This is a genomic window from Piscinibacter defluvii (genome assembly GCF_004011805.1).
Classification (GTDB): domain Bacteria; phylum Pseudomonadota; class Gammaproteobacteria; order Burkholderiales; family Burkholderiaceae_C; genus Piscinibacter; species Piscinibacter defluvii.
Map to the genome: position 1 here is coordinate 503,016 of NZ_RCHJ01000003.1, position 110,901 is coordinate 613,916.

At 68.0% G+C, this 110,901-nt stretch carries 118 protein-coding genes and 1 pseudogene (2 of these 119 running past the window's edge); 62 read left to right on the forward strand and 57 right to left on the reverse strand.

Translation table 11 applies throughout. The features are described from left to right. The 15 genes from traW to D9C15_RS11905 all read right to left on the reverse strand — a co-directional run. Positions 1–218 carry the beginning of a type-F conjugative transfer system protein TraW gene (traW, locus tag D9C15_RS11835; protein ID WP_127997640.1) on the reverse strand. 412 nt of this gene lie to the left of the window's left edge, so the window shows 218 of its 630 coding nt (coding positions 1–218); it begins with the start codon at positions 216–218; its stop codon lies off the left edge, out of view. Beyond that, complete coding sequence (locus tag D9C15_RS11840; protein ID WP_127997641.1) at positions 215–589, reverse strand: hypothetical protein; 375 nt, start codon at positions 587–589, stop codon at positions 215–217. Before D9C15_RS11840 ends, traW begins: the two co-directional genes overlap by 4 nt. Positions 590–601: 12 nt before the next feature. After that, positions 602–1,153: a conjugative transfer signal peptidase TraF gene (traF, locus tag D9C15_RS11845; protein WP_127997642.1), complete on the reverse strand. Its 552-nt coding sequence runs from the start codon at positions 1,151–1,153 to the stop codon at positions 602–604. Continuing rightward, positions 1,150–1,518, reverse strand: coding sequence for a hypothetical protein (locus D9C15_RS11850; protein WP_127997643.1), 369 nt, complete (start codon positions 1,516–1,518; stop codon positions 1,150–1,152). Before D9C15_RS11850 ends, traF begins: the two co-directional genes overlap by 4 nt. Continuing rightward, on the reverse strand, positions 1,515–4,067 hold the full coding sequence (gene traC, locus D9C15_RS11855; protein ID WP_127997644.1) for a type IV secretion system protein TraC: 2,553 nt from the start codon (positions 4,065–4,067) through the stop codon (positions 1,515–1,517). Before traC ends, D9C15_RS11850 begins: the two co-directional genes overlap by 4 nt. A 7-nt stretch (positions 4,068–4,074) precedes the next feature. Further along, entirely contained in the window at positions 4,075–4,671 is a 597-nt protein-coding gene (locus D9C15_RS11860) for a TraV family lipoprotein (protein WP_240668375.1), read from the reverse strand. Next, positions 4,668–5,480, reverse strand: a complete 813-nt coding sequence (locus D9C15_RS11865; protein WP_127997645.1) for a DsbC family protein — start codon at positions 5,478–5,480, stop codon at positions 4,668–4,670. The genes D9C15_RS11860 and D9C15_RS11865 overlap by 4 nt, the downstream gene beginning before the upstream one ends. After that, entirely contained in the window at positions 5,467–6,813 is a 1,347-nt protein-coding gene (locus D9C15_RS11870; protein WP_127997646.1) for a TraB/VirB10 family protein, read from the reverse strand. The genes D9C15_RS11865 and D9C15_RS11870 overlap by 14 nt, the downstream gene beginning before the upstream one ends. Next, a complete protein-coding gene (locus tag D9C15_RS11875) occupies positions 6,810–7,631 on the reverse strand; it encodes a type-F conjugative transfer system secretin TraK (RefSeq protein ID WP_240668376.1) in 822 nt (273 codons plus the stop codon). Before D9C15_RS11875 ends, D9C15_RS11870 begins: the two co-directional genes overlap by 4 nt. Positions 7,632–7,662: 31 nt before the next feature. Continuing rightward, the gene (gene traE / locus D9C15_RS11880; protein ID WP_127997648.1) at positions 7,663–8,229 is read right to left on the reverse strand and encodes a type IV conjugative transfer system protein TraE; all 567 of its coding nucleotides are present in this window, start codon (positions 8,227–8,229) and stop codon (positions 7,663–7,665) included. A 19-nt stretch (positions 8,230–8,248) separates the two neighbouring features. Next, the gene (gene traL / locus D9C15_RS11885; RefSeq protein ID WP_112184186.1) at positions 8,249–8,548 is read right to left on the reverse strand and encodes a type IV conjugative transfer system protein TraL; all 300 of its coding nucleotides are present in this window, start codon (positions 8,546–8,548) and stop codon (positions 8,249–8,251) included. Between the two features lie 40 nt (positions 8,549–8,588). Beyond that, complete coding sequence (locus D9C15_RS11890; RefSeq protein ID WP_127997649.1) at positions 8,589–8,945, reverse strand: hypothetical protein; 357 nt, start codon at positions 8,943–8,945, stop codon at positions 8,589–8,591. A gap of 149 nt (positions 8,946–9,094) precedes the next feature. Then, positions 9,095–9,805 carry an OmpA family protein gene (locus tag D9C15_RS11895; protein WP_127997650.1) on the reverse strand — a complete coding sequence of 237 codons (711 nt, stop codon included), beginning with the start codon at positions 9,803–9,805 and terminating at the stop codon, positions 9,095–9,097. After that, entirely contained in the window at positions 9,802–10,233 is a 432-nt protein-coding gene (locus D9C15_RS11900; RefSeq protein ID WP_127997819.1) for a lytic transglycosylase domain-containing protein, read from the reverse strand. The genes D9C15_RS11895 and D9C15_RS11900 overlap by 4 nt, the downstream gene beginning before the upstream one ends. A 241-nt stretch (positions 10,234–10,474) precedes the next feature. Next, a complete protein-coding gene (locus D9C15_RS11905) occupies positions 10,475–10,969 on the reverse strand; it encodes a hypothetical protein (protein ID WP_127997651.1) in 495 nt (164 codons plus the stop codon). 316 nt (positions 10,970–11,285) lie between these two features. Here D9C15_RS11905 and D9C15_RS11910 point away from each other — a divergent pair, with 316 nt between their 5' ends. Beyond that, a complete protein-coding gene (locus D9C15_RS11910; RefSeq protein ID WP_127997652.1) occupies positions 11,286–12,071 on the forward strand; it encodes a hypothetical protein in 786 nt (261 codons plus the stop codon). On the opposite strand, the gene D9C15_RS11915 is transcribed toward D9C15_RS11910, so the two are convergent. The 6 genes from D9C15_RS11915 to mobH all read right to left on the reverse strand — a co-directional run bounded on the left by D9C15_RS11915 (position 12,012) and on the right by mobH (position 18,430). After that, positions 12,012–13,214, reverse strand: coding sequence for a DUF4417 domain-containing protein (locus D9C15_RS11915; protein WP_127997653.1), 1,203 nt, complete (start codon positions 13,212–13,214; stop codon positions 12,012–12,014). The genes D9C15_RS11910 and D9C15_RS11915 overlap by 60 nt on opposite strands. Position 13,215: 1 nt before the next feature. Further along, complete coding sequence (locus D9C15_RS11920; RefSeq protein ID WP_127997654.1) at positions 13,216–13,560, reverse strand: hypothetical protein; 345 nt, start codon at positions 13,558–13,560, stop codon at positions 13,216–13,218. Next, positions 13,550–14,122: a hypothetical protein gene (locus D9C15_RS11925; protein WP_127997655.1), complete on the reverse strand. Its 573-nt coding sequence runs from the start codon at positions 14,120–14,122 to the stop codon at positions 13,550–13,552. Before D9C15_RS11925 ends, D9C15_RS11920 begins: the two co-directional genes overlap by 11 nt. Positions 14,123–14,310: 188 nt before the next feature. After that, positions 14,311–14,934 carry an IncC plasmid conjugative DNA transfer DtrJ family protein gene (locus D9C15_RS11930; RefSeq protein WP_127997656.1) on the reverse strand — a complete coding sequence of 208 codons (624 nt, stop codon included), beginning with the start codon at positions 14,932–14,934 and terminating at the stop codon, positions 14,311–14,313. Continuing rightward, complete coding sequence (gene traD / locus D9C15_RS11935) at positions 14,931–16,847, reverse strand: conjugative transfer system coupling protein TraD (protein ID WP_240668377.1); 1,917 nt, start codon at positions 16,845–16,847, stop codon at positions 14,931–14,933. The genes D9C15_RS11930 and traD overlap by 4 nt, the downstream gene beginning before the upstream one ends. Further along, positions 16,844–18,430: a MobH family relaxase gene (mobH, locus tag D9C15_RS11940; RefSeq protein WP_240668378.1), complete on the reverse strand. Its 1,587-nt coding sequence runs from the start codon at positions 18,428–18,430 to the stop codon at positions 16,844–16,846. The genes traD and mobH overlap by 4 nt, the downstream gene beginning before the upstream one ends. A 563-nt stretch (positions 18,431–18,993) precedes the next feature. Here mobH and D9C15_RS11945 point away from each other — a divergent pair. After that, on the forward strand, positions 18,994–22,968 hold the full coding sequence (locus tag D9C15_RS11945; protein ID WP_127997657.1) for an ATP-binding protein: 3,975 nt from the start codon (positions 18,994–18,996) through the stop codon (positions 22,966–22,968). A gap of 362 nt (positions 22,969–23,330) precedes the next feature. Here the strand turns inward: D9C15_RS11945 and D9C15_RS11950 are convergent, their stop codons facing one another. From D9C15_RS11950 to D9C15_RS11965, 4 genes are read right to left on the reverse strand one after another with little or no spacing between them, the layout of a single operon-like run. Beyond that, entirely contained in the window at positions 23,331–24,845 is a 1,515-nt protein-coding gene (locus tag D9C15_RS11950; RefSeq protein WP_127997658.1) for an SAVED domain-containing protein, read from the reverse strand. Between the two features lie 24 nt (positions 24,846–24,869). Beyond that, positions 24,870–25,799, reverse strand: a complete 930-nt coding sequence (locus D9C15_RS11955; protein ID WP_127997659.1) for an AAA family ATPase — start codon at positions 25,797–25,799, stop codon at positions 24,870–24,872. After that, complete coding sequence (locus tag D9C15_RS11960; protein ID WP_127997660.1) at positions 25,796–26,314, reverse strand: HORMA-1 domain-containing protein; 519 nt, start codon at positions 26,312–26,314, stop codon at positions 25,796–25,798. Before D9C15_RS11960 ends, D9C15_RS11955 begins: the two co-directional genes overlap by 4 nt. A gap of 8 nt (positions 26,315–26,322) precedes the next feature. After that, positions 26,323–27,288 (reverse strand): CBASS oligonucleotide cyclase, encoded by a 966-nt coding sequence (locus tag D9C15_RS11965; protein ID WP_127997661.1) that lies wholly within the window; start codon positions 27,286–27,288, stop codon positions 26,323–26,325. Positions 27,289–27,469: 181 nt separating this feature from the next. Between D9C15_RS11965 and D9C15_RS11970 the strand changes: the two genes are divergently transcribed. Beyond that, positions 27,470–27,793: a helix-turn-helix domain-containing protein gene (locus D9C15_RS11970; RefSeq protein WP_127997662.1), complete on the forward strand. Its 324-nt coding sequence runs from the start codon at positions 27,470–27,472 to the stop codon at positions 27,791–27,793. After that, positions 27,790–28,656, forward strand: coding sequence for an ImmA/IrrE family metallo-endopeptidase (locus D9C15_RS11975; protein ID WP_127997663.1), 867 nt, complete (start codon positions 27,790–27,792; stop codon positions 28,654–28,656). The genes D9C15_RS11970 and D9C15_RS11975 overlap by 4 nt, the downstream gene beginning before the upstream one ends. Before the next feature lie 248 nt (positions 28,657–28,904). Here D9C15_RS11975 and D9C15_RS11980 read toward each other — a convergent pair whose 3' ends face one another. The 8 genes from D9C15_RS11980 to D9C15_RS12010 all read right to left on the reverse strand — a co-directional run bounded on the left by D9C15_RS11980 (position 28,905) and on the right by D9C15_RS12010 (position 35,417). Beyond that, entirely contained in the window at positions 28,905–29,534 is a 630-nt protein-coding gene (locus tag D9C15_RS11980; RefSeq protein ID WP_127997664.1) for a FlhC family transcriptional regulator, read from the reverse strand. A gap of 21 nt (positions 29,535–29,555) precedes the next feature. Continuing rightward, positions 29,556–29,849, reverse strand: a complete 294-nt coding sequence (locus D9C15_RS11985; protein ID WP_127997665.1) for a hypothetical protein — start codon at positions 29,847–29,849, stop codon at positions 29,556–29,558. 235 nt (positions 29,850–30,084) lie between these two features. Next, complete coding sequence (locus tag D9C15_RS11990) at positions 30,085–31,149, reverse strand: DUF932 domain-containing protein (RefSeq protein ID WP_127997666.1); 1,065 nt, start codon at positions 31,147–31,149, stop codon at positions 30,085–30,087. A 204-nt stretch (positions 31,150–31,353) separates the two neighbouring features. After that, positions 31,354–32,370 carry a DUF7146 domain-containing protein gene (locus D9C15_RS11995; RefSeq protein WP_127997667.1) on the reverse strand — a complete coding sequence of 339 codons (1,017 nt, stop codon included), beginning with the start codon at positions 32,368–32,370 and terminating at the stop codon, positions 31,354–31,356. A gap of 289 nt (positions 32,371–32,659) precedes the next feature. Continuing rightward, positions 32,660–34,174, reverse strand: a complete 1,515-nt coding sequence (locus D9C15_RS12000; RefSeq protein WP_240668379.1) for an ATP-binding protein — start codon at positions 34,172–34,174, stop codon at positions 32,660–32,662. 137 nt (positions 34,175–34,311) lie between these two features. Beyond that, positions 34,312–34,638, reverse strand: coding sequence for a hypothetical protein (locus tag D9C15_RS12005; RefSeq protein WP_127997668.1), 327 nt, complete (start codon positions 34,636–34,638; stop codon positions 34,312–34,314). A gap of 9 nt (positions 34,639–34,647) precedes the next feature. Continuing rightward, positions 34,648–34,791 carry a hypothetical protein gene (locus tag D9C15_RS33385; protein ID WP_164886710.1) on the reverse strand — a complete coding sequence of 48 codons (144 nt, stop codon included), beginning with the start codon at positions 34,789–34,791 and terminating at the stop codon, positions 34,648–34,650. 53 nt (positions 34,792–34,844) lie between these two features. Next, on the reverse strand, positions 34,845–35,417 hold the full coding sequence (locus D9C15_RS12010) for a hypothetical protein (RefSeq protein WP_205854780.1): 573 nt from the start codon (positions 35,415–35,417) through the stop codon (positions 34,845–34,847). 426 nt (positions 35,418–35,843) lie between these two features. Between D9C15_RS12010 and D9C15_RS12015 the strand changes: the two genes are divergently transcribed. Together D9C15_RS12015 and D9C15_RS12020 are read left to right on the forward strand one after the other, a co-directional pair. After that, positions 35,844–36,638, forward strand: coding sequence for an AcaB family transcriptional regulator (locus D9C15_RS12015; RefSeq protein ID WP_127997669.1), 795 nt, complete (start codon positions 35,844–35,846; stop codon positions 36,636–36,638). Between the two features lie 389 nt (positions 36,639–37,027). Continuing rightward, the gene (locus tag D9C15_RS12020) at positions 37,028–37,297 is read left to right on the forward strand and encodes a helix-turn-helix transcriptional regulator (protein WP_127997670.1); all 270 of its coding nucleotides are present in this window, start codon (positions 37,028–37,030) and stop codon (positions 37,295–37,297) included. Here D9C15_RS12020 and D9C15_RS12025 read toward each other — a convergent pair. Continuing rightward, positions 37,294–37,716: an ACT domain-containing protein gene (locus D9C15_RS12025; protein WP_127997671.1), complete on the reverse strand. Its 423-nt coding sequence runs from the start codon at positions 37,714–37,716 to the stop codon at positions 37,294–37,296. The two genes, D9C15_RS12020 and D9C15_RS12025, sit on opposite strands and share 4 nt — an antisense overlap. A 247-nt stretch (positions 37,717–37,963) precedes the next feature. Here D9C15_RS12025 and D9C15_RS12030 point away from each other — a divergent pair, with 247 nt between their 5' ends. Next, positions 37,964–38,908: a fatty acid desaturase gene (locus D9C15_RS12030; RefSeq protein ID WP_127997672.1), complete on the forward strand. Its 945-nt coding sequence runs from the start codon at positions 37,964–37,966 to the stop codon at positions 38,906–38,908. Further along, positions 38,905–40,173 carry an SLC5/6 family protein gene (locus tag D9C15_RS12035; RefSeq protein WP_127997673.1) on the forward strand — a complete coding sequence of 423 codons (1,269 nt, stop codon included), beginning with the start codon at positions 38,905–38,907 and terminating at the stop codon, positions 40,171–40,173. The genes D9C15_RS12030 and D9C15_RS12035 overlap by 4 nt, the downstream gene beginning before the upstream one ends. Here D9C15_RS12035 and D9C15_RS12040 read toward each other — a convergent pair. Then, positions 40,144–41,097, reverse strand: coding sequence for an HTH-type transcriptional regulator ArgP (locus D9C15_RS12040; RefSeq protein ID WP_127997674.1), 954 nt, complete (start codon positions 41,095–41,097; stop codon positions 40,144–40,146). The genes D9C15_RS12035 and D9C15_RS12040 overlap by 30 nt on opposite strands. Positions 41,098–41,423: 326 nt before the next feature. On the opposite strand from D9C15_RS12040, the gene D9C15_RS12045 reads away from it, so the two are divergent. After that, positions 41,424–42,362 carry a site-specific integrase gene (locus D9C15_RS12045; protein WP_127997675.1) on the forward strand — a complete coding sequence of 313 codons (939 nt, stop codon included), beginning with the start codon at positions 41,424–41,426 and terminating at the stop codon, positions 42,360–42,362. A gap of 17 nt (positions 42,363–42,379) precedes the next feature. Here the strand turns inward: D9C15_RS12045 and D9C15_RS12050 are convergent, their stop codons facing one another. Then, positions 42,380–42,724, reverse strand: a complete 345-nt coding sequence (locus tag D9C15_RS12050) for a CzcE family metal-binding protein (RefSeq protein ID WP_127997676.1) — start codon at positions 42,722–42,724, stop codon at positions 42,380–42,382. Positions 42,725–42,866: 142 nt separating this feature from the next. After that, positions 42,867–43,310: a Cd(II)/Pb(II)-responsive transcriptional regulator gene (gene cadR, locus D9C15_RS12055; RefSeq protein WP_127997677.1), complete on the reverse strand. Its 444-nt coding sequence runs from the start codon at positions 43,308–43,310 to the stop codon at positions 42,867–42,869. Positions 43,311–43,543: 233 nt separating this feature from the next. Between cadR and D9C15_RS12060 the strand changes: the two genes are divergently transcribed. The 6 genes from D9C15_RS12060 to D9C15_RS12085 all read left to right on the forward strand — a co-directional run bounded on the left by D9C15_RS12060 (position 43,544) and on the right by D9C15_RS12085 (position 48,178). Next, on the forward strand, positions 43,544–45,658 hold the full coding sequence (locus D9C15_RS12060) for a heavy metal translocating P-type ATPase (protein WP_240668395.1): 2,115 nt from the start codon (positions 43,544–43,546) through the stop codon (positions 45,656–45,658). Continuing rightward, positions 45,655–46,017: a DUF3703 domain-containing protein gene (locus tag D9C15_RS12065; protein ID WP_259372600.1), complete on the forward strand. Its 363-nt coding sequence runs from the start codon at positions 45,655–45,657 to the stop codon at positions 46,015–46,017. The genes D9C15_RS12060 and D9C15_RS12065 overlap by 4 nt, the downstream gene beginning before the upstream one ends. Further along, the gene (lspA, locus tag D9C15_RS12070) at positions 46,014–46,565 is read left to right on the forward strand and encodes a signal peptidase II (protein WP_127997680.1); all 552 of its coding nucleotides are present in this window, start codon (positions 46,014–46,016) and stop codon (positions 46,563–46,565) included. Before D9C15_RS12065 ends, lspA begins: the two co-directional genes overlap by 4 nt. Positions 46,566–46,632: 67 nt before the next feature. Beyond that, positions 46,633–47,070, forward strand: coding sequence for a copper chaperone PCu(A)C (locus tag D9C15_RS12075; RefSeq protein WP_375138784.1), 438 nt, complete (start codon positions 46,633–46,635; stop codon positions 47,068–47,070). Further along, a complete protein-coding gene (locus D9C15_RS12080; RefSeq protein ID WP_127997682.1) occupies positions 47,067–47,525 on the forward strand; it encodes a disulfide bond formation protein B in 459 nt (152 codons plus the stop codon). Before D9C15_RS12075 ends, D9C15_RS12080 begins: the two co-directional genes overlap by 4 nt. A 14-nt stretch (positions 47,526–47,539) precedes the next feature. Continuing rightward, positions 47,540–48,178 (forward strand): DsbA family protein, encoded by a 639-nt coding sequence (locus tag D9C15_RS12085; protein ID WP_240668381.1) that lies wholly within the window; start codon positions 47,540–47,542, stop codon positions 48,176–48,178. 12 nt (positions 48,179–48,190) lie between these two features. On the opposite strand, the gene D9C15_RS12090 is transcribed toward D9C15_RS12085, so the two are convergent. From D9C15_RS12090 to D9C15_RS12100, 3 genes are all read right to left on the reverse strand, one after another. After that, complete coding sequence (locus tag D9C15_RS12090; protein WP_127997683.1) at positions 48,191–48,574, reverse strand: hypothetical protein; 384 nt, start codon at positions 48,572–48,574, stop codon at positions 48,191–48,193. 77 nt (positions 48,575–48,651) lie between these two features. Continuing rightward, positions 48,652–50,052, reverse strand: a complete 1,401-nt coding sequence (locus D9C15_RS12095; RefSeq protein ID WP_127997684.1) for a heavy metal sensor histidine kinase — start codon at positions 50,050–50,052, stop codon at positions 48,652–48,654. After that, on the reverse strand, positions 50,049–50,735 hold the full coding sequence (locus D9C15_RS12100; protein ID WP_127997685.1) for a heavy metal response regulator transcription factor: 687 nt from the start codon (positions 50,733–50,735) through the stop codon (positions 50,049–50,051). Before D9C15_RS12100 ends, D9C15_RS12095 begins: the two co-directional genes overlap by 4 nt. Positions 50,736–50,892: 157 nt before the next feature. On the opposite strand from D9C15_RS12100, the gene D9C15_RS12105 reads away from it, so the two are divergent. After that, positions 50,893–51,231: a DUF4148 domain-containing protein gene (locus D9C15_RS12105; protein ID WP_127997686.1), complete on the forward strand. Its 339-nt coding sequence runs from the start codon at positions 50,893–50,895 to the stop codon at positions 51,229–51,231. Positions 51,232–51,241: 10 nt separating this feature from the next. Here the strand turns inward: D9C15_RS12105 and D9C15_RS12110 are convergent, their stop codons facing one another. From D9C15_RS12110 to D9C15_RS12155, 10 genes are all read right to left on the reverse strand, one after another. Next, positions 51,242–51,490, reverse strand: coding sequence for a cytochrome c oxidase subunit II (locus D9C15_RS12110; protein WP_127997687.1), 249 nt, complete (start codon positions 51,488–51,490; stop codon positions 51,242–51,244). A gap of 69 nt (positions 51,491–51,559) precedes the next feature. Continuing rightward, the gene (locus D9C15_RS12115; protein ID WP_127997688.1) at positions 51,560–52,102 is read right to left on the reverse strand and encodes a hypothetical protein; all 543 of its coding nucleotides are present in this window, start codon (positions 52,100–52,102) and stop codon (positions 51,560–51,562) included. A gap of 40 nt (positions 52,103–52,142) precedes the next feature. Continuing rightward, positions 52,143–52,586 (reverse strand): hypothetical protein, encoded by a 444-nt coding sequence (locus tag D9C15_RS12120; RefSeq protein ID WP_127997689.1) that lies wholly within the window; start codon positions 52,584–52,586, stop codon positions 52,143–52,145. A gap of 196 nt (positions 52,587–52,782) precedes the next feature. Next, a complete protein-coding gene (locus D9C15_RS12125; RefSeq protein ID WP_127997690.1) occupies positions 52,783–53,154 on the reverse strand; it encodes a hypothetical protein in 372 nt (123 codons plus the stop codon). A gap of 36 nt (positions 53,155–53,190) precedes the next feature. Next, positions 53,191–53,529: a P-II family nitrogen regulator gene (locus D9C15_RS12130; protein ID WP_127997691.1), complete on the reverse strand. Its 339-nt coding sequence runs from the start codon at positions 53,527–53,529 to the stop codon at positions 53,191–53,193. Beyond that, positions 53,526–56,693, reverse strand: a complete 3,168-nt coding sequence (locus D9C15_RS12135) for an efflux RND transporter permease subunit (RefSeq protein ID WP_127997692.1) — start codon at positions 56,691–56,693, stop codon at positions 53,526–53,528. Before D9C15_RS12135 ends, D9C15_RS12130 begins: the two co-directional genes overlap by 4 nt. Positions 56,694–56,708: 15 nt before the next feature. Next, the gene (locus D9C15_RS12140; protein ID WP_127997693.1) at positions 56,709–57,941 is read right to left on the reverse strand and encodes an efflux RND transporter periplasmic adaptor subunit; all 1,233 of its coding nucleotides are present in this window, start codon (positions 57,939–57,941) and stop codon (positions 56,709–56,711) included. Then, positions 57,938–59,212: a TolC family protein gene (locus tag D9C15_RS12145; protein ID WP_127997694.1), complete on the reverse strand. Its 1,275-nt coding sequence runs from the start codon at positions 59,210–59,212 to the stop codon at positions 57,938–57,940. The genes D9C15_RS12140 and D9C15_RS12145 overlap by 4 nt, the downstream gene beginning before the upstream one ends. 61 nt (positions 59,213–59,273) lie before the next feature. Beyond that, positions 59,274–59,684, reverse strand: coding sequence for a cation efflux protein, CzcI family (gene czcI / locus D9C15_RS12150; protein ID WP_127997695.1), 411 nt, complete (start codon positions 59,682–59,684; stop codon positions 59,274–59,276). Between the two features lie 225 nt (positions 59,685–59,909). Beyond that, entirely contained in the window at positions 59,910–60,167 is a 258-nt protein-coding gene (locus tag D9C15_RS12155; RefSeq protein WP_127997696.1) for a heavy-metal-associated domain-containing protein, read from the reverse strand. Between the two features lie 181 nt (positions 60,168–60,348). On the opposite strand from D9C15_RS12155, the gene D9C15_RS12160 reads away from it, so the two are divergent. Together D9C15_RS12160 and cueR are read left to right on the forward strand one after the other, a co-directional pair. Further along, positions 60,349–62,808 carry a heavy metal translocating P-type ATPase gene (locus tag D9C15_RS12160; RefSeq protein WP_127997697.1) on the forward strand — a complete coding sequence of 820 codons (2,460 nt, stop codon included), beginning with the start codon at positions 60,349–60,351 and terminating at the stop codon, positions 62,806–62,808. Positions 62,809–62,810: 2 nt separating this feature from the next. Further along, entirely contained in the window at positions 62,811–63,296 is a 486-nt protein-coding gene (cueR, locus tag D9C15_RS12165) for a Cu(I)-responsive transcriptional regulator (protein ID WP_127997824.1), read from the forward strand. 58 nt (positions 63,297–63,354) lie between these two features. Here cueR and D9C15_RS12170 read toward each other — a convergent pair whose 3' ends face one another. Then, positions 63,355–63,894, reverse strand: a complete 540-nt coding sequence (locus D9C15_RS12170) for a hypothetical protein (protein WP_127997698.1) — start codon at positions 63,892–63,894, stop codon at positions 63,355–63,357. Positions 63,895–63,913: 19 nt separating this feature from the next. Further along, positions 63,914–64,201, reverse strand: coding sequence for a hypothetical protein (locus tag D9C15_RS12175; protein ID WP_127997699.1), 288 nt, complete (start codon positions 64,199–64,201; stop codon positions 63,914–63,916). A 127-nt stretch (positions 64,202–64,328) separates the two neighbouring features. Here D9C15_RS12175 and D9C15_RS12180 point away from each other — a divergent pair, with 127 nt between their 5' ends. After that, the gene (locus tag D9C15_RS12180) at positions 64,329–65,015 is read left to right on the forward strand and encodes a heavy metal response regulator transcription factor (RefSeq protein WP_127997700.1); all 687 of its coding nucleotides are present in this window, start codon (positions 64,329–64,331) and stop codon (positions 65,013–65,015) included. Beyond that, positions 65,012–66,382 (forward strand): heavy metal sensor histidine kinase, encoded by a 1,371-nt coding sequence (locus D9C15_RS12185; protein WP_127997701.1) that lies wholly within the window; start codon positions 65,012–65,014, stop codon positions 66,380–66,382. The genes D9C15_RS12180 and D9C15_RS12185 overlap by 4 nt, the downstream gene beginning before the upstream one ends. Here D9C15_RS12185 and D9C15_RS12190 read toward each other — a convergent pair. From D9C15_RS12190 to D9C15_RS12200, 3 genes are read right to left on the reverse strand one after another with little or no spacing between them, the layout of a single operon-like run. Beyond that, the gene (locus D9C15_RS12190) at positions 66,336–67,784 is read right to left on the reverse strand and encodes a heavy metal sensor histidine kinase (RefSeq protein ID WP_127997702.1); all 1,449 of its coding nucleotides are present in this window, start codon (positions 67,782–67,784) and stop codon (positions 66,336–66,338) included. The two genes, D9C15_RS12185 and D9C15_RS12190, sit on opposite strands and share 47 nt — an antisense overlap. Beyond that, a complete protein-coding gene (locus D9C15_RS12195; protein ID WP_127997703.1) occupies positions 67,781–68,482 on the reverse strand; it encodes a heavy metal response regulator transcription factor in 702 nt (233 codons plus the stop codon). Before D9C15_RS12195 ends, D9C15_RS12190 begins: the two co-directional genes overlap by 4 nt. 49 nt (positions 68,483–68,531) lie before the next feature. Next, positions 68,532–70,076, reverse strand: coding sequence for an SEL1-like repeat protein (locus D9C15_RS12200; protein WP_127997704.1), 1,545 nt, complete (start codon positions 70,074–70,076; stop codon positions 68,532–68,534). A gap of 451 nt (positions 70,077–70,527) precedes the next feature. Between D9C15_RS12200 and D9C15_RS12205 the strand changes: the two genes are divergently transcribed. The 42 genes and pseudogenes from D9C15_RS12205 to D9C15_RS12405 all read left to right on the forward strand — a co-directional run bounded on the left by D9C15_RS12205 (position 70,528) and on the right by D9C15_RS12405 (position 110,048). After that, a complete protein-coding gene (locus D9C15_RS12205) occupies positions 70,528–71,514 on the forward strand; it encodes a porin (protein WP_127997705.1) in 987 nt (328 codons plus the stop codon). A 227-nt stretch (positions 71,515–71,741) separates the two neighbouring features. Then, positions 71,742–72,104 (forward strand): DUF4148 domain-containing protein, encoded by a 363-nt coding sequence (locus D9C15_RS12210; RefSeq protein ID WP_127997706.1) that lies wholly within the window; start codon positions 71,742–71,744, stop codon positions 72,102–72,104. Positions 72,105–72,327: 223 nt separating this feature from the next. Continuing rightward, on the forward strand, positions 72,328–72,702 hold the full coding sequence (locus tag D9C15_RS12215) for a hypothetical protein (RefSeq protein ID WP_127997707.1): 375 nt from the start codon (positions 72,328–72,330) through the stop codon (positions 72,700–72,702). Between the two features lie 669 nt (positions 72,703–73,371). Beyond that, the gene (locus tag D9C15_RS12220) at positions 73,372–73,722 is read left to right on the forward strand and encodes a hypothetical protein (RefSeq protein WP_127997708.1); all 351 of its coding nucleotides are present in this window, start codon (positions 73,372–73,374) and stop codon (positions 73,720–73,722) included. 10 nt (positions 73,723–73,732) lie between these two features. Further along, complete coding sequence (locus tag D9C15_RS12225; protein ID WP_127997709.1) at positions 73,733–75,184, forward strand: TolC family protein; 1,452 nt, start codon at positions 73,733–73,735, stop codon at positions 75,182–75,184. Between the two features lie 24 nt (positions 75,185–75,208). Continuing rightward, on the forward strand, positions 75,209–76,627 hold the full coding sequence (locus D9C15_RS12230) for a multicopper oxidase family protein (RefSeq protein WP_112184071.1): 1,419 nt from the start codon (positions 75,209–75,211) through the stop codon (positions 76,625–76,627). A 52-nt stretch (positions 76,628–76,679) separates the two neighbouring features. Then, positions 76,680–77,204 (forward strand): cupredoxin domain-containing protein, encoded by a 525-nt coding sequence (locus tag D9C15_RS12235; RefSeq protein ID WP_112184069.1) that lies wholly within the window; start codon positions 76,680–76,682, stop codon positions 77,202–77,204. Then, positions 77,188–77,679, forward strand: a complete 492-nt coding sequence (locus tag D9C15_RS12240) for a DUF411 domain-containing protein (protein WP_127997710.1) — start codon at positions 77,188–77,190, stop codon at positions 77,677–77,679. Before D9C15_RS12235 ends, D9C15_RS12240 begins: the two co-directional genes overlap by 17 nt. Before the next feature lie 17 nt (positions 77,680–77,696). After that, positions 77,697–78,041 carry a copper-binding protein gene (locus tag D9C15_RS12245; protein ID WP_127997711.1) on the forward strand — a complete coding sequence of 115 codons (345 nt, stop codon included), beginning with the start codon at positions 77,697–77,699 and terminating at the stop codon, positions 78,039–78,041. A gap of 311 nt (positions 78,042–78,352) precedes the next feature. Continuing rightward, entirely contained in the window at positions 78,353–78,946 is a 594-nt protein-coding gene (locus D9C15_RS12250) for a hypothetical protein (protein ID WP_127997712.1), read from the forward strand. Between the two features lie 405 nt (positions 78,947–79,351). Beyond that, on the forward strand, positions 79,352–79,711 hold the full coding sequence (locus D9C15_RS12255) for a DUF4148 domain-containing protein (protein WP_127997713.1): 360 nt from the start codon (positions 79,352–79,354) through the stop codon (positions 79,709–79,711). A gap of 207 nt (positions 79,712–79,918) precedes the next feature. Further along, the gene (locus D9C15_RS33390) at positions 79,919–80,059 is read left to right on the forward strand and encodes a hypothetical protein (RefSeq protein WP_164886711.1); all 141 of its coding nucleotides are present in this window, start codon (positions 79,919–79,921) and stop codon (positions 80,057–80,059) included. Continuing rightward, positions 80,060–80,491, forward strand: a complete 432-nt coding sequence (locus D9C15_RS12260) for a copper-binding protein (RefSeq protein WP_310734473.1) — start codon at positions 80,060–80,062, stop codon at positions 80,489–80,491. It abuts the gene before it with no gap. 19 nt (positions 80,492–80,510) lie between these two features. Next, positions 80,511–81,050, forward strand: a complete 540-nt coding sequence (locus D9C15_RS12265; protein ID WP_127997714.1) for a hypothetical protein — start codon at positions 80,511–80,513, stop codon at positions 81,048–81,050. 19 nt (positions 81,051–81,069) lie between these two features. Next, a complete protein-coding gene (locus D9C15_RS12270; protein WP_127997715.1) occupies positions 81,070–81,549 on the forward strand; it encodes a c-type cytochrome in 480 nt (159 codons plus the stop codon). Positions 81,550–81,553: 4 nt separating this feature from the next. Next, complete coding sequence (locus D9C15_RS33735) at positions 81,554–81,751, forward strand: hypothetical protein (RefSeq protein WP_127997716.1); 198 nt, start codon at positions 81,554–81,556, stop codon at positions 81,749–81,751. Positions 81,752–81,804: 53 nt separating this feature from the next. Then, entirely contained in the window at positions 81,805–82,221 is a 417-nt protein-coding gene (locus tag D9C15_RS12280; RefSeq protein WP_127997717.1) for a hypothetical protein, read from the forward strand. A 20-nt stretch (positions 82,222–82,241) separates the two neighbouring features. Further along, complete coding sequence (locus D9C15_RS12285) at positions 82,242–83,108, forward strand: alpha/beta fold hydrolase (RefSeq protein WP_205854781.1); 867 nt, start codon at positions 82,242–82,244, stop codon at positions 83,106–83,108. Then, complete coding sequence (locus D9C15_RS12290; protein ID WP_127997719.1) at positions 83,105–84,367, forward strand: MgtC/SapB family protein; 1,263 nt, start codon at positions 83,105–83,107, stop codon at positions 84,365–84,367. Before D9C15_RS12285 ends, D9C15_RS12290 begins: the two co-directional genes overlap by 4 nt. Positions 84,368–84,373: 6 nt before the next feature. After that, complete coding sequence (locus tag D9C15_RS12295; protein WP_127997720.1) at positions 84,374–85,663, forward strand: phospholipase D-like domain-containing protein; 1,290 nt, start codon at positions 84,374–84,376, stop codon at positions 85,661–85,663. Between the two features lie 159 nt (positions 85,664–85,822). Continuing rightward, complete coding sequence (locus D9C15_RS12300; RefSeq protein ID WP_127997721.1) at positions 85,823–86,239, forward strand: hypothetical protein; 417 nt, start codon at positions 85,823–85,825, stop codon at positions 86,237–86,239. Between the two features lie 141 nt (positions 86,240–86,380). Further along, positions 86,381–86,674, forward strand: coding sequence for a hypothetical protein (locus D9C15_RS12305; RefSeq protein ID WP_127997722.1), 294 nt, complete (start codon positions 86,381–86,383; stop codon positions 86,672–86,674). Between the two features lie 31 nt (positions 86,675–86,705). Continuing rightward, on the forward strand, positions 86,706–87,002 hold the full coding sequence (locus tag D9C15_RS12310; RefSeq protein WP_127997723.1) for a DUF2933 domain-containing protein: 297 nt from the start codon (positions 86,706–86,708) through the stop codon (positions 87,000–87,002). Between the two features lie 18 nt (positions 87,003–87,020). Continuing rightward, complete coding sequence (locus D9C15_RS12315; RefSeq protein ID WP_127997724.1) at positions 87,021–87,326, forward strand: heavy-metal-associated domain-containing protein; 306 nt, start codon at positions 87,021–87,023, stop codon at positions 87,324–87,326. A 6-nt stretch (positions 87,327–87,332) separates the two neighbouring features. Continuing rightward, positions 87,333–89,009 carry a DUF3141 domain-containing protein gene (locus D9C15_RS12320; protein ID WP_127997725.1) on the forward strand — a complete coding sequence of 559 codons (1,677 nt, stop codon included), beginning with the start codon at positions 87,333–87,335 and terminating at the stop codon, positions 89,007–89,009. Positions 89,010–89,091: 82 nt separating this feature from the next. Further along, positions 89,092–89,526: a hypothetical protein gene (locus D9C15_RS12325; RefSeq protein ID WP_240668382.1), complete on the forward strand. Its 435-nt coding sequence runs from the start codon at positions 89,092–89,094 to the stop codon at positions 89,524–89,526. Between the two features lie 13 nt (positions 89,527–89,539). Beyond that, a complete protein-coding gene (locus tag D9C15_RS12330; protein ID WP_127997726.1) occupies positions 89,540–89,767 on the forward strand; it encodes a DUF2933 domain-containing protein in 228 nt (75 codons plus the stop codon). Positions 89,768–89,811: 44 nt separating this feature from the next. Beyond that, complete coding sequence (gene fabI / locus D9C15_RS12335; protein ID WP_127997727.1) at positions 89,812–90,591, forward strand: enoyl-ACP reductase FabI; 780 nt, start codon at positions 89,812–89,814, stop codon at positions 90,589–90,591. Between the two features lie 17 nt (positions 90,592–90,608). Further along, entirely contained in the window at positions 90,609–92,381 is a 1,773-nt protein-coding gene (locus tag D9C15_RS12340; protein ID WP_127997728.1) for an acetate/propionate family kinase, read from the forward strand. Between the two features lie 19 nt (positions 92,382–92,400). Then, positions 92,401–93,585, forward strand: coding sequence for a thiolase family protein (locus D9C15_RS12345; RefSeq protein ID WP_127997729.1), 1,185 nt, complete (start codon positions 92,401–92,403; stop codon positions 93,583–93,585). A gap of 107 nt (positions 93,586–93,692) precedes the next feature. Further along, positions 93,693–94,157, forward strand: a complete 465-nt coding sequence (locus D9C15_RS12350) for a MerR family transcriptional regulator (protein ID WP_127997730.1) — start codon at positions 93,693–93,695, stop codon at positions 94,155–94,157. After that, the gene (locus D9C15_RS12355) at positions 94,154–95,305 is read left to right on the forward strand and encodes a thymidine phosphorylase (protein WP_127997731.1); all 1,152 of its coding nucleotides are present in this window, start codon (positions 94,154–94,156) and stop codon (positions 95,303–95,305) included. Before D9C15_RS12350 ends, D9C15_RS12355 begins: the two co-directional genes overlap by 4 nt. 12 nt (positions 95,306–95,317) lie before the next feature. Beyond that, the gene (locus D9C15_RS12360; RefSeq protein ID WP_127997732.1) at positions 95,318–96,637 is read left to right on the forward strand and encodes a class I SAM-dependent methyltransferase; all 1,320 of its coding nucleotides are present in this window, start codon (positions 95,318–95,320) and stop codon (positions 96,635–96,637) included. 91 nt (positions 96,638–96,728) lie between these two features. Beyond that, a complete protein-coding gene (locus D9C15_RS12365) occupies positions 96,729–97,865 on the forward strand; it encodes an MFS transporter (protein ID WP_259372601.1) in 1,137 nt (378 codons plus the stop codon). A 97-nt stretch (positions 97,866–97,962) separates the two neighbouring features. Then, positions 97,963–100,314: pseudogene (locus D9C15_RS12370) on the forward strand (heavy metal translocating P-type ATPase); the annotation flags it as partial. 14 nt (positions 100,315–100,328) lie between these two features. After that, a complete protein-coding gene (locus tag D9C15_RS12375; protein ID WP_127997734.1) occupies positions 100,329–100,547 on the forward strand; it encodes a hypothetical protein in 219 nt (72 codons plus the stop codon). A 24-nt stretch (positions 100,548–100,571) separates the two neighbouring features. Next, on the forward strand, positions 100,572–102,485 hold the full coding sequence (gene ftsH / locus D9C15_RS12380) for an ATP-dependent zinc metalloprotease FtsH (RefSeq protein WP_445669283.1): 1,914 nt from the start codon (positions 100,572–100,574) through the stop codon (positions 102,483–102,485). Then, positions 102,482–103,249 carry an outer membrane lipoprotein-sorting protein gene (locus D9C15_RS12385; protein WP_240668384.1) on the forward strand — a complete coding sequence of 256 codons (768 nt, stop codon included), beginning with the start codon at positions 102,482–102,484 and terminating at the stop codon, positions 103,247–103,249. The genes ftsH and D9C15_RS12385 overlap by 4 nt, the downstream gene beginning before the upstream one ends. Positions 103,250–103,253: 4 nt before the next feature. Beyond that, a complete protein-coding gene (gene xfp / locus D9C15_RS12390) occupies positions 103,254–105,683 on the forward strand; it encodes a phosphoketolase Xfp (protein WP_127997736.1) in 2,430 nt (809 codons plus the stop codon). 5 nt (positions 105,684–105,688) lie between these two features. Continuing rightward, positions 105,689–106,390, forward strand: coding sequence for an ABC transporter ATP-binding protein (locus tag D9C15_RS12395; protein ID WP_127997737.1), 702 nt, complete (start codon positions 105,689–105,691; stop codon positions 106,388–106,390). Further along, positions 106,390–108,888, forward strand: a complete 2,499-nt coding sequence (locus D9C15_RS12400) for an ABC transporter permease (RefSeq protein ID WP_240668385.1) — start codon at positions 106,390–106,392, stop codon at positions 108,886–108,888. The genes D9C15_RS12395 and D9C15_RS12400 overlap by 1 nt, the downstream gene beginning before the upstream one ends. Then, on the forward strand, positions 108,885–110,048 hold the full coding sequence (locus tag D9C15_RS12405; RefSeq protein ID WP_127997739.1) for a hypothetical protein: 1,164 nt from the start codon (positions 108,885–108,887) through the stop codon (positions 110,046–110,048). Before D9C15_RS12400 ends, D9C15_RS12405 begins: the two co-directional genes overlap by 4 nt. Before the next feature lie 101 nt (positions 110,049–110,149). Here the strand turns inward: D9C15_RS12405 and D9C15_RS12410 are convergent, their stop codons facing one another. Together D9C15_RS12410 and D9C15_RS12415 are read right to left on the reverse strand one after the other, a co-directional pair. Beyond that, positions 110,150–110,551: a DUF305 domain-containing protein gene (locus D9C15_RS12410; protein ID WP_240668386.1), complete on the reverse strand. Its 402-nt coding sequence runs from the start codon at positions 110,549–110,551 to the stop codon at positions 110,150–110,152. A gap of 28 nt (positions 110,552–110,579) precedes the next feature. Next, a protein-coding gene (locus tag D9C15_RS12415; RefSeq protein WP_112184008.1) for a four-helix bundle copper-binding protein crosses the window boundary here: on the reverse strand, positions 110,580–110,901 show its 3' portion. It continues 8 nt past the right edge of the window; only the last 322 of its 330 coding nucleotides appear in the window; the start codon falls outside the window, past its right edge; its stop codon occupies positions 110,580–110,582.

Sequence of the window (110,901 nt, forward strand, 5' to 3'; positions counted from 1 at the left end):
TGGCGCACGGTGTCGATGCCGCGGGCCCGTGCCGCCTCCGCGAGCCGCTGCAACTCGCCGCTGCGCTCCTTCTCGCGCAGCCGCTGCTCGATGAAGGCCAGCAAGTGCGGCTCGGCGATCTCATAGGTCGGCCCGAGGGTGCCGAGATCGACTGCGCTGGCCCTGCCGCCGACGGCCAGCAAGGCCGCGACCAACAACGGCGCGGCGGCCCGGCTCATCGGGTACCCCGCGTGCAATCGATCAGGGCCGCGAGGCTGGCGAGCGCCGCGGCGTCGCGCAGATGGCTCGCCCGGATCATGCCCATCAGCACCGGGTTGCCGTCCCCCACCGCCATCGCCACGCGCAGCTCCGCGGTCGTCAACGAACGGCCGCAGCGCTGCAACCAGGCCTGCCGGTATGCACGGGCACCGTCGTGGGCGGCCGGCGCGATGCGCGCAAGCAGTGCCAGATAGTCCTCGATCGGCATCTCGCTGGTGCCGGGAGCACCCGGCTGCGCCGGCGAGGTCTGCGCGCGCACAGGGCCGGGACCAGCCGCGGCAAGAACAAGCAGGGCCAACAGGGTGCCGGCAAGGTGTCGAGCGTGTTGCATCGCCGTGCCTCGTCAGAACAGCGGGATCACGGTGCCGAGCACCTGGTCCGCGCGCACGAGGCCGCTGGCCCGGTAGCGCGAGTCGAAGGAGTCGGGGCTGGTGCCCTGCACGTAGTAGTGGCCGGCTGGAATCACGGCGGCCAGGATCGGCTCGAGCGCTTGCCGGTCGTGGGTATGGGTCTTGGCCTGGCCGACGACCTCGCCGTTGATCGCGACCACGCGCCCTTCGACGGTGATGTGATCGCCGGGCAGGCCGCGCACGATCTTGAAGAAGGGCTGGCCGCGCAGCCCCGGATAACGCGCCTGGGCTTCGCCGTCGAAGGCGAACACCACGTAGTCGCCGCGCTTGAGCGCGTTCGTCCCGTACTGCAGCAGCGCCACTCGGCAGGGCAGGCTCGGTGTCCAGTTGAAGAGCACCGGCAGGCGCGGCGTGGGGTCGATGAACAGGCGCGTGTAGGCGAAGCCCCAGATCGCGAAGACCGGCAGGTACAGGTACCAGCGCTGGCGCAGGTGGGCGCCGAAATCGCGGGTGCTGGCTCGGAGGCGGTCAATGCGGTGGGTCATGGCGCCTCCACCTTGCGGCGCAGATGCGCCGTCAAGTCCACGGTCCGCGGTGCAGGCGCCGCGACGGCGGTCTTCAGAACCACCAGGCAGCCGCAGTCACGCGGCAGTTCCTCCAGCGCAAGCGGCAGGCGCTGCGCAAAGCTGCGCGCCATGCGCATTGCCTGCTCGCGCTCGCCCTCGCTTGCGGCGCGCGTCAGGATCAGCGTGAACTCGGCTTCCTTCTGACGGTAGACCTCGGCCACATCGACCACGCCGATCAGCTGCGACGGTCGGACCACGACGCGGTCGTAGGCGGCCAGCGTGCCGAGCACGATTGCGCAGGCCATGCCCGCGTTCAGCAGCGCAGACTTCAGGCCCGGGCTCATGACACATGACCCCGGCGACGCACCAGCTCCGCGATCGCCTCGTCGATCGACAGGCCCTGGGCACGCAGTTCGTCGATCGGTGCGTTGTCTTCGAGCTTGTTGGAGAAGAGCAGGTGGGTCGCCGGATCGAGGATGTTGCGCGCCACGCCTTCGCCAACGGGCGACGAGATGTAGACCTCGGAGAACACGCCCGGCTCGGTGCGCAGCGAGTTCAGCAGCCGCTTCTTCGGCTCGTCCATCGACAGCCGGCCCTGGCGGTCGAGCATCTCGATCGACTCGGGCTTCTGGCGCAGCAGGAAGACCCAGTCGGAGCAGTTGAAGGCCGCTTCCATCTGCGCCGAGCCGTAGTAGTCGTCGGCGCTCTGCGTGGCGGTGCCGAGCGAACCGCCGTACTTGCGGGCGCGGCGCGCGGCCTCCTCGACGACAGCGGCCTTGACCGGATCGTCGGCGCCGATGTCGCCCAGTTGCTGCTTCAACTCGTCGATGAACAGCACCTTGCGCCGGTTGCGCGTCAGGTACATCTCGCCGGTGATCTGGTGCAGCAGCAGGATGTTGACCACCGCATGCAGGTCGGGCCGGCGCTTGAGTTCCTCATTCTCGATGACGACGAAGTCGTTCTCGAAGTCGATGCTGTTGCGGCCCTCGAAGAAGCGCTCGTACTGGCCGCCCCGTGCATAGGGGTTCAGCATGATCGCCAGGTCCTTGATGCGCGGGTCCTCGCGCACGCCCAGCTCCTCGATCGTGCCGGCCTTGAAGGCGTCGCGCAGTGCGGTGACGGTCAGATCGTTGCCGTGCGCGCGGAAGAGCTTGAGCACCATCGCCGAGATGGCCTTGTACTGAACCTCGTCCAGCGGCCGCGACATCGAGGCCATCTTCGAGATGGCCGGCACCAGCATGTCGATGTCCTCGTTGATGTCGACGATGTGAGTGAAAGGGTTCAGGCAGATGGCGACATCGGGCTTGAACTCGATGTAGGTGCCCTTGGCCTTGCGGCACAGTTTCTCGAACGAGCGGCCCAGGTCCAGCATCCAGACCTTGGCGTCTATGGCGCGGTAGGACCAGGCCATCTCGTTCATCAGCACCGACTTGCCCGAGCCCGGCGCGCCGATGATCGCGAAGTTGTAGTTGCCGAGGTCGTTGTCGAAGATGTCAAGCGTCATCAGCTGGCCGCGCCGGCCGCCAAACACGAGCGCCGGCGTGCGCGTGCCGCGCCACTCGGCGATCAGCGGCGCGAGGTGGATGGCATTGGCCATCGTTTTGCGCGAGACGCGGCGCATCTTGGCCAGGTCGCGGTGGAAGCGCTCGGACAGCGTCATCGGCAGGCTGGCCAGCAGCGCCTGCCGGTGCATGTAGACATCCGCGTTGAGCTGGAACCCACGGCCGCGCCAGATCGCGTTCGCCGTCTCCTGCGCGGCGACCGACTTGCCCGGTGGCGAGAAGATCGCGAGCTGGTGGTACAGGCTCACCAAGTTGCTGCCGACGTCGATCGCGTTGGCCGCGGCAGTCCAGTCCTGCAGCTTCTTGCCCACGTCGGGCATCACCTCGGCCATCTTGCTGCGTGCGTTCTGCGTCGCACGCACATGGTTTGCGGTGACCACCGACTTGGTGACGTTCGGATCGAGCACGTGCACGCCCATCGTCAGCAGGAAGGGCGCGCTGTACTGCAGCGCCGGCTGCATCAGGTCGCCGATCAGCGAGCCCATCTGCCAGAGCGCGAAGCGTTCGGGGAAGGACTTGATCGAGTAGAAGCGCGCTTCGAGGCGGTGTTCGCTGCCTTCCTTCCACAAGGTCAGGCCGCCGGGCTGCGGGTCCTGGATGGTGTCGAAGTCGACGATCTGGTCGCGGATCTCGCGGCCGTCGTCGTAGTGCAGGTTCGGGGCGTCAGCCTGCGAGATGCGATCGGGGTTCGTGAACAGCGCGCACCAGTTGATCAGGTCGGCGGCGTCGCACACGCGGTTCGGCAGCGAGGCCGAGCGCAGTGTCGAAGCCATCGACTCGCGCAGCGCCACCAGTTCGTCGCGGCGGTTCAGCTGGCCGGCATCGCCCGGCAGCGCGACGCTCATCATCAGCCGGAAGTCGCGGATCGTGTAGTGGAAGCCCGACGTCAGCGACCGCTGGGCGCCGCCGAGCAGATGGCCGACACGCTGGCGCGCCAGACGGTGGAAGAGGTTGTCGTTGCGCGCGGGCCGGCCCCAGTGTTTGGCCTTCTCGGCCTGGTCGCTGTCCTCGACGCGCAGATTGGCGTAGCGACATAGCTGCTCGCGAATGTGCGGCGAGGCGAACAGGTGAAACTGAACCCCGGTACCCGGCGGGCAGGTCGCGTAGAGCGACACCAGCACCTCGGCCATGCGTTCGTCGGCGCCGGACTGCGGCATCAGCTCCAGCAGGAAGCCGAGGCCGTCGCGGTTGACGAACAGCTTCTCGTCGGTCAGATAGGCCGAGTAGGGCAGCCAGGCGGCGAACTGTTCGGCGGGCGAGTCGGCTTCGGCACCGAAGGGCAGCCAGTTCGCGAGGCCAGCGCGTTCGACATGGGGGAGGCGGGCGTTCATCGTGGCCTCAGTCGGGGTTGTCGCCACTGGCCGGTGCGGCGGGCCGCGTTGGCAGACCAGGGATCAACTGGTCGAGACCGGGCGGACGCTGGACACCCGCGGCGGGTGCTCGGGGTGCGGGGTCCGCGGCTGCGCGTCCGGCGGGTGCACGCACGGGTGCGTAGGCTTCGCGGATCGCTCGCTGGGCGGGGTCGACGAGCCAACGGCCGCCATCGACCTGCACGTACACATAGCCCTGGTCGTAGAGATCGCGGTCGGCGTCCTCCCAGGGCTTGAACCACAGCCGCAGGATGCGCGGTGCGGAGCGCAACGGGAGCACCTGCGCGGCGTCGGCCGGTGCGTTGCGCGCGGTCGGTGTGCTTGCTGCCGACGCAGGGGGTGCCAAGTCGGGCGCAGCGGCCGGCGTCGCGCGAGCCCGCTGCGCCGGCAGGTTGTTCGCCACCGCGTTGGCATAGGTCCCGGACACGGACTGGCAGGTCACGCCGTCCGGTGCCTTGCAGGCGTAGCTGGAGTTGCCGCTCAGGCCGGACAGGCTCATGCAGCCTGCGAGCGACACCACGCCGCCGAGCAGGGCCACCAGGCGACTCATGTGGTGGGCATTCATGGCCTGGCCTCGGGCGCCGTGCGGGCCAGCCGGTCCTCGATCACCGGCCGGGTGACGAAGCCTTCGGTGCGCGTCCCGTCGGCCCAGAACAGGGTCGGCGTTCCATTGACGCCCAACTGGCGGGCGAGTGCGAGGTTGCGGTCGATCGGGTGCTCGCAGGAGGACGCTGTTGTCGCAGTTGGCGCAACGCCGTCGTGCATCGCCTGTCGCCATGCCTGTGCACGGTCCGCCGCGCACCAGATCGAGACCGGTCGCGCCATGCCCTGGAAGGGCAGAAGGAAGGTGTGGATCGTGACGTCGTCGAGGCCATCGAGTTCGGGTTCGAGCCGGCGGCAGAAGCTGCAGCCGGGGTCGCTGAAGACTGCGAGCTGGCGGCGGCCGTTGCCGCGCACCGTCGTGATCGCGTCCGCGACGGGCAGCGAACCGAATGCGATGGTTGCCGCCGATGGGATCGCGGCCGTCGCCGGCTCGGCACGCGCGGCGGCCAGCAGGCGCGGCCCGGTCAGGTCGGTCATCGTGCGCGTGTCGAAGAGGCGACCGAAGATGAAGTAGCGCGGGTCGCGCGCGGCCACGAAGGCGACGTTGCCGTTCATCCAGACCTCGTAGACGCCGGGCACGGGCGAACGCGCGACCTCGGTGAAGCGCGTGCCGGGATGGGCCTTGCGCAGCACGCCGAGCAGTCGGGACTCGTCGGCATTCGGGCCGGCCGCTACCGCCGCGGCCAGCGGCGACAGCAGCGCGATGCACAGCGTGGCGAGTGCCGCGGGCCGCGTCAGCGGCCTGCAGCGGAGCGGATCAGTAGGAGCCATCGTCGTCGGCCTCCGTGCTGCGAGTGGTTGAAGAAGGGTTCGCGCTGGCGCGCTGCTCGGAGCCGGGCGGCGGCAGGTCGATGCGCACGCCCTTGGTGATGACGACGTCGATCTCGCGGCCGGCATCGACCTCGATCACCGGAAACGTGTTCTCGGCGAGCTTGATGTAGTACTGCGCCAGCCGGTCGAGCGCGCGCCCGACGCCAGTGCCCAGGCCGGCGCGGTAGGCGTCGGCGCCCGAGGCGGTGGCGATCGTGCCCAGCGCCGAGGTGCTGTAGCTGGTCGACGAGGTGGCCAGCCCCTGGCCGATGCCGCTGACCACACCGGCCAGCAGCGCGTTGGCCAGCATCTGCCCCTGCTTGGTGACCAGGCGGCCACGCATGCCGACCTTGCCGTCTTCGCCGTACACGCTGCCCTGGATGCGTACTTCCAGCGCCGCGCCGTCGGCGCGCACGCAGGAGAGGTTCTCGGTGCGCAGGTAGGCGCGTTCGGAACTGATGTCGCCATAGCCCGCCGCGATCACGAAGCAGTCGCGGTACTCGCCGCGGAAGCGATTCGGCAGCACCGAGTTGTCCGAGAGGCGGATCAGCACCGGATGCGGGTTGGATTGCGACTGGCCGCCGGTGGGCGCGTCCAGACCGCCGAGCAGCGTGCCACGCGTGAAGCTCACGGGCAGGAAAGTCGACAGCGTGCGGGCGTCCGAGGCTGCGAGCGTCGGCGCGCTGGTGGCAGCGCGGTCGGCCACCGCGATGCGCATCAGGACTGGTGCGGCTGGCGCCTGAAGCGGCAGCGCCGTAGACAGCGGCGCCGGCGGCACGCCGGGTGGCATCGCTGGTACCGCCCCTGCAGCCCCGCGTGGTGCGGGCGGCGGTGGTGGCAGCGCCGAGGGCGGCGGGAGAGTCGGCACGGGTGCCGGATTTGGAGCGGGCACCGGCCCGGGCGCCTGGACCGCCTGCGTGGTCGCAGTCAGCCGCTGCTCGAGTTCGGCGAAGCGCTGCATCGTGCGCGCCTCGAAGGCCTGGCGGTCCTTGTTCAGCCGGCCTTGTTCTTCGCGCTCGCTCTCGTACTGCGCGAGCTTGCTGCCGGCCGTACCGACCCACTGGTCCACCGGGTTGACCTGCTGACCCGGCGGCATCACGCCGATGTTGGTGACCGCGCCCGGCGTGCCGCCGCTGGCCTTGCCGGCCTGGCTCGAGGGCGCGCTCTCGGCGAAGGCGAAGACCAGCCACAGCAGGCCCACGCCGCCCAGCAGGATGGCGCCGAGCATGGCGTACTGACGCTGCCGCGGCGTCAGGCGCTCAACCAGCGAGCGCATCGGTACGGGCAGGTTCATCGCTCGCCTCCACGGCGGATCACGTAGACGCTGGTGCTCTCGCCGGGCCGCAGCTGGTGGTGCTCGACCGCGACGCCGAGCACCTGGCCGCCGGCCTTGCTGTCGGGGCGGTCGAACTCCTGTTCGGCGAGCACCATCACGACCCCGCTGACGTTCTGCAGCAGGTACTTCTCGCCGGTCAGGCCGCGGCCTTCGTAGCGGCGCATCAGCGCAAAGCGCGCCTCGGCCCACAGTTGCACCGGCCGGTTGAGTTCGTCCACGCGCACGTCCGGTGGCACGCGGTCCGACGCCATCGCGACCAGCAACGCCTTCATGGCGCGCACGTGCTGGGCCGAGGGGCTGGACGGGCCGGACGATGCGCGGCCATCGACCGGCACGGGCGGGACGCTGCGGTCGCGGATCAGGATGGTGTCGGCCGGCGTGTCGGCCCGGCGCAGGATCAGCGTGAAGGTCGCGTGGGCCGACGAGATGAACAGGTTCACCGGCTTCCCCGCGGCGGCGCCATCGCCGGCAGTGGCGACTGGCCGCACGTAGATCTCACCCTTGTCGCGGTCGCACTCGACGACGATCTCGCCGGCAGGGTTGACCGCCGGTGAAAGAGGCGCCACCGGCGAGCCGGGCGACCCGGATGCACCAGCCGCCGCACCGCCGCAGGAACTGGAGTGGATGTTGCCGAAGACATCGGTGATCGGCGCACCCTCGATGCGGATGCGCGTCGGCTCCTTGACCGACAGGATGGCTTCCACCGCCACGCCGTCGCGCGCATCGACGATCTGCAGCGCGTGGCTTGCCGAAGTGCAAGCCAACGCGATCAGCACGGCCGCAACGGGTCGAGGCGCGCCTGTGAGGCTACGAGGCCGCATGGGGAAGCTCCTTGAAGGTCTTGAGATGCACGCGGCCGCCGGCGTAGCTGAACTCCACCAGGTAGGCCTTCAGGTCGTTCGCGGTCTCGACGCCGTTGACGAGCGTGCGCAGCCGGCCGCGCACCACCACCGACTGGCCTTCCTCGCTGGGCACGAGCTGCTGCGGGGCGAACGAGGTGCTCGCGTTGATGCGCTTGAGGCGCCCCGCCTCGAGTTCCTGCCGGGTCTTCAGGCCGCCGTGCTGCTCGGGTTCGACGTAGCCGAGCAGGATGTCCTTCTTCCAGTCGATGGAGGCCGGTGTCACGTCGAGCACCAGCCAGGCGACGAAGCTGCCCATCTGTTCCAGGTACTCGCCGCTGGCCTTGTCGCGCGTGACCCAGAAGGACTTGTTGATCGACGGCGGCACGACCACCGTGCGCACGGCACCGATCAGGTTCAGCACCACGGCCAGCGCGAGCACATGGCCGGCTGCCAGCAGGCCGACGGCCGCGCCGAGCGTGCGGTTGCGGCGCCGCAGCTCCTTCAGGTCGCCACTGAGCCGTTCGAAGTCCATGGTGGGCGCGCTCCGGGTCTCAGCCGACCATGCGGCGGATGTGCGAAGGCGGCGTGGCGCGCATCGCGGTCAGCGGGCTGGTCGGCAGGTGCCAGTAGAGCCAATGGATCGCGAAGGCCGGGTGCTTGTCGGCCTTGATGCGGGCGATCCAGCGCGAGGTGAACAGCCCCGCGGCGAAGCACAGCGCGAACGAGAGCTTCGAGCCCGACATGTAGCCCATGAACAGGCCCAGCAGCGCGGGCGCGGCGACGTCGACGTCCCAGAAGCCGATCTTCCACTGGTCGTCGAGACGCCGTGGGATGTAGGTGTCGGCGTGCATGGAGCCTCCGGGCGGTGCGTGCAGCAGGCTTCGCGGCGGCTCAGACAACCGCGCCCATGATGGCGCCGGCGATGACCAAGCCGACGGCGGCGAAGATGGCCAGGCCGACGTAGAACAGCACCGGCCCGAAGTTGCGCAGCGCCGCCAGCGAGATCAGCGCGACGACGAAGCCCACGAAGCCGACCAGCGCCTTGATGCCGGGGCCGAGGCTCGCGATGGCGGTAAGCGCGGAAGTCAGCGGGCCGGTGATGCCGGTGAAGGCGACCAGGTCGAGCGCGTGGCCGGGGAATGCGATGCCCAGGCCGAGTGCGATCAGGCACAACAGGACGGCGATGGTCCACGGCCGGCGTGGGGCGCGGCGGGTGAGCGTGGGAGCGGCAAGAGTGGTGGTGGTCATGGAAACCTCATTGGTTGAGCGTGGAGAGATGAACTCGGGTTGGGGGGTTGTCGTGACGGCACGTGGGTGCGTCCACTGCGGGGGCGGTGCACGGCAGTTGGACCAGCGCCATGCGGGCCTGACCGCGCCGGAGGAACTGGCCCTCCGGCTCACAACTCACCTCCGTCGCGCTCGAGGGTGACCTCGACACGCCGGTTGGCTGCCCGACCCGAAGCGTTGCCGTTGGTGGCGGCGTAGCAGCACGCACCTTGGGACTGCACGCGCACTTCGGCGCCGGCAAGCAGGCGCGAGTGGCGCGCCGTCAGGTAGCGCTGCACCGCCTCGGCGCGGGCTTGTGCGAGAGCCTGGTTTGATGCAGGGGGCCCGATGCTGTCGGTACGCCCTGCGATCAACACACGGCGAATCGGCAGCGGCTGTGTGGCCGCGAGATCGAGGGCGTCACGCCCCGCGGTGTCGAGGTCCGATCGACCGAAGCCGAAGTGCACGACGACCTTCAGCGGCGACGGGTCTTCGATCGCCTCGGACGCCGAAGCTTGCGGTGGCCTGTGCGAGACCGTCGGCGTCAGCGTCAACGCGTCCTGCGCGCGCTGCGCAGGCGAAGGCGACGGTTCCACGGCGACGGGGGTCGATGCGGGCGCAGGGAGCGACTTGGCGCTGGGCCGCGGGCAGGCTGGCGGCTGGCACAGCGCGAAGCGGGCGTCGCCCCCGAAGCCGGACTGCGCGATGCGTGCTGCGCCCAAGCCAGGCGCCGCAGGTGCCGGTGACATCGACGGGTTTGGCCCAGCCAGTTCAATCGAACTGCAGGCGGCCGCGCCGAACGCAATCCACGCCAGCAGCGTGCGAATGGCAGGGCGCTTCATGGCCTGACCCCCTCGGCCACCGGCAGCTTGCGGAAGACCTGCCAGGCATAGCGCGACCGAGCTTCGGTGCACCGTGCGCCCTTCAGCTGCGAGCAGGCGGCGTTGTAGGCTCCAACCCCGTTCCACGTCGCGCCATGGCGCGAGAACGTGTCCGCGAGCAGCCAGGCGCCGACCTGAATGTTGGTGCAGGGGTCGAACAGGTGCGCTTCTGCGATGCCGTGGCGGGCCAGCCGCGGCAGGTGCGAGCTGTTGATCTGCATGAGGCCAATGTCGTAGGAGCCGGTGCGCGCGACGTGGGACCGATTGACCGCGCGCGGATTCAAGTTCGACTCGACGCGGGCAATCGCATAGAGCAGTTCGGCAGCGACGCCGTACCGCTGCGCCGCCTGCTCCCAGCACGCCTGCGCCGGCTGGACCCCGAGCGCCATGAGCCAAAGCGCAGCCCACCGCACGACGCCCGCCACAGCCGACCGCGAGGCGGACGAGGCGCAAGGCAGCGGGGTGGGCAGAGTGGCGAACATCACAGCTCCGAAGACGGGTCGGCACGCTCGCTGGCCAGCAGGCCGCGAGGCAAGGCTGGCGATGCCAGCGAGGGTCGGGTTCGGGTGGGCCGGCTTCGGGGCCGGCAGGGTGCTCAGCGCTTCGGCGCATTCGCGCGCGAGGCGCGCATCACCCGGGGCGTGGCAGTCGCCATCGGGACGAGCGATCGGCCATGTTCAGCCGGGCCTGGCGCAGCACGCGCGTGTCGGCGTCGTCGATTTGCCGTGCGAGGGCGACGCAGGCGGTGGTCAGCTGGTCGAGCTGGAACTTGGGGTTCGGGTGCCGGTTGGCCGGCGAGCGCTGCACGGCCTGCAGCAGTTCGTACTGCGGGCGCCACATCGACTCGCGGCGGCGCGGCGTTTTCGGCGCGCGCAGCACGAGTTGGGTGCCGAGGAAGCCGAAGATGCGACCGGGTGCATCGTCCGCCTCGAAGACCAGCGACACGCAGGCGCTGATCAGGTCCGGGAAGCGGAAGGTGGGCGAGGTGTTGTCGTCGCTGCGCAGCAGGCCGTACAGCCACTCGTGCTCGTCGAGGAAGAGCCGCGTCTCGACCGTATCCGGGTGCTCGCCGGGCGAGCTGCCGAGGGCACTGGGGTCGGGGGCGTTGTGCGAAGCGGTGATCATGGGCGCATCCCTGGGTCATCGACTGCGGGCGGTGCTCTTTGGAGCGGGTGACCGGAAGGGTAGGCAGGGTGCAGTGCCAGCGCCGGGCTGAATGCAGCGAATGAGAGGGGGGTTTCGAGGTCAACGGCGGGGCCGCCAATGCGTGCGATGGATGACCACCAAACCGAACTCCCAATTCAGTTCGGTAGAGTTCCTGCAAGATCGACCAAGCTGGCCGGCGCATGACAAAGCCCGCTCGTCAGCGCCTCGCGCGGAGCCCCACGATCGGCGTGGCGGGCTGCACCACGGATGAAGAGCGACACAGGGAGGCTGGCTCGTGCAGGAACATCAGGAGGCCGTTAGCTTCCAGCAGCGGTTCGCGCGATCGGACGACATCGCGGCGGTGCTCGCCGGTCAGTTCGATCAGTCGGTGAGGGTCGACGCGTCAGGTATCGCTCTTGGAGCCTTGCTCGAACTGCTGATGTTGAAGCGAAGCTCGCGCCGCGCGGTCACGGTTGCCGACGCCTCTAGCCGAGGCCGATTGTTGCGCCGGCTGCTGAGGTCGTCGCAGCCTTGCCTCAGCGAGGCCTCAAGGGGCGTGCTGCATATGCATTCGGGGCATGACTCCGACGCTGCAACAAATGACTTTGCCGACACCTTCCGTGCGCAATTGGTGTCAGCAGGTGTGGTGACCACGGCTGCACTGCGCTTGTCGGGGGCGCTGCACGAACTGTTGACCAACGTGGAAGAGCATGCGGGCGATGGTGTCGACGGACTCGGTGCCTTCGAGATACTTGGCCGCGAGGCCTGGATGGTGGTGGCCGACAGCGGCCGGGGCGTGCTCGGTGGCTACCAGGCATCGCAGCTCGCCGACAAGCCTGCCGACGCGGAGCAGGCGCTGAAGTGGGCGGTGATCGACCATCGATCGCGCACCGGTGACGCTGCCCGAGGGACAGGATTTCAGACTGTGATCCAGTCGGTGCGCTCGCTGGATGGCTGCGTACGCGTGCGCAGCGACGACGCTAGCCTCGAGCTGGAGCAGGAGGCCGACCGATCGCGCTTACTACTGCGTGAACAAGGCAAGCTGCGGGGATTCGTCGTCAGCGTCTTGCTGCGGTGGTAGGGAGTTGAAGTCCAGTCGCGCCTGCGGATCCGGTACTGCCGGAGCACGAGGCTCGGTGGCGGCCAGGCGCAGCGTGTGGATGTTGTGGCGCAGCAGGGCTCTGGCCTCCCGGCTGGTACTGGTGTGCACGGGAAGGTATGCGATCTTGCCGTTCTCGTTCAGGTAAGCACGTCGGCGTTTCGTCGACCGCATATAGGCGGTCGAATCGATGAAGACGACCTGCTTGTAGGCTGAGCGCAGCGCGCGCGCTGCCTCCGCGTTCCCACGAACCACGAGCGTCAGGTCCCGTCCGACCGCCGCGGCGAGGCCAGCCAGGCGCTCGCAGTATTGGTCGATGCTCTGCTTGGTGGCCGTGCCAGTCAGGAATTCGAATGCGATGGCCTTCACGGCGGGCTGCAGTCGAATGAACTCCGCCCACCGAACAAAGTCGTGATCGGTGCGGCCGTTGACATGCAGCGCCGTGCACAGCCCGCCTTGGGTCATGTGGTACCAGACCCATGCGATGCGTTTCATCGCGTGCAGGTTGTCGTGTCGCGGGCTGTCGAGAATCGTGCTGAAGTCCGGCGACGTGGCAAAGATGGCGCCGGCGTGAACGAGTTGGCGGGCAATGCGGCTGATGTCGGGCAGAGGCCAGATGCGCTCGACGGCGGGATCTTCCTGCACGCCGGACAGCACCCATCCGTGGCGGGGCCGGACGCCATAACTCTCCCCCAGTTCCTGGCGAGTGCGTCCGCGCGTCGCATGGCCTCGGCCCTTGAGAGCGTAGGTGAGCGGCAGGGCCAGGCAATCGTCCAGCGCCGCGGCACGCCGGCCGAGCAGGTTGCCTTGCAGCAGCGGAATCCAGTCCGGCAAGCGCGGAAGCTCGACTGTGCGGGCGGTCGGAATCGTGTTCAGGCCCCAGCCATCGACTTCGCGATGCCGCGCGACGTAGTCCTCCGGCTTGCGCGGGCAGACGATGTCGCACTGGCTGGTGTCTTCGCACGTGCAGTACGACATGCAGGAGACCAGCAGCGACCCTGTATTGCGAAGGTGAAGACCACCGCAGACCTTGCGGTCGATGCAGCTGCCACACCCCAGCAACGGCTGGCCCGGCCCGACGTCCTTGAACGTCGGTGCGAATCGGATGGCGTCGGCGGCCAGCAAGTCAGCGCTCCACGACGAGGTCGACGCAGCTGGCTGCTTCCAGCTGTGACCGAACCTGAGCCACGGCCAGGCCCGCACCGCGCTGCAAGTCCTGCAGCAGCTCGGGTTTCGGGTGATTCACTTGGCCAATGCACTCGTTCTGATCTCGGACCATGACGGTGCCGTTGAGGAGTTGCAGCATCAGCTTGCTTCCCACTGCCGGCATGCCCCCGCGCACCGAGGCGCGGCAACCCATTTCCTGACCCGGCGCGAGCGCGACGAGCATGTCCTGTTCACCGGCCCGCAATTGGCGGTTCCAACCTTTGGCGCGGCCTTCGCGCTGTTTGCGCAAGAACTCATTTCCCATACGACATGCCCTTCACGACAGCGGAGTAGTACTTGGTCTTTCCGAGCTTGCGCTCGGTGAGCAGGCCCATGCGGGTCAACGCCACGAGCCGGTTGTTCCAGGCGGTCGTGACGGTGTCCTCGCCGGAGGCGTCGCTCACCGCTTTGGCATCCGCCTCGCCGAGCTTGAGTACCAAGCCGAAGGTGGTTTCCAACTTGGCGTCTAACGGGCCGCGGGCCACGACGTTGGAGATCGTCAAACCCTCGAGCTTGCAGAAGAGCAGCACGCTGCCCGCTTGGGCCGCCGCGATCAGCCCTTCTTCGCAGGTCACCTCGTTGACGTTGGCGAGCAGGCAGGCTCGGCCGTCGTCGGCCGCCCAGCGGACAATCGACAAGACGGCCTCGCGGAAGGCGCTCGCCGTGATCAGCTCAATGCCGTCGAAGGCCAGGACCCACGGGATTTCCAACGTTGCGGTCGCGGTCTGGAGCTTGGCAGCCGCCGCGCGACCCGCCGCCGCTCCGGCCAGCGTCTTGGCTCCGACAGTGGCGCGGAGCGACAGGATGTTTCGTTCACTCACTTGCATGAGTGAGAATGTACGAGCAAACCAGCTGGTGCGCAAGCCCCCCGACTTCAGTCGGCCTCGTTCCGAGGCATGCGAGGGCAGAGTCGACTGTCGGGATCGGGCGCGAGACGGGGCCCTACCGTCGCAGGTCGGCCATCACGGCGAGGTGAAGCGGCAAAGACAGTCCCCGGCTATTGCTGGCCGGGCGATCAGGCTCGCAGATGGAAGCTGGCCAGCGCCCAGCTGAGCAGCAAGACAACAACGAGCGGTGCGACTGCCCAGGCAACGATCGGCAGCTCGATCGGAGCCAGCAGCGCAACGGCGGTCGCGCAGGCGACGGCAATGGCGGCCGCCAGAGCCAAGGCGAAGACCTCCGGGTCGTGCTGCCGAAACTCGCGGGCCTTCAGCAGCCGCGATACGTGGCCGTCGGCAAACGCGGCCGCGAAGAAGGGAAGGAGCCACGGGAGGGCGTGACTCATCATGCCGAGCCTGAACATTGCCAAGAGGAACAGGGCTTCAACGGATCGGAAGTAGGCGTTGCCAAACAGCCGAGCGCTGACGGACGACATCTCGTGCGCAACCGCGGTATCGAGCGGGCCGCCAGGCGCACTTGCAGCGGCATGCGGCGAAGGAGCGACTCGCCGAGCCGAGTCTTGCAGCCCGAGTGCGAAGTCGAGCATGTGTGAAGCGGCCTGCTGATTCCATAGCTGAGCGGCGGCGGCGTGCTCTTTGCGTAGCTGCGCGAAGAACTCTTCAGGCGGGTACGCGGAAGGCAGGTACAGCGCCATCGCCAGTAGGGCGACCAGGCAAGCGATCGCAGCAGCACGGATCATCGCGACGCACCGGATGCGATAGCTGCGTTGCCAGCGGCATCCGGATCCAGGATCGGAAACCGCCCCTTGATGATCCGCCCGCCCGACACGGACGCGAAGTACTGCAGGTTCGGCAACTTGCCCAGCACGTCGGCCGGTACCATCTCCTCGAAGCTCTCTGTGAGCTGCGTGGAGTAGCTCGACGAGAAGTCGCCCAAGTGCGCGTCGGCGCCGCTGCTAAGGCCTACACGCACGGTGTGGATGGCGGTCTTGCCGAAGGTCTCAACCACGAAGTCCTGCGTCGGCCGGTCTTTCGAGCGCAGCGCGATCAGGTTGTTGAGGTTGCCCAGCGCCATACGTGCCGCATCCTCGCTGCCCAGGCGCTTGGCCAAGTCGGCCAGCGTCTGCATGGCGCAGGTAGTGAAGATGCCGCCCTCGGCGCCCTTGTTGAGGATCTCGATCAAGGGCTGGTTGATCACGTTCGAGACCTCGTCGACGAACAGCGAGATGCGCCGGTAGCCGCCGAGGTTGTAGCGCATGCCGGCACGCGCGGCGAGGTCGGCCAGGGCCAGCGCACCGATGGCCGTGGCCACCGAAGGATCGGGCAGCGAATCCAGGCACATGTAGAGCACGTGGCCGGCGCGCTCGATCTTCTCGAAGTTCATGATCGGGCGCGTGTCGTCGGCGTCGAACGGGTCCGGCGACAGGCTCGGGCCGAGGTCGCCCGAGGTGAGCATGGACAGCACGGGCAGCAGGTTGGCGGTGATCTTCTGGTAGTGCTCGCGGTTGTGGCGGAAGGTGCGCACCTGCGCATCCAGCACCTTGTTGCGCTGCAACTGCGCGACGTGGTGCTCGTAGTAGGCGACGAAGGCCAGCAGGTCGGCGCTGGCCGCTTCGGACGGGCGCTTGAGGTTGCCGCGGTGCGCGTCGTGCAGCAGTTTCTTCATCTCCGGCAGTTCGCGCCAGTTGGCGCCCAGGGTGCGCTCGTAGTGGCGGCGCAGCGTGCCTTCGAGCACCGGCTCGATGCCGCCCTCGATGTACTTGGTCAGCTTCACCAGGTTGGGCCGCTCCTCGAGTTCGATCAGGCCCTGCACGACGACGTTGACCGCGTCCCAGCCGAAGGCCGAGAAAGCGCCAGCCGTGTCGGGCGGCATGATCGACTGGATGCGCGAAGCGATCTCGGTCGGCTTCTGCCAGTTGAAGGTGAAGTCCAGCCGCACGCCGGTCTCGGGGAAGGCGGGGTGGAACTCCAGGAAGGTGTCGGGCGCACGCCAGTCTTCGCAGGCGCGCTGCGTCACGCGCTTCAACCGACGGCTGTTCTTCGGGTCGATGACGATCACCACGTCACCCCGCCGCACCGCCTGTGTGATGAGGTTGGCCAGCGCCACGCCTTTGCCGGACTGCGTGGTGCCGACGAGCAGCGTGCCGCCCTCGAAGTTCTGCAGCGGCCGGTGCAGCGGCACTTCCTTCGGTTCGACGCCATGGATGTAGGGCAGGCCGATCTCTGCGTCGGGCTGCGGGTGGCTGTCATAGCCCAGCCAGGCCAGCAGGCGCGGTGAGACGGTGAACTGCCGGTAGTCCACCTTCGCCAGCTCGTACAGGCGCTGGGCGTGGACAGGGCGCCAGTCGAAGCCGAAGCCGAGGAACACCTGGTCGGGCTGTTTGCACCACCGTGCCAGCTCGGCCGTGGTGATGGTCTGCACGCCGCGCCCGCCGAGCGAGGCGCGCAGCACCAGTGTGCGCAGGGCTTGAGCACCACGGAAGACGCCCCAGACGAAGCAGCAGAGCGCCAGCGGCAGCGCCAGGCGGCGTGGCAAATACCCGAGGACACCGACCGTTGCAAAAAATGCTGTTGCTAGCAGCCAGGTTGCCGCGGCGTAGGCTTCGTAGGCCGGCCGCCAGGGCATTTCGTACTGGCGGACCAGCATGCTCATGCCTGCGGCGATTTCGGGATCGCAAAGGTGGCCAGGTCGAGGCCGGTAACGAAACGCGGATCGACGATCAGGCCTACGGTGATGGCGCCGCCGAAGTCCCGCGATGTGGTCGGTGGCCGATTAGCATCGGCGTGGACCAGCATGCGCAGATCGCCCAACGCGCGCATCGCGAGTGCAGGCTGCAGGCCGCGGCGTTCCAACTCGGCGAGTGGCACGAAGATGCCGGTCGCTACCGTGCACGCGGCCGCGGTGCGCGCGTCGCCGTTCAGCGTGGCCACGATGGAGCCCAGCGCGTCGCGCACGGCGGGGTTCAAGCGCATGGGAGCCTTCAGCGCGATCGGGGCGGCGGCGGCTTCTTCGACTGCGGGCGGGGCTCTCGTCGGTGCGTTCGACGGCGGCGATACGGCTGCTGCAATGTCTGGGGCGACGGCTTCGAGCAGCGACAACTGGCCCCGCGGTGATGGCGGCGGTGCCGGCGCAGCCGCGGCGGCCACCGCTCTTGTCGGCTCGAGACTCGTCACCAGCGTGCCGTCGAGCGCATGCGGGCTGGCCTCCGGGCCGGACCAGAGGATTGCCGCAGAGGTCAGCTTGATGGCGTCCAACGGGGCCTTGGCGCCGGGCGGCTGGATCAGCCACATGTTGTGAGAGCCGTCGCGGGGCTCGGCGACACCCGCAGCGAGTAGCAGATCGAGGACGGTATCGGCTGATTTCGGTATGCCGGGCAACTGATCCGCCTCTAGCAAGGCCTGTGCGTCGGCAGCGCATTGCGGCCAGAGCAGGAACAGGCCGTCGCTGCCGTACCAGACGCGCGACTTCTCGCGGTTGGGTACCCAGGCCGACTCGGCCGAGGCCAGACGACGCAGCGCATCCACCAGATAGCGTTCAAGGTGCGAGCCGAACTGCGGCAATCCGTAGCGGTCGGCGCTGGCCTTGAGGTTACGGTCAATGACCAGGGCGAGCGAGCGGCGAACCAGGCTATCGAGCACATTGGGCTCGCGATACACCGGCAGGCCGCCGACGCTGGCAAGCAGGTGCGGAACGATGACCGTGTTGCCGGCGCTGAGGTTCTGAAGCACGGCGGGCTGCACGACGTGAGGCAGCGCGAATAGCCCAAGGCCGCGGGCCTCCGGTGCTTGAGCGCGCCAACGCACGAAGTAGCGCTCGACACGGTGCTCCGCGAGCCAGGTGGCCAAGGGCGTGAGGTAGGCGGGCCATTCATTGCCGTCGGTATCGACGACGATCAACGACGCCAAGGCCCGATGCAGTTCACAGCACAAGCCGCCGATGAAGGTGGCGTGCCGCCAGCGCGGCTCGAGCTGACGGCGCGTGGTGATGGTGGATTGGCCGGAAAAGATGTGCGCGTCCGTGCCCTGGAGGGCATAGAAAGCCACTTCCAGCCCCAGTTGCAGAAGGCCGCCAGGCCGACGGAAGTAGTTGTCGGGCGTGGCGGGGAGCAGGTGAACGTAGCCAGCGTAGGCTTCGATCAGCGCCAACGCGTCCCGCGCGAAGGTCTCTTGGTCCACGCCGAAGCACAGGCGGATGCGGGCGAGCAGGTTGTCGTGGTCGGCGAGGATGTCGCTCACGGCTGCACAGACGAACCCCGGATCCGCCGATGGATAGGGTTGTCCAGATGACTCGGCGCGTGGCGATGGGGCGAGGCCATGCATGGCCGCACTTTCCAGGGTGAAACCAAGCAACGCGACCTTGAAAAGTCAGCAGGATCGAGGGGTTTCGGCGTTGTCTCGATGGATCAACTCGTAGGGTGGCACCGCTGCGACGGCATGGTGTGCTCAGCGCGGCTTACTGGCGCCGCGAACCTGAGTGCCAGGTCAAGACTGATAGCAAGCATTCGTTGTTGGATCTGCGAACGACGGCTGCAACCGAGAGCGGACTCTCGTGAGCGCGACAGACAGGAGGCCCTTGCGCCGAGGTGTCGAACTCACGGAGTCGATGGCTGACGGCTGCGCTCGCGGACGGCAAGAAGATCGAGGACTTTGCGATCGACCGCCGTGACGGACTCCTGCCCGGTCGGCGGGACGGGCCGGGAACGACCCGGGCGCTACCCTCGAGACGGGTGACAGAATGCGGCGACGAGCGAGCAGCGCACGCTCGCAAGTTGCCGGGAACGCGGCGCCTAGGGGGTGGCATGAAAACCAAAGCGCAGGCCTTGGAGCTGGTGCGGGCGGCCTTTGTACAGGCGCAGCAGAAATACGGGCCACAAACCAACACGATGACCTTGGCCGTGCTCAACAACCGGCTGCTTCAGATCACCGATCGCCGGTTCCAACCACGCGACTTCGGCGCAAACGACTTGAAGGCGTTTATCGCCCTGCTAGCGCCCGACTTCCGGCTGACCGGCGCACCGCCGAAGGTATCGGTGGAACTCGTTGCGCCGGCTGGGCGTGTCCCCGCGAAGGCGCCGGTGTACAACATCGTCCCCGAAGGCAAGGCGCAACTCGCTGAACTAGCCTCTGCGCAGCCGTCGGCAGGTCGCATTCGGCAGGACCTCTGGATGTCCATCGTCGACTACGCGAGCGGGCAGACGTATGTCTGGGACGCCAGCCTGGGTCATGCGCGTGCCGCCGAGCCGGGCGATTCGGAATTCCGCATGCCGACGCTGACACCGGTGGAACTCGCCGAGTGGCGACTGACGTTCCTGGATGCGCACAAGCAGTCGCTTGAGGGAGTCGCATTGGTGAACGCGCAGCGATGGCAGGAGCTGGGCCTGTCCACCAGCTACCTGCCCGTAGACCTGCAACAGCCGTGGAACAGGGAGTTGACGCTGCGCGTCCGGCTGCGCCTGCAGGACTTCTTCGCCCGCATCAAGCAGACGGCCGCGCCGACCGAGGAGGCACCGTCGGCTGGAACCGGGGAGCCTGTCAAGGAAACGGTCGAGGACGAATTGGCGGCCGCTCGAGATCGCGGCGACGCCTTCAGTGTCGGCGAGCTAACCGCGCGCCGCCTGCCTGAAGCCACCGAAGAGGAGGTGGGCGGCCTGCTCGCTAAGGTCACCGCTGCATGGGTGAGCCCGCGTGAAGCCGTCTTGGATGTCGAATCGCTGGATGAACTGGCCGATCGGATCGGCTCGTTCTCCGCCCAGAACCTGGCCAGCGCCTTCGTGAACGCATTGGGTCGGCTCGACGACCTGGCGGAAGAGTTCCCCGACTCCGCCCGGGACTTCGCGTACCGGCTTCGCGAAGACATCGGTGGGGTGTACGGCGTCGACAAGCGATCACCGCCGGACACCTGTCGCGCGGCCGTGGTCAGGCTGAGCGACACGGTGTCGGAGGCGACGTCCTCCGTCGGCCGCTTCTTGCGGACCACACCAGGCACGGCCAAAGCGGCCTCGATCGATGTGCTGCGGTACGCGCATCGGCTGCAGCCTCTCGTGGTGCCGGCGGACCGTCAGTTCCTGCGGGACCTCGAAATGCTGGTTGGCCCTGCGTTCCGCAAGTTCTGCGAGGCGTACGAGCGCGACGACGATGTCGAGGTGATCCGGCGCGCTCCGGAGATGCTCGAGAACGTACGAATGCAGCGCCCGGGCACGCTGGACCCGCGCAGGAGAAGCCGCCTGTGGATCTCGCTCGTGCAGCCGGTGCTGGATCACGTCGGTTCACTGGTCGAGGATGCCACCTCGCGCGGCGAGGTGGCGCTGGCCCCTGCGCTGGCGCTGCGCAACCACAGCACGAAAGCCGACTTGCGCAGTGCAGGCAACGAGCTGAACCTGTCCTTTTCGCTCGTCAACCGCGGGCGCGGACATGCACACGATGTGTCTCTTCGGCGCACCGGCGCGCCTGACGGCATTCGGCTGGCCGTCACGGAGCCGACTGGACCTTTCGACGTGCCGCCGAACGGCGAGCAGCTCGTCCGTCTGCGGCTTGTCCTCGACGCCGCACGCGAGACCCTGGATCTGCCGATCGAGTGGGTGTGCCTCACGAGCGCCGGCAAACCATCGACCGTCGCCGATCGCCTGGAGGTCTCTCAGCAGGTGACGGAGCCCGACTGGCAGGCCTTGCTGACCAATCCGCCGTACAGCCTAAACCCGATCCGGCGGCCCGACCGCCTCTACGGTCGTGAGCCCTCCCTAAGCAAGCTGCGACTGGCCGCAATGGCCGGGGCCTCGACGTTCGTGTGGGGTCAAAAGCGCATCGGCAAGACGTCGCTGCTGCAGGTCCTGGCTGCAGAACTCGACGCGAGGTCGGACTTCACCTGCGTGCTGCTGCGAATGGGCGAGCTGGTGTCGCTGCACGAAGGACAGATCGCCCATCTCATTGCGCAGCGCCTGGTGCAGAAGGCTGCTTCGAAGGTGCCGGTGCCGGGCGAGGCGGAGTTCGGTGCGGGGCTGAGCAGGCTGATACCGTTCACGGAAACACTCGTCGCGGCAAGTTCCGGGCACAAGTTCCTGGTGATCATCGACGAGTTCGACGACCTGGATCCGGCTTTCTACACCGGCGAGCGCGGCAAGCAGTTCGTCAAGGCCCTCCGCTCCGTCTCGGAGGTGGGATTGACCTTCTTCTTCGTCGGCAGTGAGCGCATGGACGCCATCTACGGCCGCCATCAGGCGGACCTGAACAAGTGGACCAACATCCGCCTGGACAGGATCGACAACCGGGCCGATTGCCGGGCACTGATCGCCGAGCCCGTCGCCAGCGTCATCGAGTTCGCGCCCGAGGCCATCGACTTCATCACCGACTTCACTGCCGGCAATCCCTTCTACATCCACAACTTCTGCTACCAGGTCTTCGAGCGCTGCCTGCAGGAGCACAGGACGTTCATCGACGACAACGACACGCATGCCGTTCGCGAACAGCTGCTGCGCGCGCTGGGGCCGACCAACTTCGCTCACCTCTGGGAGGACAACCCGGTCCTCGACGCCACGGAGAAGCGGCGTGAAAGCGCGGAGAACTGCATCGCGCTCGCTAGCGTCGCCGTCCTGGGCGGCCGCTACGAAGCGATCGAAGAGGTCCAGGAGATCCAGGAGTCGCTGCCGATCGCGGTCGACGATCGCGCCAGCGGCTCCAAATTGCGCCGCGCTTGCGACCGCCTCGTCCGGCGGAGTGTCCTGATCGCTCAGAAGAGCGGCACCGGCTTTGTCATCGCCTTGCCGATCTTCCGGGAGTGGCTGGGCGAGAACGCCGTATCCAAGCTGCTGCCGCTGTGGACCGATCATCTCGCCAGCGTGCGGCGCGAGCAGGCCGGCGTGCAGGACGCTGGCACGCCGGCCGAGCCGCCGGACTCCGGCACCTTCCCGATCTCCGAGGACGATCTGCTCGCCGTGGCGCAGCGACTTATGTACTGCGGCAAGCAAAAGGACGTCGCGGACATTCGCTTGTGGCTGCGGCAGTTCGACGACGACGGGCGCATCGAGATCGCGTTCCAGCTCCTGCGCAGGGTCGCCGAACGCGGATTTATCAACGAAGGTATGCGAGCCCTCGGCCTGCAGCGACTGGAGGAGATGATCAACGCGAGGCGTCTGGACGTGGGAAGCCGCATCTGGCAGATCGTGCGCAACCGCCGTGACAACCTCGCCCTGGGCTACCTCGATTCCGACCACAAGAGTGGGGCCACGACCACCCGTGAACTGCAGAAGAGCCTGCGACCCGGCAAGTGTGCTGCTGCCACGGAGCTGGATGCATGGATGCGCAGCCATCTCGACTCGGATGCCATGGTCGTGATCGCGGATGACTTCGCCGGAACCGGCCAGACGCTGGTCGAGGGCCTGATGAAGTTCAAGGCCCGCGTCGCCGATGCCACCTGGAAGCGCTATGTCGACGAGCGCCGGCTCTCGGTCTACGTCATGTTCGCCTTCCCGGAGGCGATGGAGGCCGCGCGCGCGGCCTTCCCCGGCATCGAGGTCGTCGCCTCGACCTTGCTGGGGGATGATCTGCGAGCCTGCGACGAGGCCGCTGAGATCTTTGCCGAAGACAGCGAGCGCCGGTTCGCCAAGGAAATCCTCCAGCAGCTGGGGCGCGACCTCACCCCTCGGGCCCCGCTCGGCTATGGCGACATGGGTGCACTCGTGGTGTTCCACAACACCACCCCCAACAACACCTTGCCGATCTTCTGGTGCAGCGGCGTGGTCGGCGAACGCCCCTGGCGAGCACTGTTTCCGCGGGCGTAGTCAGTGGGCGCCAGGCGGGATGCATGGATCGGTCTTGAGATAAGCACGGCCTAGTGCAACAGCACCAGCAAGGCCCGGTCGCAACAATCCTCTCGGCGTCGAAGCGTCTCCGCGGTCTCCAGTGTTCAGGTCACTGCGGTTGCGTAGCCAAGAAACTCACGGTGCGGCGGGCTGGCCTCGTCCCACCGATTGCGGCAACCGGCCGGCCTGGGCCGTACCTGCATGTGGGTCATAGCAGGTGCTACCTGGCCCGCGAGATCGCAACGATGAACGTTGAACTCTGCTCGCCCGTCTTCCCAAGCTACGGCATTGAACCGAGTCGCTCGGCCGACGATCGACACGAGTCAGGTTCACGACACGGCCTAAGCGATCGGAAGCGCAATCGAGGGCCCGTAGCCGCCGCCGTTCTGTCCTTCGAAGTCGAACTCGTACATCGTGACCGAGCCTATGCTCGGTTGGCGCTGACCCAGGAAGAATGTGAAAGTGTTGGGGGCCGCGATGAACAGGTGGACTCGGCCGCCCGGCTGTCGCTCGGCGTTGATGCGCTGCGCCAGCGACTCGGCCAGGTCGAAGGCATGCTGGCCACTTGCCACGGCGCGGCTGTTGGCGCCGCCTTGCGGGCTGGCAAGCAGCAGGCGGCCCACACTTGGCAACGCGGCTGCCAGATGGCGCTTGACCGCAGGCCCGACATCGTGCGTCAGGCAGACGCCGACGGCCACGTCGGCGCTCGGCGTGTCGATCTGATCGAGCGCGAAGTCCCAGCCGGGCCAGGCGGGGTCGCGCGAGGTGTCGCCGGCGCGCCAGATCACGCGGTGCAGCACGCGCTGCTCCAGCTCGACGTGGCGGCCCGACTTGATGTTGAGCACCGCGCCTGCCGCAAACGCCAGCGTGGCATGCGTGTCCAGGATCAGGCGCAGGTGCTCGTGGGCGCCGGCGGCCGCGAGCAGGAACGACCTGAGGTCCGGGTAGAGCGAGGCCACCCAGTCCGCCTGGTTCCTGATCGGTCGGTCATCGAAGTAGTGGACCAGGTCGAGCACCGCGACGCAGCGGTCTTCTAGGCTGTCAACAGGGTGCTCGAACGACTTGACGCCGAAGACGACGTGCGTCCTGGGCGCGGCCTCGAACAGTTTCTGCTGCTGGCAGGCATCGCGAAACGAATCGCGGTCGAACTCGATGCGGCCCGCGGCCAGCCACTGGTAGGTCAGGTCGTCGTACCAGCAGGTGTCCTCGTTGTCGGGCACGCGCCGCAGGCCGCGCAGTTCGAGCAGCAGATCGAGGTTGTCGCGCAGATCGAGCAGTGACTGCGTGTCGGTGCTGAGCCCCAGCGTGTGGGCCAGGGTGCGCAGCTGGGCGTCGTCGACACCGAGGTGGTCGCGCCAGATCTTGCGCACCTTGCCGGCGGCGCTGCCGTCGCCGGTGCCATCGAACAGGCGGTCCGGCCGCAGGAAGCCGTGGCGCTGGTGCACCATCGTGCGCAGCGGATCGCCGCGCCGCAGGTGCCAGTTCGTCACCAGCCGGAAGCGCGAACCGGCACCGGCCGGCGCATGCGTGCGCTGAGCATCCAGGGCCCGCTGGAGCAGGGAGACCGAGCTGGCGTTGATAAAGTCAGGGCTGGTCAGGTCCTCGTACCCGAAGTCGCCGCTCGCGACATGCCACTTGCACTGCATGTGTTCGCGCAGCAGCGGCGCGCCGTGGTGGTCGTTGCGGCCCTTGCCGGGTGCGTACTCGACCCAGACGTCGTCGAATCCCTTGGGGCCGCACTCGAACCCGACTTTGACGATCGAGCCGGCCGGGTCGAGCAGGCGCAGCGCCTTCAACCAGAACTGGCGCGCCTGGTATGCATGCCCGTCTCTGACGGTGGCAACGGCTTGGGTCATCGGGAGTCTCCGGGCGGCGCCAGCCTACGCGTTGCTGAAGGGCGGTGTCGGCTCGATGCCGCGCGCCAGCGCGATCGCCTGCGCGGCCTTGATCGGACCTGCGGGATAGGCGTCCAGGATGATCGTCGGCAGCAGCCTCTGCGCCAGGTCGGAGAACGTGAACCCGTAGGCCCGTCCTGCCTGGGGCCCGGTGGCCGTGACCAGGGCGTCGATGTCGGCCTTCTTGAACCCAACGTCACCGAGCCAGCGCTCGAGCACGTCGCGCCGCTGGTCATCGGTCGGGCGGGAGAAGGTGAGCACGTCGGCCGCGCGACGGCGTACTGCGGGGTCCAGGGCGCTCAGCCGGTTGGTGCACATAATCACGGCCGCCGGCAGCCTGCCGCTGGCCATTCGGTCGATGCCGCGGATGAACGCGTTCACGCCCGCCCGGTCTTCGTGGTGCATCTGCTCGGTCTCGCGCGACTGCGCCAGCGCGTCAGCCTCGTCGACCAGCAGGATCACGCCGCCGCGTGCCGAACCCTTGGTCGACTTCAACTTGCTGGCTTCGGCGTAGGCGTGTTCGAAGGCGGCGGTGACGAGTTGCGTCATCTCGCCTACGCGGCCCTGGCCGCGCGAGGACAGGCTCATCGGCAGCAGCGTGATGTCGATGTCTTCTTGGCGCGCGACCGGGTCACCGATGGTCTCGGCCAACTCGGTCTTGCCCGAGCCCACGTCGCCGCTGAGGACCACCAGGGGCGGGCGCCGCAGCACCGCATCCGTCAGCCGCGCCGCGTCGGGGTGGTGGTCCTTCTGCCACTTCTGCAGGCCGTGGGGGTTGATCAGCACGCTCAGGATGTTGGTCAGGCGCTTGATCTTGTCTTCCATGCCGACCAGCCGGGCCAGCCGGTCGCGCGCGTCGGAGTCGGGCAGCGTGATCGAGCGCTCGAACAGGGCGTTGGTGTTCGGCTGGCTCATGCGTAGCTCCTGACGCTGGCGCGGGCGAGCGAGCGGCCGCCGGCCGAGTAGGTCTTGTCGTCGGCGAAGTAGCCGTTGTGCACCGCGGGCAGCGCTGCCCCGACGCGCTGAATGGGCAGTGCCTGCTCGATCTGCACCCGCTCGGCCAGGCTCAGGCGATCCCACGCGCTGCTGTGGGTGAGGTAGCTGTAGAAGCTGGCCCCGGCGACATCCTGGCCCGGTCGGACGCGGCCCGGATCGTCGTTGACCTCCCCGGCGGCGAGCTCGTGTGCCGTGTAGCGCAGGGTGGGCTCGATCCACTTGCCGTCGCGCCGGAAGCCGTAGAAGGCGATGCCGAGGTAGCCGCGCCGAAGCAACTCGACAACCTCGGTCTCGTAGGCCGCGATGGTGGCGTCGGAAGGCAGGCCATACAGGCGCTGCATGCGCTTGAGGTCGGTCGACACCTTGGCCGCCATGTCGCGCGCATGCACCACCGTGAAGGTGTTGGCGGTGCTGGTGGTGTAGCTGGTGCTCATGTTCTTGTTCAACCCTGGAATGCGTTGCCGAAGACCTTCTGCCAGTAGTAGACGGTCAGCTGCTTGGTGGGCGCGGCGAGCGCCGCATCGATGGCGTCACCGGCATCGAGCGCGGCCTCGACGATGGCGTCGGCCTGCGCCTCGGTGTACAGGCGCGCCACGTTGTTGGTGCAGTTGATCGGGTCGAAGATCTGGACCGGGTCCTTGACCTTCACCGCGTCGGAAGCGGGGTAGTGATCCGCAAAGACGATGCGCTCGCGCAGGTTGCTGCGCCCGATGTAGGTGAAGAACGACTGCAGCGCCTCGGGGTAGTCGGAGAAGTCGACGCCGTCGTCGCACAGCTTGGCCAGGATCATCTCGATCATGAAGGACTTGAAGCGGAAGCCGTCGCGCTCCTGCTTCATGCGCCGGGCCCAGAACTTCACCAGGCGCACGACCTGCGCGAAGTGCGTCTCCTGCTTGCGCTTGCGCTTGCGCGTGAACTCCAGGTGCAGCGGGATGCTGGTCTCGAGGAACGAGCCGTCTTCCTGGCTCACCAGGTTGCCGCGCCACTCGGGGTCACCCGCGTACAGCACCGGCACCACGTCGACGTCCAGGCCACTGCCCTGGAAGGACACGGTCACGGAGTAGGTCTGGGGCTTGACCTGGTCGGGGCGGAAGTTGGGGTACGCCTTGCGCAGCCGCTCGGCGAGGTAGTCCAGCAGGCCGCGCAGGTCGTGGGGCGCATCGGAGCCGGTGATGTACACCGCCACGTCGATGTCGTTGAGCGAGCGCAGCGCGGTGCCCTTGGCGAGGCTGCCGGACAGGAGCATCTTGCGCAGGGCGAAGTCGGGGTGCTCGCCCAGGTAGCCCTCGAGCTTCTCGCGCAGGCGCCGGACCTGCGCGCGGTACTCGTCGGCCTTGTCCTTGGGGAGGTTGACCTTTTCTTCCGCGAATCGGACGATGTCGCGGTGATCGACGTGGGTTCTCGACATGGGGCTCCGATCGGGGAGGCGGGGTTGACAGGCCGGTGGACTACCGTGTAGCGGTACTTCCGGATGAAAAGTTCGGAATCGTGGACAAGCGAAGTGTTGCACGACCTCATGCTTCTGTCAAAGGAGAAGTTCGGAACCGTGGTAGTGTCGGGTACCCGTCGTACCCCCAGAAGGTCTGCCTATGCCCACGCGCCTTGGTGAGAAGCTGCGCGACCTGCGCAAGGAACGAAAACTCACCCTGGAGAAGCTCGCCGAGCGCGCGGGTCTAAGCAAAAGCTACCTCTGGGAGCTCGAGAACCGGGAGTCCCAACGGCCGTCGGCCGAGAAGCTGACCGCGCTGGGCGATGCACTGGGCGTGTCGGCCAGCTATTTCCTGGAAGAGGACACCCGTGCGCCGGAGGAACGGCATCTGGACGAGGCGTTCTTCCGCGGCTACCAGAAGCTGGATGCAGACGCCAAGGAGCAACTGCGCAAGATCCTCAACACGTTTAAGAAACCGTCGTGAAGCCCGAGGTCTGGACGCCGCAGCGCGCCGCCACGCGGCTCGTCCGCATCGCCGAGGCGTTCAGCAGCGCGCACGGGCTGCGGCGGTTTCCGGTCGACGTCAAGCAGCTGGCGCTCGGGGCGGCAGACATCTTCGGCTGGAAGGACCCGATCACCGAGGTCCAGGCCGCCTCGATCAAGAAGTTCGAGGGCGCGCTGTTCCCCGGTGAAGATCGATCGAAGTGGCTCCTGCTCTACAACCAGACGCTCACTTCGCCGGGCCGCATCCGCTTCACGATGGCCCACGAGCTCGGGCACTACATCCTGCACCGCCTGCAGCGCGACTCGTTCGAGTGCAGCCCGGCGGACATGCTGAACTGGAGCCAGGACGAAAAAGACATGGAGGGGCAGGCCGACCTGTTCGCCTCCTATCTGCTGATGCCGCTGGACGACTACCGCGCGCAGGTGGGCGCGACGGTCGACCTGGACGCGCTCGGGCAATGCGCCGAGCGTTACGGCGTCTCGCTGACCGCAGCCATCCTCAAGTGGCTGAGCTACACCGACGAGAAGGCCGTCCTCGTCATGTGCAAGGACGGCTTCATCGACTGGGCCTGGTCGAGCGAGCCGGCGCTGAAGGCCGGTGCGTTCTTCAAGACGCGCACGGCGACGATCGAGGTGCCCAGCGGTTCCCTGGCGGCCGACGCCGACGTGCGCCACGAACGCGCCGGCGCGACGATCCAGGCTTCGGTCTGGTTCCGGTTCGCCGAGCCGCAGGTTCAGCTGCGCGAGATGAAAATCAGTGCTGATCAGTACGACAGCGTGCTGACGCTGCTGTGCCTCCCGCGTGCCGCTGACTTCTGGCCGCCCCGTCGCGCTGAGGACTGATGACCGACTCAATTGCTACTACTGCAGAGCGTATGGTCACGCTTGAGTCGCCCGTGTCTGAGTGACCGCAACGCGCCTGAGACCGTGAATGCGGTTCATGGCGTTGGTCGACCGCAACTCGCTGCGTTGCTGACCTCGCGTTGGCTCGTTGGGGCGCCGAAGGACAGTCGAAAGTTTGGGGGCCGACTCTATGATGAAGGTGAGTGTGACGGCGTGGGCGAGGATCCAGTTCGGATTTCGGACCCTCGTCAGCTTTCCTGCAGCCGGTTCAGTAACCGATGCGCGCCGAGTTCGACTTCCGATAGATCCGGCAGCGGCCGCACCGGAAACGACGCTTGCACCCGCTGGTCCGTGCCATAGCGCTGCACCAGCTTGCAGAACGGGCACTCGTCGTTGGACCGCGGTGCTGAGCCGTAGGCCGCCAGATACTCGCTGTGGCAAGTCGGGCAGGCAACGAGTGAGAAGCTCTGCACGCTGGTCAGCCAAAGCCCGTCGGTGTGCGCGGCGAGGTCGAAGGCGCGGTCGAAGCTGATGCGCCGCGGCGGTTCGCAGATGCTGCCGTAGTGGCGGTAGGCGGCAACAAGCGCTTCGGCCGCAGCGAAGCCGCCGTCGCGCAAGCGCCGGTACAGCGACACGACGATGGAGGCCTCCGCGCGGTAGAGCAGGTTCGCGCCGTGGTACCACTCGGGCGAGTCGGGCGGCCGGCCGCGCGGCACATGCTCGCGGTCGGGGAACAGCAGGCGCAGCAGCTCGCGCGGCGGCAGGCCGGTGAGGTGGCCGATCGTGCGCACGCGTGCGCCGAGGGCGGCGCAGTCCTTGGCCAGTTGCAGCGCGCGCAACTGCCGGTCGACCCGCAGCGGGGGACGGGGCTCGCTCATGGCGTTCGCCGGAGGCGGCGTTCAGGCGGAAAGGTGCTGGGCGGCGTGCACCGCGGCGAGCGGCCGGGCCAGCGGCAGCGGCGCTTCGAGCAGCGCCAGCAGGTCGCGGCGCGCCGGGAAGAGCGTGGCGTCGCCGACGTTGGCGACGATGGCCATGATCTGCTGGACGCCCAGGCCGGCGATGCGGTCTGCCTGCGCGGCATCGAGCGCGAACTTGCAGCAGGTGGCGGGGCGGTCCTGCAGGACGCCGTCGCGAATGGTGAGCAGCAAGGTCAGGTTGGTGAGCTGAACGTCGGAGAGCTGCGCCTGGTTCATGGTGCTGTCCTCGGGTGGGCCCTGGCCGGGCACGGTGGATGGGTGGGATTGAGATGTGTCGGGTGGCGGTCGGGTGTTGATCGGTGTGCGCCACAGGATAGGGTTCGGCACTGCGCTTGCGATGGCCCGCGACCCCGTCGGGGTCGCATTGCCATGCACAACCGCCCGGACTCCCGGGTGAATCCGTGCAGCCCGGACCCGCGATGGGTCCGGGCCGCAGCGGCAAGTGCCGCGCTCAGGCGGCTTCGGCGAGGCTCTTCCACTCGCTCTGCGGCAGCTCGATGAGCCGGCCGCCGAGGGCCTCGAACTCGGTCGCACGGTCGTAGTCATCGACGTCCTGCGAGTAGTGCGTCACCGCGTTGACCAAGCCGTAGCCGGTCAGGTCGGCGTCGGTGATCAGGTGCCGCAGCACGCCGGCACGCTCCTGCTCGTTGAGGGCATAGCGGTTGGCCAGCACCTCGACGGTCTTCACCGGGTCGCCGGTCAGCGGGATGCGCAGCGTCTTTTGCAGCTTCTGCGCGGCCTGCAGGAAGGTCGCCTCGGACACCGCCGCCTCGACCACGTCGCGGACCTTCAGGAAGAAGGCCTTGTCGTCCGCCTGCAGCGTGTCGTCCTTGAACACCGTGATGGTGTCAGCGACGTTGCCGATGCTGCGGCCGACGTGGGTCTTGTGCAGCGAGAAGTCGGGCACGATCAGGCCGTTGAGGCACCTCAGCCGGTAGATCAGCGGTTGCACCGAGAGCGTGCCGTGGCCGACCTCGGAGTTGCTCACCACCACGCCGGCTTGCACGACATCGCCGGGCGACATCTCGTGCTTCAACTGCGGCGTGACCACCTTGAGGTACATGCGCGTCTCGGTCAGTTCGACCGACTCGAAGCGCACCTCGGGCAGGCGCTGCAGGATCGGCAGCACGCTTTCGGCGAGGTCGTAGTTGTCGAGCCGGCGGTAGCGATCCGACAGCACGGCACGCACGTTGCCGTCCAGCGTGCGCAGCATGCGGCGGTCGTCGTCGCTCTGCAGCCAGGTGTTGACGTTGCGGTCCAGCAGCACGGGCTGCTCGCTGCGCATGCGTTCGAAGTACGCATATGGAATCTTCAACTTGTCCGCGAGCTGGCGGCGCGCGAGCGGCGTCACGCCGTAGCGCGCCGGGCCGCCGGTCTCTTCGACGACGAGCCGCGTCTGGCCCGTGTCATCGGTGTCGTGGCGCATCAGCGCCGACGGGACCACTAGGTCCTTCTTCGAGTTCAGCTGGCGTTCGAGTTCCTGCGCCAGGCTTACGAGGGTACGTCCGTTCTTCATCACAAGCTCCGATCGGAATGCGGGGCGCCGTGCCCCCTCGGGGCTGGGCCCCGCGGGGTGGGTGATGGATCCGGCACGGGGCCGGATCCGCGATGGCGCGGGTTTATCCGCGCCGACTGCATGCGGTTCAAGGGCTGCCTTCGCCCGGCGTCGTCGACGCAGGGCCCGGTGTGGCAGCGACCGGTGGGGTTCATGTCGTCGGTCCTATGCGGCCTGGGCTTCGGCGGCTGTACTGCGCATGCGCCACACGTCGGCCCAGTCGTGGCCGGGCTGGCGCGGCAGGAACACGCGCACCTGCCGAGCCTCGTTGCCCGGTGCGCTGCGGGTCAGCCGGCGCGCCAGCGCGAAGGCGCAAGCCTGGCCTTCGAAGCCGCCATCGGCGTCGTTGTCGGCATAGATGCAGACCTGCCGTACGCCCTCGGGCAGCCATAGCTTCTCGAGGTTGCCGGCGCTGATCGCGGCCCACGCCGGCTTGCCGGTCGCGAGGTGCACCGCCAGCGCGGTCTCGATGCCTTCGGCCACGGCGAGCTCATGCGCTGGTTCGCAAAGCCGCACGGCGGCGCCGTTGATGCCGGCCGAGAGCACCTTGCGTGCGTCAGGCACAGGGGCCTTCTCGCCGTCCTTCAGGTAGGTCCGGTGCAGCGTCACCGCGTGGCCGTCCGGGCCCTGGATGCAGGCCAGCATGGCCGGGTAGTCGGCCACCTTGCAGGAGCGGCCCGCGGCATTCTTCTCGTAGTAGCCAAGCGCCGGGTGATGGCGCAGTACACCGGGCGGATGGCGCAGGTGCAGGCCGCGGCGGCGCAGGTAGCAATCGACCTCGTCGCCTGGCTGAACCGGCAGGGCTTCGTCCCACAGGCGTTGCGCGAGGCGGCGCATGCGCTGCGCGGACGGTTCGGCCGCCGCCTGCGGGGCACTCGGCGCAGGGGACGGCGCACCGACGCAGGACTCCACCTGCCGCAGCGCGGTCGCGAAGTCGAGGCCGAGCGCGGCCTGCAGCAGCTTGAAGCCGCCGCCCGCGCCGCAGTGGCGGCAGTGGTAGTTGCCTTCGCCGAACTTGTCGGTGTACTGGAAGCGGTCGGTGCCGCCGCACGACGGGCAGGGGCCGTTGCGCTTGCCCAGGATGCGTTCGTCGACGCCCAGGCTGCGCAGGATCTCGGACCAGCGGCCGTGTGCGCGGCGCTTGGCTTCGTCGATGCGATGCTCGAAGACCGTGTCATTCATGGCAGCCTCCGCGGCCGCCGCGGCGACCTTCGGAAACGGGCATGGCTTGTTGTCGCTTCATGATTGCTCCTTGACGGGTGAACCCGCCACGCCGGGCCAGCGCCCGGTTGAGGGCACGGCTCCGCGGCGATGGCGGGCGGGCCGGCGCTGAGCGCCGGAGGGACTTCGGGGCCGGCTTTGGAGCGATGCGCTCCAGGTGTGCCTGCGACCTGCGGGAAAACCTCTCCGCAGCGCGCACGCGAGGTGCTGCGCTGGGGAGAGGAGGCCCGAAGGCCTCCCACCCAAGTACTCAATCAGCCAGTTCGACGGCATGGCCGTTCGATCCGGTGCCGACGCTCAGGCGGAATTGCCTGCCGTGCAGCACCGGGTAGCGCTCGAGCTTCAGCTCGCGCAGCAGCGAGTCGAGCGTGTCCTTCGGATCGACGGAGCGAAGCCGACGGATGAGGTCGGCAAGTGCTTCGCGGTCCGCGTCCAGATCGGACTCCAGGAACTGCTCGTTCTCGTCGGTGAAATTCGAGACCTGGCGCACCGGCTCGCCCGACGATTCGCCGTCCGGGACGTAGAGCACCCCGTCGTGGTGAACGCCGGCATCGGTGATGTCCACGCTGTCGCTGCCCACGCCGACGCGCACGGCGGTACACAGCACGACGTCCGGCCAGATCCAGCGGCCTTCCAGCGTGCCGCGAACACGCTCGCCGAGCGGTTCGACGGTGACCGGCTCGTCGTCCAGCCAGCGAACATGGGCTTGCACCCAATGCTCGTGATGCAGGCCGCCCAGGTTGAAGAGCAGGCACCCCGTGGCACGGGCGAACATCCAGCGGCCTGCGTTGCCCTCGTCAAGCGAGTCGATCGAACACAACTTGACCGAGCCGGCCTCGATGGCCACCCGTGCCGGTGCGACGGCCACCGTCCGCAGGTAGTCCCGGTCACCCGAGCCCTCCTGGTAGGGGTAGCCGCAGATCTCGTCGAAAACTGCGGCGGGCAGGGCGTCGATGTCGTTGAGCAGGTCCAGGTGGCCCCAGCCGCGCAGGGCCGGATAGAACCGGGCGACGAACACATCGGCGGGCAGGGTGCGCTTGGCGTCCTCGAGCACGCGGCGCCATTCGGCGCGCAGCGCGGTGTCGATGCGCTTGCGCTGCCGGTCTTCGTCGATCAGCTTATCGCGATCGGGCAGCCGTGCCATGAACTGGCGCGCATCGAGGTGCAGCACGTTCGCGCGCTCCGGCCGGTGGTAGATCGGGCGCAGCACGCAGAAGCCCTGCAGGTAGACCAGGGTGTCGTGGCTGTGCTCGCCATCGCGCGTGCCGCACAGGTGCAGGCCGCCGACGGGTGTCGCGGTGAGCGCCAGGTGCTCGGGCGCGTGCGGGCGTTCGAGCGCCTTGCCGTTGAAGCACACCGGCACGGGTAAGCCCGCGCACAGGGTGGCGATGCGCGACGCCAGGTCGGGCAGGTCAACGCCGTGCAGCTCGATCTGCGTGCCTTCGGAAGGCGCCTCGACCAGTTCGATGACGTCGATCGGCGTTCGGGCGAGCGCCACTTCGGTGTCGAAGTCAGCGCACTGACCGCGTGAGCGCACGATGCAGCGCGACGCGGCGTAGAGGCACTTCGAGAATCCGATGCCGAACGGGTTCTCGGCGTCGCAGGTGGTTTCATCCCAGCCGGACTCGTTGAAGGTCAGCAGCTTCTGGAAGTCGTCGATGCCGCGGCCGTTGTCGCGGATGGTCAGCGTCCCGGCCTCGGCGTCGTGGTCGATCGCGATGGATGTGGCGCCAGCGCGCCGGGCGTTCTGGAGCAGTTCCGACACGAGGGCGAATCGGTCGGTGAAGGCGAAGCGCTGGTTACGCAGCGCGCCTTCCTCGTTGATGCGGACTTGAATCTGCATGGTGGTTCTCCGGTACGGCGGGTGCCCCCGAAGGGACGCCCGCCTTTGGGGTAGATGAGTCAACCGCGCGGCGAGTCGAACTCGATCGGCGCGGTGAAGAGCTGGCCGGCATGCAAGGCCTCCAGCAGCGGGTGGTCGAGGAACTCGAACAGCAGCAGTTGCTGCACGTGCAGCGCGCGGCCGCGGCTGTCGAGCCGCTCGACCTGGAAGCCGAGCGCATGCCACTGCAGCCGGTAGGCAAGGCGGTCGGCGCCGGCGATCACGAAGGTGCGGCCGGGCCGGCCGGTGACGATCTCGCTCTCCTTGACGAGGTACTCGAGATCCTCCGGCGCGCGCACGGGCAGCAGCAGCGCCGCGACACGCCCGGTCTGGGAAACGATGTGCATGGCGGCTCCTCAGCGGACCGGCGTGGCGCCGGGCAGGCGATGGCCTTCGGCGCGCGAGGGCGGCGAAGGCGAATCGGTGGCGTCCAGGTGGGCGCCGAGTACGTGCAATGCGAGAACGGCCAGCACGCCGGCCGCGCGATAGAAGCGGGACATGGTGTGTTCCTTGAGGTGGTGGTCGCCGCGGTGTGGCGGCGGCCGTTGATGGCTCAGGCGAACAGGTCGCCTTGCAGGGCGACCGCGCGGACCTGCTGGTTGATCCACTGCGGATTGCGGGCGAGTTGCAGCTCGACCCACTCCGGGTTGCGCGCAACGGCCTCGCGCACCCACTCGGGGTAGCGCGTCAGCGTGGCTTCCAGCCACTGCTTCACGCCATGCCGGATGCGGCTGCGAATCTCTTCGGCGTCGACGAGGCCGCAGTAGGCAATCGGCGACAGCGGGCTGCAGCCGACGACGCGCAGGCAGTTCACGAACGAGAACGGCCGCGAGTCCTTCTCGCGCTCGGTGAACACCCAGCGCAGCGTGTCGAGCTTGGCTTCGAGCGGTGTCTCGGGGTCCGACAGCGCCTCGACTTCCTGCAGCAGGCGCCAGTGCAGGAACACCACGTCCTGCTCGGTCCAGTCGATGGCCTCTGCGCCACCTTGGGCGGTGTCGTCGTCCTCGGTCGGGACGTCGTCAAACGAATCACGGTAGGTGCCCGCCGTGAAGAGGGGTGCGCGGGAACGTTCGAGCGATGCTCGGGGGTGTGGCATGTTGGCCTCCATGGAGAACGCGGAGGCCATGACCGCGCGTGGGGCGATGGCCCCACGGGGTGACGAATGCCGGCTGAGAGCCGGCGGCTGACTTCAAGGGCTGGCTGGACGCGACGCATGCCGCGTGATCGGGATGCCAGCGACCGATCGAAGCGCGCGTTGCAGCCGTTGGCCACACGAGGCCCGTGCAATCAACGGCTCGAAAGCGCGCTCAGGGTGCGAAGCGGTCGAGACGCCCGCATGCGCACGAGGATCAACAGGGCTTGCCAAGGTGGACGCAGGGCCAGCTGCTGCGTGTGCGAAAGGTAGCGACGCGAGCCTCGGTGGTCAACGGGGTTGTGGCCGTGTGGCGCGGGCTGATGGCGAAACCACCGCCGCCGCGCGGCCGTTTCGCGTGGCGGTGGGCGCCGACCGCGGCGAACACTGTTGCCAGCGCGTCCTTTGCGGGAGAGGCCCATGCACAACGATGTCCTGCCGACGACCACCAGCCTGCAGATCGTGCGGGTGGACCAGGGTGGCGTGAACGAGCGCATCCTCGCGCGCGAGGCCAAGGTCGACTACCGGCGTGTCGAGGCGGCGAGCGTGAAGATGCCGGCCTGCTTCACCAGCGCCGAGGGCAAGCGCCTGTTCGTGCGCATGTTCGCGACGCTGCAGCTCAACGCGCACTTCATCTCGGTGATCGCACGCACGCGCCTGGACCCCGAGGACGTTGCGCGCGTCGAGACCGCGCTGCGCGAGCGCCTGGATGCCGTTTCCGCAGCGCTCGACCGCGCCATCGACGGCGCCGAAGCGCTCTTCAAGGCGCACGGGATCACGCGGGTGGCAACCTACGACACCCGAGCGCTGGAGATCGAGGTGGGCGTGCTGTCGTCGAGCGGCCGGCGCTACCTGGAACTGCTCGGCAAACTCGACCAGCTGATGCCCTTGCTGCAGACGCTGGAGATCCACGAGGTCATCACGACGCGCGAGGTCGACAAGCAGCGCGCGCTGGTGAAGCGCCAGGTGCGCGGCGTCGCCACCGCGGCGCGCAACTTCGCGTCGGGCCTGCGGCGGCGCATGAACGCACCGGAGGTCGAGATCGAGGGGCAGGGTGATTCGGTCGAAGAGACGACACCCGATGGCGCGAGTGTCTTGACCGGCGAGGACGCGACGATCTCCGCCTTGCCGCCCGCCGAGCCGGTGGCCGAGGCTGGCGCATCTGGCGACGGCGAGAACGATGAAACCCCGGCGCCGCGAGTCGCCACCGCGTAGCGCCCGCGCAAGGCCGCCGTTTCGCAGGTGCGTGCTTCGCTCGACGTGCGTTCACTGATCGCCGGCGCTACGGTCTCACACAGGCGTATGGCGGCTCCACGGGTCGCAGCGCTTCTCCCATCGAAGGTCGATGGCGTCGCAGTCGACACCTGCCTTGATTCCGCTTGAGGCGACCAGCGGCAACGCTGGCATCCCGCCATCAGCAACCACCCCTTTCAGGGCCGGGTATCAGCGCCGGTCCGCACGAACCGCCAGTTGGGAACGCACCGGCGGTTGACCTGGAGTCTTCGCGTTCCTTTCCGCAGCGATCCGACCGTGACCCTTCGCTGCCGCAACGAGCTGGTCATGCCTTCCGGCGGAGCCGTCCGCCGCGGAGACCGAACTTGCCCATGCGAACAACCTTGCCCGGCAGCGCCGCCGCTGCCACGCCCTTGCGCGCGACCGAGTCCGGCGCGGCCAGCAACCCCTCACCCTGCTTGCCCGACACGGGTTTCCTGCGCCAACGTCAGGTGCTCGCGTTCGTGCCGATCTCGAAGTCCACGCTGTGGCGTCAGGTCCGTGCGCGCTCGTTTCCGAGCCCGGTGAAGCTGTCGGCAGGGGTCACTGCCTGGCGTGCCGAGGATGTGCGGCGCTGGATCACCGAGCAGGGCGGCAACTAGGCGGCGGGCCCCGCAGGGGACCGCGGCGGCGCCGAAATCGACGCCAGCACCTTCAGTGCCTGCTGCGAGTGACGCGTCGGCACGAACAGGTGATCGTGGTGGTAGCCCGCGACGACGTTGCAGGGGATGTCGGCGTCGGCCAGCCGGCCGGCCAGCGTCGCGATGAAACCCACGGCGTCGAGTGCCGAGTGCACCGTGAGGGTGATCAGGTGCGACTCGAAGACATAGGGCACGGCCGAGTCGTCCGCCTGGGCTTTCTCGACGATCGCGGTCACCCCCTCGGCTTCACGAAAAGTGCATATCGGCTCCAGGCCGGGTGGAATGCAGAAGTCCGGAAAACTGCAGTAGACGAAGGTCTCGGGGTGCAACTGCGGGGCCATCTCGCGCCGCAGGGTATCGAGGTCGCGTTCGCCACTCATCCGAGGCTCTCCTTGCGTGTGTGGGAAGGCTGGTTTCTGTAACTGATTATGAGGACTCGGCGAGGTATCTCGCGGCTCGACGTTGCGGTTTAGCGAAGCTCACCGAGCGCCAAAGTTGCTAAACGCCCTCCGCGTGGCGCGGTGCGCTGCTAGCGTCGATACCCGGGCCGTTGCAGAAGCGTTTTGGCTGGCGCGAAGCTGGTGAGACGCATCGATGCGATGCCGCTCGGGGAAGGAGTTTCCGGACATGTTGACGCATTCGGAAGTCCTCGGGGACCAGTCGGCGTTGCGCGCGCAGCTGCATGGCGACGGCGACGCGCACCGCGAGCTGCTGCGGCTGAACTGGGCGCGGCCGCTCGGCGACATTGCCTTCGATTGGGTCGCCATCCTGGCCGCGACGGCGGCGGTGGCCTGGATCGGGTTGGAGACACTGCCGTTGGCGCTGATCGTCGTCGCCAATCGGCAGCGCGCCTTGGGAAACATCCTGCATGACGCGGGGCATCGCAATCTCTGCCGAACGCTGCGCGTGAACGATGCCGTCGCGGGTCTGCTCGTCGCGCCGCTTGTGTTCGCATCGCTGGAAAGCTATCGAGCGGACCACTTCAAGCACCACATGCAACTTGGTTCGACAGGCGGCGATCCCGACCTGATCGATCCGCCGGGGACACCGCCGCGCTATTGGCTGGCGAGCTACCTGCGGCAGGTCTTCTCGCTGCGTGCTTGGTGGGGGAACTTCCTCGGGCACCTTGGGGCCGCGGGCGTGTCGTGGACGGGTCGATGCGGCATCGTGGCCTGGTGGCTCGGGGCGCTGGTACTGCTGCTCGAGTTCACCAGCGCGGATTTCACGCTGACGTTCATCGGGCTGTGGCTGCTGGCGCGGGCGACAGTCTTTCATCTGATCACGACACTGCGCGAGATGTGCGACCACTTCGGGCTGCGGCCGGGCGGCATCCTCAGCTTCACACGCGACATGGCCGTGCGCGGCCCGGCTCGCTGGCTGATCCACCCGCGCAACAACGGCTACCACCTGACCCATCACCTGCTGCCGGCGGTCCCCTACTACCGTCTGCCACAAGCGCATGCACTCTTCCGGCGCCTGCCTGCGTACCGGAAGCATGGAACGGTCTGCGACGCGTACTTCGCTGGTTCCGCCGCGGTCGTGCGGGCCTGGGAGCGGGAGGCCAGATCATGACGACGCGGGTGCTTGGCGTGCTGCAACTGGCGGCCCTTCTGGTCTCGGCCAGCTACGGCATCGGCTTCTTGTTCGGGTCGGGCGAGATGGCGCTGTCACACGGCATGGCGGGCGGTCTGTACGGTGTGGCGACCGCGCTGGGCATGCTTGCGCTTGCGACTTTCGCGGGCAGGTTGTGGAAGCTCGGCGTACCGGTCTGGGAACTGTTCGGGCAGGCCTTCGGCCAGCCGATCCAGCGCGCCGTCGCGTTACTGTCCCTGGTCTGGATGAGCGGTGTCCTGGCGGCCCAGATCGCGGGTGGCGTCGCCATTGCGCGAGTGATCGGCCTGCCGGGGTACTTGTCCCAGGCGCTGGTGCTGGCGCTGATCCTCGGCGCATCCAGGCTCGACCTGCGTGTCGCATCGCGCCTCTTCGTCGCCTGCCTGCTGGCGAGCGCGCTGGTGCTGCTGTACGCGCTGGCTGACGCGGGCGGCCTGACGCTGTACGCGCAGGCGGCACCACGGTTCGTGAGCGACCTCGGCGGGTTCGGCACGTCGCGGCTGGTGTCCATCGTGATGGCGGTCGGGCTGCTCGTGTGCCTGGGCGCGGACTACCACCAGTTCGTGCTGGCCGCGCGCCGTCCGCTGGTCGCTGCCGCAGGCTGCACGCTCGCCGGCGTCATCCTGATCGCCGTCGCCTTCCTGCCGCCGGCCCTGGTGCTGGCGCTGCGGGGCTCGGGCGAACTGGACGGGCTGACGGACGCGAAACAGGTGATCCCGTTTGCGCTGGGACGCGCGGCGGATGGGCTGTGGCCGGGATCGCAAGCATTGCTGCTTGCCGCGCTGTCGACGGCGGCGCTGGGTTCGGGCGCGGCGATCGTGCGTGCCATGGCCAGCGCGATGGCGGCTGCGGTGCCCGGCGCGCGCGATACGAACCACGTGGGCTGGTCAATGGCCGCGCTCGCCGCGGGCGGCCTGCTGGCCGCGCGCGGGCAGGGCATTGTCGAGACCATGGTGTCGGTGAACGTGGTCTACCTCGCCAGCGTCGGTTGGCTCTTCGTGCTGCTGTTGCGCGGAGCGACCCTTCCAGCGGGCCATGCAGGCCTCGTGATGGGATCTGGATTGGCCGCGTCGGGGGCTGTCTACCTGGCAGGATGGACGGGCTGGATCAAGGGCGACGCCGACACCGTGTCGCTGATCGGAGGACTCGGTGTGTCAGCCGTCGTGGGCCTGATCTGCGTGATGGGTGGGCCCAGGTCAATCGGCGTCGGTGGCCTTCGGCGCTGACGCTGCCGCCTCAGTCGGCCCCTGCGCCGCGCGCGGCAGCAGTTGGGCGTGCGCATGGCCGACGACGAGGTTCGTGATCTCGCGCGACAGAGGCGGCTCCAGTTCCCAGTGATGCCAGTGAAGGTTGACGAGCACCGGTTCATCGGGTGCGAGGTCGACGAGTTCGCCGCGCCCGGCTGCCGCGGCGGCCTGCAGGCTCGGCACCAACCCATAGCCGATCCCGGCGGCAACACCCTCCATCAGGATCATCGGCGAGGGCAGGTAGTGGCGCGGGTAACGCTCCACGGCGAAGCCGAAGCGCCGCTTCAGGAAGTCGTCGTGCAGTGAATCCTTCCGGTTGAACAGGATCGCCGGCGCGACGAGCACCGCCTGCACGTTCAGGCCATTCGGAAAGTACTCCGCTGCAAAGGCCGGCGTGGCGTAACAGCGGTACTCCATCGCGCCGAGGCATTCGGCCAGAAAGCCGCCCGCGGGTTTGTCGTCGGTCGAGACGCAGCCGATGACCTCGCCACGTGCAAGGCGCCCCGACGTGTGGTCCTGGTCGTCGGTGACGATCTCCAGCGCCACCTGCCTTCGCAGCAGCAACTCCCACAAGGCGCGCGGAAACCAGGTCGCGAGCGAGTCGGCATTGACCGCGATGGCTAGCGGCACGGGCAGATGCGGGCCGGCCTGGGGCTTGAGTTCGTTCAACGTCGCGCCCTCGAGCAGGCGCAGTGCCTTGACGTGGCGCAGCAGGACCTCGCCCGCAGCGGTCGGCACGACGGGCTTCTCGCGAACCAGCAGCACCGTCGTCAACGACTCCTCGAGGGCCTTGATGCGCTGTGACACCGCGCCGCGCGTGATGTTCAGCAATGCCGCGGCGCGTTCGAAGCTGTGTGCCTCGGCCACCGTCGCGAAGGTTTCCAGCTGATCGCGATCGAGCATTCTTCTTGCCCCCTGTTCAGCGTTTCTGCGTGCCGACGAAACTCCCTAAACGCCGATCGGCCGCGACGCGTTCAACCTAGCATTTCGATACCGACGTTCCCATGGAGTGGCTCGTTGATATTGGCGCAGGAAACGGCGCGATGTGCGCGCTCGGGTTGCACCCGGTAACTAAACCGCTAATTGCTTGCCATTGGAGATTGATGGACAGCGGTCGCCGTTGAATGAGCCAGTGCCGATACCTCTGGCCGGGCCGCGTGGTTTTGGCTGTCCGCGGAGGGATCTCTTGGGAACGATGGACATGTTCGACAGCAGTCGGAGGGCATGCCATGGAAGACGATGAACCAGGTTCCACGGGGGCCGCCGCGATACAGGCGGTGGCCATGCTGCGTGCGGTGATCGACGGCCGCACCTACGAATCAGTGGCCGCGGATTTCGGTATCACGCGCACCGCCGTGGAGCGGCGCGTCAAGGCGGTGGCGATCCGCCTGTGCAGGGAGGTGGGCATCGAGGGCATGAACGACGGTGCCACCGCTTTCGTGCGGCGCCTGCGCGAGCGGCGCGACGCCATCCTGCATGCCCTGGAGCGGTTCGAGCCTGCCGCGGGCCACGCTCCGAAAGGGGACCGGGTCGTGAGCGCGGACGAGATCGCCCGGGCGGTGTTGCGCATCCGCGGCCGCAGCGCCCAGCCCGCGCGCGACGTGGCCTTGTTCTACACGCTGTTCGTCACCGGCGCGCGCCCGCTGGAGATCGTGCGGCTGCGCGTGCGTGACTACCTGCAGGCCGGTGGTGAGGTACGCCGAGAGTCGGAACTGCCGGCGAGCGCCAGCATTTCCGGGAAGTCAAGACCGCTCTACTTCGCCAGCCGGAAGTTGGACGACGCGCTGGACGCCTACCTCGCGGAACGAGTGGCTCGGGGTCATGGCATCGCGGACGGCAACGCCTACCGCAGTCTTGATCCGGACAGCCCCTTGTTCCTGAGTGCGACGGGCGAGGGCTTTCGCATCACGCAGTACGGCGCCGAGGGTCGGCGGCGCTGCCTGTGCCGCCCCATCCTCGAGACGTACCGCAAGCTGTTCCGCTACGCGGAACTGGAGTGGGCGACACCGCTGTCGATACGCCGCACGGTGGTGGCGCGCCTGTACGACCGCGGCGCCGACGAGGAGCAGGTCGGCCTGGTGCTGGGCATCAGCGAACGCAGCGCGGTGCGCGAGCAGTTTCCGCGTGCCCGACCCACCATGGCAAGCCTGGTGCAGGAACTGGTCTGAGCGTTGCGTAGCGCTGCTTATCGGCGATTCGACGGGTTGCGGCCGACGTACACGACCACGGGCTTCCCGGCAAAGCCTGCCGGCGCGATCTGGTTCACATCGACGGACCTGCGGTCGAGCCCGTCGAAGGTCCACGAGAACTGCTTGGTGCCGCTGCGGAAGGTCACGCTCTCGCCATAGGCGACGTTGAGCCGGTCGGTGGACGCCAGGTCGACAACGCGGACCGGCGCACCCTGCGCCGCCGGCTGCCCATAGATCGACTGGCCGTTCATGAACGTGTTGCCGCTGGCGGCGAAGCCCGCGAGGGGAAGCACGCTCAAGGCGGCAAGAGCGGCGGAGCGGAGTCGATGGGTCGATTGCATGTTCAGTCCTTTCGATGTGGGAGGGGTGCCGGCGGCGCGCGATCACGCGCTGGGCTGGCATCGAAAGGGACTGTAGAAACCGCTTTCCAACAGCCGCTGAACGGGAACATGACAGCTTCGTCATGTTCGACGCGGCAGGGGCTCAGTGCGTACCGCGGATGTGGCGATGCGGCGACGCGGAAGTCGACTGAGCGGCGGCGGTGTCGAGCTCGTTCAGGATGCCGCACTGCTCGATCGCATGCGGCGAGCCGCACCTCGCGCGCAGCGCCTTCAGATCCTTCTGCAGCGTCCGAAGTTCGCGGATGCGGTGGGTGACGTGCCCGATGTGCTCGTCGAGCAGTGCGTTGACCTCGCCGCAGTCCTGCGAGGGCGCATCGCGCAGCCGCAACAGCGTCCGGATCTCGTCCAGCGTCATGTCCAGGTTGCGGCAATGGCGGATGAACGCCAGCCGCTCGGCGTGGGCGGCCGTGTACACGCGGTAGTTGTTGTCGGCGCGCTGCGCCGCGGGGATCAGGCCCTCGCGCTCGTAGAAGCGGATGGTCTCGACCGCCGTGCCGGTCGATTCGGCCAGGTCGCCGATGCGCATCGTCTTTTTCCGTGGTGGATCGAGGGTCTTGACTCTACACCGACTTCAGGGTTTTCAATGGAAGCCATGAGTCAAGGAACGCACCCGTGAGCACCACCCATACCCACGCAAATTCCGCTGCGGCCAGCGAGCCCGCCGACGCCTGCGGCGCCTGTCACGGGTCCTCCTGCGCCGCGCCGATACCGCTGGGCGCCGCCGCACCTGCCGGCTGGGCCCGGTTCCGCGTGCCGACGATGGACTGCGCCAGCGAGGAGTCGGAGATCCGGCGCGCGGTCGAGCACATCGCCGGCATTCGCGCGATGACTTTTCAGCTCGGGCAGCGCACGCTGGCCATCGACGCGCCGCTTGCGTCCGTTGAACAGGCCGTGGCTGCGATCCGCAAGGCCGGCTTCGATCCGCAGCCGGTGTCGGAGAAGGGCGCTGGCTCGACCAGCGAAGCGGGAACCGAATCGGAGGACCATGACCACGGCGCCGGATCGGGAGGGGCGTGGCGGCTCGGTGGTGCCCTGCTGCTGGCCCTGGGTGCGGAGGTGCTCGGCTTCTTCGCCCCGGACACGCAGGTCTGGAAAGCCGCGGGTCTCGCCGTGGCGGCCGCGGCCATCTGGCTGGCCGGATTCGACGTCTACAAGAAGGGCCTGACCGCGCTGCGCCATGGGCGGTTGAACATCAACGCCCTGATGACCGTGGCTGTCACGGGCGCGTTCGCCATTGGGCAGTGGCCAGAGGCCGCCATGGTGATGGCGCTCTACGCCATTGCGGAGGCGATCGAGGCGCGTGCTGTCGATCGCGCCCGCAACGCGATCAAGGGCTTGCTGGCCATGGCGCCCGAGGAAGCCTCGGTGCGGCAGGCCGACGGCAGCTGGGCGACCGTGCCGGTTGCATCCGTGGCGCTTGGCGCCGTCGCGCGGGTGCGGCCCGGCGAGCGCGTGCCGATGGACGGCGTGGTATCCGCGGGAAGTTCCAGCATCAACCAGGCGCCAGTCACCGGTGAGAGCATCCCGGTGGACAAGGCGGTCGGCGATCCGGTGTTCGCTGGCACGATCAACGAAACCGGCACCTTCGAGTTCGAGGTCAACGCGCTGGCGTCGAACTCGACACTCGCGCGCATCATCCACGCCGTGGAGGAAGCGCAGGGCACGCGCGCGCCCACGCAGGGCTTCGTCGACCGCTTCGCTGCCGTGTACACGCCAGCGGTCTTCGTGATCGCGCTGGCCGTGGCGCTGCTCGGCCCCTGGCTGCTCGGCTGGACCTGGATGCAGGCGGTCTACAAGGCGCTGGTGCTGCTGGTCATCGCCTGCCCCTGCGCGCTGGTGATCTCGACCCCGGTGACGATCGTCAGCGGTCTGGCGGCCGCGGCGCGGCGCGGCATTCTGATCAAGGGCGGGATCTACCTGGAGGAAGCACGCAAGCTCAAGGCCATCGCGCTGGACAAAACCGGCACGATCACCGAGGGCAAACCCAAGCTGGTGGCCTGGGAGGTGCTCGGTCCGGGGACCGATGCTGCCGCCGCCGAGCACATCGCCGCGGCGCTGGCAGGCCACTCCGACCATCCGGTCTCGCGTGCCATCGCTGCGGGCCTGCGGCCCAACAGCGTCGAAGCGAAGGACTTCAAGGCCATCGCCGGTCGCGGTGTCCAAGCCGACATCGGCGGCGCCGTCTATGTGCTGGGCAACCATCGGCTGATCGAGGAGCGTGGCCAATGCTCCCCGGCGCTCGAGGCCACCTTGCGCACGCACGAGGAAGCGGGCCGTACGGTCAGCCTGCTTGCCTCCGAGGCGGGCCCAGTCGCCTTGTTCGCCGTCGCCGATACGATCAAGTCGTCGTCGCGCGAAGCGGTGGTATCGCTCAAGGCACTCGGCATCACGCCGGTGATGCTGACCGGAGACAACCAGGCCACGGCCACAGCCATCGCGCACGAGGCTGGCATCGATGAGGCGCAGGGGAACCTGCTGCCCGAGGACAAGCTCGAAGCGATCAAGGCGCTGCAGGCAAAACATGGTCTGACCGCGATGACCGGCGATGGGATCAATGACGCGCCGGCGCTGGCTCAGGCCGACATCGGCGTGGCGATGGGCGCGGCCGGCACCGACACCGCGATGGAAGCGGCGGACGTGGTGGTGATGAACGACGATCTGCGCCGCATCGCCGAAACCGTGCGGCTGTCGCGGTCCACGCATGCGGTGCTGTGGCAGAACATCACGCTGGCGCTGGGCATCAAGGCGGTGTTCCTGGTCATGGCGGTGTTCGGCAACGCCTCGATGTGGATGGCGGTATTCGCCGACATGGGGGCGAGCCTGCTGGTCGTGGTGAACGGCCTGCGGCTGTTGAGAAAAGGGGAGGGCAAGTGACGACAGCGACAGGATCACGGCGCATCGAGGCCTTCGAGGCCGCAATGACCGAGGCTGCCCGGCACCGGTCCGTCGGCGACCCCAGGAGCGCGTTCGCGGCCCTCGAGCGCGCGCATGTGCTTGGGCAAATCGACTTCGTGCCGCATGTGCGGGTGCACTGGCAGATGCTTCGGGCCGGCTGGGCGGCGGGCGACCGGCGCGAAGTGACGGGCCAGTTGATGCGCATCGCGTTGGTGCCGGTGGGCCATCTGGTCGGCCGCCTGCCGGTCGGCAACACCGGCGGTTCGAACGTCAGTGCGTTCAAGCCGATGGCAATCCCGCCCGATCTCGAGCGGCTGATCGCGGACCGCGACCGATGACGCCCGCATCCGTCGGCCTTGTCGAACCACGCGCGGCGGCCGCGGCGTCGCGGGGCCGCTGGTGGCTGCTGATGGGCGTCGCCGCCTTGCTCCTCGTGCTGGATCAGGGCATCAAGTGGGTGGTCGCCGCGAATCTGCCTCTGGGCGAAGGCATCACCGTCACCGCCTGGTTCAATCTTGTCCATGTCCTCAACCCCGGCGCGTCGTTCTCGTTCCTCGCCGACGCGGGCGGCTGGCAGCGCCACGCGCTCACCGCGGTCGGCCTGGCCGTCAGTGTTGCGCTCGCCGTGCTGCTGTGGCGCGGCGTTGGCAGCCGACTCGAAACGGCTGCCTATGTTGGTTTGATCGGTGGCGCGCTCGGCAATGTCGTCGACCGGCTGCGCATCGGCGCCGTGGTCGACTACCTCGACCTGCATTGGCGCGGCATGCACTGGCCCGCCTTCAATCTGGCGGACATCTTCATCGTCGGCAGCGCGGTGCTGCTCGTGCTGGCCTCGTTCCGGCCAAGGGCCGATTCGCGCGAAGCCGGCCGAGGAGGTGCGACGTGAGTCCGCAAGCGCCAGCAACCGATCCCGGGGCGAGAATGTCGAGATGAGCCTTCTTCTTCCAAAGCGTGTGTTGTCCCGCTGTCTCGCCGCGCTGCTGGCCGTGGGCGCGGCGTCGGTGGTGCATGCGCAGGTGACCGTCGATGGCGCCTGGGCGCGCGCCACCGTGCCGAACCAGTCGGCCACCGGCGCCTTCATGCGGTTGACCGCCCAGAAGGACGTCGTGCTGACGGGCGCCAGTTCGCCGGCCGCCGACATCGTCGAAGTGCACGAGATGTGGCTGGACAAGGACATCATGCGGATGCGGCCCGCCGACCGCGTGCCTTTGAAGGCCGGCCAGACCATCGAGCTGAAGTCGGGTGGCCTGCACGTCATGATGATGGACCTGAAGAAGCAGCTCAAGGCGGGCGAGCGCGTGCCCCTGACGCTCTCGTTCACCGCGGCCGACGGCAGCGTGTCGAAGGTCGAGGTGAACGCGACGGCTGGCTTCGCGCCACCGGCACGATGAGCGAAGAACAGCCGGTTGCCCGGCATGGCAACAGCCGAAACGCCACGTTCTGGACGCCGCTGTTCCTGGCCTGGCTGCTGGCGCTTCTGGCCACGGCCGGCGCGTTGTTCCTGGGCGAGGTGATGGGCAAGACGCCGTGCGTGCTGTGCTGGTACCAGCGCATCGCGATGTTCCCGCTGGTGCTGGTGCTCGGCATGGGCCTGTTCGCGTCGGATGCGCGCAGCGTTCGCTACGCGCTGCCGCTGGCCGGCGTGGGATGGGGGATCGCCGCCTACCACCTGCTGGTCTTCTGGGGCGTGGTGTCCGAGGGGCTGGTGCCGTGCGGCAAGGGATCGTCCTGCGCCGACGCCGACGTCCAGGTGGCCGGCGTGGTCCCGATTCCTTTGCTTTCGCTCGCGGCGTTCACGGGAATCGGGGTTGCGTTGTGGGTGGCAAGAAGAAGGGCAAGAACATGAGCAGGAAGTGGATCGTGCTGGGCACCGTCGCGGCGGTGGTTCTGGCTTTCGTGGCCGGCGTCGTGGTCTTCACGAACCGCTCGAACCAAGAAGTGAAGCAGGCGGCGCAGGCGAACAGCGATGCGCTGGTCAGGCCGCACTCGCCGATCTTCGGCAATCCGGCGGCGAAGGTGACGATCGTCGAGTTCTTCGATCCGTCCTGCGAGACCTGCCGGGCCCTCTATCCGATCGTCAAGCAGATGGTCAACGCGAGCTTCGGCCAGGTCAGGCTGGTGGTGCGCTATGCGCCGCTGCACCACGGGTCGGACACGGCAGTCAAGATCCTCGAAGCGGCGCGGCAGCAGGGCAAGTACTGGGAGGCGCTCGAGCGCGCCCTGGCTGCACAGCCGCAGTGGGCTGCGCACGATCGCCCGCAGCCGCAGATGATCTGGAACCTCATCGGTGACATCGGGCTCGACATCGTGAAGGCGAGGGCGGATGCCGACGGCCCGGCCGTCGCCCAGGTGCTGCGGCAGGACATTGCCGACATGCAGGCCCTGAAGGTCGACCGGACGCCAGGCTTCTTCGTCAACGGCACACCGCTGCGTGAGTTCGGCGAGGCGCAGTTGAAGGCGCTCGTCGAGCAGGAGCTCAAGAAGGCTGGTACGCCCTGAACAACCGGCGGTTCAAGGGGTGAGCCGCACCCGGATGTTCACGGGCTCGCCACCGGGGTTGGACCACAACCAGCAGTAGTCATGGCTTGCGCTCGGCGCGAGGCGGCCCCTTGCCGCCATGATCGCCGAGAGGCTTTCCGGGTACTTCACCGCGCCGCCCTCGTGGAAGTGGGTGTTGAATGCGACGGGTGCTTCGGATTCGAAGGCCCAGTCGAGCGCTCGTCCGGGCTGCAGCCTGGTGCACAGTTCGACGAACTCGCCCGGTGGCGCCGTCAACTGGCGGACCAGAGGGCGGTCGTTCGGCAGTGTCACTTCCACGAGCTGGCGCTGCGCCGGACTGGCCTCCGCCATGCACGCAAGAATGGCGACGGAGAGCAGGCGCGCTGAGCACGGCATTGCAGACTCCTCAACTCCGGCCCGTCCGATTTGGCGGCCGCGCATCGGCACTTGGATGCCGGATCGGGCCGCAGCGTTCAATGCCCCGGAAAGACGGTTCTTGCTGTGGAGGAGGTGGCCGGCGCCGACAAGCCGGTCTCGTCGGTCGCCGCGCCCCGCAAGCTCATGCCGATCGCCGAAATCCCGCCCGACGACTTTGCCAAGGGCCGCCCTCCGTGCATGCGCGCGATGGCCGCAACGATGGACAGTCCGAGCCCGTGGTTGCGATCGGCGTCGCTGCGCGAGGCATCGCCGCGGTAGAAGCGGTCGAACAGGCGCGGAAGATCGTCGGGCCCGATGGTGACGCCGCGATTCACCACCTTCAACCGCACCTCGCCGGCCGCTTCAGCAGTGATCTCCACGCGCACGGTCGACCCGCGCTGCGCATATCGCGTGGCATTGCCGATCAGATTGGACAGGGCGCGCTGCAGCAGCGGGGTGTCGAAGCTGCCCTCGGCATCGCCGACGATCTCCAGCGCCAGGCCGGCATCGACAAGTGCCGCCTCATGGTAGTTGCACACCTGCCGCGCCAACGCGGCGAGGCTCGGAGTCGGGACGCGTCGCGCTGAGGCGCCGCGATCGGCCTGCGACAGGAACAGCATGTCGTGCACGATGCTGGCGACGCGCTGCAGTTCCTCCAGGTTCGAGCCGAGCACCTCGCGCAGTTCGTCAGCGTCACGGGCTTTGCGCAATGCGAGCTCGGTGCTGCCGATCAGCGTCGCCAGCGGCGTGCACAGTTCGTGGGCCACGTCTGCGTTGAAGCCTTCCAGCTGAGCGTAGGCCAGCTCCAGCCGGCCGAGCAACTCGTTGAACTGCGCGATCAGCGGCTCGAGTTCCTCCGGCTGCGCGGAGCCGTCCAGCCGGCGATGCAGGGTATCGGCCGCGAGTTGCCGGGTCTGGTTCACCAGATCGCGCAGCGGGCGCAGGCCAAGGCGCACGAGCACGAAGCCGCCGGCCGACACGAGCAGCGCGCCGGCGAGCGCGGCCACCGCGAGCGTGAGTCCGATGCGGCGCAGCAGCGCGGCATCTTCCCGGATGTCCAGTGCCAGGACGGCATCGAGCGAGCCTTGCTCGGGCGCCGGCGCAGGCAGTGCGAACCGTGCGACGCGCACGTCGCCCGTCGGTGTTGGCGAGGAGCGCCGATAGAACTCCGATCCGTCGGCGGCGCGCGTCAGCGCCAAAGCCATGTCGGGATGGCCGATGAAGAAGTCGTCGAGCTTGTGCTTCAGCGTCGCCACGTCACCGTCGTGCGACGACTCCGCGAGCAGGTGGCGAAGCTGCACCTGCTTCTGCACCAGTTCCTCCGACTGGCGGGCCTGGAAGCCCAGATGCGTGGCGCCGTAGACCGCCGCACACACCACGACAAGGCCGGCCAGGCTCTGCAGAGCCAGCCAGTACGACAGCCGGCGGCCGAGCGACCCGATGCGGCTGCGGCTCATTCGTCGCGCGACTCCAGCACGTAGCCCATGCCGCGCACGGTGTGCAGCAAGGTGCGCTCGAAGGGCGCATCGAGCTTGTTGCGCAGGCGGCGAATGGCGACGTCGATGACGTTCGTCGCGCTGTCGAAGTTCATGTCCCACACCTGCTCGGCGATCTCGGTGCGTGACAGCACCTCGCCTTGCCGGCGCACGAAAAGCGCGAGTAGTCCGAACTCTTGCGCGGTGAGCTCGAGTCGGCGGCCGGCGCGAACCGCCTTGCGGCGGATCAGGTCGATCTCGAGATCTGCCAGCCCGAGCACGGTCGCGCCGTCGTTGGCGCGGGCAGGGCGTGCGCGGCGCAGCAGCACCTGGATGCGCGCCAGCAGTTCGGAGAAGGCGAAGGGCTTGACCAGGTAGTCGTCGGCGCCGCTCTGCAGCCCGCGCACCCGGTCTTCGACACGCACACGGGCGGTCAGCATCAGCACAGGCGTCTGCTTGCTCTGGCGCAACGCCGCGAGCAGGCCCAGGCCATCGATGCCCGGCAGCATGCCGTCGAGCACGATCAGTTCGTAGTCGGACTCCATCGCGAGGTGCAGGCCATCGACACCGTTGTGGGCGAGGTCCACCACGAAGCCTTCCTCGGTCAGTCCCTTGCGCAGGTACTCGGCCAGCTTGACCTCGTCGTCGATCACCAGCAGCTTCATGCGCGCAGGACCGTGATGCGGCTATGTGGCCAGCCTGTCCAAACTGTCATCGCTTCGACCCGTTTCTGTTGGTGCGCGGTTTCTAGATTGGCGGTCATGCCGTCAGGCATCCCGCGGCAGGTTGCTTGCGGGAACCCCCAGCCAAGGAATAGACACCATGCGCTTCGACAAGTTCGCCCTCGCCACCGTCGCCGCCATCTCCACCCTCTCGTTGCCCGGTCTGTCGCAGGCCGCGTCGATCTATCACGCCGCCGGCGGCGAGGCGGGGTTCACGTACCACCCGGATCACGCCACGAACGGCAAGGCACGCGCCGAGGTGCTGGCCGAACTCGAGGCCGCGCGCAAGGACGGCACGCTGGCGCTGATCCAGCGCGGTGCGCCCCTGCCGATCAAGAATGCCGGCCCGGCCAAGACGCGCCAACAGGTCATCGACGAGATGCGCAACGAGTCGCCCGAACAGCGTCGGGCGCGCATGGAGCTGACGGCCGGCGGCTGAGCATCGGGCCTCATTCGTGGCGGCGTGGAGGGCTCTTGGCGGAGCCGCCTCGCCGCTTGCGCTTCGCGGCGCTCTGGTTCTTCGCGAGTCGCCGTTCCAGGCGCTGGCTGTAGCTGCGCTCGGGCTCGGGGACCGGGGGCGGATGGCGCTTGCGCCAGTACCGGTAGGCAAACCACGCAACGACACCGGCGACGAGAAAACCCAGCCACAGCCAGGCGATCGTCTGGGCCAGATCGGTGTCGAGATACTTTCGGCCCATGCCAAGTCCTCGAACGGGAATCGAAGGGATTGCGGGAACGCAACCGACAGCCGCCCGACGCGCCGTTCCTCATCCGATATCGGCCACGAGCCGCAGCGGCGTCGCGCGTTGGCGGGACTCCGCGGCATCGCCGCGTTCAAGTCGATAGTCGCTGCCCCACACCCAGACGCTGCCGATCACCTCGACAAAGACCACTTCCCCCGCGGCGCCGGCGATGTCCAGAGTGGCAGAACCCTCCGGCCACGTGACGGCGAGGCGGTGACTGCCCGCAGACAGGCGCCAGCGCGCGAAGGACTCCGGCACCGTATCGACGGACGAAGCGCCATCGCTGCTGACCCGCACGACGTTCTTGGAATCGCCCCAGCGTTTGCGAACCAGGTAGACCGTCAGCTTGCCGGGTGCGGGTTCAAAGCGTTTCGCATCGGCCTCGATCGATTCCGAAGGGATAGCCGATGGTGTGCAGGTGAGCGTCGGGCGGTAACTCTTGCCGATGCGGAAGCAGTAGGTGCCGTCGGCGTTCGCGGGCCGCACCGGCTTGGTCATGCAGCCTGCCGTCAGCAACGCGGAGCCGCCCACGGCGAAGAGCAGGGCGCGTCTGCGTACGAGATTCATGGTCATATCCCATTCGGTTCAGTTGAGTCCGGTCGCCGTGTCATCGCGGTGCAGAGGTGGTCCACTGCGCGTCCGCGATCAGCCTTGTCGTGCGCGCGCGCAGCTTCGCTCCTGCGGGATCGGCGTCTGACCAGTGGTAGGGACGATCCAGTGGCACCGACGATCCCGCAAGTTCGACGATGCGCAGCTCCCCAGCCTCTCCTCTGACATCGAAGCCGTGGACCCGCTCGTTCCACTCGAACGCGAGTTGATGCGCACCCGGCGCCAAGCGAAGTCGGATCAATGAACGCGGCAGCGTCCCGATCTGCGAGTCTCCATCGACGCTGACGGTCAGCGGCCGAACCGCGTCCACCCAGGCTGATCGCACCACGTACACCGTGAGTACGCCGGGCGTCGCCTCGAAACGCTTGGCGTCGGCCTCTATCGCGGCGCTGGGTACGGGCTCGGGCGTGCAGACCGTGCGCTTCGTGCGTGGCGTCGACATGCAGTAGGTCCGGCTGTCGCCTGTGCTCTGCTCAGGGGCAGTGGCACAGCCTGCCAAGACTCCAGACGAGGCAAGGGCGCCCAGCAAAAGTTGTCTGCGCGAGACCATTCGGTTCTCGTGATCAGTTCATGTCTTGGCCTGCAGCGCCGCCAGGGCGGCTCGGTGGGGCCGTAGCGCCAATGCTCGGGAACGCCGCCTACTTCAGCGTGAACCGCGCGGCCACGGCTGGCTTCCCGTTCAATGCCACATCCGCCAGCACCTTGGTGCCGGCGCCGACCTTGAAGCTGCCCTTGGCTTCGAGCTTGTCGCCAGCCAGCGCCAGCGGCGCCTCGGTCTTGTCGTTGCCGTTGAACACCGTGACCTTGCCGGTGGCGCTGGTCAGCTTCATCGGCTTGCCGTGGTCGCTGACGTGGATGACGATCAGGTCCGCCTTGGCGACGAGTTCCATGTCGCCGGCCTTGGTTTCGACGACGACGCCGCCATGCTTTGGCGCGTGGTCCTCGGCGGCGAACGCGGGCGCTGCCGCGGCGGCGGCGGAGATCAGGAGGGTCGTGAGAAGGTGCTTCATCGTGAATCCTTGGTGGGTTGGAAGAAAAAGGGGGCGTCAGTGGATGGGCGTCGCGCTGACCACATCGATGACGGTGATCCATCCGGCGATCGCCTGGCCAGTGCGGGCGGCGTCGGTGAGCGCTGCCGAGAGGGCCTCGACCTCGCTGTCCTCGCACAGCAACTCCAGCTTGTATTCGTTGACGACTTCGTCGCCGAGGTCCATCGCATAGTGCTTCTCGTCGCTGTCCAGAGGCAGCAGCGAGCCCTTGACGATGTAGACGGCGAGGTTGTGGCGGCGGCCACCGCGGGCGCCGCCCCAGGCCGGGCTGTCCTTCAGTGCCGCGATCACGTCGGCGATGCGGCTGCGATGCACGTAGGCCTTGATTTCCTTCATGGCGTCTCCTGGGTGGGTTGCGGTAGCGCGACGGCTTGCGGTTGTTCGGCGTCTTCTTCGGCCGCGTCACGCGCGCGCTGCTTGGCTTCGGCGCGCGACTCCGACCATTCGTAGATCAGCGGCAGCAGCAGCAACGTCAGCAGCGTCGAGGTGATCAAGCCGCCGATCACCACGGTGGCCAGCGGGCGCTGGGTCTCGGCGCCGACGCCGGTGGAAATCAGCATCGGCACGAGCCCGAGGATCGCCACCGAGGCCGTCATCAGCACCGGCCGCAGGCGCAGCGCGGCGCCCTGGCGCACGGCATCGCGGATCGACAGGCCGTGCTTGCGCTGGTCGTTGAGGAACGAGACCAGCACGATGCCGTTCAGCATCGCGACCCCGAACACGGCGATGAAGCCGATGGCCGACGGCACCGACAGGTACTGGCCGGTGATGAACAGCCCGACGATGCCTCCGATGATCGCGAACGGGACGTTTGCAATGATCAGCGTGGCATGGCGCACCGAGTTGAACGCCGTGTACAGCAGGATGAAGATCAGGCCGATGGTCAGCGGGACGATGATGCCCAGGCGTTCCATCGCACGCTGCTGGTTCTCGAAGGCGCCGCCCCATTCCACCCAGTAGCCGGTGGGCATCTTCACCTTCGCCTGGATCGCGGCGTTCGCGTCCTTGACGAAGCTGTCAACGTCGCGGCCCTGCACGTCCATCTGCAGTACGGCGTAGCGCTGCAGCGCTTCGCGCCGCACGAAGGTGTAGCCCTCGGCGAGCTCGATCTTCGCCACCTGGGCGAAGGGCACGATCGCGCCTTCGGAAGTGCGGATGGGAATGGCGGCGATGGCCGATGGGCTGTTGCGGAACTCCTCCGGCAGCCGTACGGAAATGTCGAAGCGGCGTGTGCCTTCGATCAGCGTCGAGACGGTCTCGCCGCCGATGCCGGCCTGGACGATGGCCAGGATGTCGTCGGCGTTCAGGCCATAACGTGCCGCCGCCTGGCGGTCCACCTTGATGACCATCTGCGGCTTGCCCTTGTTGGCTTCCGCGGACAAGTCGGCCACGCCGGGCACACCACCGACCACGCCCTTGAGCTGCGCGGACAACTCTTCGAGCTTGTCCAACTCCTCGCCGTACACCTTCAGCGCCAGCGTCGCGCGCACGCCGGAGATCAGCTCTTCGACGCGCATCTGGATCGGCTGAGTGGCGCCGAAGACAGCGGTCTGCACCGCACCTTCGAGGAACTCCTGCATCTCCCGGCCGAGAGCGGCATACGACTGTTTCGTCGGCCACTCGTCCTTGGGCTTCATGTCGAGCAGGACTTCCATGTAGTTCACATCGGCCGTCTCGCCTTTCTCGGCGCGGCCGATGGTGGCCAGCACCGAGTTCACCTGCGGGTACTTCTTGCGCAGGGCGGCGTCCATCACGTTGGCCACGCGGACCGATTCCTCGAGCGATGTCGAGGGAATGCCGACGACGCGGAACATGATCGCGTCCTCCTGCAGCGTCGGCATGAACTCCTTGCCGAGCAGCGGGAAGAGGGCGAGGGCGCCGACGAGCAGCGCGACCGCCGCGCCGATGACGGTCTTCTTGCGGTCGAGCGCCCAGTCCAGCATCGGCAGGTAGAGCTTCTTCGCGCCGCGCACCAGCCAGGTGTCCTTCTCCTCCTTGGGCTTGAGGATCAGCGCCGCCAGCACCGGCACCAGCGTGAGCGACAGCAGCAGCGAGCCGGCCATCGCGAACGTGATGGTCAGTGCCATCGGCTTGAACAGCTTGCCTTCCAGCCCCGTCAGCGAGAACAGCGGCAGGAACACGACGATGATGATCATGATCGCGAAGGCGATCGGGTTCGCCACTTCGCGCGCCGCTTCGAGCACCACGTGGGTCCGGTTGATCGGCCGGCCCGACTCGCGTGCATGCGCCAGCAGGCGGAAGGCGTTCTCCACCATCACAACCGCGCCGTCGACCATCATCCCGATGCCGATCGCCAGCCCGGCCAACGACATCAAGTTGGCCGACATGCCGAAGCGCTGCATGCAGATGAACGCGAACAGCATCGCCAGCGGCAGCGTGACGATCACGACGATCGCGGAACGGAACTCGCCGAGGAACAGGAACAGGATCACCGCGACCAGGATCGAGCCTTCGATGAGGGCGTTGGTCGAGGTCGCCAGCGCCTTGTCGACGATCTCGGTGCGGTCGTAGGCTGCCTTCAGCTCGATGCCCTTGGGCAGCGCGGCCTGCGCGATGGCGAGCTTCTCCTTGACCGCCTTCACCACGGAGGCTGAGTTCTCGTGGATGCGCGCCAGCGCGATGCCGAGCACCGTCTCCTGGCCGTTGCGTGTGACTGCGCCGAAGCGCACGGCCGGGGCCTCCTTCACGTCGGCCACGTCGCGCACGTAGACCGGCGAGCCGTTGCGCTCGGCCACGACGATGGTGCCGATGTCGGCGGCGTTGCTGACGAGCCCCAGACCGCGCACCAGGTACTGCTCGACACCGATGTTCAGGAACTGCCCGCCGACCTGCTTGTTGTTGGCCGCGAGCCGCTCCATCACTTCCTTGAACGACAGCCCGTACTTGACCAGTCGCCGCGGGTCAATCTGCACCTGGTACTGCTTTTCGTGGCCGCCCCAGGTCGTCACGTCATCGACACCCGCGGCCGTGCGCAGGATGAGCCGCACCGTCCAGTCCTGCAGCGTGCGCAGGTCCATTGCACTGAGCTTCTTGTCGGCGTCCTCGATCGTGTACCAGAACACCTGGCCCAGGCCCGAGCTGTTGGGGCCGAGTTCGGGTTCGCCGTAGCCTGCGGGCAAGCGGCCTTTCACCTCCTGCAGCTTCTCGCCCACGAGACGGCGCGCGAAGTAGATGTCGACGCTGTCCTTGAAGTACACGCCGACGTAGGACAGGCCGAACAGCGAGACCGAGCGGACGACTTCCACGTCCGCCAGGCCCGCCATCGCGGCTTCGATCGGAACGGTGAGCAGCTTTTCGATGTCTTCGGCGGCGACGCCGGGGGACTCGGTATAGATGTTCACCTGCGCCGGCGTCACGTCGGGGAAGGCGTCCACCGGCACCTGCCGGTAGGCCATGGCCCCGAGGCCGATGAGCACGGCGAAGGCCACCAGCACCAGCACTTTGTAGCGCAGGCTGGCATCAACGATTGCATTGAGCATGGTCCGTGGTCCTTCTCAATGCCCGTGGCCGAGCTGGGATTTCAGCTTGCGTGCCTTGAGCGCATAGGCCCCGGAAGTGACCACCTGGTCGCCAGCCTTGATGCCCGACTTGAGCAGCGTGCGGCCGCCCACCCGTTCACCCGGCTCGACCTGGCGCGCTTCGTACGCACCCTGGTCGTAGACGAAGACGGTCGGCTGGCCCTCGAGCAGCACGATGGCCGCGTCGGGCAAGCTGATGACATCACGCTTGTCGCCGCCCGCCTCGATGGTCGCGGTGGCGAACATCTCGGGCTTCAGGCGGCCGTCCGCGTTGGCGACCTCGATGCGGGCCGCGATCGTGCGGGTGTCCTTGTCGAGCATCGCGCCGATGTGGCCGACACGCCCGCTGAAGGTTTCTCCAGGATAGGCCGGGACCGTCACCTTGGCGTTGGCGCCCATCCGGACCTTGGCCAGCGCGGCTTCGGGCAGATCAGCCTGGATCCAGACGCGGCTGAGGTCGGCGATCGTGAACATCGCCTCGCTCGGGCTGCCCAGTTCGCCCAGCGTCACCTTCTTCTCGATCACGGTGCCTGCAAACGGCGCCGTGACGGCAAAGCCGGCAACGCCGCTGCCGCTGGCCGCCTGTGCGCCACCGAGCAGCCGCAGCCGATCGGCGGCGTTGCGCACGGCGGCGGTCGCCTTGTCGCGGTCGGCCTGGGCGCGCAGGAAGTCCTTGCGCGGGATGATTTCCTCCGCGTTCAGCGACTCGGCGCGCTTGAAGTCGGCATCGGCGATCCGCAGTTCGGCCTGGGCCTGGGTCCAGGTGGCATGAGCTTCAGCAACATCGACGCTGTCGAGCGTGGCCAGCGTCTGCCCGGCGCGCACGCGGTCACCCAGCTTCGCCGGGGCCGAAGTGATGCGGCCTTCGATTCGGGGTGCGACACGGGCCAGACGGTCCTGGTCGGGCCGGATCGTTGCGGTGACCTGAAGCGTCTCGCCAAGTGCTTCCGCCTTGATCGCTTCGACCTTCACGCCGGCGCGTTCCGCCTCCTCGGCGGTGAGGGTCAGTTCCTCTGAGCCTTCCTTGTGCTCGTCCTTCTTTTCGCCGGCATGCTCGGCATGTTTGTCGCCTTCAGCGGCATGCTCGTCCTTGGCTCCGCCCTTGCCGCAGGCGGCGAGCGAGACAGCGACGGCCAGTGCCAGGGCGACTTTGGTCGCCAGCCCGGCCAGGCGCTTCGGACGCCCTGTGTCGTCTTGCAGCGTGATCATTGCGAGGTTCCTTCCCGCGACCAGCCGGCCGCGTTTTCGAGTTCGATTCGGGTGGTGTGGAATTCGGCCAGCGCGTCGTTCAGATCGCGTTCGGCGTCCAGGGCCTGGCGATTCACGAGCAGTTGATCGAGCAGGCCGATCTGGCCGGCCTGCCGCGACTTCGCGGCGAGTTGCTGGTTGTCGGCCGAGGCGGCGACCATCGCGCGCTGCAGGCGCGCCACGCGCTCGCGCTGGCTGTCGAGCCGGCTCCAGAGGCGCCGCACCTGGGCCTGGCCGTCGCGCGTCGCGGCGGCACGTTCGATTTCAGCCTGCGTTGCATCGCTCATGGCCTGGCCGATGGCCGCGTCGTTGCGCTTGAAGAGCGGCAGCGGCACGGAAAGGGTCAGCGTGGTGACGCGCTCGCGACCGTCGGCCGGACCCTCGCGGCCGACGTTCAGCCCGACCGTCACGTCCGGGTAGCGGCTGGCCCGCTCGACGCCGACCCGTGCGCGGGCGGCGTCTTCGCGTGCAGCCAGCGCGCGCTGCCTGGGCAAGGCCTGCGCCGATGCGAGCAGTTGATCGAGGCCATAGGGCAGTGGCGCGCCATTCGGCACGCCGAGGTCGCCGATCACCTCCGGCACGGCGGACGGCGGCAACTGCAGGGCTGTGGCGAGGTCGGCCTTGGTGTCCTGCAGATGCTCTTGCGACACCGCCAGCGCATTGCGGGCGCGTTCGGCCTCGATCAGGGCGACGTTGGCATCCAGGCGGGTGTCCTCGCCCGCGCTGCGCCGCCTGGCGACGGCCTGCGCAGTGCCGTCGAACAGCTCGACCGAACGCTGTTCGAGCCGCACCCGCCGCTGCGCGGCAAGCACGGCATGGAATCGCAGCGACGCTTCGGCGCGTGCCTGGCGCCGCGCATCTTCGATCTCGGCGCGCAAGGCCTCCAGCGATGCGGACGCGGCCTCGCGGCGGCGCGCCTGCTGGCCACCAATCTCGATCGGCTGCGCGATGCCCAGGCCCCACTCGCGGGCGTTGCCATCTGGAGTCGCGGCGCTGCGTCGCGTCCGCTCCACGCTGAGCTCGGGGTTGTTGAAGAGCAGTGACGCGGCTTCGCGGCGGGAGCCTTCGGCGGCCACCAACTGGGCCTCGCGCGCACGCACGGCGGGGCTGGCGGCTTCTGCCAGCCGCAGCGCCTCCGTAAGCGTCAGCGGGCCCGAGCCCGCGGTCTGCGCACTCGCGGGAACGGTCGAGGCAGCCAGCACGAAGGCCAGCGCCAGGAGTGGGAATCGCATCGAATCATCCTTCTGGTCTCACGACAGAAGCGATTCGCCGGCGATGTGGAGATGTTGTCAGTCAGTCCGCGAGCGAGACCATCACCACGTCGCCGCCGGATCGCGCGGCAGGGGTGGAGTGGGCTCGATCCGGGCGCAGGGGGCTGGCCGGAATGTGGGAGTCGTAACGAGGTTCTGGCTGCCTCATGGCGTCGCCATGCGGCAGAGCGTCGACAGCGGAGGTTGCCGCAGGCATGAACGCGGAACAGCCCAGATGGCAGGTTTCGCAGTCGGTGTGATATGCGCCCGCATTGTCGTCAGCATCTTGGGCGGCCGAGGCGATCTCGCCATCGGCCTGATGCTTGTGTTCATGGTGGCCGAAGTGCTTCTTGGTCGAGACACCGGTTTCGTGCGCGCAGTACGGTGCCGCCGCGCCCCAGACCAACTGGAACGGCACGACGAACAACAGAAAAGCGAACACCCAACGACGCATTCTCTGATTCTAGACTGGCTCCAACTGCACCGTGCAACGGCGAGCCCGATCGGCACAACGATTTGGCACCCTCGACTGGCGGCGCTCAACGCGTGCCGTCGATGCCAACGCCAGTCCCGTCTGTGCGTCATGCAGCGCGAATGTGGACGACTGCATCGCGCGACTGGAGGTTCCGCGTGCTGCAAGAGCGGGGCCTGCAGGCCTCCGCTCACTTGGCCAAAACGCTCAGTGGCAGCCGCCGCAGCATGATCCTGCTGACTTGGCAGGAGCGGCCGGACTGGCCTGCGCGGGCACCGGCGTGTAGCCCGCGTCCTTGATGGCGTCGGCCAGTTCCTCGGCGTCGGCCGAGGCCGGCTCCACCTGCACACGGTGCGAGGCCAGGTCGATCGCGACCTTGGCATCCTTGTCCGTGGCCTTCAACGCCTTGGTGATGGTGCTGACGCAGTGGCCGCAGGTCATGTCGTTGACTTCGAAGGTGATCATCGCTATCTCCAGTGGGGTCGGGTTGCTGACGGGCATACTGTCGACCTTTCCATCGTTGTAAGGTCAAGCGATGATGTGGAGAGACCCCTTTAGCTGCAGGCAGAAGCCAACGATACTCTTGACATTTCCATTGTTGGAACCTTGACGATGCGCAGACACTGAACGGCATATCGAGGCACTCATGAGCACCGCTGCACTGTCCAATCCACTCGGAATCAAGCTCCAGGTCACCGGGATGACCTGCGCCTCGTGCGTCACGCGCGTCGAGAAGACGCTCAAGGCGGTTCCGGGCGTCAAGGAGGCGAGCGTCAACCTGGCGACGGAGGAGGCGTCTGTCAACGCCGATGCTTCCGTGACGGCGGATTCGCTGGCGGCGGCCGTCCGCAAGGCCGGCTACGACGTGGCGACCACCGAGACAACGCTGCTGGTGGAAGGCATGACTTGCGCGTCCTGCGTCACGCGTGTGGAGAAAGCGCTCCGCAAGGTACCCGGCGTCTCCGGCGCCACCGTCAACCTGGCGACCGAGAAGGCAACCATCCAGGCGCTATCGACCGTGCCGGTTTCGGCGTTGAAGGCGGCCATCGAGAAGGCCGGTTACGCGGCGAAGGACCTTCAGGACGAGAAGCCCAAGCCAGCCAATCGACTGCCGGTCTGGTGGCCAGTGGCGGCTAGCGCTGTGCTGACCCTGCCGCTCGTCGCCCCGATGCTGCTGTCGCTCTTCGGCATCGAATGGATGCTGGGCGGCTGGGTACAACTGGCGCTGGCCACGCCGGTTCAGTTCTGGCTGGGTTGGCGCTTCTACCGAGCCGGCTGGAAGGCCGTGCTCGCCAAGACCGGGAACATGGACCTGCTGGTGGCGCTCGGCACCTCCGCCGCCTACGGACTGTCCGTCTACCTGCTCTTCAAGCACGCCGGGCACGGCATGCCGCACCTCTACTTCGAGGCTTCGGCGGCCGTCATCACGCTGGTCCTGCTGGGAAAGTGGCTGGAGCACCGGGCCAAGCGGCAAACCGCCGACGCCATCCGCGCGCTGAACGCGTTGCGACCGACCACTGCGCGGGTCCGCCGGGATGGCGAGGAAGTCGACATTCCGGTGGAGCAAGTTATCGTGGGCGACATCGTCGTCATCCGGCCGGGTGACCGCGTCGCCGTCGACGGCGAGATCGTCGAAGGGCGCAGCCACATCGACGAGTCGCTCATCACCGGCGAGAGCCTGCCGGTGCCCAAGGCCCCCGGAGACAAGGTCACCGGCGGCGCCATCAACGCCGAAGGCGCGCTGACCGTTCGCACGACGGCCATCGGTGCGGAGACGACGCTGGCTCGCATCATCCGGATGGTTGAGTCGGCCCAGGCGGCGAAGGCACCCATCCAGCGCATCGTGGACCGCGTGAGCGCGGTGTTCGTCCCGGTCGTCCTCGTCATCGCGCTGGCCACCTTCGTCGGTTGGGCGGTCTACACGGGAGACTGGGAACACGCGCTCATCAACGCGGTGGCCGTGCTGGTCATCGCGTGCCCCTGTGCGCTGGGTCTGGCGACGCCGACAGCCATCATGGCCGGCACCGGGGTTGCCGCGCGACACGGCATCCTCATCAAGGACGCCGAAGCGCTGGAGGTCGCGCATGCGGTCACCGTGGTCGCCTTCGACAAGACTGGCACGCTCACCGAAGGCAAGCCTTCGCTCGCGGCGGTGGCGGCGGCCGACGGTTCGAGTCGTGACGAGGTGCTTCGCCTTGCGGCCGCGCTCCAGAAGTCGAGCAGCCATCCGCTGGCGATGGCGGTGATGGACAAGGTGCGCGAGGAGCGACTGCCGGTCCCGGAGGCCCACGATGCGAGGGCGCTTCCCGGTCGCGGTGTCGAAGGCACTGTTCGAGGCCAGAAACTGGCCCTCGGCAGCACGCGGATGCTGCGCGAGTTCCAGCTGACCGAGGGCAATCTGCTGGTCGACGCCCAGCGGCTCGAAGGGCAGGGCAGGACGGTCTCATGGCTGGTCGGGTCGGATGGCAACCAATGGCGCCTGTTGGGTCTGCTGGCGTTCGGAGACACCATCAAGCACACCGCCGCTGCCGCGGTGGCGCGGCTCCACCAGTTGGGCATCAAAACGGTCATGCTGACCGGTGACAACCGAGGCGCGGCCGAGGCCGTCGCGAAAGAGCTTGGCATCGACGAGGTTCGTGCCGAAGTTCTGCCTGGTGACAAGGCGGCCATCGTGAAGGAACTGCGCGATGCCGGCGCCGTGGTCGCGTTCGTCGGCGATGGCCTGAACGACGGCCCCGCACTCGCCGCAGCTTCGGTGTCGTATGCGATGGCAGGTGGCGCGGACGTGGCGACCGAGACCGCCGGCATCACGCTCATGCGTGGCGACCCGCGGCTCGTGGCGGACTCGCTGGACATTTCGCGCCGCACCTACTCCAAGATCAAGCAGGGCTTGTTCTGGGCCTTCGGCTACAACGTGCTGGGTATCCCGCTGGCCGCGCTGGGCATGCTGAATCCCGTCATCGCGGGAGCGGCGATGGCCTTCAGCAGCGTGAGCGTCGTGGTCAATGCATTGACGTTGCGGCGCTGGCACGGTGCCGCTGACGCGCCGACCGCGCAGCGCCCGGAGCAATCGCAATCCGTGGCCGTGTCAGGGAGCACCAGATGAGCATGAACATCGGCGAAGCAGCGAAGGCCTCGGGCGTCTCGGCGAAGATGATTCGCCACTACGAGAGCGTCGGGTTGTTTCCGGAAGCGGCGCGAACCGAGTCCGGCTACCGCCAATACACGGACAAGGAGGTCAGCACGCTGCGCTTCGTCCGGCAGTCACGAGACCTGGGCTTCTCCATCGAGCAGATCCGCGAGTTGCTCGGGCTGTGGCAGGACCGCAAGCGTCCGAGCCGCCAGGTGCGCGCGCTGGCGCTGGCCCACATCGAAGAGCTGGACGAGAAGCTCGAGGAACTCCAGTCCATGAAAGCGACGCTCGAGCACCTCGTGCATTGCTGCCATGGTGACGACCGGCCCGATTGCCCGATCATCGACTCGCTGGCGCAGGAACGAAGCGAACGGGAGAGGCGTCCTGTGGGAGCGACTGGGAAAAGCCGCCGCGGTACGACCGGGCTGCGGGCGGGACGACGCGGGCGCGCGACCGCTTGACTGCGGGTGCCGGCATTGGGCAAGAGGACCGAGTCATCGTTGGACCCCAATGCCATGGCTACAGAATCCGCAGATCGCCGACGAGTCTCGTTCGGCGTGCGCGCCGCTTCGTGATCTCTTCGTCCTCCCGCGACCAACCAAAGGAACCACCCCAGACCCAGAAGTCCCCTGCAAGCCGGATGAAGCTGACCTGGCCGAGGTCGCCGGTGACCTCGATGGCGCCATGATCCCGCTCGAAGTCAAAGACGATGCGATGAGCGCCAGCTCGGAGTCGCATCCGGACCATGGATTGGGGCACGGTCTCGATGGGGCGCGAGTCATCTACCGACACTGTAACGAGGTGGCGTGTGTCTCCCCAACCGCTGCGTACCACGTAGATGGTCAACGCATCGGGGTCCGCCTCGAAGCGTTTGGCCTCGGCTTCGACTTCGAGGCCGGGGGTCGAGTCCGACGTGCAGACGATCGGACGTTTCCGGGCGTTTCGGTAGCAGTAGGAGCCGCCGCGCCGGCTGACATCTGGCTCCGTACTGGCGCAACCCAGGAGCGCCAGCGACGTCGCCGATGCGGCGAGCACCAGGACGTGCCGGCGTGTAGTCACGCTGCAGCCCCTGCCGTGCTTACGGGCGCTTGTCTGCGTCGGGCTTGGCGGTCGCCACGGGTTCGTTCGAGCACCAGCCGCGACTGCTGGTCCGGCAGCGCCACGTGCCGTCCCGCATCGCCTTCTCGACCTCCGCGCGGACCTGCTCTCGCGTGAGAGCCGCGGGCCGGGCCGGCTCGGTCGTGCTGGCGCCAGCGGGCGCGCCTTGCGCCATCTGGTGTTGAGCCGCTGCGAAGATCGGGGAACCGACCATGACGGCGGCGGCCGCAAGCGCGCGAGTGACGGTGAAGATGGAGTATCTGTGCATGGTGAACCTCGTCAGTTTGTTGATGAATGCGAGGCTTCACTCTAGGGGCCGCGTGCTGACCAAATGCGGACCGAAAGATGACCAACTCGTAATCCAGGTGACGTAGCGGCTGGTGGAGAATCTGCCTATGAAAATTCTCGTGGTCGAGGACGAGGTCCGCTTGGCGGAATACCTGAAGAAGGGCTTGTCGGAGAGTGGCTATGTCGTCGACCTGGCCCACGACGGAATTGACGGACTTCATCTCGCTGTCGAGGGCACCTACGACCTGATCGTCCTTGATGTGATGCTGCCGGGACGGGACGGCTTCGAGGTACTCGCGGAACTGCGCAAGCTGCGCAGGACGCCCGTCCTGATGCTGACGGCCCGGGACGCGGTCGAAGACAAGGTCAAGGGACTGACCGGCGGCGCAGACGACTACCTCGTCAAGCCGTTCTCGTTCTCCGAACTGTCTGCGCGTGTCCAGGCCCTGCTGCGTCGCGGCGGGGGAGACCGCGATGGACAGATGCCCACCAGCCTCCGGTTGGCGGACCTGGAGGTCGATCTGGCACGTCGTAAGGCGACACGAGCCGGCAAGCGGCTCGAACTCACACCCAAGGAGTTCAATCTGCTGGTGCTGCTGCTGCGTCGGCGTGGGGAAGTCCTGTCGCGCACCGTGATGGCGGAACAGGTGTGGGACATCAATTTCGACAGCGACACGAACGTTGTCGAGGTGGCGGTACGCCGGCTGCGTGCGAAGCTGGATGAACCTTTCGAGGTCAAGCTGATCCACACGGTCCGCGGCATGGGATACGTGATGGAGGAGCGCCAGGAGTGAGGTGGCGCCCCCTCGTTGCCGACGGCCCATCGCTCGGGACGCGCCTGTCCCGGTGGTTGGCGCTGCAAGGATTGATCGCTGCGTTTGCCGTCTCCGGAGCGGTCTATGCCGTCAACCTGTGGGTTCTGCAGAGCCGCCAGCACGAGGAACTCGCGTTGAAGAGCGCGGTTGTCCGCCATGCGCTCGCGGAGACGGCTGGAAGCTCGGCGGCTGAAGAGTTGCAGCACAAGCTCAAGGACTTTCTCGCCGGGCATGAGGACATGACGCTGTCCATCACGTCCAGCGATGGGGCAGTTCTCTTCAGCGCTCCGCAGGCGCCCGAGGGGGGCGATGCCGCTTCGGCCGGCCGGTTCATGCAGGTGGCGTGGGAAGGCACATGGCCTGCGGGTGCTCCCGGTCGCATCCGGGTGGTCCTGGGGCTCGATGTGAGCCGTGACCAGGATCTGCTCCAGCGGCTCGGCTGGATCTTGTTGGCGGCATCACTGGTCGGTGCGGGCGTCGTCAGCGTGACCGGGTTCGTGCTGGTCCGCAGAGGCCTGCTGCCGGTGCAGGCATTGGCCGCACAAGTGGACGCGGTCGCGCTGGGAAGATCGGGGTTGCGGCTGGACGGAGCGGGGCAGCCGCTCGAACTCCGGCCGCTGGTCGATCGATTCAACGCGCTGCTGACGCGTGTCGAACGCGCCTACGCGCAACTTGAGGGCTTCAACGCCGACGTTGCGCACGAACTTCGAACACCGCTGACCACCTTGATCGGTTCGAGCGAACTGGCCTTGCAGCGCGAGCGACCCGCCGTCGAACTGCAAGACGTGATCGCGGGAAACCTGGAGGATCTGAGGCGCCTCGCGATCATCGTCAACGACATGCTCTTCCTTTCGCAAGCGGACCGCGGTGCAACCGCGCGCCGTTCGCCGGTGACGAGCCTCGCTGCCGAACTCGACGAGATCATTGAGTACCACGACGCAGCGCTTCAAGACCGGGGTCTGTCAGCGGTATGCGATGGCGACGCGACGGGTGCCTTTGACATATCTCTTCTGCGCCGCGCGTTGTCCAACTTGTTGAGCAACGCAACCCGCTACGCGACGCCGGGCTCGACGATACGGGTTCGGATCGAGTCGGAAGATGGCCGGTCACGGATCTGGGTGGAGAACAAGGGCAGTCCGATCGAGCAGGAACATTTGCCGCGCTTGTTCGACCGCTTCTACAGGGCAGAGCGCTCTCGTCGGCAGGTTGGCGCCTCGAACCACGGGTTGGGTCTGGCCATCGTCGCCGCCATTGCCCGAATGCACCAAGGCGAGCCGTTTGCACGATCGGCTGACGGCATCACCGCGATCGGGCTGGACGTACCGTCGAGTTCAGCGGCTGCGTAGCGGGCGCAGTCTCCACCGCGGCGAGGGTCTTAACCGGAGCAACGGTCGTTTGGCTGTCCCTTGCCGGCAGCGTCAGTCCGACGCGATTGGCCTTGCCGATGCGTTCGACAAACACAGTGCCGCCATGCATCCGTGCGACGGCCGCGACGATGGCCAATCCCAGCCCGTGACCCGCTTGCCTTCGCGAGCGGGAGGTGTCTGCACGATAGAAGCGGTCGAACATCTGGGCTCGGACCGGCGCCGGTATTTCGAGCCCCGGGTTGAGGACACTCAGAGCGATGAGTCCATGATCCGGCTCGATGAGAACCCGAATCGTGTCGCCGGCGCGGGTGTGGCGGATGGCATTGGTGAGGAGGTTCACGAGGGCGCGCAGCACGAGGGGAGGGTTGCAGACCGCCGCGGCGTCGCCGGACCGTTCCGCGACCACGCCAGCTTCCTGCAGCAAGGCGTCGCAGTAGCGGATGGCCTTGTCCGCCTCGGCCCCGAGCGCGACCTCTTCCAGTCCCTCCGCTCGGTCGCCACGATCTGCGCGAGAGAGAAACAACATGTCGTTGACGAGAGCATTCAGGAGTTGCAGTTCCTCGAGGTTCGAGATCAGAACCTCACGCAGGTCGTCACGAGACCTTGGCGATGAGAGCGTGACCTGCGTGCCCGTGATCAACGATGCGAGGGGCGTCCGCAGCTCGTGAGCCACGTTGGCGTTGAAGGCCTGCAACTGCGCATAGGCGTCCTCGAGCCGGTCGAGAGCATGGTTGAAGGCGCGCACCAGCCCTGTCAGCTCGGTGCCTTCGGGGGTCATGGTCAAACGCCGCCCCATGGAACTGGGCGTGATGTCGCTTGCTTCTGCCGAGAGGCGCGACACCGGCCTGAGGCAGCGACCAATGGCGAACCAGCTCAGCAGCACGGTCGAGCCGACGCCCAAGGCACAGATGAGGACCAGCGTCGCGAGATGCGAACGAAGGAGTTCGTCGCGAGGGCCTGACTCGATGGCTATGCCCAGACGGCCGGCCGGCCACAACGACGCCGATGGCAGGGCAGTCTCCGTCACATCCACGCGGACGCCGGGCGCAAGCCCCGGCGGGACCTTCGTTCCGTTGGTGCTCGACGCGCCGTAGACCGTGTCACCCGCTTCTGTGACCAGCCAAACGTGAAGGCCATCGTGACCGATACGCAGGTCGTCGAGGTGATGGAACAGCGCTGCACGATCGCCGGAGCGATAGGCCTCATCGACGAAATGAAGGACGACGCTGATCTTCCCCGCCAGCTTCAGTCGATCCGCCTCGACCAACTCGGACTCCAGGGCCCGTTGCAGCAGCCAACCTGCAGTCGAGAAGACGACGAGCGCCACCACACCAAGGCCGGCAGTCAGCCGGGCCGCTATCGATGGATGGCGCCAGGTCATCGCGCATCCGCCTCGTCGCCGCGGTCCAGCTCGAGGACGTAGCCCATGCCTCGGACCGTGTGAAGCAGCTTGCTCGGGAACGGCTCGTCGAGCTTGGAGCGCAGACGCCGTATCGCGACTTCCACCACGTTCGAGTCGCCGTCGAAGTTCATGTCCCAGACGAGTTCGGTGAGCACCGTGCGCGACATGACTTCACCGCGGTGGCGCAGCAGCACGGACAGCAGCGTGTACTCCTGCGCCGTGAGATCCAGTCGCGTGCCGGCGCGAAACGCTCGTCGACGTATGGTGTCCAGTTCCAGATCTCCGAGCGCCATGCGGTCGGGTTCGTGGTGCGCACCCGCGGCACCGCGTCGCAGCACGGCCTGGATGCGTGCCAGCAGTTCGGTAAAGACGAAGGGTTTGACCAGATAGTCGTCGGCGCCCGCGCGCAGACCGCGTACCCGGTCTTCCACGCTGTCCGCCGCGGTCAGCATGATCACCGGCGTGTCCTTGTGCTGCCTGAGAGTCTCGAGCAACGTGAAGCCGTCCGCGCCAGGCAACATCACGTCCAGGAGAACGAGGTCGTAGTTGCCCTCGATCGCCATGTGGCGCCCGTCGATGCCATCGGCTGCGACATCGACGATGTAGCCGCTCTCCGCGAGCCCCCGCCGAAGATGGCCCGCGAGCTTGGCGTTGTCTTCGACGACGAGGATTCGCATGGGACGCTGCAGCGAATCGCTTGAAGGGGTGCGATGCCGACCGCCGTCCCTAGGCGGCCAGTGCCATACGCAAAGGCTGCTGCGCATGGAACGCCCACTTGGGTCCCTGTCGCAGGGAGTTGAGCACCGTCGACCTGACTTTCGCGAAGAACAGGGATTCGTCGATGCCGGATCGCTCGAGGCAGTAGCGCAGACGGTGGGTGCGTTTGCGCCGGTCACCCTCGATCGGAGACCCGTCCTGTCGCGACTGCTCGAGGAACGCGACGGATCGCCGCAGGTTCTCGAAGACCTGGGGCCGAAGTGCCGGAATGGCGCGAGGCGCCGCCAGCTTTGCCTGCGCAATGGACGGGTTGGGACCGACGACCAGCCCCCAGGGCCTGACCCCTGCGACGATGTCGACGCTCATCGCCTCGAGCTTGGTCAGACCAAAATCCCTTGCCGTGCGCAGGCGGCAGGCCAGCCACGGGTCCTCGCGGCGTACGGCATCGATGGCCGCGTCGGCTTCGGTGTCCGATCCTGCAACCGGGAGCACCAGCGAGCCGAGCAACTGGGCCGCCAGCGCGTCCTGGCGGCGCGCGGCCTGGTGGAGCCAATGGATGCCTTGCTCGGATTCGTGCACGGTGGTTGCCGACCGCAGGATCAGCGCGCCGAGGCGCCGCTGGGCGCAGAGCTCGCCCGCGAGTGCGGCCTTCTCGAGGAAGAACCGCGCCATCTGCGGATTGGAGACCGACGAGCGGTTGTCTGCGTGGATGCGGTAAAGGACCATCCATGCCGCGCTCAAGCCTGCATCGGCCGCGCGGAGCAGAAGCGCGGCACCTCGACGCAGATTCTGTCCCGTCGTCAGCAGTGATGCCGGCAGCCCCCGTGTGTCGACCCCGCTCAGCGCGCGACCGAGAAGCAGCTCCGCCGTCGTGTTGCCGCGGCGGATGCAGTCTTCGAGAAGAGATTCGAGCGCGCCGTTCTCGCACGAGAGTCGAGGCTCTGTTTCGTTTTCGAGGCGGGCGAGGGCCGTGCACACGGCATCTGCCAGCTCCGGTGTTGGCGAGGTCGCCGTCAGTGCGCCGCTCAGCACACGAGCGATCTCGGCGGGATCGTTGGACCGGATCGCAGCGTTCAAGGCTTGCGGCACCAGGCGAGCGAGATCGATCCCTGGCGCTGCTTTCAAGGCACCCAGTACGGCGGCGGCGACATTCGAGGGGCGGCTTCGCAGCGCACGTACTGCTGCGCACGCCCCGGTGTCGCCGGCGGCGGCGGCCGCATCGAGCCATCGCATCGGCTCAGCGGGATCGGCGCTCGTGAGCGCGCGCCACGTACCGAGTTTCAATTGCGCCGCAGTCGACCCCGCGCGAGCCGTCTTCACGAGCGCAGGCAGTAGGTCGCGACGCACCAGTTCGTGCAGGGGAAGAGCATCGGCGATGGTGCGAGCGGCTCGCTCCAACGGGGCGAGCGATGCGTGCGTCAGGTACTCCAGTCCCGTATCGGTGTGCTGCGGGAAACCCTCGACGCCGAGCAGATAGCGTCTGCCGACTTCGTACCGGGCCTCGAGGTCACCTTGCCGGGCGCTGGCGAGCAGCTGAATGTCTTGTCTCCGCATGTCGTTGTCCTTTGTAGGCCCGCATGCGACGGCCGGAGCGACAACTCGTGAGAGTTGCTAGCAGCGCACGTCGCTTTGCAGTCCGAAAACGATAGGAACAAACGACTGACCAAACGCTTGCCGGCAGATTACCGGCCGGTCATCTTGATGCGTGTGCGACCTCTGCTTCATGTGACTGCGTCGGGTTCCTTCGACTGGCCGCATCTGCGGCGTTCGCTGTGCAACTCGCTGTGGAAACGAGGCGACGGAAGCCCGCAGAACTGTCCAGGGTCTGCTAGCCACGCCCGCAATCCTTCTCGCGAGCATATCGCCTCGGCGGCGTCTCGTCCCTAGCCTGCTCGACAGCGCCTTCACGTCTCGCGCCGCAGCGCGCCTCGCACTTCAATCCGAGTCAGAGGACGCATTCGACGCGTGGAAGGTGTTGCCCTGTCCCACAACGGAGATTGCTCTCATGAAGAAGTCCATGTTCATCTTGGCCGCGTTGTCTGCCCTGGCGGCGGGCGCGAACGCGCAGTCGTCGGTCACGATCTACGGATTGGTCGATGCGGGCGTGCAGAAAGGAAACGGCGGCAGCGCCACGAATCCAGGGGCGCCCTCCACGAAGGCCTGGAACGTCGCCCCAGCCTACGCGAATCGCCTGGGCCTCCGCGGCAACGAAGACCTTGGCGGCGGCATGTCGGCCCAGTTCCAGCTCGAACACCGGTTCGACATTGACACGGGCGCGATCACCAACGCCGCGTCGTTCTGGCAAGGCGCGTCGACGGTGCAACTGACCAGCGCCGGTCTCGGCTCCGTCTACCTTGGCCGCGACTACACGCCCATCTTCTGGTTGACGCTGCGCGCTGATCCGTTCGACTGGAGTGGCGTCGGGAGAATGGATACGGCGACCTGGGCCGGCTTCCGCGCGCCGAACTACGGCCAGGGGGCGGGCATCCGCACTTCCAATACCGTGGGCTACAAGTCGCCCAATCTCGGCGGGCTGACACTGCAGGCTGCGGTCGGTCTGAGCGAAAGCACGGGCGCTGGCCGGGACAACGGATTCAATGTCGAATACAAAGGAGGGCCGATCTACGGCGGCGTCGGCTACGAGAAGGTGTCGAGCGGTACCACCGACGGCGACTCGCTGGTGGCGGTGACGGGGGCCTACGACTTCGGCTACGTGCGCCCGATCGTGCTGTTCTCCCGGGCGAAGGTCGGCACGGCCACGAACAAGTTCATGTCGATCGCCGCGACTGCTCCCCTGGGCTCCGGCCAGCTGAAGGTCGCCTACTATCGACTCGACCCGGAGGGGAGCAACAACACCCAGTCGAAGCTGGGCCTCGGCTACAACTACTTCCTGAGCAAGCGAACGACCATCTATGCCGACCTGGGGGCGGCCCGCGAGGACACGAAGACGAACAACAACGCTTACTCCATTGGTCTTCGGCACACGTTCTGACTTCCGGCCGCCGAAGCGAGATTCGGATGCGTGAGCGTTGTGCTCGCGCAGTCCGGCATTCGAGGTCGGCCCGGCGCCGAGCCGGGCCGCGACGGCAGATGACGAAAACTTAATCCGAAGGCAAGCAGCCCGTCCGGCATGGGCTCCTAGAGTGAAGAAACGGTGCGGCCTGGCACCGCAATTCGCGAGCACCCACGAGGTACCGCGCAACTCGCAAGGAGTCCATCATGAAGTTCCGTTTCAGTCTGATCGCGCTGCTGAGTGCCGTGTCTCTGCCCGCGCTGGCAACCTCCGGCATCACACCGGTTGGGGGTGAAGCCGGCTTCACGACCCATGCGATGCCGTCGGCGAAGACACGTGCTGATGTCATCAAGGAGCTCGAGGCGTGGAGGCGCAATCCCGTGTCTGCCGATGGCTGGCTCGACCTCGGTGGCGAAGCCGGTGCGGTCTTCGTCGGCATTCCGGGCAACACGCGCAACGCGGCCAACACCGGCAGGCCTTCCCGGGCAGACGTCGGCAACGTCCCCGGTGGGCTGAGTCGCAGCGGTCACCAGAGCAGCACGATCAACACCCCGCACGGGCATCGCTGACGCGTCGGTGCCGACCGGACCGCAGGGATACCGCCAGGATGTGTCTGTGCAACGAGTTCAGTCCACGACGGGACGCCGAGCCGCATTGATCGTACTCGGCTCAAGCACGCTGCTTCTCGCTGCGTGTGCGTCCAAGCCCATTCGGCCGCTCAATGCCGATGGCACCTGGTGCCATCGCGTCGGCAAGGCGCCACGCTACAAGCGAACCTGCACCAGTGCGCCCGTGCCGCCGCCCACCGTGGAGGCCGATGCCAAACGGTTTGCGGCATCTGCGGACAAGTTCACGGTGTACGTGGTGCGCAAGCGGTGGGCCGACGCCGCCAACGTCGTCAAGCTGACCGTCGACGGTGGTGCGCAGGCCGAAACGGTGCCTGAGTCCTTCGTGCGCCTGAGGCTGCCGCCCGGTGAACATGTCCTGCGGGCGAACTGGTCAGACGGAGAGGCCCAAACGATGGTTCGGGGCGCTGCGGGCGAGATCCGCGTCGTTGAACTCGCCGGCTCGGCTTGGGCCTGGGGGAGCACGTACGGGTTCGAACCGGGTGACGAGGCGAGCCGGCATCGTGTGCTGCTGGCTCGCATGGTGGCGGACATCGAATGACATCCACCGCCGATGGCTGAGTGGCCCGAGAACATTACGAATCGGTAAGCATTCTGAGCGCATCTCGTCGGCCAGCCTTCCATAGACTGCCGAGCAGGCTGATGCTTCTCAATGCACTAAGGTAAAGTTCCGGGTATGTCGGGTGTGGTTCGCCTCTTTCTCATCTGGTTCATCGCTGCTGCCGTCCCTCTGAAGGGGTTGGCCGCGGTGACCATGAGCGGATGCGGGCCGGGGCACCATTCTTCCCGCGAGGCGAATGAGATCGTTCAGCTCGAGACGCATGGCGACTTTCACGAAGTCCGTGAGGACGTTCGGTCTGGCAACACGGGGGCCGGGAGTCAAGGTGTCGAGACTGTGCCCGACTCGTCGACAGGGCATTCTGCGCAACTGAAGATGAAGTGCAGCAGTTGCGCGCCATGTTGCAGCGTTGCCGCGCCCGCGTTCGAGCGGACAAGCATTTCGCAGGCAGACTCGGCATCGACCGCTGTCGCCTTCCTGGAAATCCGCTTTCCAGCAGTCTTTGCGGACGTACCGCATCGACCTCCCCGCCTGATCCTCGCCTGATCACCATCCTGGTCGATCGCCCTCGCGGCGGCGCGACCAGCATCGTAGACCGGTCCGCCCTGCGCAGCAGGCGTCGTGACCCGGTCCGACTCAAGCGAGGATGTCATGAAGATTGCCATGTTCCGCTGGCTTGCGCCGGCATTCCTGGTCGCGATCAGTTCTGCGACCCTTGCCCAAACCGCGCCCAGCAAGAGAGCCGATCCACTCGATTCCTCGGCCGCCGTTCCGCCTCTGGTCTTCCAGTCGACCCTTGGGGGTTACCAGCGTCACGCTGAACAGTCCGTGGGTTCCTGGCGCGAAGCCAACGACACCGTCAACCGCATCGGAGGCTGGCGGGCCTATGCGCGCGAGGCTCGGCAGCCGGACCCGCCCACCACGAACAACGCGCCCCCGAAGCCGGCAACGCCGGCGCCGGCAAGCGCACCCGCCGGCCACGGCGGGCACAAGATGAACTGAGGTCAATCGGATGAATTCACCTTCCTACCTCGGGCGCGTCGCGCCCGACCTCCCGAGCGCGCGACGTTCGGGACTCCTCGTCGTCGTCCTGGCCTCCGCCGTGCTGGCCGGCTGTGCCAGCTTCTCGCCCGACGCTGGGTTCTCTTCGATCGAGTCTGCGGCCAAGGACAAGCTTGGCAAGGACGTGCGCTGGGCGCGCAGTGATGCCGACGTCGACACCATCGATCGCCGCGTGCGCGAGTTGCTCGCGAAGCCGCTGACCGTCGACGACGCCGTTCAGGTGGCCTTGCTCAACAACCGCGGCCTGCAGGCTCGATTCCAGGATCTCGGTGTCACCGAGGCCGAAGTCGTGCAGGCCGGGCGCCTGCCGAACCCGGGCTTCACGTTCGGGCGCCTTCGGCAAGGCGACGAGGTCGAACTGGAGCGCGGGCTGCACATCAACCTCGCGCGGCTGTTGACCCTGCCCATGGTCTCGCAGCTGGAAGCTCGCCGCTTCGAGCAGGTCAAGCGCGAGGTCACGATGGATGTGTTGTCGCTCGCCGCTGACGCGCGCAAGGCCTTCTTCCAGGCAGTGGCGGCGGAGGAGACGGTGCGATACATGCGACAGGTGAAGCAGACGGCGGAAGCGAGCGCCGAGCTGGCTCGACGCATGGAGCAGGTCGGCAACTTCAGCAAGCTGGCGCGAGCGCGCGAGCAGGCTTTCTACGCCGACGCCACCCTGGGCCTCGCACGTGCCGACCAGGCACAGCGTGCATCGCGCGAGCGACTGGCGCGCCTCCTGGGCGTCTGGGGCGATCAGACCCAGTTTCAGTTGCCGGAGCGCCTTCCGGACCTGCCAGCCGAGGCGCGCAACCAGCCGGACATCGAAGCCGTCGCGATGTCACAACGACTCGACGTGCAAGCCGCCAAGCTTGGCGCAGAGCAGACCGCGAAGAATCTGGGGCTGACGCGCACGACGCGCTTCATCAACGTGCTGGAACTCGGGCTCGTGCGCAACACCTCCAACGAAGCTCCGCGACAGACGGGCTGGGAGATTGGTCTGGAGTTGCCCCTCTTCGACTGGGGCGGCGCGCGAGTGGCGCGCGCCGAGGCGATCTACATGCAGGTACTGCATCGCGCCGCGCAGACGGCGATCAACGCCCGCTCGGAAGTGCGCGAAGCCTATGGCAACTACCGCTCCGCCTACGACATCGCGCGCCATCAGCGAGACGAGATCGTGCCGCTTAAGAAGCGCATTTCGGAAGAACAGGTGCTGCGCTACAACGGCATGATCATCGGGGTGTTCGAGCTCCTGGCCGACGCGCGCTCCCAGATCACGAGCGTCAATGCATACATCGAGTCGCTGCGCGACTTCTGGCTGGCCCAGTCGGATCTCGACATGGCGCTCATCGGCAAAGCGGCGATGGCCGCGCCCGCCGGCCCCGCCGCCGCGGCGATGGATGGTGGCGGCGCCGGCCACTGACACATTCAATCAAGGAACTCGAACATGGTTTCCCGACGCAACTTTATCGGTGGCGCTGGCGCGGTGACCGCTGCGGTGAGTGCCGCAGCAGTCAGCAAGGTCGCCATGGCCGCGCTGCCCGAGCCGGTCATTCAAACCAAACCCGACACGATGCCGCCGCTGGTGCCTAACACCGGCAGGCCCTACAACCCGGTCGTCACGCTCAACGGCTGGACGCTGCCCTGGCGCATGAACAACGGCGTCAAGGAGTTCCACCTCGTGGCCGAGCCCGTGGTGCGCGAGATGGCGCCCGGCTTCAAGGCCCATCTTTGGGGCTACAACGGCCAGAGCCCGGGGCCGACAATCGAGGTCGTCGAAGGCGACCGCGTGCGCATCTTCGTCACCAACAAGCTCGGTGAGCTGCACAGCGTGCACTGGCACGGGCAGCGCCTGCCCAGCGGCATGGATGGCGTCACCGGGCTGACACAGCCCGGCATTCCACCCGGCAAGACCTTCGTGTACGAGTTCGTCGCACGGCGTCCCGGAACCTTCATGTACCACCCTCACGCCGACGAGATGGTGCAGATGGCGATGGGGATGATGGGCTTCTGGATCACGCATCCGAAGGGCAAGCACCCGCTCATCGACGAGGTGGATCGCGACTTCTGCTTCCTGCTCAACGCCTACGACATCGATCCCGGTGCCTACACGCCGAAGATCATGACGATGCTCGACTTCAATCTGTGGAGCTGGAACAGCCGCATCTTCCCGGGCATCGATCCGCTCGTGGTGAGCCACATGGACAAGGTGCGCATCCGGATCGGCAACCTGACAATGACGAACCATCCGATCCACCTGCACGGGCACGAGTTCCTGGTCACGGGAACGGATGGCGGGCCGACGCCGAAGAGCACCCGCCGGTATGAAGTGACCGAAGACATCGCGGTCGGGCAGATGCGGCAGGTCGAGTTTCTCGCTGACGAAGAGGGCGACTGGGCCTTCCACTGCCACAAGAGCCACCACACGATGAACGCGATGGGCCATGACGTGCCGACGATGATCGGTGTGGATCATCGCGGCGTGGCGAAGCAGATCACCAAGCTCGTGCCCGACTACATGGTGATGGGTGAGCGCGGCATGAAGGACATGACCGAGATGGAGATGCCGCTGCCCGACAACACCGCAGCCATGATGACGGGGCAGGGTCCGTTCGGCTCAGTCGGCATGGGCGGCATGTTCAGCGTCGTCAAGGTCCGCAAGGGACAGAAGCGCGGCGACTACAGCGACCCGGGTTGGTACAAGCACCCACCCGGCACGGTTGCCTACGAGTTCACCGGCGAACTGCCGGACCCGGCGCGCTTCAAGGCGGAAGGGACCGGCTCGATGCCCCCGGTCGCGAAACCGGCCCAAGCGGTCGAAGTCAAGGTGCGCAAACCCGGTGGCGGGCACGCGGGCCACAACTGAGCGGCGCGAGCCGACTCACCATCTTTCCAATCCGCAACAAGAAGGAAACCTGATGAAGCAGTTCAAGCAAATTCTCGCGGCTGCGTTCGTGGCCATCTCCGCCTCCGCAATGGCGCACGGTGACGAGGCTCATGCCAAGAAGGCCGGCCCGGTCAAGAAGGAACAGAAGGACTGGGGCATCGCCGGCGACGCCAAGTCTGCCAAGCGAACCATCGAAATCGGCATGGCCGACAACATGCGTTTCACTCCGGACAGCATCGAGGTGCGACAGGGAGAAACGGTGAAGTTTGTCGTGCGCAACACCGGCAAGACCATGCATGAGTTCGTGATCGGAACGAAGGCCGAGAACGACAAGCATGCCGAACTGATGATCAAGTTCCCGACCATGGAACACGACGAACCATACATGGCCCACGTCGGGCCGGGCAAGACGGGCGAGATTGTCTGGACCTTCAACCGGCCCGGAGATTTCGACTTCGCTTGCTTGATCGCCGGCCACTACCAGGCCGGCATGGTCGGCAAGATCAAGGTCGCCGCGTCGAGCGCCAAGGGTGACGGGCATGCGCACAAGCATTGATGTGACGCGGCGGGGAAAGACTCGTCGGGCACTGCTGGCGGCTTCTGGAGCCGTCGCATTGCTGGGGCCGAGCCTGCTGCGCGCACAGACGCAGCCCCTCCACATGGAGGTGTGGAAGAGCCCGTCCTGCGGCTGCTGCAAAGAGTGGATCAAGCACGTCGAGTCGCGCGGCTTCCGCGTGTCGGTGCACGACGTTGGCAACACGGCGGCGCGCGCGCACATGAAGCTGCCGATGAAACTCGGCTCCTGCCATACCGCGGTGGTCGGCCGCTACGCCGTCGAAGGTCATGTGCCCGCGGCCGATGTGCTGCGCCTGATCAAGGAGGCGCCCGACGCCGTGGGCTTGGCGGTCCCCGGCATGCCCGTCGGCTCTCCCGGCATGGACGGCCCGGACTACGGCGACCAGCGGGATCCCTTCGACGTGCTGCTTGTCGCCAAGGACGGCAGCACGCGCGTCTTCAGTTCTTATCGTTGACCCATGAAAGGATCGTCATGAAGTTTGCACTCCCCGCCCTGATGGCTTCCATCGCCCTGAGTACACCCGTCTGGGCACAGCAGAAGGCCGACGAGCACGCGGGTCACCATGCCGCGAGCAGTCCGGCGGCAGCGGCCGACGAGATGACCGATGCAGAAGTCCGGAAGGTCGATACCGACGCGGCCAAGATCACGTTGAAGCATGGCGACATCAAGAGCCTCGAGATGCCGGCCATGACCATGGTGTTCAACGTGCGCGACAAGGCCATGCTCGGCCAGGTCAAGGCCGGGGACAAAGTGAAGTTCAAGGCCGTCAACGAGGCGGGCAAGTTCACGGTCACGGACCTCAAGGTGGTTCGCTGAGACTGCGAGGCGGCGCGATGCGCTCCTCGGTCGCCAAGGCGCTCAGCGTCGGCATCGTTGCCACGCTGAGTGCCGCGGGGACCTGGGCGACTGGGACAGTTCGCGCCACGGAGGCGCCAGTCGACGAGATCGCACCATTTCTCACAAAGGCCTGAGAATCTCGGGGGCTTGGCCGGCGCCTGCCAACCTCATCTGTGGTGCAATCGTGGGCAATGCACCGCCCATTCTTTCTCGCTGTTTCGGCACTCGGCGCTGCCACGTCTCAGGCCGGTGACCTCACGGCGGCGGAGATGCAATGGCTACGAAACAGCATGCCCGTGCTGACCTTTGCAAGGGAACAGCGCCTTCCGCTGGATGTTGATTTTGAGTTGCACGCCAAGCCGGGCGACCCGCCGCTGTCCATGGGCTTCGCCGGCCAGCGCTGCAAGCTCGTGTTCGCGATACGCGGCAATCCGGATGCCGACGCGACGCTGGCGCAGATCGAGTCGGACTTGCTGAGCCCCGTCATCGAGGCGATGGTCGCCCACGAGATCGGCCACTGCTGGCGTTTCGTGCAGGGTGCGTGGCGCACGCTCCCGGCTGGCTTCGTCGACGCGACCGACCCCGGGGCCATCCGCGACATGGACCTTGCACACGTGCGGCGCGAGATGCGCGAAGCACGGCGCGAGGAGGGCTACGCCGACCTGGTGGGTCTCGCGTGGACGCTCACCCACCATCCGGCGCACTACGAGCACGTGCATTCCTGGTTCTGCCGCGTCCGCGACGATCAACCCGTTCCGGGTGCGCACCACGACACCCGCGCGTGGCTGCGTTTGGTCAAGGACCCGCAAACCTACCCGCTCGACTCGAACCTCTTCGAGCAGGTTCGGGATCTGTGGCAGCACGGACTGCGCAGTCCACCCTGAGCAGGGCCCCGGACCGCCGGAGCCGCGTCGCTCGCACGACGGGACGGCGCGGGCGACACGGCTCAGACCTCTAGGAGGACTCTGCCGGCTCGTTTCCGATATTCGCACCAGCCGGTGGACGATAGGGCAGCGGGCCGGTCAATCCGGCCATGGGCCAGAAGTCGACGGGCTACGAATTCGGGCTTCGCCATCGCTTCTGATCGAACGATCGCGGTGCCCGGCACCGAGGAAGCCGCCGCAGCGGCCTTCTTCCCAACCTGACGACTTCGTAATGACGCCGTCATGATTCGGTCGGGTTGCGATTCCTAAAGTGGACGCGTGACATGTCGGCTGCGACGCCAGGCGTTCAAGGAGGCACCGCAGCCGAGCACTCACGCCAATGTTCGTCGATCAAGGAGTCTCACCATGTCAAGTCGCACTTTCTATTGCGGCATTGCCGTCGCCGCCGCGTTCGCCGCCCCGCTCGCCCATGCCGCCTCTGATGGTTTCAAGTGGATCGGCGGGGAGGCAGGCGTCGTTTTCGAGCCGGTGCCCAATACCCTCACCCGCAGCGACGTGAAGCGGGAACTGGAGGTCGCTCGGCGCGACGGAACGTTGCTCCTGCAGCAGCGCGAACGGAATTACACACCGCCGACGACGCCGGTGGCCGGCTTCACATCCAGCCGCGAGGAGGCCAGACAGGCCGCGCGGCTGATCGAGCAACGTCAGAACGACGGCTGGCGCTACATTGAAGGCGAACCCGGCTGGACATACGTCGGCCGCTGAAGTCGTTCAACCGGCTTGCCATCGTGCGTTTCGGGCTGCGTCGGGGCGCCGGACGTCGACCGAGGCGTTGACGATGGAGCGCTTCGGGGCCGGACAAAGCACCGGCCCCGATCCTGCGTGCTCTCGTCGCACGCTTGATGGCGTTCGGATTGGCGAGTCTCGGACCTGCGTTCATGAGGGCTCCTCGTGATGCCGCGTTGATCGACATTGCGCAAGCACCATCACCAAGGCGGTGAAGGCGACGGACAAGGACCGGGCCACTACGACGCCGGCATGAAGGGCCTCGTCAACGTCGCGCAGAAGGCCGGTGCCACCAAGATCGACGGCCACGGCAGCCACAAGCGCTGAGTGACGATCGTCACGGCATGGCGGTGGCGCACGGCATCTTTCGGTGCTCCGCGCCCCCGGCATAATTTTGTTTCACACCCCTGCGCAGCATTCGAAATGAAGACCGTCAAGCCCTTCCTTGTCGCCCTGACCTTTGCCGCCTCGGCGCCGTTCGCGATCAGCGCCCACGCCCAGGCGATGGATCACAGCAAGATGGACCGCATGCCCGCCTCGATGAGCGAAGGCGAAGTGCGCAAGATCGACAAGGAAGCCAAGAAGATCACCCTGAAGCATGGCGACATCAAGAACCTGGACATGCCGGCCATGACCATGGTGTTCAACGTGCGCGACAAGGCCATGCTCGGCCAGGTCAAGGCGGGGGACACGGTGAAGTTCAAGGCCGTCAACGAGGCGGGCAAGTTCACGGTCACGGACCTCGAGGTCGTTCGCTAAGTCATGCGAGGACGGCGCGATGCGCTCCTCGGCCGCGAAGGCACTCAGCGTCGGCATCGTTGCCACGCTGGGTGCTGCGGGTCTGGCGTGGCACGAGTGCGTGTTGCTCGCGGCCGCCGCCGCCGCGGCGCATCGGCTGTTCCTTTGGCGCATGGACGACGGCGCTCCATGGGATGCATGGCGTGCTGGTGTGCGATGTCTCTTCGCAGGCCTGTTTGGGCTGCTGGCCGCCGTTGCGCTGTTCGCCATCATCGCGGCCGGCTTGGCGGGCTACTGGCAGATGGGGCATCACCATGCGCGCGCCACGCTCGCGTTGGTCGCCGCCGCTGCCGCCCTTGTGGTCCTTGTCCAGGTGGACTGGCAGGCCCGTTGGGCCGAAACGCGCTTCTGGGCCATTGTTGCTGGCGGCATCGCGGTGACGTTCGCGGCATTGCGGCCCGACCAGGAGTTGCTCCCATGCCTGGTCTCTGCAGGCATCGGGACGTGGCTGGCCCTTGCAAGCTGGCGGATGGTCCGAACGCAAGCGCGCGATCTGCTTCGATCAGACGCGAGGATGTGATGCCTATCAGGACGAGCGCATGAAGCGAAGCCGGTTGCTCCTGGCTGTCGCTGTGATCGGTGCGGTGGTTCTGCTCGTTGCCATCTCGCGCCTGGCGCCAAAGCTGGCAAGCACCGGGCTGCTCAAACCTGACGATGTCGAGGTGACGGCGCGGGGGCGGCAGGTCTACGGAACGCACTGTGCCGCCTGTCACGGGGCGAAGCTCGAGGGCCAGCCCAACTGGCGCCAGAGAGACGCGCAAGGCCGCCTGCCGGCACCGCCACACGACGCCACCGGGCACACGTGGCACCACCCCGACGAGACGCTGTTCCGAATCACGAAGTTCGGCGTCGCCAAGGCCGCCAACCTGGCGTTGTACGAATCCTCGATGCCTGCGTACGAAGGCGTGCTGACCGATTCAGAGATCGTGGCCGCGCTCTCCTGGATCAAGGCTCAGTGGCCCGTCGGCATCCGGGCCAAGCACGACGAGATGAACCGCAGTTCGTCGCAGCAACGCTGAGCCGATGCCGCACGAGTTCAGGAACCTCTCGAGTCTTTCGCACGGCGAGTTGGGGCTCATGCTGGTCGGCGGCTTGGCGAGCGCTGCGGTCATCATCGGCCTGGCGCTGGTCCTCGCCTGGAAGAACCGTCGCAGGAGTGCCGACGGGAGCCGGCCGCCGCAGCCGAAGCCTCGGAAGGCGAAGCGCCGAAAGCGACGATGAGGACGGGTGGGGAAACGTGTCGCGCGTCAAGGCAGCACCGTGCGACGTCGAAGATGATGCTGACCCAACAAGGACCAAAGTTCATGCAGACCGCCAGAATCGCCATGGCCGCCATTGCGTTGGTGACGGCAAGCCAAGCCTTCGCGGCCTCCCACATCGTCGAGATCGCCTGGAGCCGCGACGGCGCGTTCGCTCATGGCGCCAGCGTCGAGCCGGGAAAATTCGTCGAGCTTTGCGGCAAGCTCGCGCCGGGGGACGCTATCCACTGGGAGTTCGCCGCGTCCGTACCTGTCGACTTCAATATTCACTATCACGTGGGCAAGGAGGCCGAGTTTCCGGCCAAGCAGGCTCAGGTGAGTTCCGGACAGGACACCTTGCGGGTCGCGGTTCGCGAGGACTACTGCTGGATGTGGAGCAACAAGTCGCCGAGCCGGGCGCGGATCGACGTTCGGCTTCAGCGCCAGAACTGAGGCCGTGGCAGCCGATGCGCATGGGGACCGAAACACTGCCGCTGAAGCGCTTCGACGCGGGGCACGGTCGGCATTGCGCAGTCTTGCTGCACGGACTGGGCGGGACCCATCGCTACTGGACCTGCGGGCCGGTGCCGTTCGCACTGTCGGGGCACCGCACCGTCCTGATCGACCTGCTCGGCTTCGGTGAGTCGCCGAAGCCCTGGATGCGCTACAGCGTCGAGCGCCACGTCGCCGCTCTGCATGCGAGCCTGGCCGGGGAGCGCTCCTTGACGCTGGTCGGGCACTCCCTCGGGGCCGCGCTGGCGCTTGCCTATGCCGCCCGCTATCCGTCGGTCGTCAGGCGGCTCGTGCTGATCAGTCTTCCCAACTTCGGCGGCGCCGAAGGAGCCGTCGCCTGGTTTGCGCGGCAACGTGGCGGCTGGATCTACACGAACATGTGGGCAACCGCACTCGCGTGCATCCTGACGCGGCGCGTCATCGGACGCCTGTTGCCGCGTCTTCTTCGCGACATCCCGCGCGAAGTCGCCGAAGACCTCGTTGCGCACAACATGGTGTCGTCGACCTCGTCGTTGTGGGAAGCACTGTACCGCCATGACCTGCGCGCCGAGGCCGCGGCGACGGCGCAGATCCTGCCGGTGCTGATGTTGCACGGCGGTGCGGACCTGACCGCGCCTTTGTCTGGGGCGCAGGAACTGGCGGCCTCGCGCTCGACGTGGGAGGTGCGCGTTCTCGGCGGCGTGGACCACCATCCCTGGTTGCGAGTGCCGCACGAATGCATGCAACACATCGAGCAATGGCTGTCGCGACTCCGGGAGCAGGTGCCGGTGAACCCCGCCGAGCAGTCTGCTCGCGCCGCAGATCCCGGCGTGAGGGGGCACCCATGAGCGGCGTGTCCCTGTCGGACCTGACGGGCGTCGGGATTGCGCTGGCGGCGGGCCTGCTCATCGGCTTGGAACGCGGCTGGCATCAGCGTGATCTGCCCGACGGCCACCGCGTTGCCGGATTGCGCACGTTTGCGCTGATCGGCTTGCTCGGCGGCCTGAGCGGTCTGCTGGCGCAACGATGGGGGGCAATCATTCTGGTCGTCGTGCTGGCCGTGGTGGCGCTGCTGATCCTCGCCGGATACATCGTGACGGCCCGCATGCACAGCGTCATGGGCCTGACCACGGCGATGGCCGCCATCACCACGTTCCTGGTCGGCGTGCTGGCGGCGGGTGGCAGCACACTGCTGGCCGCTGCCGTCGCGGTGGTGACGGTCGCGCTGCTGCAACTCAAGCGGCCGATGCACAGCGGCATCGGCAAGCTCTCCGAAGGCGAGTTGACCAGCGGCATCCAGTTGCTGCTGATCAGCGTCGTCATCCTTCCGGTCCTCCCCGATCGCGGGTTCGGCCCCTTCGAGGCGCTGAATCCCTACAAGCTCTGGTGGGCGGTCGTGCTGCTTGCCTTGCTCTCGTTCCTCGGATTCGTCCTGATGCGCTGGTTCGGCGCACGGCGCGGTCTGACACTGACGGCACTGCTCGGCGGACTGGTGTCCAGCACCGCCACCACCGCGACGCTGGCACGTTGGGCCAAGGAGGCCCCGCAGTGGCGGCCCCTGGCTGCCGGAGGGGCAACGCTCGCGTGCGCGGCCATGTTCGGCCGCATGGCGGTGCTCGTCGGCGTCGCCGCGCCGGCGCTCGGCACCGCGACCGTCGCGACCCTGGCTGCCATGGCCGTCGCCGGGGCCGCGTTCGGTGCGTACCTGACCACTCGCGAACATGCGCAGGATCTGCCCGATCTGTCTACACAGAACCCACTGAAGCTGACCGCGGCCGTTCAGTTCGCGCTGTTCCTTGCCGCGGTGCTGCTCGCCGGGCGATTCCTCGCCGACCGGTTCGGCGACGCCGGGTTGCTGGTCACGGCGGCGATCTCGGGCCTGGTCGACGTCGATGCCATCACGCTGTCGGTGGGCCGCATGGTCGGCGATGGGGTCGTGGGCGGCTCGGTCGCTGGCCTGGCGGTCTTTCTCGCGGCCGGCGTCAACCAGGTCACCAAGCTCGGGCTGTTGTGGGTGCTCGACAGTCGATCGCTGGCGCTGAAGGTGCTGCCGGCTTATGCGCTGATGGCGCTCGTCGGTGTCGGAGCAGCGCTGGCACTGCGCTGAGCTGCGTTGACGTTCCAGTTGTGGCACCTGTTCCTGCTGGCCAGCGCGTCACTGCTTGGCCTGCTGTTCGTGCTTGTGCTGGCCGAACCCGGTCTGCCTTACGACATCGATGACCGCCTCCCATTGCCGGAGGATCACGAGTTCATGGGCCTGCTCGCGGCGCTGGTCGATGCTCCCGTCGCGAACGCAGCCTCCATCGAGGTGCTGACGAACGGGGTCGCCTTCTATCCCGAGGAGTTCGCCACCATCGCCCGCGCCCGTCGCAGCGTGCACCTAGAGGCCTACGTGTTCCACGTGAGCGCCGTGACGGACCAACTCGTTGACCTGCTGACCGAGCGCGCGCGCACCGGCGTCCGCGTGCGCCTGGTCATCGACGCGATCGGCAGCTGGCGAACACCTTCTGCGTACTTCGACGGGTTGCGCGCAGCCGGCGGCGAGGTTGCCTGGTATCAGCCGGTGCGGTGGCACACGCTGAAGCGGTTCAACAACCGCACGCACCGCGAACTGATCGTCGTCGATGGCGAGGTTGCATTCGTCGGCGGCGCCGGCTTTGCGAGCTGGTGGGACACCGGGCCGCCCGGTCAGCCGCCGTGGCGCGACACCATGGTGCGGCTCGAAGGAACCATCGTCACGTCGGTGCAGGCCGCCTTTGCCGAGAACTGGCTCGAAAGCACCGGCCAGCTGCTCACCGATCCCGGATCCTTTGCCCACTGCCGCGCCCTCGGCAGCCAGCCGGCCGTGGGCACCGATGCGATTGTCGTGACAGGTACGCCGTCGGCGGGCCGGGCCACGCGGGCACGCATGTTGTTCCAGTTGCTGATCGCCGGCGCGCGCCGGTCGATCCGCATCACCTCACCGTACTTTCTGCCGGACCGCAGCATGCGGGCCGAACTGCTGAAGGCGGTACGGCGCGGCGTGCGTGTGCAGGTCGTCGTGCCCGGCGCTTTCAACAACCACCCGATCGCCCGGCGGGCAAGCCGGCGCCGCTATGGGGACCTTCTCAGCGCCGGCGTGGAAGTGCTGGAGTACGAACCCGGCATGAATCACTGCAAGGTGCTGCTCGTCGACGAGCTGTGGGTCGTCGTCGGGTCCAGCAATTTCGACAACCGGTCGTTCGGCCTGAACGACGAACTCAATCTTGCCTTGCCCGATCGCGCGCTGGCAGCACGCCTGCGCGAGGACTTCGAGCGCGATGCCGCGCTCAGCAGGTCCGTTGACCTGCGCGACTGGCGCCGGCGGCCGATGTCCGAGCGGCTGCTGGCGCTGCTCGGGGCGCTGGTGGAGCGGCAGCAGTAGGGCGATAGGGCGGTACCGCGACTCGTTGGCGTCAGCGGTCGCCCAGGACCGGAGTCCGTAGTCGACTACGGAAGCATTGTTGATGCCGATCAAACGGCGTTGGCGAGTCCGCGCCTATTCTCGATTCAACGAATCTGCCTTGTTTCGCCCCGCGTCATCATGTTCAGCGATCGCCGACGTCTCCGCCGATGGGCAGCCCAGGTGCTGCTCGTGTGGCTGTTCGGCCTCGCGATGGGTGTGGCCAACGCCTGCGCTCTGGGCGAGCCGGCGCATCACCGCTCCGACGTGGTGACGACGCCTGCCGCCGACGCTGTTCAGCAGCACCAACACGGCAACGAGCAGGGTGACCTTGCCAAGGTCAACTGCCTGGACTTCTGCGAGAAGTCGTCGGTCGGCGTTCCGCAGTTGAAGGTTGCCGGCGACGACCTGGCCGCGCTCGGTTTCGCACTGCCGGTGTTGCACACGCTTTCAGTGTCCGGCCAGGCCGAGCCCGCGGTGAGTCGGCTGGTGGTCGACTCGCCACACCTGCCCGACGGGCCTCCGCCTCGCATCGCGTTCCAGCGCCTCGCGCTTTGACACGCCCGGACGCCGCGCGGATCTGATCCGCGCCGCGTCCTTCCTTCCGTTCGCCCTCGCGCCCGCAGCGGCGCTGTCAGGCGGCGGCATTCCTCGTTCGGCTTTTCGTTCAGTGTTCTTCCTCTCACTTGGAGCCTTGCCATGCGTACCCCCCTCGTTCTGCTGTCGTCCTTGGTCGCCCTTGCGCTCGGTGCTGGCGCCGCGGTGGCGCAGGAGCGCCCTGCGGCCGCCCCGGCTGCCGCTCCCGCGGCATCCATGCCGATGCCCATGGACTGCAATGCCGGCGCGATGAAGCGCCATGACCATGGCGCTGAGCGCAATGCGCCATCGGCCAGGTCCATGCCCTGTGCGCCAGCCGAAGCGGCGTCCGGAGCCAAGGCCAAGACGAGAAACAAGCCCGTGCACGACCACGCGAAGTTCCACAAGAACCAGTGACCGACGCATCAAGGCAGCCAGGAGATCCTCCATGAACCACTCCCATGAACACGGCAACGGCAGCCCGTCCGGCCCGAACTGGTCCCGCATCAACCAATGGGTGCTGTGGATCGGTCTGGCCGCTGCGGTGGCCTGGATGTTCTTCCGTCACAACGCGCACCTCGGGCAACTGCTGCCGTTCCTGATCCTGCTGGCCTGCCCGCTGATGCACCTGTTCGGGCATGGCGGGCACGGTGGGCACGGTGGGCATGGCGGCGGGTCGGACACGAAGGCCAAGGACGACGCGCGCCAGCTTCCCCCCGGTGGCCAGGGCGGCCACCAGCACTGAAACCCAAGGAGTCCCGATATGCAAACCACTGAACTCAAAGTCGACGGCATGACCTGCGGGTCCTGCGTAGCGTCGGTCACCAAGGCGCTCAAGCGCGTCCCGGGCGTGCAGGACGTCGAGGTCGATCTCGGCAGCGGCATCGCGCGTGTCCGCGGCGAGCATGCCGAGCACCAAGTGCCGGAACTGGTCGCCGCCCTGGGCGAGGCCGGCTATCAAGCCGACGCTGCGACCGGCGCGCAAGCCGCGCATCAGCATCCGACCGGCGGCTGTGGCAGTGGTGCCGGTGCGGCCACCAAGGGTCGCGGCGGTTGCTGCTGCGGTTGAGACGTCATGCCGACACCGAACACCGCCGTTGCGGTCGATTCTGCGGGCCTTGCGCCCGGTCGCCTGGCCTTCCGCTACTGGCTGGACGCCCTGTGGCGCGCCACCGCGGCGGCGGACACGCTGCGCGAACGTGCAGCCAACATGAGCGCGCACGAGGCCGCGGGCATGCCGCCCCTGCTGCACTTCGAGTCCGAGCCGGTGGCGGACGGGCGGGATCTCGATCCGCCGTCGAACTACCGGCTGCTGCGCGTCACGCGCTGCGGCAGCGACGCGCTCGAGAAGCACGTGCGCAAGGGCGCCGCACCGGTGATCGTGGTCGACCCGCGCGCCGGGCATGGCCCCGGCATCGGCGGCTTCAAGCGCGATTCGGAAGTCGGCATGGCGCTGCTCGAAGGCCACCCGGTCTACTTCGTCGTCTTCGACCCGGAGCCGGTCGAGGGGCAGACGATGGGGGCCGTCGTGCAGACGCTGGCGGCCTTCATCGACATCGTCGCCAAGCGCCATCGCGGCAAGGCGCCGATCGTCTACGGCAACTGCCAGGGCGGCTGGGCGATCACGCTGGCGCTGTCGCATTGCGAGCACCGCGCGGCGCTGGCGGTGCTGAACGGCTCGCCGCTGTCGTACTGGGCCGGCGAGCGCGGCATCAACCCGATGCGCCTGCTCGGTGGTTTCACCGGCGGCGTCTGGCCGGCGCACTGGATGTCGGACCTGGGCAACGGCCGCTTCGATGGCGCCTGGCTGGTGCAGAACTTCGAGGCGTTGCGGCCCGAGGGCGTGTTCCGGAAGTACGACACGCTCTTTGCGCAGCCGGAGGCCGAGCGCGATCGCTTCCTGGAGTTCGAGCGCTGGTGGAACGGCTTCTACCAGCTGGCGCGCGAGGAGATGCTGGCCATCGCCGGTGACCTGTTCGTCGGCAACCGTCTCGAGGACGGAGAGGTCGTGGTCGACGGCCATTGCCGTGCCGATCTCAAGCGCATCGGGGCGCCGCTGGTGATCTTCAGCTCCTACGGCGACAACATCACGCCGCCGCACCAGGCGCTGGGCTGGCTCAAGGAGGTGTTTGCCACGACCGAGGATCTGGTGGCTGCCGGCCAGCGCGTCGTCTACCTGCTGCACAAGCAGGTGGGCCACCTCGGCATCTTCGTGTCGGCGGGCGTGGCGCGGCGCGAGCACCGCGCCATCCTGCACCACGCCGGAACGATCCAGGACCTGGCGCCCGGCCTCTACGAGATGGTTCTCGACGATGCCGCCACGGGCGATGCCGCCACCGGTGCCCGTTTCGAACCACGCCGACTGGAGGACCTGCCATTCGACGCCAACCCGGCTGGATTCGACCAGGTGCAGGCGCTGTCCGAGGCCGCCGAGCGTGCCTACGCGCAATGGGTCTCGCCGTGGGTCCGCATGGCGGCCACGCCCGAATCAGCGCGCCTGCTGCGCGAACTGCATCCGATGCGGATCAGCCGGCAGATCTGGTCCGAGAAGGCGATGCCGGTCCTGGCCTGGCTGCCGTGGACGCAGCAGTGGCTCGAACAGGCGGGCGCACACGACCCGGATCGCACGGCCAACCCCTGGTACCAGCTCGAGCGCGTCGGCGCGGACGCGTGTGCCCAGGCCTGGGAGTCCTGGCGCACGAGCCGCGACCTGTGGGCCGAGGTGGCGTTCCAGCAGCTCTATGCCAGTTGACCGGCCGACCCACGAGGAGCCCGCCATGAGAGTCATCCTACTTCCGGCGCCATGCCGGCGTTTCGCGGCCACCACGTGGCTGTTGCTGCTGCTGGCCACGATGCTGAGCCCGGCGCTGGCCCAGAGCCGACTTGAGCGCTCTGGCGTCACCCTTTACTGGGGACTCGTGCCGGCCGCCGTCGTGGCGGACAAGCACGCGCTGGCCGAACTGCACGGCGGTCCGCCCAAAGGTGGCGGCCAGGTGCACCACCTCGTCGTGGCGCTCTACGACAGCGCAAGTGGTCGTCGCATCGAGGACGCGGTCGTGCGCGCGCAGCTCAGCGAGATCGGCATCGCCGACGAGCCCGCGAAGTACCTCCTGCCGATGAAGGTCAACGACCAGGCCAGCTACGGGCAGGTCTTCGGCGTCGCCAAGGACGGTCCGTACCGTTTCCGGCTCTGGGTGCGGCCGCCGTCGCGGACCGACGAGGTCGAGTTCAGGTTCGACGCGTGGTCGCCGCACCGCTCCGAGCGCTGAGGGGGAAGGGGCCATGACCTCACCGACGAAGCCCTCGGACACCGAATCGGGTCGCGCCTGGCCCAGGTGGATCCTCTGGACGTTCGCAGCGATTGCGCTGCTGCTGCTGGTGCTGGAGCACCGGGCACATGCGCTCGGCTGGTGGCTGCACGGGCTGCTCGGGCTGTGCATCGTGCTGCTGTATCTCCTCGTGCGGTTCGACAACGACAGCGAAGGCGCCCGAAAGAGCGGCCCGCGCTGATCGCTGGTCAGCCGACTTACGCAACAACCCAGGAAGCTTGTTCATTGGAAACCATCGATCTCTCCGGCCGCAGGGGCCTCGTGGTCGGCGTGGCAAACGCCGACAGCCTGGCCTGGTCTGCCGCGCGCCACTTCCGCAACGCCGGCGCCGAGCTGGCCATGACCTACTACAACGAGAAGGCCCGGTCCTTCGTCGCGCCGCTCGCGGAGGAGGTGCAGGCGCAGCTGCTGCCGTGCAACGTGCTGCAGGAGGGGCAATTGGAAGCGGTCTTCGACGCGCTGCGCGACCGCTGGGGGAAGCTCGACTTCGTCTTCCACTCGATCGCGTCGGCGCGCAAGGAAGACCTGCAGGGCCGCCTCACCGACTGCTCGGGCGCCGGGTTCGCCGAGGCGATGCTGGTGTGCTGCCACTCGTTGATCCGCATGGCGCGCCTGGCCGAGCCGCTCATGCGCGACGGCGGCAGCCTCACCACGGTGAGCTACTACGGCGCCGAGAAGGTGGTCGAGCACTACAACGTAATGGGACCGGTGAAGGCCGCCTTGGAGGCCTCGGTGCGCTATCTCGCGCACGAACTCGGGCCCGCCGGTATCCGCGTCAACGCCATCTCTGCGGGCCCGGTGCGCACGCGCGCGGCCTCCGGCATCACCCACTTCGACGAGCTGCTCGACGAGGCCGCGCGCCGCTCGCCGCAGCGGCGCACCGTGGACGGCTGCGAGGTCGGCCGCGTGGCCCTGCTGCTCGCCAGTCCCTACGCGTCGGCCATCACCGGCGAAATCGTGCACGTCGATGCCGGCTTCCATGTCGAAGGCATGGTGTTCCATTGAAGCCATCGGGCAGGGCCATGCACATCCTCTCGCTCAACGCCGGCAGCGCGACGCTCAAGTTCGGCGTCTTCGACCCGGTGTCGGCCACGCCGCTGATGGAGGCGACGATCGAACGCCCCGCGGTCGATGCGGCGGCGTTCGACGAGATCGAGCGCCGACTGCGGGATGCCGGCATGCCGGCGATCGACGCCGTCGGCCATCGTGTCGCGCACGGCGGACTCCGCCTGAGTGAGGCCGTGCTCGTCGACGCGGACACCGAGCGCGAGATCGAACAGGCCGCCCCGCTGGCGCCCCAGCACAACCCGGTCGCGCTGGCCGGCATCCGCCTGGCGCGCGAGCGCTGGCCGGGCCTGCCGCAGGTGGCGGTGTTCGACACCGCGTTCCATGCCGGCATGCCCGAGCAGGCGTCGCTCTATGCGGTGCCGCAGGCCTGGCGCGACGCCGGCGTGCGCCGCTACGGCTTTCATGGCCTTTCGCATCGGCACGTGCTCGAAGCGGTGAGCGGTGCGCTGGAACGGGCTCCTGAGGATCTGCGCATCGTCAGCTGCCACCTCGGCAACGGTGCGAGCGTCTGCGCGATCGACCGCGGCCGGTCCATCGACACCTCGATGGGAATGACGGCGCTGGAGGGGCTCGTGATGGGCACGCGCAGCGGCGATCTGGACCCCGGCGTGCCGGCGTTCGTCGCGCGGACGCTCGGACTCGACCCGGCGCAGATCGAAGCGGCGCTGTACCACGACAGTGGATTGATGGCGCTGTCTGGCATCGGCCCGGACCTGCGCGAGATCGAGGCCCGGGCGCACCAGGGGCATGCCGGCGCCCGGACGGCGCTGCAGGTTCACTCCTACCGGGTTCGCAAGTACATCGGGGCCTACGCCGCGGCGATGGGCGGCTGCGACGCCGTCGCCTTCACCGGCGGAGCAGGGGAGAACTCTGCCGCGCTGCGACGGCGCATCCTGGAGGGCCTGGAGTTCCTCGGCGTGCGTCTCGACGAAGACCGCAACGAGTCCTTCGGCGCGTCCGGTGCGGCGGTCGCCGAACTGCAGGCACCGCGCTCGCAGGTGGCGGTGCTGGCGGTGCGGGCGCGCGAGCAGTGGGTCATCGCCCGCGAGACCGCGGCGGTGCTGCGCCACGCCGAGCGCCCCGCGTCGCGGCAGGACTTCTCGATGCCGGTGGCGATCTCGGCTCACCACGTGCACCTCACGCAGGCCGCCGTCGAGACCCTGTTCGGCGCCGGCCACGCGCTGCGCGTGCTGCAACCGCTCAGCCAGCCCGGCTTCTTCGCCGCCGAGGAAACGGTTTCCGTGATCGGCGAGCGCGGCCGGATCGAGCGCGTGCGCGTCGTCGGGCCCTGCCGAGCGGCCAACCAGATCGAGGTCAGCCGCACCGAGGCCATCCGGCTCGGCATCGAGGCGCCGCTGCGCCTGTCCGGCGATCTCGCGGGCAGCGCCGAGGTCACGCTGGCGGGGCCGGCCGGGACCTTGCGCAGCACGGGTTTGATCGTCGCGCGCCGCCACCTGCACCTGACGAGCGCCGATGCCCGGTGGCTCGGCGTCGGAGACCGTGGCGAGATCGAGGTCGCGCTCGACACGCCGCGCGGCACGGTGCTGCGCCATGTCGCCCTGCGTGTCGACGACGGCGCGGTGCTCGAACTGCACCTCGATACCGACGAGGCCAACGCGGCCGGGCTGCAATCCGTCGGCGAGGGCGTGCTGCAGCGAAGCGAGTGCACGGCCCGCGTCTGCGCCCAGGCCGACCACCAGAACCATGCGCCATTGCACGCGCATTGATCCACGAAAGGAGAGATCCATGGCTACCCACGAAGTCGTCCTCTGCGGCGCCGTCCGCACCCCCATCGGCACCTACGGCGGCGCGCTCAAGGATGTACCCGCCAGCGAGCTCGGCGCCGCCGTGATCCGCGAGACGCTGCTGCGCAACGGCCTCGCCGGGTCCAAGGTGCAGTCGCTCGTGATGGGCAACGTCATCCAAGCCGGCAACCGGATGAACCCAGCACGCCAGGCGGGTCTCGCGGCGGGGCTGCCCGTCGAAGTGCCCGCGCTGACGGTCAACCGCGTCTGCGGATCCGGGGCGCAAGCCGTTGTCAGCGCAGCGCTCGAGGTGGCCGCCGGCATGATCGACTGCGCGGTGGCCGGCGGCATGGAGAACATGGACCGCGCGCCCTACCTGCTGCCGCAGGGGCGCTGGGGCGCGCGCATGGGCGACGTGACGCTGTTCGACAGCATGCTGCTGGACGGACTGCACGACGCTGTCAGCGGGCAGCATGCCGGCTGGCACACCGAGGACCTGGTGATCCGTTGCGGCATTTCCCGGGAGGACCAGGACCGCTGGGCGCTGCGCTCCCAGCATGCGTTCTCGGCCGCGCAAGCTGCCGGCCGGTTCGACGCCGAGATCGTCACCCTGCAGGTGCCCGGTCGCAAGGGGCCGGTGCCGTTTGCGCGCGACGAGCACAACCGGCCCGACACCACGGTGGAGTCGCTGGCGCGGCTCAAGCCCGCCTTCCGCAAGGAGGGCACGATCACCGCGGGCAATGCGCCAGGGCTCAACAGTGGCGCGGCCGCGATGGTGGTGGCCGAGCGCGGCTGGGCCGAGCGCCAGGGGATGCAGCCGCAGGCGCGCCTGGCGGCTTTCGGCATCGGCGCCGTGGACCCGAACTTCTTCGGGCTCGGGCCGCTGCCGGCCGTGCGCCAGGCGCTCGAGCGTGCCGGCTGGACGATCGGGGATGTCGACCGGGTCGAGATCAACGAGGCCTTCGCGGCCATCGCGCTGGCCTGCCAGCGCGAACTCGGTTTCGCCGAGGACGTAGTCAATGTCGAGGGCGGCGCCATCGCGCACGGGCATCCGATCGGAGCGACCGGAGCGGTCCTCGCCACCCGGCTGCTGTACGCGATGCAGCGCGACGGCCTGCGCCGCGGCATCGTGACGCTGTGCATCGGCGGCGGCCAGGCCGTTGCGCTGGCGCTCGAGCGGATCTGAGCAATGCAAGCCGGCCCGGTCACGCAGGGACTTGACCCATGTGCAGCACCCGGGTCGAGACTCGCTGCCCGGGAGTTGACGCGGCCCTGCGGCGACGGAGAAATGCGATGCGATTAATCGAGTGCGCGCGGCAGGCCGGCGTGACCACCGACACGCTGCGCCACTATCTGCGGGTCGGCCTGGTGGAAGCGGACGGCCGGACCGAGAACGGCTACCGCACGTTCTCGGAGCGCAGTGTCGCGCGCGTGCGCTTCATCCGCGGCGCGCTGGCGCTGGGTTTCACGCTCAGGGACGCTGGCGAACTCGTCGAGATGGGGCAACGCGGCGAACTGCCGTGTCCGCGTGCGCGCACCTTGCTCGACCATCGCCTCGCGGAGCAGGGTCGTCAGCTGGACGCCGCCCTGCGCCTGCATCGGCGCATGCAGCGGGCGGTGGCCGACTGGAAGCGGCGTCCCGATGGCGTGCCCGACGGCCACTCGGTGTGTGGCCTCATCGAGGGGTTCGCGCAGGACCCGGCTTCGGCCGCGCGACGCGACCGCGGAGCCTCCGCGCGGCGAAGGAGCGAGGGATGAACCAAGCCGCCGGCCCGACCCACGAGCTCTGGACTTCGGAGCCGTACAGCGACCCGGCGGTCCGGCAGGCCATCGCCCTCGCGCGCGCCTGGACGGCCGAAGCGAGTCGGGCACTTGTCTGGGAGTCGACCCGAATCGTTGATCGGCACGGCCTGGACCGGATCCCCGGGCACCGGACGACGCCGATCGTTGCAGCGATCGTGGCTGCAGCGGGCGCGACGATGCCGCACTTCTCGCTGCGGTCCGGCACGGGGGCTTGGAGCAGCGCCGACGCGATGGCGACGCTGACCGGGGTGGAACTCGATCGTGCGACTGCGGCCAGCATCACCTCGCGCGTGGGCGTGTGCGTCGCCCGCGCGGACGCCGCGGGTGTGGCAACGAACGTGCCGTGGAGTCCCACGGCGGATGACGCCCGCCTCGTGGCGTCGGCACTGTCGCGCCGGGTGGCTGCCGGCGTGGGGAGCCTGCTCGTCAACGTGGCGGTCGGACGAGGTACCGGCGTGCCCGACGACGATCGCTTCCATCGCCTGCAAGCACTGTTCAGGGCCGTGGGCGCAACGGTCGGCGTGCAGGTTCGCGTCGCCCGTTTGGCCGGCACGCAGCCGGTGGGTCTGGGCATCGGTCCGGCACCCGAGGCGCTGGACGTGTTGGCCGTGCTGCGCGGCGCCGCGGCGGCGCCGGTCGACCTGCGCATGCACGCGCTGGCCGAAGCCGGCCAGTTGCTCGAGATGTGCGGCGCGAGCCGACCCGGACATGGCGAGCTCGACGCCTGGCGACTGCTCGACAGCGGCGCTGCATGGGCGCGCTTCCAGGCCCTGTGCGAGGCCCAGGGTGGAATGCATGAGCCGACGCTGGCGCCGATCGCCGAAACCATCACGGCCGAACACGCTGGCCACGTGAGATCCCTGGACGGCGCGCATGTGCGGCTCCTTGCGGTGCTGGCTGGCGCACCGCAAGGAGCCGGCGCCGGCGTCGTGCTGCATGCCCGGATCGGCGATCGGGTGCACCGGGGCCAGTCGCTGTTCACCGTCCACGCAGCGAGCCGGCAGTGCCTCACGGCCGTGACGGACGAGCTGCGGCGCGCACCGATGATTTCCGTCGACGACGTGTCTACCGCGACCCTGACCGAACCACAAGACATGCACTGAAGGGACCTGCCGATGGACCACTCGACCACGCTCGCTCGGCCCCTGCCGCCGGACCTGCACGCTCCGGCGCTGCGCATCCTGCGCCGCTTGCTGGCGGGCATCGAACGGCCACCGGCGCTGAGGCTGGGCGATGCGATCCTGCACGAGCTCGAGACCCACCCCGAGTACACGCTCGTGATCCGCGACCCCGGGCTGCTGCGCCGCCTCGTGCTGCGGCCCGATCCGCTGTTGCTGGCCGACGCCTACTTCCGCGGTGTGATCGATGTCGAAGGCGATCTGTACAGCGCACTGGCATTGAAGGACCACTTCGAGGCAGTCTCGCTGACCTGGCGCGACAAGCTGGCGCTGTGGCGTGACGCGTTGATGCTGCGGGTGTCCGAGCAGGACGCCCTGAAGCCGGTCGGGGGACTGGCCTCGCGCATGGCCCGGCGGTTCGCGCATCGCCATTCACGCCAGACCGACCGGGCGGCGAACTCCTTCCACTACGACGTGTCCAACGCGTTCTACGGCTTGTGGCTGGATGCCGAGCGGGTCTATTCCTGTGCCTACTTCGAGGCCGCCGACGACTCGCTCGAGCAGGCCCAGCGCAACAAGCTGGAGCACATCTGCCGCAAGCTGCGCCTGCAGCCCGGCGAGCGCCTGCTCGACATCGGCTGCGGCTGGGGCGCGCTCGTGTGCTGGGCGGCGCGCCACCACGGCGTGCGCGCGCACGGCATCACGCTCAGCCAGCGGCAGCTCGAATACGCACGCGAGCGCATCCGGGCCGAAGGGCTGCAGGATCTCGTCACGGTCGAGCTCCGCGACTACCGCGACCTCGACGGCGTTGCGGTCTACGACAAGGTGTCCAGCGTCGGCATGTTCGAGCATGTCGGCCTGGCGAACCTGCCGGCCTACTACGCCGCGGTCCAGCACGTGCTGCGGCCGGGCGGGCTGTTCCTCAACCATGGGATCACCCATGACGAGGAGGGCTGGAACCGGACCGTCGCGACCGAGTTCATCAATCGCTACGTGTTTCCGGACGGCGAGCTCGACTGCGTCAGCAACATCCAGCTCGGGATGGAGCGGGCCGGCTTCGAGATCCACGATGTCGAAGGTCTGCGGCCGCACTACGCGCTGACGCTGCGGCACTGGGTGCAGCGGCTGGAGGCACGCCGCGACGAGGCGCTGCGGGAAGTCGACGAGCCGACCTACCGCGTCTGGCGGCTCTACATGGCGGCTTGTGCGCTCGAGTTCGAGTCAGGAGGCACGGGCATCTACCAGATCGTCGCCTCGAAGCGCGCTGGCGGAGCGTGGCCGGTCCCGCTGACCCGCCGCGATGTCTACCGTGGGTGAGCGGTCATGGTCGTCGCCTTCCCTGTCGTTGGCGGCTGGCCCGCGAGGGGAACTGGCAGCCGGCGCCTTCGCGGCGCTGCTCGCAGCCGGGATGGCGGTGTCGATGGCCTACGGCGTGACACTGCCGCTGCTGCCAGGGCTGGTGGAGCGCGCAGGGGTCGGCTCGGCGGCCGACGTGGACAGCCACACGGGCTGGATCACCGGCGTGTACACGCTCGCGCTGTTCCTGTTCGCGCCCGCCTGGGGAGCGCTCGCGGATCGGATCGACCGCCGCTGGGTGCTCGCTGCCGGGCTGGCCGGGTCGAGCACGGCACTGTGGGCCTTGACCTTGCCCCTCTCGATGCGCGGGCTCTATGCGGCGCGTGCGATCGCCGGCCTGACGTCGGCGGCGGTGCTCCCCGCGGTGTTCGCCTACATCGTCACCGCGTCCGCGCCGCCCCGCTTGCAGCGCCGCTTCGCCTGGATCGCCTCGGCCACCGCGCTGGGCTTCCTGCTCGGGCCGGCACTCGGCGACGGGCTGGCTGCTCCGATACGCGCAGTCGGTGGCAATGGCGCGTTCGCCACGCTGCCGCTGGACGTGGTCGCTGTCGTTGGGGTGCTGGCGGCCGCAGGCGTGCTCAAGCTGCCACCCAACCAGGCCATGCTGCCTGCGCCGGGCGGTGCGGTGTCCGGCGACGAGCGGCGCATCGCCCGCTCGCTGCTGTTGACGGCCGTCGTCGTGCTGGCGATCACGGTCGCCGAGGTCGGCGTGACCTTGGCGGCGCGCCGCGCGCCTGCGGCAGGCACGTTGCCGGTGTCGGCGTACTTCGCGCTGTGCAGCGGCGTGATGATCGCCGTGCAGTTCTGGGCCCTGCCGCGCCTGGAACGCAGGCTGGGCGAACCGCGGCTCGTCGTCGCCGCGCTCCTGGTGCTGTCGACCGGTCTCGGTCTGCTGGCCGTCCCGAACGGGGGCTTCGTGACCGCCGTGGCGTTTGTGCTGGCGGCGGCAGGCATCGGCGTGCTCATCCCCTCGCTGGCCGTGCGCATCTCGAGTGCGGCCGGCGCGCGCCAGGGCTGGGCGATGGGCCGGCAGGCCGCGGCGGCCAACCTCGGGCAGGCGGTCGGTGCCGCAGCCACGGGAAGCCTGTTCGCGCTGGCACCGCCGCTGCCGTTCCTCATCGCAGGCGGGCTGACCGCTCTCGCGGCCGGCGCGGCGGCATGGAAGGGCGCCGCGCGCCGCACCCCATGACGCCCACCGCATACCCCCTCCACGCATCGATCAGGAGAAGGACATGACTCAGGCAGTGCTTCACGACGGACGCGCGGCGTCGGCCACCGCTTCGGTCGACCCAGTGTGCGGAATGACCGTGGATCCGGCCAAGGCGGCGGGGCGCGCCGAACACGGCGGGCGCACCTACCTGTTCTGCTCTGGGCACTGTCTGGGTGAGTTCCAGCGCGATCCGCCGCGCTACGTCGGCACTCCCGCGCGGGCATCCGAAGCCGCGCCTGCGGCTAATCCGACCGCCGTCGCCGAGGACATGCATGCAGCAGGCCGCCCTCTGCAGACCGTGCTGCGACGCGACGAGTCCGGCCAGGCGAAGGACCCGGTGTGCGGCATGGTGGTCGACAATGCGACCGCGCTGCGCACCGACCGTGGCGGGCGCAGCTACTACTTCTGCAGCGCCGGCTGCCAGCGCATCTTCGAGTCGCCCGAGGCCGAGCTCAAGTCGATGCGCACGCGGGTCACCATCGCGCTGACCGGCGTGCTGGCGCTGGCGATCATGCGCGCCGGCGCCTTCATCGCGCTGGCCACCGGCGCGACGCTGCTGACCTGGGTGCCGATCCCGGCGCTGCCCTGGTTCACCTGGGGCGTGTGGCTGTTCCTGCTGGTGACGCCGGTGCAGTTCGTCGGCGGCTGGGGCTTCTATGTCGGCGCCTTCAATGCGCTGCGCAACCGGTCCATCAACATGGACCTGCTGATCGCGCTCGGCACCTCGGTGGCCTACTTCTACAGCGTCGCGGTGCTGTTCTTCCCGTCCGTGCTGCCGGTGAAGGTCGAGGAGCGCGACGTCTACTTCGAGGTCTCGGCGGTGATCATCGCCTTCGTGCTGCTGGGCAAGTACATGGAGGAGATCATCAAGAAGCACTCCTCGGCGGCGGTGCGCAAGCTCCTCGACCTCAAGCCCGCGACCGCCCACGTGCTGCGCGGCGGTGAGGAGATCGAGATCCCGGCCGAGCAGGTGATGGTGGGCGAGACGATCGTCGTGCGGCCGGGCCAACGCATCGCGACCGACGGCGTGGTGCTCGAGGGCGCCTCGTCGGTGGACGAGTCGATGCTCACCGGCGAGTCGATGCCGGTCGACAAGCAGGCCGGTGCGGCGGTGATCGGCGGCACGCTGAACCGCACCGGCAGCTTCCGCTTCCAGGCCACGCGCATCGGCGCCGAGACGGCACTCGCACAGATCGTCAAGATGGTCGAGGACGCCCAGACCAGCAGTGCGCCGATCCAGCGCATCGCCGACCAGGTGACGCGCTACTTCGTGCCGGCGGTGGTGGGCACGGCGATCCTCGCGTTCGCGCTCTGGTGGCTGGCCGGCAACTTCCCGCAGGGCCTGCTCGCGTTCATCGCGGTCCTCATCATCGCCTGTCCCTGCGCGCTCGGCATTGCCACCCCGGCGGCGCTGATGGTGGGCGTGGGCCGCGGCGCGCAGGCCGGCATCCTGATTCGCGGTGGCGAGATCCTCGAGAAGGCCGAGCGGCTCACCACCGTCGTGTTCGACAAGACCGGGACGCTGACCCGCGGCGAGCCGGCGCTGACCGATCTGCAGCCCTGCGGGCACTGCGACCACGACCAGGCGCTGCGCCTCGCAGCCAGCCTGGAGGCCGGCTCCGAGCATCCGCTGGCCGAGGCCATCCTCCGCAGCGCCAGGGAGACCGGCATCGCGCCTTGTTCGGTGCAGGGCTTCGAGGCCGTGCCGGGCCACGGTGTGCGCGGCCAGGTCGAGGGGCGCGCCGTGCTGTTCGGCAACCGCCGGCTGATGGAACGCGAGGGCGTCGACGTGACCCAGGTCGGTGCGGACATGGAGCGCTTCCAGGCGGACGGCAAGACGGCGATGCTGCTCGCCTGCGACCGAGAACTCGCCGCAGTCATCGCGGTCGCCGACACGATCAAGCCGGAGGCGCGCGAGGCGGTGCGGTCGCTGCGCGCCGAAGGCGTCGAGGTCGTGATGCTGACCGGGGACAACGCCCGCACCGCGGCGGCGATTGGCCGCGCGCTGGAGATCGACCGGGTGATCGCCGACGTGCTGCCCTCCGAAAAGGCGCGCGTGATCAAGGAACTGCAGCAGGCCGGCAAGGTGGTCGCGATGGTCGGCGACGGCGTCAACGACGCCCCGGCGCTGGCGACCGCGGACATCGGCATCGCGATCGGGTCGGGCTCGGATGTGGCCAAGGAGACCGGCGGCATCATTCTCGTGCGCAGCGACGTGCGCGACGTGGTGACCGGCATCCGGCTCTCGCGGGCGACCATGCGCACGATCAAGCGCAACCTTTTCTGGGCCTTCATCTACAACGCGGTCGGCGTGCCGATCGCCGCCTTCGGGCTGCTCAACCCGATCATCGCTGCCGCGGCGATGGCGTTGTCCTCGGTGTCGGTGATTGTCAACTCGGCGCTGCTCAAGCGGGCACGCCTGCAATGACGACGGAGGTTGCCATGAGACTCGTCAAGTGGCCCGAGTTCGCCAATCGCTGGATGTGGTTGTGTCCGATCCTCGCCGTGGTGCTCGCCGCGGCGGTGCTGTGGTCCTTCGGCTTCAGCTGGTGGAGTGCGCTGCTGGCCGCCGTCATGCTCGTGTGTCCGGTGCTGATCCTGTGGGGTGCCATCCAGGTCGCCCTCGACGAGCGACGATCACGCAGGCGTCCCGGCACCTGACCCCGATTCCCTGGAGGAGTGTTGTTGATGGACAAGAAACAGACGTTCTCGCTCTGGTACGTGCTGGCCGCCCTGGTGGGCCTGATCCTGATGCAGGAGTTCTTCACCCCACGGCACACGCAGACCCTGACGTACAGCGAGTTCAAGCAGGCGCTCGTGGCCGGCAAGCTCGACAACGTGGTGATCGCTGACGGCATTGCGACCGGCAAGCTGCGTGCCGAAGGGCTGGAGCAGATCCTGCCGAAGGAGAAGCTCGAGGCGCTCAAGCGCGCCGGCGGCGAGCACGGCTTCGCGACGGTACTGGTCAACGACCCGGGCCTGGTGGCCCAGCTCGACGCGGCGAAGGTGCGCTATGGCAGCGTGCGCGAGAGCAAGTGGCTCGGCGCGCTGATCTCGTGGGTCGCGCCGGCGCTGGTGTTCTTCGGCATCTGGTGGTTCTTGATGAAGCGCATGGGCGGCGGCGGCATGGGGCACGGCATGCTGGAGATCGGCAAGAGCAAGGCCAAGGTCTACATGCAGACCGAGACCGGCGTCACGTTCAAGGACGTCGCGGGTATCGACGAGGCGCGCGAGGAACTCATGGAGGTCGTCGAGTTCCTCAAGAACCCGGATCGGTACAAGCGCCTGGGCGGCAAGATCCCCAAGGGCGTGCTGATCGTCGGTGCACCCGGCACCGGCAAGACGCTGCTGGCCAAGGCGGTGGCCGGCGAGGCCGGCGTGCCCTTCCTGTCGCTCAGCGGCTCGGAGTTCGTCGAGATGTTCGTCGGCGTCGGCGCGGCGCGCGTGCGCGACCTGTTCGAGCAGGCGGCGGCCAAGGCGCCATGCATCGTCTTCATCGACGAGATCGACGCGCTCGGCAAGGCGCGCGGCGTCGGCCTGTCCGGCGGCCACGAGGAGCACGAGCAGACGCTGAACCAGCTGCTCGCCGAGATGGACGGCTTCGACACCAACCGCGGCGTGATCATCCTCGCCGCGACGAACCGGCCCGAGGTGCTCGATCCTGCGCTGCTGCGGCCAGGGCGCTTCGACAGGCACGTCGCAATCGACCGGCCCGACCTGATCGGACGGCGGCAGATCCTGGAAGTGCACGTGAAGAACGTCAAGCTGGCGCCGGCTGTCGACCTTGCCGTGCTCGCGGCGCGCACGCCCGGCTTCGCTGGTGCCGACCTGGCCAACCTGGTCAACGAGGCGACGCTGCGGGCCGCCAAGCGCGGCAAGGACGCGGTGGACATGCAGGACTTCGAGGAAGCGCTGGACCGCATCGTCGCCGGCCTCGAGAAGAAGAACCGGGTGATGAACCCGACCGAGCGCAGGTTCGTCGCCTACCACGAGGCCGGCCACGCCCTGGTCGCCGAGATGCGCAAGAACGCCGACCGCGTGACCAAGGTGTCGATCATCCCGCGTGGCATCGCGGCGCTGGGCTACACCCAGCAGTCGCCGACCGAGGACCGCTACCTGATGCGTCGCAGCGAGCTGCTCGATCGGCTCGACGTGCTGCTGGCTGGGCGCGTGGCCGAGCAGCTGGTGTTCGAGGACGTATCGACCGGCGCGGAGAACGACCTGCAGCGCGCCACCGACCTGGCGCGCCACATGGTCACGCACTACGGCATGAGCGAGGCGCTTGGCCTGGCGACCTATGACGCGCGGCCCAGGCCGCTGTACCTGAACGGCCCGATGTTGCCCGAGCCACGCACCTTCAGCGAGCGCACCGCCGAGGCGATCGACGGCGAGGTGCGCCGGCTGCTCGACGAGGCGCGCGAACGTGTGGCGCAAACGCTGGGGACGCACCGCGCGACGCTCGAAGCGCTGGCCGCGTTGCTGCTCGAAAAGGAGGTGGTGGACCGGGCGATGCTGGACGGCCTGATGGCGTCGACCGCCGCTCCGGCTCAGCTGCGCGTGGCCGCCGTGGCGCTGCCGCCGGTGGACGGTGCCTCGTGAATACGCGTCGCGTTCTGCTTCGTCTCGCCGCCGCGGTCCCGCTCGCCGCGCTCGCCACCCCGGGCGTTCGTGCCCAGCCGCCGGAGGGGCGCGAGATCCTCGACAAGGTCGAGAAGCTGCTGTGGGGCCGGACGGTGCAGGGGGAGTACGAGATGACGATCGCCACGCCGCGCTGGCAGCGCACGCTCGGCCTGCGCCTGTGGATGGACCGGCCGCGGCGCTCGTTCGTGCGCATCCTGTCGCCTGCCAAGGAGGCCGGGATCGGCTCGCTGCGCATCGGCACCGAGATGTGGAACTACCTGCCCAACGTCGAGCGCATCGTCAAGATTCCACCGTCGATGATGCTGCAGCCGTGGATGGGCTCGGATTTCACGAACGACGACCTCGTCAAGGAGAGCAGCATCCTCGACGACTACACGCACAAGGTGCTCGCCACGGTGCAGCTCGATAGCGAGGCGGTCGTGCAGGTCGAGGCTGTGCCGAAACCCGACGCGGCGGTGGTCTGGGGGCGCATCGTCTACTGGGTGCGGCGCGCCGACACGATGCCGCTGAAGCAGGAGTTCTTCAGCGAGCGCGGCGAGCGCGTGCGCGTGCTGGCGTTCTCCGATGTGCGCAAGGTCGGCGGGCGGGACCTGCCGACGCGCTGGGAGATGCGGCCCGACGCCAAGCCCGGCAACTCGACCACGGTGGTGCTGAAAGACGCCGTGTTCGACCGGCCGTTGGACGACGAGATCTTCAGCCAGCGCAACCTGCAGAAGCGATGAAACCATGAACCACAAGCTTCCCTGGGTCGCCGAGCGCGTGCGGCTGTTCCGCGAGTCCGATGCCGACTTCGCGCGCTGGGCGCGCGGGTTCGGACCCATCGTGCACAACGACCTCACTCAATTGCGCGTGCACGACCTCGCACAGGTTCTGGTCGCCGGCGGCAAGGCGAGCGACACGGCGAGCGTCTACCGCACGCTGTGGGCCGCGGACCGGCTCGCCGCGGCCGGCATGTGGCTGACCGTGCACATGACGTACGCCGACCGGGTCTACCCCGACGGGCGCGAGATGGTGGCCGAGGACTTCAAGGAGACGCCCGAAGGCCACACCGGCGGCTCGCTGAACATCGTGCCGGCCTACGTCGGCTATCTTGCCGCGAACGCGCTCGGCGGCCTGACGCGCGGCTGGCTGATGGGGCAGGGGCATTGCGTGGCGGGCATCGACGCCTGCAACCTGCTGGCGGGCAACATGACGCCGCGCCACGTCGAACGCTACGACCGCAGCGAGGCGGGCCTGACGCGCTTCGCGCGCGACTTCTACAGCTACGCGATCGACGCGGAGGGTCGGCCGGCGTCGCCGCTGGGCAGCCACGTGGGCCCCAACACCGCCGGCGGCCTGTCCGAGGGCGGCTACCTCGGTTTCGCGGAACTGCAGTACGTGCACATGCCGCTGCCGGGCGAGCGCCTGGTCGTGTTCCTCAGCGACGGCGCCTTCGAGGAGCAGCGCGGCAGCGACTGGGCACCGCGCTGGTGGCGCGCCGAGGACTGCGGTTTCGTGGCCCCGTTCATGATCCTCAACGGACGTCGCATCGAGCAGCGCAGCACGATGCAGCAGCAGGGCGGCCAGGAGTGGTTCCAGCAGCACCTGCGCCTGAACGGCTTCGACCCGATGGAGATCGACGGCACCGACCCGGCCGCCTTCGCGTGGGCGGTGCACGCCATGGAGGAGCGGCTCGCGGCCTGCGCGGCGGCGGTCGCCAGCGGGACTATCCAGTATCCGGTGCCGCTGCACTACACCATCGCCGAGGCGCCAAAGGGCTTCGGCTTTCCCGGAGCGGGGACCAATGCGGCTCACAACCTGCCGCTGGCGGGCAACCCGCACGCCGAGCCGTTCGCGCGGCAGCAGTTCAACGAAGGCGCCCGCGCGCTGTTCGTGCCGCCCGCTGAACTCGACGAGGCGCTTGCCGCGCTCTGCCATCACCATGACCAGCGGCGCCCGCTCGAGCGGGACCACCCTCTGGCGCACCGACAGGTCGACGCACCCACGTTGCCGGCAGCAAAATGGCACTCTGTCGGCGCGGGCCAGGTGTCCCCGATGGGCGCGCTGGACGCCGCCTTCGCCGCCATCGTGCAGGCGAACCCCCAGTTGCGGCCGCGTGTCGGCAACCCCGACGAACTGCGCAGCAACCGGATGGGGGAGACCCTGGACCTGCTGAAGCACCGCGTCTTCGTGCCCGAGCCCGACCTGGCGGAGGCAGTGGACGGCGCGGTGATCACCGCGCTCAACGAGGAGGCGGTGGTCAGCGCGGCGCTCGGCAACAAGGGTGGCATCAATCTCGTCGTCTCGTACGAAGCCTTCGCCGTCAAGATGCTCGGCGCGCTGCGCCAGGAGATCCTGTTCGCCCGCCACCAGGCGGAGGCGGGCACTCCGCCGGGCTGGCTCTCTGTCGTCACGGTGGCCACCTCGCACACCTGGGAGAACGGCAAGAACGAGCAGTCGCACCAGGACCCGACGCTGGTGGAGGCGCTGCTGGGCGAGATGTCCGACACCGCGCGCGTGCTGTTCCCGCTCGATGCGAACAGCGCCGCTGCCGCGCTGCGTGCCGCCTACGGCACCCACGGCCAGTTCTGGACGCTTGTCGTGCCGAAGCGGCCGATGGCGAACCGACTGACTGGCGAGCAGGCGCAGCGCCTGGTCGAAGAAGGCGCATGCGTGGTGAAAGCCTGCGAGGCACCGACGGTGCTGCTGATCGCGATCGGCGCGTACCAGCTGCAGCAAGCGCTGCTGGCAGCCGAACGCCTCGATGCCGCCGGGCATCGCACCGCGGTGACCTGCCTTGTCGAGCCCGGCCGTTTCCGGACGCCACGCGACGAGCGCGAGCGCGCCTTCGTGGCGGGCGATGCAACGTTGCAGCAACTGTTCCCAGCGGCGGCCGCGGTGCGCGTCCTCGTTTCTCACATGCGACCGGAACCGACGCTCGGCGTGCTTCGCCGGATCGACACCGGGCCGCAGCGGACCCGCGCGCTGGGCTATGTCGCCCGCGGCGGTACGCTGGATGTCGCTGGCATGCTGTTCGCGAACCGCTGCACGTGGGCGCACGTGGCGGCCGAGGCGTCGGACGCCCTGGGCATTGATCCGGCGGGCGTGCTCGGCGCCGACGAGTTGGCCGCTGTTCGCGGGCTCGGCGATCCGCAAACCGTGATGACGGCGGCATGAAACCCATGCCGACGCCCCCCGCCATCGTCCGCGCCGAGCACGTGACCAAGGTCTACCAGCGCGACAGCATCCCGGTGCTGGCGCTGCACATGACCAGCGTCGAAATCCTGGAGGGCGACTTCGTCGCTCTGGTTGGCCCCTCGGGCTCCGGCAAGACGACGCTGCTGAACCTCATCGGCGGGCTCGACCGTCCGACGAGTGGTCGCATCTGGGTCGGCGATCAGGAGATCACCTCGCTGGGCCGCAAGGCGCTCGCGGAGGTGCGCCTGCGGCACATCGGTTTCGTGTTCCAAGAATACAACCTGGTGCCGGTGCTCTCCGCGCTCGAGAACGTCGAGTACGTGATGCTGCTGCAGGGCGTCGACGAGACGCGGCGCCGCGCGGAGGCGCTGCGCCTGCTGCACGCGCTCGGGCTTGAGGGCATGGAGCACCGCCGGCCGAACGAGCTGTCGGGCGGGCAGCAGCAGCGCGTCGCGGTGGCTCGCGCGATAGCGGCGCGGCCGGTGATCGTGCTGCCCGACGAACCCACCGCCAACCTCGATTCGCAGTCGGGCTCGACGCTGATGGACCTGATGCGTCGCCTCAACGAGGAGCAGGGCACGACGTTCGTATTCTCGACGCACGACCCGATGGTGGTCGAGCGTGCGCGCCGCGTGATCCGGCTGTGCGACGGTCGCATCGAAGCCGACGAACGGAGGCCGGCGTGATGATCTGGACGCTGGCGGTGCGCAACGTGATGCGCAACCGCCGCCGCTCCGTCATCACGGTGCTGTCGATCGCGGTCGGCCTGGCGGCGCTGACCTTCCTGTGGGGCTTCATCGACGGCATGAACCGGCAGATGATCAACAACACCACGCGCTACTTCGCCGCCGACGCGCAGGTGCACCTGAAGGGCTACCACGACGACCCAAGTCTGGACCGCGCGATCGAGGCCGGCGCGCGCGTGCTCGAGACGGTGCGTGCCGAACCGTCGGTGGCCGCAGCGACGGTCCGCCTCGAGACCACCGTGCTCGCGAGTCGCGCCGATCGCTCGCGCGGCATCCTGGCTTTTGGTGTCGACCCGGCGCAGGAGGCGCGCGTCACGGATCTGTTCAAGGCGGTGGTCGATGGCCGCGGTTTCAGCGGCGCCGACGACACCGGGGTGTTGATCGGCGAGGGCATGGCCGAGGCGCTTGCGCTGCGGGCCGGCGACGATCTGGTGTTGGTGGGCCAGGCCTACGATGGCTCGGTCGCCAGCGCGCGTGTGCCGGTGCGTGGCGTGTTCCGCACCAAGATCGACGACCTGGACGGTTATGTCGCAGTGATGCCGATGGCGGCGATGCGCGACTTCCTCGCCGCGCCCGAGGCTGTCACCGCAGTGGCGCTGCGGCTGCGCGACCGCGGCGCGCTGGGCGACGCAGTCCAGACCCTGTCCGCGCGCGTGGGCGCCGACCACGAAGTGTTGGGCTGGCCGGTGCTGCTGCCGATGGTGGCGATCAGTATCCGCTTCCACGAGGTGATGGGCTTCGTGGTGCTGACGATCTTCTTCGTGATGGTCGCCGCCGGCGTGGCCAATCCGGTGCTGATGGCGGTGCTCGAGCGCACCCGCGAATTCGGCATCATGCTGGCGCTGGGCACCGGCCAATCGATGCTGTTCCGGCTCGTTGTCGCCGAGGCTGCGTTGCTCGGCGCGGTCGGGCTGCTGCTGGGCAACGCGGTCGGGCTCGGCGCGACGGCGTCGTTCGGCCGCACGGGCATCGACCTCGGCGCCTTCGAAGCCGGGCTGCGGGCGATGCCGGGCCTGGCCGACATGATCTACCCGGTCGTGCGCGCCGAGCGCAGCCTGGCCATCTCGGTGCTGGTGTTCCTGATCGCGCTGGCGATGGCGTTGTACCCCGCGTTCCGCACGGCAACCCTCGAACCGGTCGCGGCGATCCGCGGCATCGGCGAGAAGTCCTCTGGCGGCCGGCGCGGTTCGCGTGGCGCGACGCGCACGCCGTTGCCGGTCTTCGCCATCATCGCGACGCGCAACCTGCTGCGCAACCGCAAGCGCAGCGCGATCACGGTGTTCGGCGCCGCCTTCGCGATCGTCGCCTACGTGTTCCTCTACGGCTTCTTCGACGGCTTCGGCGAGCAGCTCGTCGACAACTCGACGCGCTACGTCACCGGGCACCTGCAGATCGAACGCGAGGGGCTGCGGCGCGACCTCGCGCCGGAACTGGCCTTCGATGCCAGCGCCGCACTCGCCGCGGTGCGCAGCCAGCCCCGCATCGCGGCTGCCGCGCCGCGCGTGCAGGCGCAGGCACTGGTGAGCAGCGCCACGAAGTCGGTGGGCGTCGTGCTGTACGGCGTCGACCCCGCACTCGAACGCGGACTCACGATCCTGCACCGGACCCTCGTCGAGGGATCGGCGCTGGAGGCCGGTGCGGACCGCGACGTCGTGATCGGGCGGCGGCTGGCCGAGAAGCTCGGCATCCGCCTGGGCGAGAAGCTGGTGGTGATGGCCCCCGGCGTGGCCGGCGAACTCGGCACCGCGGCGTTTCGGGTCCGGGGCATCTTCGCGACCGAGAGCAGTTCGTTCGACGGTGCGATGGTCTTCGTCACGCTGCCGGCGTCGCAGCGCATGCTGGGCCTCGGCCAGCGTGTCTCGTCGATCAACCTGCGCCTGGCGGACCGCGCCGAGGTCGACAGGGCCGCCGCGCAACTGACGCCCCTGCTGGGGAAGGACGGTCTGGTCGCGTCGCCCTGGCCGCGCCTGCTTCCGCGGGTGGCGGACATGCTGGGCCTGGTGCGCGCCATCCGCACGGTCATCGTCGCGGTCTTCTTTCTCGTCGTTGCCCTGGCGGTGATGAACACCGTGTTCATGGCGGTGGCCGAGCGCACGCGCGAGTTCGGCGTGATGATGGCGCTGGGCACGCCGCCCGACGCGGTCGTGCGCATGGTGGTCTACGAAACCATCGCGCTGATGCTCGTCGCGTCTGTCGTCGGCTATGCGGTCGGTGCCGCGGTCGTCTCGCTCTTCGGCAACGTCGGACTGGACCTGTCGGGTTTCTACCGCGACTACAGCGCGATCCCCGGGTTGACCGGCATCGTCTACCCGAAGCTGGTTGCCGGCAATCTCGTTGGCCCAGGCATTGGCTTGTTCCTCGCCAGCGTGGTCGTGTCGTTGTACCCGGCAGCGCGCGCTGCAAGGCTGGAGCCGACCGCGGCAATTCGGCACACATGACGATGCGTCGACATCGTGGCGTTGGCTGGGGCGCGGCCGTGATGGCGGCGGGCCATGTGTTCGCTGCCGCGCCGTCGGTGGCGCAGACGCGGCCGCTGGAACTGTCCGGGAGCCTGAAGAGCGTGTTCCTGCGTTCGCAGGCCTCGTCCGGCGAGGACTACGTGCTCAGCCTGAACCGGCTGCGCGTCGAGGCGAAGGGCGACCTGGCGTCGGGGCTCGCCCTCGACCTGCAGTACGACAACGAACTGCTGCTGGGCAGCTACCTGGACACCGAGGAGTTTCGTGCGCTCAAGGACCGCGTGCCGCCGCAGTACTGGCGGGCCGATGCGAACTACTTCGAGCGTGGCGCTGTGTACGGGCGCCATCGTCTGTATCGGGCGGCGGTGACGCTGACCCGCGGCAACGTCGATCTGAAGCTCGGCCGCCAGCGCATCGCCTGGGGGACTGGCCGCTTCTGGAGCCCGTTGGACATTCTGAACCCCGTGAACCCGCTGGCGCTGGAGCGCGAGGAGCGTGTCGGGGTCGATGCCGCACTGCTCGAGGCCAAGCTCGGACCGCTGTCGCGCGCGTCGCTCGTGTATGCCCCAGCGCCGGACCGCGGCTCGCCCAGCCGCGCAGTGCAGTGGCACGGCAATGCGGCGGGCGTGGACACGTCGCTGGTCGTCGGCCGGCTGCTGGGTCTGGACATCGTCGGCATGGACGTGGCCAGTCAGATCGGCGACGCCGGCATCCGCGGCGAAGCGGCCCGCTTTCGCCCCAGCGCCGGCCCCGCCTTCAACCGGCTTATGGTCGGTGCGGACTATGCCTTCGCGAACGGGCTCACGATGAGCGCGGAGCTGTACTACAACGGGGCCGGCTCACCGGCCCCAGCCGGCTGCTACGACATCGCAGGTCTGCGTACGGGACGTGCGGCAAGCCTCGCGACGCGCTGCGCGGGGCTGTACGCGTCGTACGAGATCACGCCGCTGCTGAAATGGGTGAGCTATGCGGTGCGCAATAGCGACGACCGAAGTCACGCCATCGACAGCCGCCTCGTGTGGTCGATCGCACCTGCGGCGGATCTGACCGTCGGCTTGCAGCACTTCAACGGGACGGGAGGCAGCGAGTTCGCGAGTTTGCCTACCGCGTTTCAGCTGCAACTGCAATGGTTCTTCATGTGATCCTTCGGCTGTCGGAGCGCACGTGAACACCTGATGTTCGACCGCGAGCCGCGCCATCAGGGCCGCGGACGGCGAGGTCGGACACTTGAGCGCGGGTCAGCTCACTTGTGCTTGGCCAGCCACTGATCGAACTGCGCAATCTCCTTTTTCTGCGCAGCGAGGATCCTCTTGGCCATCGCCTTCATCTCCGCAGACTTGCCGTGCGCAATCTCCATCTCCGCCATGTTCAAGGCCTGCTGGTGATGCATCTTCATCATCATCGCGAAGTCCTTGTCGATGTCGCCGGACGCCTGCATCTTCTGCATGTCGCCCATACCCATCATCATGGACGCCTTCATGTCCTGCGGACCGGTTGCACCCTTGTGCATTTGCCCCATGGGCATGCTCGCGGACGGGGCCATGGCGGGAGCGGTCTGCGCCTGCGCCGGTGCAGATGCAAGCCACAGTGCCGTCAGCGGCACTAGGTAGATGGCCTTGAAGCAGTCGAGCGTCTTGAAGTTCATCGATGTCTCCTGGGGTGAATGTCCGAGATCAGTGCGCCATGGCGATGCAGGTTTCGGCACAGCGCTTGCAGGCCTCGGCGCAACGCTTGCAGTGATCCATGTCGTGTATGCCGCACTCTGCGGCGCAGCGGCTGCATACCCGCGCGCAGAGCGCGCAGATGCCTTGCATATGCTCATCGCCTCTCGCAATCGACGCGACCGCATGCTGGCAGATGTCGGCACATTCCGTATCCAACGCGATGCAACGCGCCATCGGTTTGGGATCCGCCTCCTGCAGGCAGGCGGTGGCGCACTGCAGGCATGCCACGGCGCATTCGTGGCACGCTCGCAGGCAGGCTTCCTCGTTTGGG

Bases quoted from the DNA above. Each gene is read 5' to 3' on its own strand.
- D9C15_RS12195 (WP_127997703.1), bottom strand. From the start codon at position 68,482: ATGCGAATCCTCGTCGTCGAAGACAACGCCAAGCTCGCGGGCCATCTT.
- D9C15_RS11955 (WP_127997659.1), bottom strand. From the start codon at position 25,799: ATGAGCCAGCCGAACACCAACGCCCTGTTCGAGCGCTCGATCACGCTG.
- D9C15_RS12345 (WP_127997729.1), top strand. From the start codon at position 92,401: ATGGCTACCCACGAAGTCGTCCTCTGCGGCGCCGTCCGCACCCCCATC.
- D9C15_RS11890 (WP_127997649.1), bottom strand. From the start codon at position 8,945: ATGACCACCACCACTCTTGCCGCTCCCACGCTCACCCGCCGCGCCCCA.
- D9C15_RS12105 (WP_127997686.1), top strand. From the start codon at position 50,893: ATGCGCTTCGACAAGTTCGCCCTCGCCACCGTCGCCGCCATCTCCACC.
- lspA (WP_127997680.1), top strand. From the start codon at position 46,014: ATGACGCCCGCATCCGTCGGCCTTGTCGAACCACGCGCGGCGGCCGCG.
- D9C15_RS33385 (WP_164886710.1), bottom strand. From the start codon at position 34,791: ATGTCCCGCTTCTATCGCGCGGCCGGCGTGCTGGCCGTTCTCGCATTG.
- D9C15_RS12090 (WP_127997683.1), bottom strand. From the start codon at position 48,574: ATGCCGTGCTCAGCGCGCCTGCTCTCCGTCGCCATTCTTGCGTGCATG.
- D9C15_RS12375 (WP_127997734.1), top strand. From the start codon at position 100,329: ATGAGACTCGTCAAGTGGCCCGAGTTCGCCAATCGCTGGATGTGGTTG.
- D9C15_RS12230 (WP_112184071.1), top strand. From the start codon at position 75,209: ATGGTTTCCCGACGCAACTTTATCGGTGGCGCTGGCGCGGTGACCGCT.
- traF (WP_127997642.1), bottom strand. From the start codon at position 1,153: ATGACCCACCGCATTGACCGCCTCCGAGCCAGCACCCGCGATTTCGGC.
- D9C15_RS11895 (WP_127997650.1), bottom strand. From the start codon at position 9,805: ATGAAGCGCCCTGCCATTCGCACGCTGCTGGCGTGGATTGCGTTCGGC.
- D9C15_RS11965 (WP_127997661.1), bottom strand. From the start codon at position 27,288: ATGTCGAGAACCCACGTCGATCACCGCGACATCGTCCGATTCGCGGAA.
- D9C15_RS11860 (WP_240668375.1), bottom strand. From the start codon at position 4,671: ATGAATGCCCACCACATGAGTCGCCTGGTGGCCCTGCTCGGCGGCGTG.
- D9C15_RS12300 (WP_127997721.1), top strand. From the start codon at position 85,823: ATGTTCAGCGATCGCCGACGTCTCCGCCGATGGGCAGCCCAGGTGCTG.
- D9C15_RS12290 (WP_127997719.1), top strand. From the start codon at position 83,105: ATGAGCGGCGTGTCCCTGTCGGACCTGACGGGCGTCGGGATTGCGCTG.
- D9C15_RS33735 (WP_127997716.1), top strand. From the start codon at position 81,554: ATGCCGCACGAGTTCAGGAACCTCTCGAGTCTTTCGCACGGCGAGTTG.
- D9C15_RS12285 (WP_205854781.1), top strand. From the start codon at position 82,242: ATGGGGACCGAAACACTGCCGCTGAAGCGCTTCGACGCGGGGCACGGT.
- D9C15_RS12200 (WP_127997704.1), bottom strand. From the start codon at position 70,076: ATGCGGAGACAAGACATTCAGCTGCTCGCCAGCGCCCGGCAAGGTGAC.
- D9C15_RS11970 (WP_127997662.1), top strand. From the start codon at position 27,470: ATGCCCACGCGCCTTGGTGAGAAGCTGCGCGACCTGCGCAAGGAACGA.
- D9C15_RS12040 (WP_127997674.1), bottom strand. From the start codon at position 41,097: ATGCTCGATCGCGATCAGCTGGAAACCTTCGCGACGGTGGCCGAGGCA.
- D9C15_RS12405 (WP_127997739.1), top strand. From the start codon at position 108,885: ATGACGATGCGTCGACATCGTGGCGTTGGCTGGGGCGCGGCCGTGATG.
- D9C15_RS12270 (WP_127997715.1), top strand. From the start codon at position 81,070: ATGAAGCGAAGCCGGTTGCTCCTGGCTGTCGCTGTGATCGGTGCGGTG.
- D9C15_RS12235 (WP_112184069.1), top strand. From the start codon at position 76,680: ATGAAGCAGTTCAAGCAAATTCTCGCGGCTGCGTTCGTGGCCATCTCC.
- D9C15_RS11865 (WP_127997645.1), bottom strand. From the start codon at position 5,480: ATGGCTCCTACTGATCCGCTCCGCTGCAGGCCGCTGACGCGGCCCGCG.
- D9C15_RS11850 (WP_127997643.1), bottom strand. From the start codon at position 1,518: ATGAGCCCGGGCCTGAAGTCTGCGCTGCTGAACGCGGGCATGGCCTGC.
- D9C15_RS12100 (WP_127997685.1), bottom strand. From the start codon at position 50,735: ATGAAGCTGCTGGTGATCGACGACGAGGTCAAGCTGGCCGAGTACCTG.
- D9C15_RS12220 (WP_127997708.1), top strand. From the start codon at position 73,372: ATGAAGATTGCCATGTTCCGCTGGCTTGCGCCGGCATTCCTGGTCGCG.
- D9C15_RS12005 (WP_127997668.1), bottom strand. From the start codon at position 34,638: ATGCACATCGTTTCCCAGACCGGGCGTGTCGCGGCGCTGCTGCTGCCC.
- D9C15_RS12360 (WP_127997732.1), top strand. From the start codon at position 95,318: ATGGACCACTCGACCACGCTCGCTCGGCCCCTGCCGCCGGACCTGCAC.
- D9C15_RS12250 (WP_127997712.1), top strand. From the start codon at position 78,353: ATGCCCGTGCTGACCTTTGCAAGGGAACAGCGCCTTCCGCTGGATGTT.
- D9C15_RS12125 (WP_127997690.1), bottom strand. From the start codon at position 53,154: ATGAAGCACCTTCTCACGACCCTCCTGATCTCCGCCGCCGCCGCGGCA.
- D9C15_RS11960 (WP_127997660.1), bottom strand. From the start codon at position 26,314: ATGAGCACCAGCTACACCACCAGCACCGCCAACACCTTCACGGTGGTG.
- D9C15_RS12175 (WP_127997699.1), bottom strand. From the start codon at position 64,201: ATGCACAGATACTCCATCTTCACCGTCACTCGCGCGCTTGCGGCCGCC.
- D9C15_RS12225 (WP_127997709.1), top strand. From the start codon at position 73,733: ATGAATTCACCTTCCTACCTCGGGCGCGTCGCGCCCGACCTCCCGAGC.
- D9C15_RS12410 (WP_240668386.1), bottom strand. From the start codon at position 110,551: ATGAACTTCAAGACGCTCGACTGCTTCAAGGCCATCTACCTAGTGCCG.
- D9C15_RS12365 (WP_259372601.1), top strand. From the start codon at position 96,729: ATGGCGGTGTCGATGGCCTACGGCGTGACACTGCCGCTGCTGCCAGGG.
- D9C15_RS11990 (WP_127997666.1), bottom strand. From the start codon at position 31,149: ATGAAGAACGGACGTACCCTCGTAAGCCTGGCGCAGGAACTCGAACGC.
- D9C15_RS12130 (WP_127997691.1), bottom strand. From the start codon at position 53,529: ATGAAGGAAATCAAGGCCTACGTGCATCGCAGCCGCATCGCCGACGTG.
- D9C15_RS12240 (WP_127997710.1), top strand. From the start codon at position 77,188: ATGCGCACAAGCATTGATGTGACGCGGCGGGGAAAGACTCGTCGGGCA.
- D9C15_RS11870 (WP_127997646.1), bottom strand. From the start codon at position 6,813: ATGAACCTGCCCGTACCGATGCGCTCGCTGGTTGAGCGCCTGACGCCG.
- D9C15_RS12020 (WP_127997670.1), top strand. From the start codon at position 37,028: ATGCGAACAACCTTGCCCGGCAGCGCCGCCGCTGCCACGCCCTTGCGC.
- D9C15_RS12010 (WP_205854780.1), bottom strand. From the start codon at position 35,417: ATGGCCTCCGCGTTCTCCATGGAGGCCAACATGCCACACCCCCGAGCA.
- D9C15_RS12110 (WP_127997687.1), bottom strand. From the start codon at position 51,490: ATGGGCCGAAAGTATCTCGACACCGATCTGGCCCAGACGATCGCCTGG.
- D9C15_RS12115 (WP_127997688.1), bottom strand. From the start codon at position 52,102: ATGAATCTCGTACGCAGACGCGCCCTGCTCTTCGCCGTGGGCGGCTCC.
- D9C15_RS12330 (WP_127997726.1), top strand. From the start codon at position 89,540: ATGACCTCACCGACGAAGCCCTCGGACACCGAATCGGGTCGCGCCTGG.
- D9C15_RS11920 (WP_127997654.1), bottom strand. From the start codon at position 13,560: ATGGGAAATGAGTTCTTGCGCAAACAGCGCGAAGGCCGCGCCAAAGGT.
- D9C15_RS12080 (WP_127997682.1), top strand. From the start codon at position 47,067: ATGAGCGAAGAACAGCCGGTTGCCCGGCATGGCAACAGCCGAAACGCC.
- D9C15_RS12400 (WP_240668385.1), top strand. From the start codon at position 106,390: ATGATCTGGACGCTGGCGGTGCGCAACGTGATGCGCAACCGCCGCCGC.
- D9C15_RS12120 (WP_127997689.1), bottom strand. From the start codon at position 52,586: ATGTCGACGCCACGCACGAAGCGCACGGTCTGCACGCCCGAGCCCGTA.
- D9C15_RS12280 (WP_127997717.1), top strand. From the start codon at position 81,805: ATGATGCTGACCCAACAAGGACCAAAGTTCATGCAGACCGCCAGAATC.
- D9C15_RS12015 (WP_127997669.1), top strand. From the start codon at position 35,844: ATGCACAACGATGTCCTGCCGACGACCACCAGCCTGCAGATCGTGCGG.
- D9C15_RS12315 (WP_127997724.1), top strand. From the start codon at position 87,021: ATGCAAACCACTGAACTCAAAGTCGACGGCATGACCTGCGGGTCCTGC.
- D9C15_RS12095 (WP_127997684.1), bottom strand. From the start codon at position 50,052: ATGAGCCGCAGCCGCATCGGGTCGCTCGGCCGCCGGCTGTCGTACTGG.
- xfp (WP_127997736.1), top strand. From the start codon at position 103,254: ATGAACCACAAGCTTCCCTGGGTCGCCGAGCGCGTGCGGCTGTTCCGC.
- cadR (WP_127997677.1), bottom strand. From the start codon at position 43,310: ATGCGCATCGGCGACCTGGCCGAATCGACCGGCACGGCGGTCGAGACC.
- traE (WP_127997648.1), bottom strand. From the start codon at position 8,229: ATGGACTTCGAACGGCTCAGTGGCGACCTGAAGGAGCTGCGGCGCCGC.
- D9C15_RS12340 (WP_127997728.1), top strand. From the start codon at position 90,609: ATGCACATCCTCTCGCTCAACGCCGGCAGCGCGACGCTCAAGTTCGGC.
- traD (WP_240668377.1), bottom strand. From the start codon at position 16,847: ATGAGCATGCTGGTCCGCCAGTACGAAATGCCCTGGCGGCCGGCCTAC.
- D9C15_RS11945 (WP_127997657.1), top strand. From the start codon at position 18,994: ATGAAAACCAAAGCGCAGGCCTTGGAGCTGGTGCGGGCGGCCTTTGTA.
- D9C15_RS12140 (WP_127997693.1), bottom strand. From the start codon at position 57,941: ATGATCACGCTGCAAGACGACACAGGGCGTCCGAAGCGCCTGGCCGGG.
- D9C15_RS12035 (WP_127997673.1), top strand. From the start codon at position 38,905: ATGACGACGCGGGTGCTTGGCGTGCTGCAACTGGCGGCCCTTCTGGTC.
- D9C15_RS12030 (WP_127997672.1), top strand. From the start codon at position 37,964: ATGTTGACGCATTCGGAAGTCCTCGGGGACCAGTCGGCGTTGCGCGCG.
- czcI (WP_127997695.1), bottom strand. From the start codon at position 59,684: ATGCGTCGTTGGGTGTTCGCTTTTCTGTTGTTCGTCGTGCCGTTCCAG.
- D9C15_RS12355 (WP_127997731.1), top strand. From the start codon at position 94,154: ATGAACCAAGCCGCCGGCCCGACCCACGAGCTCTGGACTTCGGAGCCG.
- D9C15_RS11930 (WP_127997656.1), bottom strand. From the start codon at position 14,934: ATGATCCGTGCTGCTGCGATCGCTTGCCTGGTCGCCCTACTGGCGATG.
- D9C15_RS11905 (WP_127997651.1), bottom strand. From the start codon at position 10,969: ATGATCACCGCTTCGCACAACGCCCCCGACCCCAGTGCCCTCGGCAGC.
- D9C15_RS12305 (WP_127997722.1), top strand. From the start codon at position 86,381: ATGCGTACCCCCCTCGTTCTGCTGTCGTCCTTGGTCGCCCTTGCGCTC.
- D9C15_RS12205 (WP_127997705.1), top strand. From the start codon at position 70,528: ATGAAGAAGTCCATGTTCATCTTGGCCGCGTTGTCTGCCCTGGCGGCG.
- D9C15_RS12060 (WP_240668395.1), top strand. From the start codon at position 43,544: ATGGACTGCGCCAGCGAGGAGTCGGAGATCCGGCGCGCGGTCGAGCAC.
- D9C15_RS12155 (WP_127997696.1), bottom strand. From the start codon at position 60,167: ATGATCACCTTCGAAGTCAACGACATGACCTGCGGCCACTGCGTCAGC.
- D9C15_RS11900 (WP_127997819.1), bottom strand. From the start codon at position 10,233: ATGGCGCTCGGGGTCCAGCCGGCGCAGGCGTGCTGGGAGCAGGCGGCG.
- cueR (WP_127997824.1), top strand. From the start codon at position 62,811: ATGAACATCGGCGAAGCAGCGAAGGCCTCGGGCGTCTCGGCGAAGATG.
- D9C15_RS12050 (WP_127997676.1), bottom strand. From the start codon at position 42,724: ATGCAATCGACCCATCGACTCCGCTCCGCCGCTCTTGCCGCCTTGAGC.
- D9C15_RS12135 (WP_127997692.1), bottom strand. From the start codon at position 56,693: ATGCTCAATGCAATCGTTGATGCCAGCCTGCGCTACAAAGTGCTGGTG.
- D9C15_RS12310 (WP_127997723.1), top strand. From the start codon at position 86,706: ATGAACCACTCCCATGAACACGGCAACGGCAGCCCGTCCGGCCCGAAC.
- D9C15_RS12190 (WP_127997702.1), bottom strand. From the start codon at position 67,784: ATGACCTGGCGCCATCCATCGATAGCGGCCCGGCTGACTGCCGGCCTT.
- D9C15_RS12265 (WP_127997714.1), top strand. From the start codon at position 80,511: ATGCGCTCCTCGGCCGCGAAGGCACTCAGCGTCGGCATCGTTGCCACG.
- D9C15_RS11840 (WP_127997641.1), bottom strand. From the start codon at position 589: ATGCAACACGCTCGACACCTTGCCGGCACCCTGTTGGCCCTGCTTGTT.
- D9C15_RS11985 (WP_127997665.1), bottom strand. From the start codon at position 29,849: ATGAACCAGGCGCAGCTCTCCGACGTTCAGCTCACCAACCTGACCTTG.
- D9C15_RS12025 (WP_127997671.1), bottom strand. From the start codon at position 37,716: ATGAGTGGCGAACGCGACCTCGATACCCTGCGGCGCGAGATGGCCCCG.
- D9C15_RS12180 (WP_127997700.1), top strand. From the start codon at position 64,329: ATGAAAATTCTCGTGGTCGAGGACGAGGTCCGCTTGGCGGAATACCTG.
- D9C15_RS12045 (WP_127997675.1), top strand. From the start codon at position 41,424: ATGGAAGACGATGAACCAGGTTCCACGGGGGCCGCCGCGATACAGGCG.
- D9C15_RS12210 (WP_127997706.1), top strand. From the start codon at position 71,742: ATGAAGTTCCGTTTCAGTCTGATCGCGCTGCTGAGTGCCGTGTCTCTG.
- D9C15_RS11995 (WP_127997667.1), bottom strand. From the start codon at position 32,370: ATGAATGACACGGTCTTCGAGCATCGCATCGACGAAGCCAAGCGCCGC.
- traL (WP_112184186.1), bottom strand. From the start codon at position 8,548: ATGCACGCCGACACCTACATCCCACGGCGTCTCGACGACCAGTGGAAG.
- traC (WP_127997644.1), bottom strand. From the start codon at position 4,067: ATGAACGCCCGCCTCCCCCATGTCGAACGCGCTGGCCTCGCGAACTGG.
- D9C15_RS11950 (WP_127997658.1), bottom strand. From the start codon at position 24,845: ATGACCCAAGCCGTTGCCACCGTCAGAGACGGGCATGCATACCAGGCG.
- D9C15_RS11980 (WP_127997664.1), bottom strand. From the start codon at position 29,534: ATGAGCGAGCCCCGTCCCCCGCTGCGGGTCGACCGGCAGTTGCGCGCG.
- D9C15_RS12160 (WP_127997697.1), top strand. From the start codon at position 60,349: ATGAGCACCGCTGCACTGTCCAATCCACTCGGAATCAAGCTCCAGGTC.
- D9C15_RS12395 (WP_127997737.1), top strand. From the start codon at position 105,689: ATGCCGACGCCCCCCGCCATCGTCCGCGCCGAGCACGTGACCAAGGTC.
- D9C15_RS12245 (WP_127997711.1), top strand. From the start codon at position 77,697: ATGAAGTTTGCACTCCCCGCCCTGATGGCTTCCATCGCCCTGAGTACA.
- D9C15_RS11925 (WP_127997655.1), bottom strand. From the start codon at position 14,122: ATGCAAGTGAGTGAACGAAACATCCTGTCGCTCCGCGCCACTGTCGGA.
- D9C15_RS12350 (WP_127997730.1), top strand. From the start codon at position 93,693: ATGCGATTAATCGAGTGCGCGCGGCAGGCCGGCGTGACCACCGACACG.
- D9C15_RS12255 (WP_127997713.1), top strand. From the start codon at position 79,352: ATGTCAAGTCGCACTTTCTATTGCGGCATTGCCGTCGCCGCCGCGTTC.
- D9C15_RS12145 (WP_127997694.1), bottom strand. From the start codon at position 59,212: ATGCGATTCCCACTCCTGGCGCTGGCCTTCGTGCTGGCTGCCTCGACC.
- D9C15_RS12320 (WP_127997725.1), top strand. From the start codon at position 87,333: ATGCCGACACCGAACACCGCCGTTGCGGTCGATTCTGCGGGCCTTGCG.